Below are 110562 nucleotides of genomic sequence, written 5' to 3' on the forward strand. Positions count from 1 at the left end.
TGTCGAGGTCGGCACGCTCACCCCGCTGCCGCAGGAAGGCAATCCGCGCCCACGGCTGTTCCGGCTGGTCGAGGATGGTGCGGTGATCAACCGCATGGGCTTTAACAATGGCGGACAGGCTGCGGCGGCCGACCGGATCGCGCGGCTGCGCGGCTGCGGGCTCGCGGTGCCGCTTGGCATCAATATCGGCGCGAACAAGGACAGCGCCGACCGCATCGCCGACTATGCCAAGGGTACGGCGGCGATGGCGCCGCTCGCCGATTATCTGACCGTCAATATCAGCTCGCCCAACACCCCGGGGCTCCGCGCCTTGCAGGACAAGGGCGCGCTGGAGGCGCTGCTCGACGGTGTGGCGGCGGCGCAGCCCGCAGGCGCGGCCAAGCCCGTGTTCCTGAAGGTCGCACCCGATCTCGAGCCCGCCGATATCGACGATATTGTCGCGGTGGCGATCGACAAGGGACTGGCTGCGGTTATCGTATCGAACACCACGATCACGCGCCCCGCGCTGGCCTCGCGCCATGCCGATGAGGCCGGCGGGCTGTCGGGCGCCCCGCTCGCCGACCTCGCGTTGCAGCGGGTGAGGGACTTTCACGTCGCCAGTGGTGGCCAGGTGCCGCTGGTGGCCGCAGGCGGGATCGCCTCGGCCGAACAGGCGTGGGACCGTATTCTTGCTGGCGCCAGTCTGGTGCAAATCTATTCGGCGATGGTCTTTGCGGGGCCGGGGCTTGCTGCGCGGATCGCGCGCGGGCTGGAAAAGCTTGCGGTGCGCGATGGCTTCGCGCGGGTGGCCGACGCCGTGGGGACGCGATAAGCCATTTTTGCTCTGGGGAACAAGGCTTGCGTTGACCTGAGGCGCGCGCCAAAGTCACCGCATGTTGAAAAGATTCCTCCCTCTCGCAACCCTCCTTACCCTGACCCTCCCGTCGCTTGCCGCGGCGCAGGGCGTGACCTCGTCTGCCGATCCGCGCGCGACCGAGGCGGGGCGTCAGATTTTGCACGCGGGTGGCACGGCCGCCGACGCTGCGATCGCGATGGTTGCCATGCTGACGCTCGTCGAACCGCAATCGAGCGGGGTCGGAGGCGGCGGTTTCCTAGTTTATCACAACGCAGGCGACGATAGCATCGGGACGATCGACGGGCGCGAAATGGCGCCCGCTGCGGCGAAGCCCGGCCGCTTTCTCGCTCCCGATGGCAAGCCGCGTCCCTATTCGGACGTGATACCGGGCGGGCTGTCGGTCGGCGTGCCGGGCAATGTGCGGTTGATGGAAATGGCGCACAAGCGCTGGGGCAAGCTCGAATGGAAGGCGCTGTTTCAACCCGCGATCAAGCTGGCGGAAGAGGGGTATCAAGTGACCCCGGCGCTCTACAATTGGCTCGATCGCTTCCAGACCCAGTGGAAAGATTTCCCGGAAGCGCGCGCAATTTATTATGTCGACGGCAAGCCCGCACCGGTCGGCACGCGGATCAAGAATCCGGCCTATGCCGCTCTGCTGCGCGACATTGCGGCGCGTGGACCCGACGCTTTTTATGCCGGCGCCAATGCGCGCGCGATCAGCGATGCCGTGGCCAATGCGCAGCGTAACCCCGCGATACTGACCGCCAGGGACCTTGCCTCGTACAAGGCGAAGGATCGTCCGGCGGTCTGTGCAACCTATCGCGTTTACAAGGTGTGCGGCATGGGGCCGCCCTCGTCGGGCGCGACGACCGTTTTCGGTATTCTCGGCATGATCGAGGGCTGGGATATGAAGACGATGGGCAAGGCCAATCCGATGAGCTGGCACCTGCTGTCGGAGGCGATGCAGCTTGCTTATGCCGACCGCGAAAAATATCTCGGCGACGGCGATTTCGTCGATGTGCCCGTTACGGGGCTGCTCGACAAAAACTATCTGGCCGAGCGGCGGCAGCTGATCTCGCCCTATGGCCGTGCGACAAGCTATCCCGCGGGCGATCCGCCGGGAGCGAAGCCGCGCACGGTATCGGGCCCGGTCGCCGAGCAGGGCACGACCCATTTCGTCGTCGTCGACCGCGCGGGCAGCGTCGCGTCGATGACCTCGACGGTCGAAAGCATCTTTGGCAGCAACCTGATCGCCAACGGCTATTTCCTCAACAACGAGATGACCGATTTCGACCTGAGCCCCGAAAAGGGCGGCGCGCCCGCTGCGAACCGCGTCGAAGCGGGCAAACGGCCGCTGTCGTCGATGTCGCCGACGGTCGTCTATGGCCCCGACGGCAAGGTCGTGCTCGCGGTGGGTTCGGCGGGCGGCAAGCGGATCATCATGCATGTGACCAAGACGCTGGTCGGCGTGCTCGATTGGGGGCTGAGTGCCGAGGAGGCGATCGCGCTCCCCAACCTGTTCTACGGCCAGGCGGGCGTGCTGATCGAGGGCAACGACATGGGCAAGGCGATCGCCGAACAGATGAAGCCCTTTGGCTATGAGTTTAACCCCACCGATCTCGGGTCGAAGCTCAATGCCGCGCAACGCGTTGGCGATGTGTGGCACGGCGCCGCCGATCCGCGTGGTCCCGGCACTTCGTCGGTGGATGACGCGCCGCCGCAGGGCTAGAATACGACCAGGAAAAACATAACAGACCAACCTCTCCGGGGAGAGAAGAAAAATGAAATTGAAAAACCCGCATCTCGACCATTTCCCCAGCCTGGTCGCGATGTTCTTCGACCGCGCCGAACGGGGCGGCGACGATCCGTTTCTGTGGCGCAAGGCCGATCGCGCGTGGCAGCCGCTGAGCTGGCGACAGGTCGCGCATCAGGTCGCGGCGCTCGCGCATCATTTGCGCGCACTTGGGCTGAAGAATGGCGACCGGGTGGTGCTGGTCAGCGAAAACCGTCCCGAATGGTGCATCGCCGACCTTGGCATCATGGCCGCGGGCTGCATCACCGTCCCGACCTATACGACCAACACCGAACGCGACCACCAGCATATCCTCGACAATAGCGGCGCCCGCGCGGTGGTCGTTTCGACCGCGAAGCTGGCCCGGACGCTGATGCCCGCGGTGATGCGCTCGAACGCGCATATCGTCATCAGCATGGAAAATCTGCGTATCGGTCAGCAGGGCGACGTGGCGATCCACGACTGGGATTCGCTCGTTACGGGCGGTGAGGCGCATCTGGATGAAGCTCACACACGCGCTGCCGCAATGACCCGCGACGACACCGCCTGCCTTATCTATACCAGCGGCACCGGGGGCGCGCCACGCGGGGTGATGCAGCATCATGGCGCGATCCTGCACAATGCGGCAGGCGCTGCGGAAGTTCTCGTCAACGACTTCGGTATCGGCGACGAAGAGGTTTTCCTGTCCTTCCTCCCGCTCAGTCACGCCTATGAACATTCGGGCGGCCAGTTCCTGCCGATCATGGTCGGCGCGCAGATTTATTACAGCGAAGGCCTCGAAAAGCTCGTCGCGAATATCGAGGAGACGCGCCCGACGATCATGGTCGTCGTGCCGCGCCTGTTCGAGGTGATCCGTGCGCGGATGATCAAATCGGTCGAAAAACAGGGCAAGCTCGCCAACTGGATGCTGGGTCAGGCGCTGCGCGTCGGCGAAAAGGATTATGAGCGCCGCATGGGGGTGCTCGACCGGCCGGTCGACATCATCCTCGACAAATTGTTCCGGCCCAAGATCCAGAAACGCTTCGGCGGCCGGATGAAGGCGCTGGTGTCGGGCGGCGCACCGCTCAATCCCGAAATCGGCGTCTTCTTCCACTCGATCGGCCTGACCTTGCTTCAGGGCTATGGCCAGACCGAGGCGGGGCCGGTGATCAGCTGCAACCGCCCTGCCGCCGGGATCAAGATGGACACTGTTGGCCCGCCGCTGATGAACACCGAAGTGCGCATCGCCGACGATGGCGAAATATTGGTGCGCGGCGAGCTGGTGATGAAGGGCTATTGGCGTAACGAGGCGGAGACCGAGCGTGTGCTCGTTCCCGATCCGGCCGAGCCCGACAAGGGCCCCTGGCTTCACACCGGCGACATCGGCCATATCGACCCGCAGGGCCGCATCGTCATAACCGACCGCAAGAAGGATCTGATCGTCAACGACAAGGGCGACAATGTCTCACCCCAGCGCGTCGAGGGGATGCTGACGCTCCAGCCCGAAATCCTTCAGGCGATGGTCTATGGCGACAAGCGCCCACATCTGGTCGGCATGTTGGTTCCCGACCCCGAATGGATGGCCGAATGGGCCGAGGCCGAGGGGCTGCCCAAGGATTTGGAACGGCTGCGCGAACATGAGAAATTCCGCGCCGCGCTGCGCACCGCAGTCGACCGCGTCAACGATCAGCTGTCGGTGGTCGAGAAGGTCCGCAAATTCGACCTCGCCGATGCGCCCTTCACGATCGAGAATGAGCAGATGACGCCCTCGATGAAGATCCGGCGGCATGTCCTGAGGGAAGTTTATGCGGACAAGATTGCCGCGCTGTACAAGGCATAGCCCGTCGCCCCTGCCTTTGCGGGGGCGACGCTAACTATAGATAACAGGCGGGGCTGCGACCCGAGGAGCTCGGCGCAAACCGGACCCCGCCTGTGGCTGAACCCTTGGATTCAGCCTGCATCCCCTTCCGGTTTGCGATAGGGGACGAATTCGCCAAGTACGCATGTCGGACCGCGGATGCCGCTCGACCGATCGACCAGATGAAAGAAATCGCCGGCGCAGGTCGACGATCCGAACTGGCGCACGACCATGATGTCGCTGTCGCGCGCCAGGCCCGGACAGCTGCCCTTCAGGTCGTTGCGATAGACCAGCTTGCCGCTGGCCCGATAAAGCAGGATATCGTCCGATATGCGGATCGTGTCGGTGGTGCGGAAATTGGGCAGGCATTTTTCCGGCGGGCCCGGAACCTTGCCCGCGAGTTGCTTGTTGAGCCGCTCGGCCTGCTTCGGGGTGAGCGCTTCGGCGCCGGGAGCGGCGCTGCCGGCCGGGGCACAGCTTGCGATCAGTGGCGCCGCCATCAGCGCTGCGGCATAAATCAGCTTCGGCTTGGCCATCTTGTGTCTCCTCGACGGTTTCTTCAGGAATGGAGGTTTCTAAAAGCTATGCCGCATCCTTCAGCGCGCGGATGCGCCCGAGTTCTGCGGCGTTTGGCGCGCGCAGGAAGGGGTTGGTCGCGCGTTCAAGGCCGATGCTCGTCGGCACTGTCGCTTCACCCGCCGCACGCGCCGATTCGACCGCGGCCAGTCGCGCGGCAAGCGCCTCATTGCCGGGGTCGACGGTCACCGCGAAGCGCGCGTTCGACAGCGTATATTCGTGCGCGCAGTAAACGCGCGTCGCATCATCGAGCGTGCCCAGCTTTTGCATATTGGCGAACATCTGCTCGGCGGTGCCTTCGAACAGGCGGCCGCAGCCCATCGCGAACATCGTGTCGCCGACGAAAATCGCGGCGTCGCTGGCGAAATGATAGGCGATATGACCGGCGGTGTGTGCGGGGACGTCCCAGACCTCGGCTTCGACGCTGCCCAGGCGAACGCGATCGCCGCCCTTCACCTGGACGTCGAGCGTCGGGATGCGTTCAAATTCGGCGGCGGGGCCGGTGATCGTGCAGCCGGTTGCGGCCTTGATCGCGGCATTGCCGCCAGTGTGGTCGGGGTGCCAGTGGGTGTTCCAGATATCGGTGATCGTCCAACCGCGCTCTGTCGCTGCGGCGAGGACCGGTTCGGCAACCGCGGGATCGACGGCCATCGTCTTGCCGCTCTGGGGTTCGTGGACCAGCCAGACATAATTGTCGCTGAGGACGGGGATACGGACGATGTCGAGTGCAGTCACGAACGTTTCCTTTCTCGCCAGCCTCTCAACCATTTAGACGGAGCCGGTGGCGATCCGCCTTGATCGTACATCCTCAATGCACGATTGCATCCTGTCCTTCCGCAATAAATTCGACATGGCCGAAAGTATCGGCGAGCAGGGCGAGTTTGCCATAGCGAAAGCTATCTGTCTCCCCCTCTTGCATCGCCCATTGCGGTGATGCCGGGCACGTCGAAATCGATCGGCGCGCCCGGCATCATTGTTACCAGCTTCCCGTGTTGGGCATCGATGCCCAGGGTTCCTGCGGCGGCAAATGGCCTTCCTGCAGCAGTTCGACCGAAATGCCGTCGGGCGAGCGGACGAACGCCATATGGCCGTCGCGCGGCGGGCGGTTGATCGTCACCCCGGCGTCCATCAGCCGCTGGCACGTCGCGTAAATATCGTCAACGCGATAGGCAAGGTGGCCGAAGTTCCGGCCGCCGTCATAGGCTTCGGGTGCGCTGCCATCCTCGGCGGGCCAATTATAGGTCAGCTCGACCTCGGCGATGCCGTCCTGCCCCGGACAGGCGAGGAAGATCAGCGTGAAACGTCCCTGTTCGCTGTCAAAGCGGCGGGTTTCCTCCAGACCGATATGGTTGAAGAAGGCGATCGTTGCATCGGGGTCGGTGACCCGGATCATCGTGTGAAGATATTTTGTCATGGCCCTGTTTAGGCGCGCAGCGACATTTCTTCAAAGGCTTCGAACAAGGATATGAATTCATCCGGAACAGGCGTGGGTGCGCCCTGCGCTTCGGCGACATGGACGCTGACTTCCATCCCCGCCGCACGCAGGTCGTCTTTCCCCGCGCCATGCAGTTCGAACAAAAAGGTCATCGAGCTGCGGCCGACGCGCGAACAGCGCACGCAAATGTCGATTTCCTCGTCGAGCAGGATCGGCACCTTATAATCGACCTCGGCGCGCGCGACGTGAAATTCGGGGCTCTCGCGCTCGGGCCAGCGATCATAGACCCCGGCGGCGCGCCAATATTCGGTGATGCCAATGTCGAAATATTCGAGATAGCGGCTGTTGAATACAACGGCCTGCGCGTCGATTTCGGCATAGCGGACGCGCTTGCGGACGGAGAAGCGAAACTCACTGCGGGCCATGGGAATCCTTTAGTTTCGGGTGTCTGTTGCGAGCCGCGCGACGGTGTCGATCAGCAGCGCGATGTCGCTATCGCGCGACAGGCGGTGGTCGCCGCCCTTGATGAGCGTGGTTTGTACATCTTCGCTGGCGAGCGCCGCCGACAGGCGCAGGCTGATGTCGGGCGGGACGTCGCCATCTTCCTGCCCGTGGAGCAGACGGACCGGGCAGGCGAGCGGAATGACGGCGCCCAGCAGCCGGTTCGCTTCGCCCGACTGAAAAAAGCCGCGCGTCGTCACATAGGGCTGGTCGCTGTACGGTGTTTCCTCGCGCAACTCGCCCTCGGCGAGGATGATCGCCTTTTCGGTGTCGCTGAAACCCCAGTCGGTGAAATCGGGCGCGGCCGCAATGCCGACCAGCCCCGCAACGCGGCTCGGCCCGTCGCGTCGGACAAGCGCGAGCGCGGCGAGCAGCATCAGCCAGCCGCCCATCGACGACCCGACAATCAGCACGGGACCTTCGACGCGTGCGTCGATCAGGTCGATGATATCGCCGCGCCAGTCGAGCAGGGTCTGTTCGGCGAACAAACCGTCCGACTGGCCGCAACCGGCATAATCGAGCAACAGGCAGGCGCGTCCTTCGGCCGCGGCCCAGGCATGAAGCGCGGTCGCCTTGCCGCCCTCCATGTCGGACATGTAACCGGGCAGGAAGATGATCGTCGGTCCCGTTCCCACGACGTGGCGATAGGCAAGGCGGGGGCGGCCGGACCGCTCCAGATATTCGGGTGCGGGCGTTTCGGTCACGCCGCTCCGTCCTCTGTTTCCGTTCGTGTCGAGCGAAGTCGAGACACCCCTCGTCGTGGCGCAGGGCCGAGGGGCATCTCGACTTCGCTCGATGCGAACGGGTCTTTTGACGAATGCGTTTCGGTCACGCCGGTCAGATGACCCAGTCGACCGTGCTCATCTGGGCAACGGCCTGTCCCTTGGCGCTTCGCTGTTCGACCATGATCTTGTTGAGGCGGCGGATCGTGTCGCTACCGGTGGTGATGCACCAGCCGGGAACGACCGCATGGACCAGTGCGCCCAGCCCGCCCCAGATCATCGTGACCCCGAATTTCGACGCGACGCCGAAATGCTCGATATAATCTTCATCGACGCTCCTGGGATGGTCGACGAACAGATGTTTGAACAGCTTGAGCATTGGGGGGACGGCTCCTTTTCCGGCTGCTGCCGCCCTAGCGGGATCGTATATCGCTCGCAAGGGCGGCGGCTTTCGAAGGCTCAATCTCTCAGGAAAATGGCCTCGATCGGCAGGCCGAACAGGTCGGCGATACGAAAGGCGAGGGGGAGCGACGGGTCATATTTCCCTGTTTCGATCGCATTGACCGACTGGCGCGACACTTGCAGCCGCTCGGCGAGGTCGCCCTGGCTCCAGTCGCGTTCGGCGCGCAGGACTTTCAGCCGGTTCTTCACGCGCCGCGCACCTTGTTGACAAGCTGGCCGACGGCCAGTCCTATCGCCCACATCGGCACCACCGCCCATGTCGGGACATGGGGTGCGACGCCGAAAGTTGTCAGAAAACCCCAAAAGGTTCCGATCGCGAGCAGCAATCCCGTCGCCATGAGCGCAGCATTGACCGTCCGGGCACGCAGATATTCGTCACTCTCTTCGATGACATAGCGCGTCATCGCCCAGATCATGCCGAAAGTACCGAGTGTGGGCAGCAGCGACAGTGTCGCGGCGACCGACTTCGAAACCGCCCGATCGTCGAACAGCGCCACCGCGATCAAAAATCCGATCACATAGGCGAAAGAGGCGGCGAGCATCCGCCGACTATAGCGCATCGCAGCGGGCGAAGCGGAACCGGTCGCTCGCTGCATCCGCTCGGGCGCGCGCACCATCGGGATCAACAGCAGCATCGGGAGCAGCATCACCGCCATGCCCCACGGCGGCTGGATGAAGTCGCCCGATATGATCAGGAGACCGGCGGCGATCATGCCGACCATGAAGGCGGTTACCCAGAAGAGGGTGGCGCGTTTTGCGGAGGCAGCGGTATTGGTCGTCATGTCAAGCTTCCTTGCGAATAAGTAAAGGAAGGTTGATATTTTGAAACGGGTGAGTCAAGTTTCATTGACAAGGTGCAAAGCTATCAAGACTATATCGTCACCCCGGACTTGATCCGGGGTCACGCTTTGCCCGCGAGGAAAGGATGGATGCCGGATCAAGTCCGGCATGACGCATGTTAGGGGGATGGCAAAGCCGGGGCTTCGCCGATCAGCCGGCTCGGCCAGCCAATCCGTACCAGCGTTTCGTCGGGGTCTGACAACGCGAACTCATACATGCCCCATGGCTTGTGCGTCGGCGCCTTTTCGCGCTCGAGGATATGGTCGCGCATCCGTTCCGCGATGTCCTCGACGCGCGCAGTGTAGAAATAGAGGCCGAAGGGATTTTGTCCCGGCACCAGCCAACCGTCGGGCGACTCGCTGGTCAGGTGAAGCTGCCAGCCCGCGCCATCGCTCAGGATGCGATAGCTGCCATAATCACCTTCGACCGCCAGCCCGAGCCGTTCGTAAAAGGCGGTGCTGACATCGAGGTCGGTGCACGGCAGGATGGCGACGATGCTATGCTGGGGCTGGTCGGTCATAGGCGCAGGCTATCGTGCGCCGCCCGAACGGCCAAGCGATGACGCCACCGCCAGTTGAGAAGATGCGCGGAAGCAAGGCTGATTGCCCCCGCCGACGTCAGCAGCCGGTCGGCCAGCTCGCGATCCGCCGTCGCGATCCAGCCTTCATGCGCCGCAAGCCCAAGCGCCAACAAGCCGAGCCCCAGTGCGGCAAGGAACGCGGGGGCAAACCGCCGGTGCCGCCGCCACCCGTCTGACATTGCGATCAGCGCGGCGGGCAGCGCGAGCAGCAGGATCGCGGCATGCACACCCTCAGGCAGGGTCAACCAGTGGCCGAGCGCCGGAGCGAGCAGGATGGCGAGCGGCAAGGCGAGGCAATGGATCAGGCAGGTCAGCGACAGGCCGACCCCCGCCAGATCGGCGGCGCGCGGGCGGAGTGTGGGGAGGCACATGCAATGTCTTTCGCGGGAGGGGTGGCGCTGCCCAGATAAGGATACAATGTATCATTGCAAGGTCTATTGTGAATCGGGCACTTGCCGCCCCTGTTGCGCGCTGGCAAAGGGGCGGGTGTTTATCCCGCCAGAAAGGCCCCTTTTTCGATGTCCCAGATGATCCGTGTCACCCTTCCCGATGGCTCTGCCCGAGAAGTCGCGCGCGGAACTACTCCGGCGCAGATTGCCGCCGACATCGGACCCGGCCTTGCCAAGGCCGCGCTCGCAGCGAAAATCGACGGCGAACTGCGCGATATCATGCGCCCGCTGGAGGAGGATACCAACCTCGCGCTGGTGACCAGCCGCGATGAGGCCGATGCGCTTGAACTCTTCCGCCACGACTTTGCGCATGTGCTGGCCGAAGCGGTGCAGAACCTGTTTCCGGGCACCCAGATCACCTTCGGTCCGTCGACCGGCGACGGCTTTTATTATGACTTCGCGCCCGCCGCCGATCGCGGCCCGTTCCGCGACGACGAACTGCCGCTGATCGAAGAGGAGATGCGCCGCATCATCGCCGCCGACCTGCCGCTGACCCGCGAAGTGTGGGAGCGCGACAAGCTGATCGCCAAATGGGCCGCCGATGGCGAGAGCTTCAAGGCCGAATGGGCCGCCGAATTGCCCGAGGGCGAGGAACTGACCGTCTACCGCAGCGGTGACGGCTGGATGGACATGTGCCGCGGCCCGCACTTGGCCTCGACGGGCAAGCTCGACCCCGCCGCGTTCAAGCTGACGCGCGTGTCGGGCGCCTATTGGCGCGGCGACCAGAAAAACGCCCAGCTCAGTCGCATCTATGGCACCGGCTGGCTCAACAAGAAGCAGCTCAACGAGCATCTTGTCCGGCTCGAAGAGGCCGCGAAGCGCGACCACCGCAAGATCGGCCGCGAGATGGACCTGTTCCACCTGCAGGAAGAAGCCCACGGCAGCGTCTTCTGGCACCCCAAGGGCTATCGCATTTACCGCGAGCTTGAGGCCTATATGCGCCGCGCGATCGACGGTTCGGGCTATGCTGAGGTCAAGACCCCGCAGGTGATGGACGCCAAACAGTGGGAGCAGTCGGGCCACTGGGGCAAATATCGCGAGAATATGTTCGTCATCCCCGACGAAGTCCCGAACATCGAGGATGAAGGCCCGATCGTCTCCGACGACGCCGAGTGGATGGCGCTCAAGCCGATGAACTGCCCCGCGCACGTCCTGATCTTCCGTCAGGGAACCAAATCCTACCGCGACCTGCCGCTGCGCATGGCCGAAATGGGCTGCTGCCACCGCAACGAGCCGCATGGTGCGCTCCACGGCATCATGCGCGTGCGCCAGTTCACGCAGGACGATGGCCATATCTTCTGCCGCGAAGACCAGATCGTCGAGGAAGTCCGCGATTTCTGCGCGCTGCTCGACCGCGTCTACAAGCAGCTTGGGTTCGAGAAATATGCGGTGAAGCTCGCGCTGCGCCCCGACATGCGCTTCGGCACTGAAGAAATGTGGGACAAGGCCGAGGCCGAGCTTCGCGAAGCGGTTGAACGCGCGGGCATGGCGACCGAAGAATATGGCTGGGAAGAATTGCCGGGCGAGGGCGCTTTCTACGCCCCCAAGCTCGAATTCCACCTGACCGACGCGATCGGCCGCACCTGGCAGTGCGGGACGATCCAGTCCGACCGCGTGATGCCCGAACGTCTCGATGCGAGCTATATCGGCGAGGACGGCGCGCGCCACCGCCCGGTGATGCTCCACCGCGCGATCCTCGGCACCTATGAACGCTTCATCGGCATATTGATCGAGCACTTCGCCGGTCGCTTCCCGACCTGGCTCGCACCGGTGCAGGCGGTCGTCGCGACGATCGTCTCCGACGCAGACGACTATGCCAGCGACGCGCTCGCCCAGCTCACCGCGGCGGGCATCCGCGCCGAAAGCGACCTTCGCAACGAGAAGATCAATTACAAGGTCCGCGAACATAGCCTGCAAAAAGTTCCCTATCTGCTCGTCGTCGGCAAGCGCGAGGCCGAAGAAGGCACCGTCGCGATCCGCACCCTCGGTCAGGACGGCCAGCGCATCATGCCGCTCGCCGAAGCGATCGCGATGCTGAAGGGCGAAGCGACCCCGCCCGATCTGCGCGATTGAGCGTGAAGCCGCGGCGACGCTGGTGGCGCTGGCTGTTGCTGCTGGCGCTTGTCGGCGTCGCGCTTCTGGCCAAAGGTTATTGGAACGCGACGCGCGATCCGGTGATCCGGTCTGCGACGGTGGAGGTCGCCGACTGGCCCGCGGGCCAGCCGCCGTTGAAACTGCTTCTACTGTCTGACATTCATGTCGCGGGCCCCGACATGCCGCCCGCGCGGCTGACGCGCATTGTTGCGGAGCTCAATGCGCTGCGGCCCGACGTCGTGCTGATCGCAGGCGATCTCGTCAGCGAAAAGCGGGCCGCCACGCACATTTATACGGCTGCGCAGGTCGTTGCGCCGCTAGGCGGCTTTCGCGCGCCGCTGGGCGTTGTCGTCGTACCGGGCAATCACGACCATTGGTTTGACCCGGCGGCGCTACGCGGCGAGTTGGAAACGCAGAAAGTCCGGGTTCTGCAAAATGAGGCGGTGAAGCTTGGCCCGCTGGTCATTGGCGGCATCGACGATGATTATTCAGGCCACGCCGATGTTGCCGCAACGCTGGCGGCAATGGACCGTCTCGGTCCCGGCGTCCCGCTGATCCTCACGCACAGCCCCGACAGCATACCCGCGGTCAAGCGGCCGGTCGCGGCTATCCTCGCCGGCCATACCCATTGCGGCCAGATCCGTTTTCCCTTCATCGGCGCGATTTCCTATGTCTCGCGCTACGGCGACCGCTTCGCCTGCGGCGACATGATCGACCGGAGCCAGCGTATCTTCGTCGGCGCCGGGCTCGGGACGAGCCTCTTGCCGCTGCGATTCAACACACCGCCCGATGCGTGGCTGGTCACTCTCAAAGCAAAGGCCGCCCGCCCATGACCGACCTGTCGCAGCTTGTCGGCATCGCCCCGCTGACCCTCGCCGGCGCGGCGGCGATGACCTTTGGCGCCGCTTATGTGCGCGGGCTGACCGGCTTCGGGATGGCGATCATTCTCGTGCCCCTGCTCGGCCTGATCATGGCGCCGGGCGAGGCGGTGGTGCTCGGCATCTTGCTGCAACTGCTGATCGGCCCCGTGGGGATCAAGGTCATCATGGCCGACGCCGACCGGACGACCGCGGTGCCGATCGCGCTGCTCGCGATGGCGTCGACGCCGATCGGCATGTTCGCGCTCAATGCCACGACACCCGATCTCGCGCGGATATTGATTACGACGGTCGCGGTCGGGGCGTTCGTCGCGGTGCTGCTGCCGAAGCAGGCGGAAGGTCATCAGCCCGGCCGCCTCGCGGTGGGAGGAACAGGCATAGCGGCGGGTATCTTGACCGGATTTGCCGCGATGCCGGGGCCGCCCGTTGTGCCCTTCTATTTCCGCCGCCACCTCGAACCGCGGGTGACGCGGGCGTCTATGCTGCTGATCTTCTTTGCGACCGCGATCGCGGGTTCGCTCGCGGCGCTGTGGGTCGGGATTGCAACCTGGCGCCTGTTCCTGCTCGCGGTGCTGCTGTTCCCGCCGATGTGGCTCGGCAACCGCGTCGGCGCGCGCCATTTCGGCCATGTCCCGCCGCGCGTGTGGCAGACGATGGTCGCGGTTGTCCTCGGCGTTGCCGCGGTGTCGGCGGTGGTGCGGGCGCTGAACTGACTCGTTTTCCGTTCGCTCGACACGAACGGGCAATTTATAGACTCCGCAAAGCCTGCGCCGGTCGCGCCGAGAGCAAGGGCCAGCTTCCCGCAATCCCGATCAGGAACGACAGCCCCGCGCCGCCGAGCAGGGTCGCGCCGACGATGAACGGATCGGGGGCAAAGGTGAATTCGAACAGCTGGGTGACCACATACCACGCCCCGGCAAGCCCGAGCCCGAGCGCCAACACCGCAAGGATCGCCGCCAGCACCGCATATTCCAGTCCCTGCGCGCCCAAAATCTGGCCTCTCGTGGCGCCGAGCAGCTTCAGGATCACGCTGTCGTAAACGCGCCGTTCGCGGCTCGCGGCGATCGCGCCGATCAGCACCGCAATGCCCGCGAGGATCGCGATGCTCGCCGCCGCCGCAATCGCCTGGCTCATCTGGGTGAGCAAAGTCGTGACCTGCGACACGACATCGCGCACCGCGATCAGCGATGCCGAGGGGAAGGCGCGCGGGATGCTGCGTGCGAGAGCGGTCTCGGCCTGCGGCGATACCGCCACCGTCGCGACCATATTGTGCGGCGCGGCGTCGAAGGTGCCGGGCGAAAATACGAGCACATAGTTGAGCCCGAAATTGTCCCATTCGACGGTGCGGAGCGATGCGACCTTGGCCTGCACCTCGACCCCCAGCACATTGACCGACAGCGTATCGCCGATCTTCAGCCCCAGCGAGGTCGCGACTTCCTGCTCGACGCTGACCAGCGGCGGTCCCTTGTAATCGGCCGCCCACCATGCGCCGCCGACCAGCGTGCTGCCGTTGGGAAGGACGGGGCTATAGGTCAGCCCGCGGTCGCCGCGCAGCACCCATGCGCCTTCGGGTAATTCGGCGAGCTCATCGACGCGCTGCCCGGCGAATTCGGTGACGCTGCCGCGCAGCGCGGGGATCAGATTGACGTCGGCTTGCGGGTCGGCCCCGCGCACCAGCGCGCGGAACGGCGCGATCCCGTCGCGCGGCACGTCGAGGACGAAAAAGCTGGGCGCACGCTGCGGCACGGTGCGGCTGATCTCGGCGGTGATGCTCGTCTGGATCGCGGCGAGGGTGACGAACAAAGTCAGCCCGAGCCCCAGCGCCACCACCAGCGCGCCCGTCGCGGCGCCGGGGCGGTGCAGATTGGCGAGAGCGAGGCGGAACAGCGGGCGGCGCGGGCGGGGCAGGCGGCTCGCGGTGCGGCGCACCAGCCAGCCGAGTCCAACGAGGATGAGGAGCAAGCCAACCGCTGCGCCGATGAAGCTCAGCGCGAACAAAGGCTCGCGCGCGGTGCCGACCGCGAGCGCGATGATCGCGGCGAGCGCCGCGCCCACCGCGAGGATCGTCGGCCGGTCGACGCGCGCCGCGCTGTCGACCGTCGCGCGATAGAGCCCCGCCGCCGGGACATGCTTTGTCGCCGCGAGCGGGGGCAGGGCAAAGGCGATCGCGATCAACAGGCCATAAGCCGCGCTGACCGCAAGCGGCAGCGGATAGATGGCGAAGCCCGGACGCACCGGCAGCACGTCCCCCGCGACCGCACCGATCGCAATGGGCGCGAGCGCGCCAACGATCAGCCCGGCGACGATCGACACCGCCGCGACTGCCAAAATTTGCAGGCCATAAATGCGCAGCACCGCGCCGCTGTCGGCGCCGAGCACCTTCAGTGTTGCAAGGCCGGGGCGTTTGCCCGCGAGATAGCTCGCGACACCATTGCCGACGCCGATCCCGGCGATCACCAGCGCGGCGAGCCCGACGAGCGACAGGAACTGTCCCATCCGCTCGATGAAGCGCCGCGTGCCCGGAGCGCCATTGCTGCGGTCGGCAATGTCCCAGCCGGCCTCGGGGAATTGGGCGGTCAGCGCCTTGCCGACCGCTTCGGGGTTGGCGCTATCGGGCAGACGCAGGCGATATTTGCTCTCGTAAAGGCTGCCCGGCTGGATCAACTGTGTTGCAGGCAGGTCGGACAGCCCGATGATCGCGACCGGGCCGAGGGTGAAGCCTTCGCCCAGCCGGTCGGGCTCTTCGGCGATGATGCCGTCGATTTTAAATGTCTTGTCGCCAAATTTCACGCTGCCGCCGACATTGAGGTCAAGCCGTGACGCGAGATCCTTGCCGATCCAGATGCCGCCCGGCGGCGGCGGGCCGCGGCGTTCGCCGTTTTCCAACCGCATGCTGCCATAGAGCGGATAGGCGCCGTCGATCGCCTTGAGTTCGGAAAGCAATGCGTCGCCGCCCGGCGCATTGGCCATCGCGCGCATTCGTACCGTGGCCGAAGGCGCGCCGGCGCGGCGGAAACCCGCCATCTCCTCTGCGGTCGCTTCGCGCTGCGGCAGGCTGAATTCGACGTCGCCGCCAAGGATCGTCTGGCCACGCACCTCGAGTTCGGACGTAATACCGCGCGTGAGGCTGCCGATCGCCGCGAGCGTCGCGACGCCGAGGAACAGGCAGACCGCAAGCAGCCGGAGGCCACGGATACGCGTCGCAAGATCGCGCCGGGCGATCCGCCAGAGGGTGGCGAGCGGGAGCATCAGATCCTCCCCCAACGGGGGAGGGGGGCCACCCGCAGGGTGGTGGAGGGGCACGGGAGGCCATGCGCAGCGCTTGACTGAACGTGCCCCTCCACCATACTTTGCATGGTCCCCCTCCCCGTTTCGGGGAGGATGGCTTCGCCCTTCACGCCCGTTCCTCAATTCGCCCATCGTGCATCACCACAACACGGTCGCAATGTTCGGCAAGCTCAGGATCATGGGTGATGATCAGCAATGTCGCCCCTAGCGCGGCGCGGCGCGCGAAGATCAGCTCGATGATCGCATGCCCGGTCGCGGTGTCGAGATTGCCCGTCGGCTCGTCGGCAAAGATGATAGCGGGTGAACTCGCCATCGCGCGCGCGATCGCGACGCGCTGCTGCTCGCCGCCCGACAGTTGCGCGGGATAATGGGTGAGCCGGTGGCCTAGCCCGACCGCCTCCAACTCGGCGGCGGCACGTCCGAATGGATCGGATATTCCCGCCAGTTCCAGCGGCACCGCGACATTCTCGAGCGCCGTCATCGTGGGGAGAAGATGAAACGCCTGCAACACGATGCCGACGCGCCCGCGCCTGGCCCGTGCCAGATCATCCTCGTCCATCGTCGCAAAATCGAGTCCCGCGACGTGGATACTGCCGCCGTTGGCGCGTTCGAGCCCCGCCAGCACCGCCATCAGCGAGCTTTTGCCCGATCCCGACGGGCCGAGCAGCGCGACCGATGTTCCGGCCGGAACCTCCAGGTCGACCCCGCGCAATATTTCGACAGGGGCCTTGTCGCTCCCCAAAGTCAGCGTCACATTATGGGCGGCGATCGCCAGTTCTGGCGAAGGTCGATGCGCGTCGGTCAAGGAAGGACCCTTTGGAAATGAGAACGGCCGGATGGCGCTCTTGCGCTTTATATGGTTGCGCCATCGCGCTTTGCCAACCGCTTGCTGCGTGCGGATCGGCGGAGACGCCATCGGCTTCGACCAATGACAAGGCCGCAGCGAAGGCTGGGCCCGCGATCCCCGCCGACGCGCCGCTCGTCATTGCCTTTGGTGACAGTCTCTATGCCGGCTATCAGCTTGCTCCAAAGGAAGGCCTCGCCCCGCAATTGCAGGCGGCACTGACCCAGGATGGCGTCGTCGCGCGGGTGCAGAATGCCGGTGTGTCGGGCGACACCACCGCGGCCGGGCGCCAGCGCCTGACCTATGTGCTCGACAATGCAAAGACGAAGCCGGCGCTCGTCGTGCTGGGACTCGGCGGCAACGACATGCTGCGCGGAATCGGCCCCGACCAGACACGCGCCAATCTCGACGCGATGCTGGCCGAACTCAAGAAGCGCGAGATTCCTGTGCTGCTGACCGGCATGGTCGCGGCGCCGAACCTCGGCAACGACTATGCCAAGGCGTTCAACCCGATTTATTCCGACCTTGCCGGGAAATATGGCGTGAGCTTCTACCCCTTCATCCTCGACAATGTCGTCACCGATAAAAAACTGATGCTCGCCGACAATATGCACCCCAATGCCAAAGGGGTGACGGTGATCGCGGAGGGACTGGCGCCGCTGGTCGAACAGGCGCTGCCGAATACGCAATGATAAATCCTCCCTGTGCCGCAGGCATGGGGAGGGGGACCGCCGCGAAGCGGTGGGGGAGGGGCTGCGACGCCAGCGCCAAAGCTCCTCCGTCAGCGGTCTTGCCGCTGCCACCTCCCCATCGCTACGCGACAGGGAGGATTGAAGGTATCAGCCCCCGCGCGGCCCGAACAATATGATCGCCGCGCCGCCCAGACAGACAGCTGCACCGATCACATCCCAGCGATCGGGCTTGGCCCCCTCGACCGCCCACAGCCAGATCAGCGCCGACACGATATAGACCCCGCCATAGGCGGCGTAAGTGCGTCCGGCATGTTCGGCATCGACCAGCGTCAGCAGATAAGCGAACAGCGCCAGCGACGCCATTCCCGGCGCGATCCACCACACCGACTTGTCCATCCGCAGCCACGCCCAAAAGGCGAAGCAACCGGCAATTTCGGCGAGCGCGGCGCCGATATAGGCAAATGCTGTCATCCGCTGCTGTTGGCGTCACCGCGCGGTAAGCGCAAACAAAAAGGGGCGGCCCGATGGACCGCCCCTTCCTGTTTCAGTTTCTGTCCGAAGGATCAGAAAGCCATGCCGAGGCCGACAGCAAAGGTGTCGAAGTCGCTGAAGTTTTCGATGAACTGGTGGCGATATTCAACCTTGCCGTACAGGTTCTGGCCCAGCTTGTGCTGGTAGCCTGCACCGACATAGGGATCGTCGATCTGGCCGAAGGTGTAACCGGCGTTGACATAGGCCTTGCCGTTGGCGCCAACCTTGGCACCAGCGCGGCCGCCAGCCGAGAACTGAACCTTGTAACCGTCGGCGAGAACCTTGTCGCCAGCGATTTCGGCGCCCGCGAATGCGGTCGAGCCGAGGTCGAAATCATAACCTGCAGCGACGCCAGCAGTGGCATCGTCGAGGCCGCCGCCGGTGATGTAGCCGCCGCGCACTTCGACGCGAGCTTCGCCACCATCAGCAGCCAGGGCCGGGGTTGCAACAATGGCCGACAGGAGAGCGGCTGCAACTGCGAATTTTTTCATTTTTATTCCTTCACTCTGACTTGGCCACGCCCTTTGGGTCGCGGTCCGGCCCCTAAATGGCGTTTTCGGCTGTCGCTTCAATGAATGGATCGTTCAGATTGTGACAATTTTCTTACCTGTGTTAATTTTACAACACAGCATAGGTATGCGCTGGCGCAATGGGCCGAATAACAGGCGCATGGGACCTCGGTCCCGGCGAAAGAGAAGCTCGCCGGGGCAATTTTACGCGGTGATGGAGGCCCGTTATTCGCCGGGATGGCGACTCGAAGGCTTAGCCGAGCGCCGCCTGCTTTTCCTCGGCGATGCGGTCGAGTTCGGCGCGGGTCGGCTTGGTCGCCGCGCTCTTCAGCTGACCGCAGGCGGCCATGATGTCGCGCCCGCGCGGGGTGCGAACCGGCGCCGAAATCCCCGCCTTGAAAATCAGATTGCTGAACGCACGCACCCGCTCGGGTGACGAACATTCATACATCGCGCCGGGCCAGGGGTTGAAGGGGATCAAGTTTACCTTCGCGTGCAGGCCATATTGCTTGATCAGCCGGACGAGCTCGCGTGCATCGTCGTCGCTGTCATTCTTGTCCTTCAGCATCACATATTCAAAGGTGATGCGCCGCGAATTGCCGGCGCCAGGATAATCGGCGCACGCCTGCAACAATTCCTCGATGCCATATTTGCGGTTCAGCGGCACGATCTCGTCGCGGATTTCCTTCGACACCGCGTGGAGCGAGACCGCGAGATTGACGCCAATTTCTTCGCCCGCGCGCGCCATCATCGGCACGACGCCGCTGGTCGACAGGGTGATCCGGCGCCGCGACAGCGCCAGGCCGTCGCCGTCCATGACGATCTTGAGCGCGCCTTTGACTTCGTCGAAATTATACAGCGGCTCGCCCATGCCCATCATCACGATGTTGGTCAGGATGCGGCCGTCGGCGGTGTAATGACCGCCCTCTTCGTCGCCGTCGTCCTCTTCGGGATCGGGTCCAAAGCCCGCCATCGTGCCCTTGGGCCATTCGCCCAGTTCGTCGCGCGCCAGCATCACCTGTCCGACGATCTCGCCCGCGGCGAGGTTGCGGACGAGGCGCATCGTTCCGGTGTGGCAGAAACGGCAATTGAGCGTGCAGCCGACCTGGCTCGACACGCAGAGCGTTCCCCGATCGGCGTCGGGGATGAAGACCATTTCATATTCCTGGCCGTCGGCGGCGGCGAGCAGCCATTTGCGCGTGCCGTCGTTCGACACCTGCGCCTCGCGCACCGTCGGGCGGCCGATGATGAAACGGTCGGTCAGCCACGGGCGCATCGTCTTGGCGATGTCGGTCATCGCCTCGAAATCGGTGACCCCGCGGTGGTAGATCCAGTGCCAGATCTGCTTGGCGCGCAGCTTCGCGGCCTTGGCGTCAAGCCCGGCCTCGACCAGCACGCCGCCGATGGCGTCGCGGGTCAATCCGACAAGGTCGATGCGGTTGCCCCCGCGCAGGGGAACGGTGCCCGTCGTGACGGGGTCGATATGGCCGGGGATCTGCATGATGTCGGCCCTATAGTCGCGAAGCGGCGTCAGCGCAATTGCGCGCTGCGCCTCCGCCCGTTCGTCCGCGCGTCAGGCCCCGTGATAGGTCTCCAACGCGTCTTCCAGTTCCTCGACCGTTCCGACCTGGGTGCGGTCCTCATCGGCCACATGCGGGAAAATCGCATCGAGCCGGCGTCGCAGCGTCGCGTCAAAGGTCGGCTGATTCGAAATGCGTGCATTGCCGACGGTCAGTTCCATGCGGATCGCATCCTTGATCCGCTGCAGCGCCGCGCCGTCCAAAATTCCGGCAGTCAGCAATTCTTCGCACAACTGGATCAACCCGACGGTCGTTGCGTGCGAACGCAGGCCGATGAACTCCAGCGTCCGGTGCTTCTCGCGCGGGCATAGTTCATTCTGGCTGACAATATTCATCTGACAGGCTTCCTTCTCCATCCGTACCCGCCGAAGTGACGCGCCCATTTCGGGTCTGTCATCTGCCACATCGGCTTGCGGTGGATCATGAGCCTATATCCAGCATTTCGGCAAGTGCCGACACGCGTCACCGTCAATTTAGTTGTCGAAGGATCGCCAGAATAGCCCGCGCCGCCAGGATATCGCACATCCGGCGACCGATCGCTGCCGCGCCTCGGCCACCAGGCGAGCATATCGACTATTTCTGGATCGAGCTGACGCGAATGGGTTGACCGTGCGATGCATTGGCAATCACCATTTCGGCCTGTGCCGAGGCAAGGGTCCGCGTCTCGTTGCGGCAATGCCGGACATCATTCTGGCCTGCGAGATCGAAATCCGACGCCGATCCGCACACCGCAACGGCGGCGCGCCATATCCGGCGGTCGAGCGTCCGGGCACCTGCCTCGGTTCGCAGGTCGAGGTCTTTATGCTGCACGATCATGCTCGGGTTCGCGGGCGCAGGCTGGGCGAGCACTGGCTGGCCAAAGGAAGCGGCAGTCAGGGCGGCGAGGATCAAAAGCTTTTTCATCTTGTGTCTCCATCGGCCGGCTAAGCAGGAGGGGAGGAAGCCGGTGACACACCAGATAATCGATCGCGCGGAGCGAAAGGAGCAACGATGTTGCGCGACCATTCTGCAAAATTGCAGAATGAGCCAAAGACGATTATGACGCACAAGACGCCATGTACGACTGGAACGACCTTAAAGCCTTTCTCGCGGTGGCGGAGACAGGCAGCACGCTATCCGCGGCGCAGACCCTGCGCGTCAGCCAGACGACGGTGGCGCGCCGCGTGGCCGCTCTGGAGCAGGCGACCGGCCTCAACCTCTTCGAGCGGCGACAGGCGGGCTATGCGCTGACCCCGGTGGGCGAGGCGATGATGGCGAGCGCCGTCGCGGTTCGCGATGCGGCCGACCGTTTCGGCGAAGCGGCAGGCGCCCGGTCGCGCGACGCGGGCGGTACGGTCAGCCTGACGGCGATGGAAATTTTCGCGGTGACGATCCTGCCGCCGATCCTGCGCGATCTTCGCGCCGCGCACCCCGGCATCCATATCCACCTCGACACCGCCGACGAACCGCGCGATCTGGCCGCCGGCGCGGCCGACATTGCGATCCGCAGCAGCAAACAGCCCGCCGGTGCGGGCCTCGTCGGGCGGCGCATCGCCGACAATCCCTGGACCCTCTATTGCAGCCGCGATTATGCCGACCGGCACGGCATCCCGCACAGCCGCGCGGAACTTGCCGCCCACCCCTTCATCGGCGGCGGCGGCGGAGTCTGGGAACCCTATCAGGCCTGGCTGCGGCAATATGGGCTCGAGACATCGGTGGTGATGCAATATGATAGCGGAACCGGCCTGCTCGCGGGTGTCCGCTCGGGCATGGGCCTCACCATCTTGCCCGCCTTCATCGCCGACCGCGAACCCGATCTCATCCGCTGCATTCCGCCCAAAAGCGAAGACACCACAGGCCTGTGGCTGCTCACCCACGAACGGCTGCGCCATGTGCCGCGCGTCCGCCTGGTCCTCGACTTCATCGCGGCTGAACTGACGAAGCTGGCGCGGGAGAAGTAGCAAGGACGGCGACTGGCCCCACCACTCAGAAATCGCTGTCCTACAATATTCGGCCGATCTAGCCTTGTCGGCCATGGCCCGCCACACCCCTTTCCCATTCTTCCTCGCGCCGGACAGGGCGGGTGCCGGTGCGGGCAGAATATGCGATTCCGGAGTGAAGTTACGCAGTTTTCCATCGCCCAGCGCCAACCAGCCCTCTCTTCACCCCGGGCTTGACCCGGGGCCTGCCTTGTTTTGGCGGCATACACCAAAGGCAGGCGGGTCCCGGGTCAAGCCCGGGATGGCGATCCGGGAAATACAGCGCGTGGAGTCGCGATTCCTGAATGAAGTTGCGCAGAATTCCGCCCTTTCGACGGAAATCCGCAACCCCCTCCTTCGTCACCCCGGACTTGATCCGGGGTCCCGCTTTCGGGCGTCGCGGAGCGGGACCCCGGATCAAGTCCGGGGTGACGATTAGGATTGGCTTTCAGAATGAAGTTGCGCAGTTTTCCGGGCGATTCCCTTGGCCACTTCATCCTGTTCCCCGGCGAAAGCCGGGGCCCATACCCTTGGCGCCTACCCGCCGTTTCCGGACTCCGGCGTTCGCCGGGGGAGCGGGCTGGAAGCTGCCCGCGGAACGGGAATCGCGAATGAAGTTACGCAGAATTCTGCCACTTCTCGAAACCGCCTCAGCGGATCGAGGCGCACCCCAATGCCGCGGCGTCGATCGCCGTCGCCGCGCCGCGCAGCCGATAGGTGTCGGTGATCGCCCCACCGCCCGCCGTGCCACTCTGAACGCGCATGCTCGGCGCCGATCGCATCGCGGCGACGATCGCGGCGTCCATCCGCGCATCGCTTGCCCAGCCGTGCGCGCCATTGCCGGTCAGGATGAAGCGGCGGTCGCCGATCGTCAGGCGCAATTCGCGATTCGGTGCGCGCGCTTTCGACAGGCGGACATAAAATTGGCCGCGGATGCGTGCTTTTGGCCAGGTGCCGACGCTGGCATAGGCCTTGATCTGCGGCGTCCCGATCGTCGCGGATGGCGCGGCGATGGCATAGCAGCGCGGGGTCGCCGGATCGCGAAACGCGCCCCAGTCGCCGAAAATGCCGAGCGCGGTTGGCGACGCGGCGAGCGTTACGGCTGGAACCGCTGCCAAAAGGGCGAAAAAGGGCAGGGCGCGCCGCATCGCGCCTCGTTCGCGCGAATGGGCATGCATTGCAAGCATGGCTTGCACGGCGCGACGCGTACGTTAAGGAAGGTGGACATTTTCAGGGGCAGGGAATCGGGGCGCCGAATCGCTTGGGTATCCGCCCCTCCAGGGACTTCTCCCGCACGAAACACAGGATGGCGGATTAGAATGAAAGCGACGATCGAACGCGCAGTGTTGTTGAAAAGCCTCGGCCACGTCCAGTCGGTGGTCGAACGGCGCAATACGATTCCCATCCTCTCGAACGTCCTGATCGAAGCCGACGCGTCGGGCCAGCTGAAATTGATGGCGACCGACCTCGATTTGCAGGTCGTCGAAACCATCGCGGCCAAGGTCGAAACCCCGGGCACCACCACCGTATCGGCGCACACGCTTTTCGAAATCGCCCGCAAGCTGCCCGAGGGCGCCGAGGTCAGCCTCGCCGCTGCCGACGGCAAGATGCAGGTCAAGGCCGGCCGTTCGAACTTCAACCTGCCGACGCTGCCGCGCGACGATTTCCCGGTGATCGCCGAAGGCGACCTGCCGACCAATTTCGAACTGCCGGTCGCCGAACTGATCCAGATCATCGACAAGACGCGCTTCGCCATCTCGACCGAAGAAACGCGCTATTACCTAAACGGCATTTTCCTGCACGTCGCCGAGGACGCATCGGGTCCGGTGCTGAAGGCCGCGGCGACCGACGGCCACCGCCTCGCGCGCTACACCGTTACCCGCCCCGAAGGCGCGTCGGCGATGCCCGACGTCATCGTCCCGCGCAAATGCGTCGCCGAAATCCGCAAGCTGCTCGATGAGGCCGAAGGCAATGTCGAAATCAGCCTGTCGGCGACGAAGATCCGTTTCCAGCTCGGGCATGCAATCCTGACCTCGAAGCTGATCGACGGCACTTTCCCCGATTACAGCCGCGTCATTCCGACCGCGAACGACAAGCTGCTCAAGGTCGATCCGAAGAGCCTGTTTCAGGGCGTCGACCGCGTCTCGACGATCGCCAGCGAAAAGACCCGCGCGGTCAAGGTCGGCCTCGACAAGGACCGCATCACCCTGTCGGTGACCAGTCCCGAAAACGGCACTGCGGCCGAAGAGGTCGCGGCGGTCTATGACAGCGAGGCGATGGAGATCGGCTTCAACGCCCGCTATCTGTCCGACATTCTGGGGCAGGTCGACGGCGACACGGTCGAACTGCACTTGGCCGATGCCAACGCCCCGACGCTGATCCGCGAAAGCGAAAAGAGCCCGGCGCTCTACGTGCTGATGCCGATGCGGGTCTAGAAACCCGATACAAGGCGAAACAAAAAAGGCCCCGCAGTTGCGGGGCCTTTTCTTATCCGGTCTTCGTAACCCGCCAGATCACCCCGCCGGTATCATCCGCAACCAGCGCACTGCCATCCTTCGCGACCTTCACATCGGCCGGACGGCCGCGGGTCGTCTTGCCGTCCTTGGCGAGGAACTGGTCGAGCAGCGTGACCGGCAGCGCATCGACGGGCCTGCCGTTGGCGCCGAACTTGACGAATATGACGCTGTAACCCGCGACGGGCTCGCGGTTCCATGATCCGTGCAGCGCAACCAGCGCGCCATTCGCCCAGCGGTCGCCAAGGTCGAGGCCCTGCGTAAAGGTCATCCCCAGCGGCGCGGTGTGCGCGCCCAGCCCATATTTGGGGCGCTTGACATATTGGCGGCGATCCTCGCCCTCGGGCTCGACCCGCGGATCGATGACGCCGCCCCAATAATACCAGGGCCAGCCATAGAAATCGCCCTCGGTGACGTCGGTCAGATAGTCCGGAACCAGATCGCTTCCCAGCATGTCGCGCTCGTTGACGACGGTCCACAGCCGCCCGCCGTCCGGGTAGAAGCCGAGCCCGACGGGGTTGCGAATGCCAGCGGCGAAGGTGCGCATATATTTTTGTTCGGGCCGCACTTCGAGGATGCTGGCGCGGCGAACCTCATTGCCCATGCCTTTTTCGCCGATGTTCGAATCGGCGCCGACCCCGATGTAGAGCCAGCCATTGGGCGCGGCAGCGAGGCTTTTGGTCCAGTGACGGTTGGTGCCCTTCGCGGGCAGGTCAACGATCTTTTCCGACTTGCCGCTCATCTGCGTCTCGCCGGCGACATAGGGGAAGGCAAGCAGCGCGTCGGTGTTGGCGACGTATAGCGTGTTGCCGACCAGTGCCATGCCATAGGGTGAGTTGAGGCCGGTGAGATAGGCGGTCTTGACCTCCGCCTTGCCATCGCCGTCGGCGTCGCGGAGCAGGGTGATGCGGTTCGCCGACGGGCGGCGACCCGTGCCGCCCTTGCTCATCAGATTGCCCATGATCTTGCCCTCGACCCCCGATGTATCGCGCGGCGGGCTCTGCGCCTCGGCAACCAGCACGTCGCCATTGGGCAGGACGAGCATATTGCGCGGATGGTCGAGCCCTTCTGCAAAGCGGGCGACCGCCAGGCCTTCGGCGGCGCGCGGCGCCTGCCCCGCGGGCCAGCTTGTTGCCTCGGGGACGTTGATCGTCGGGAATGTCTCGGTGCGCTGCGACGCCATTACCGGCACGCGGCCGCTAAGTTCGGCGGTCGAGAAGCGCGCGACGTCGGGCCGCGACATGACGTAAAGCGTGACGCCTCCCGCAACTGCGATCGGCAACAGGGCGAGGGCGGTATATTTCAGGATCTTGCGCATGATCCCTGTCTACACGGCGATGGCGCGGCGGCAAAGGGGCGAAACATGCCCCGTCGCTATCGGAAGACGGTTAACGTCAATCCTCTCCCAATTAACCTTACCCATTTGTTCATTACGGTTGGGAACGGGGCGGTGAGGGCACGGGTCTAAGGGTGAGGTTCGACGCAACGGACCGGGATTCATGCAGCTGCCAGCGCCCTTTCTTGCCGACCGCACGGCGGTCGAAGACGCCCATATGCTGATCGACCAGCATGGCGAGGAAGCGGGCTTCGCCGCCGCCGCCCGCGCCGAGCAATATCGCGTGCTCGGCAACCATGTGCATTTCGCGCGCTGGCGCCAGATCGAGCGGCTGATCACCTATTTGTCGGTCGAAACCATACTCGACACGGTGCACTGAATCAGAGCTGCAGCCCGGCCGTCTCGGGCAATCCCGCCATGATGTTGAGATTCTGGACGCAGGCGCCGCTCGCGCCCTTACCCAGATTGTCGAGCCGCGCGACGAGGCGTGCCTGACTGCCGTCAGCGTCGCCGAACAGGAACAGCTCCAGCAGGTCGCTGCCCTTGCTGGATGCGCGCAGCAACATTTCACCGTCAGCGGGCGGTTCGCCCATGACCACGACGGGGCTGCCAGCGTAGAATTTGGCAAGCGCGTCGCGCAGTGCATCCGGTGATCCGGCACCCGACATGGCGGCCAAATGCAGCGGCACTTCGACCACCATACCGCGATGTGCCGCAACGACTGCGGGCGAGAAAAGCGGCGCGATGGTCAGGCCGCAGCGTGCCTGCATCTCGGGCACATGCTTGTGGCCAAGCTGCAGGGCATAGCCGCGCCACGCAATGTCACTGTCACTCTCGAAGCGTTCGATCAGCGCCTTGCCCCCGCCCGAATAGCCGCTGACGGCGTGGCAAATATAGGGCCAGTCGGCGGGGAGGAGACCTGCCCGGACGAGCGGCGCGATCAGAGCGATGAAACCGGTCGAATAGCAGCCCGGGTTGGAAACGCGCATCGCTTCGGCGACGGCATCATGCCCGCTAACTTCCGGGAAACCATAGATCCAGCCCGGAGCGACGCGGTGCGCGGTCGAGGCGTCGATTACCCGCGTGCGGTCATTGTCGATCATCGCCACGGCTTCGCGCGCGGCATCGTCGGGCAAGCACAGGATGACGAAATCGGCGCTGTTCAGCGCCTCGCGCCGTGCGGTGGCATCCTTGCGGCGCGCTTCGTCGAGGGTGATGAGGGCAAATTCGCTCCGGCCGGACAGCCGCTCGGCGATTTCCAGGCCCGTCGTTCCCGCCGCGCCGTCGATGAATACATTATAAGTCATGGATTATTTCAGTCGTTTATAGCCGGAAACCGGCGGATCATGGTCCTTGGCCGCCGATCGTGCGATCACGTCGGCGAGCGGTTCGCTTTTGACCGCCATCCATCGTCGGCTTGCATGAATGATATGCCGGTCGTCGGCCATGATGCCGACGTGGCCGGGGAAGAAAACCAGATCGCCACGCGCCAGATCAGCGGGCGCGACATCCTTGTCGGCGGCGAGCGAGGCGAGTTGCAAATCGCTGTCGCGCGGCAACTGGACGCCCGCGGCGCCCCACGCGAGCTGGACGAGTCCCGAACAATCGACGCCCTTCGGGGTGCGGCCACCCCACGCATAGGGCGTGCCGATCATTTCTTCGGCGATGGCGGCGGGATCGGCGTGCTGCACCCCAACCTCAACCATCGCGGCCAGCGGGAGGAAGCCGTGCGCGGTCGCGAGCCATTCGCCCTGTTCCTCGCCCATCACCAGTGCGCCGCGCGGCAGCACGCCGGGGCCGCCGCTCGCGGCATCGGGCGCGCCATGCAGCATCGCTTCGCTCATTCCGACGCGGTGGGTCGGCGCGATCGGCGTTCCCAGCGCTTCGGCGGCGAGATAGCCGACATAATGGTCGGGGAGGGAATAGCCCCACGCCCAGCCGCCGGTCAGGTCGAGCAGGGCAAAGCCTTCGCCGAACAACAGCTCGCTCGTCTGCTCGGCCTCGAGCGATGGCGAGGCGCGCAAAGATGCGGCGGGCAGGACGCCGCTGCGCATCATCGGCGCGGCATAATGCGGTGCGAAATGCTGACCGGCGACGGCAATATCGGCAAGGTCGGGGCGGATCGCGACGATGCGCGGATCATAGATTTGCGACGTGCCCGTCAGGCCAAAGCGGCCGCGGCCAGCACCCGCTGCAGCGGGGCGCCCCATGCGCACGCGGTTCGCCGCTGAATGTTCGCCTGTCTCCGCTGTCACTTGCCGTCCTGTATATGCCGGTGGTCCGCCGCTGACGGATAATCGCGCGCCATTAGACCAGCAGGCGGCGCTTTATCAAGAAGCTTCACTGCGGCCGCGGCGGTCATAGCGTGCCTGCAACATCGCCCAGGCGGCGCGCAGCCCCAAGGCCGCGCCGCCCTTGGGCCGCCCGGGTTTTGCCGACGGACGCCAGGCGAAGGTGTCAAAATGCGCCCAGAGCGTATCGCCGGGAACAAAGCGCTTGAGGAACAGTGCCGCAGTTATCGACCCGGCAAAGGGCGAACTCCCCGCATTGCCCAGGTCTGCGATGTCAGTTTCGAGCAAATCGGCATAGCCATCCCACAGCGGCATCCGCCACAGCGGATCGTCGCGCTCGGTCCCGCCCGCCAGCACATCGGCGGCGAGGGCATCGTCATTGGCAAAAAGCGCGGGCAGGTCGGGGCCGAGCGCGGTGCGCGCGGCGCCGGTCAGCGTCGCGAAATCGAGAATCAGCTCGGGCTTGTCCTCGCCCGCCTTCGCCAGCGCATCGGCCAGCACCAATCGGCCCTCGGCGTCAGTGTTGCCAATCTCGACCGTGAGCCCGAGCCGACTTTTGATTACGTCGCCGGGGCGGAAGGCGTCCGACGAAATCGCATTTTCCGCTGCTGCGATCAGACAGTGGAGGCGGACCGGCAGGCCCGACGCCATCACAAGTTCGGCGAGCGCAAGGGCATGTGCGGCGCCGCCCATGTCCTTCTTCATCAGCCGCATGCCCGATGCAGGCTTGATGTCGAGCCCGCCGCTGTCGAAGCTGATCCCCTTGCCGACCAGCGCGACGCGGGGGTGATCTTCCTTGCCCCAGACAATTTCGATCAGCCGTGGTGCGTGATGCTTCGCCGCGGCGCGCCCGACCGCGTGGATCATCGGATAGCCTTGTTCCAGCGCCTCGCCCTTGGTGACGGTCAGCTTGCCGCCTTGCGCCTTGGCGATGCGTTCGGCTTCCTTTTCGATCGCCGCCGGTCCCATGTCGGCGGCGGGGGTGTTGACGAGGTCGCGGACGAGCGCGGCCGCGCGTACTTCTGCCACCGTCGGCGCGATTGCGCCGACGTCGCTGGTCAGCAGGACGCGTGGCCCTTTTATGTCGGCCTTGGATCGATAGGCGTCGAAGCGATATTGCGCGCTCATCCATCCGAACAAGGCCTTGCCTGGTTGTCGGCCTTCAAGGCGATAGCGACCTTCGGGAAGAATTTGCCCTAGCTTGGCGAGGCACCAAGCGGACAATGTGTCGACGTTGGCGACCGTGGTGACAACCGCCCATTTTTCGGGGTCGTCGCCGGGCAAGATCGCGTGGACGAAAGCGTCGGGCCTGAAACCGACTGCGGCGAGGTGGGCGCGCTCGCGGGCGTTACGTCCCGTCAGCCATTCGTGATAGCCTTGCTTGTCGACGAGATGGATAGTGCGGGCGTCCTGCCCCTTGTCGGGCTGAATCATGTCGGAATAGTCGATCATGATTTTCTGCTAGGCCTGCCGGGAAACTTTGTCGATTCCCGGAGTTATGGCAGCATGACAGTAGCAAACCTCCCCCTCAGCCGCGCTTTGGTCCTGCCGGGCATCCTTCTTCTCGCCGCCTGCTCGGGCGAAAGCGACGCTCCGGCCAGTCAGGTCGACAAGGCAGCGGCTGCCGCGGTCCCCGGGGCTCCTCCTGGCGGGGCGGGCGATCTTGCCGCGAAAAATGCCCCCGCATCCGACGTGAAGGAAAACAGCGATCTGCTCGAATTCGCCTATGGCTATCCCGCTGAGGCGGCGCAGATCCCGAAACTCGCGGCATGGCTCGACAATGACCGCGCGACGAAACGTTCCGCGCTCGTCGCGGCGGCCGAGCGCGATCAGGCGGGGGCCAAAAAGGAGGGCTTTCCCTATCGCGCCCACACCCATTTACAGAAATGGGAAAAGGTCACCGACACCCCGCGCTTTCTCAGTCTGTCGAGCGAGATTCAGACCTATACCGGCGGCGCGCATGGGATGACCGGTTTCGACAGCTTGATCTGGGACCGTAATCGCGGCATCCAGCTTAAGCCGCTCGACCTTTTTACCAGCGGCGCGGCGTTCGATGCCGCAATCCGCGACGATTTCTGCGCAGCGATCGCGCGCGAGAAGGCGGCGAGGGGGATCGCACTTCCCGAGGAACCCGACAGCCCGTTCGCCAAATGCCCACCCGCATCGGCGCAGACGATCTGGCTGGGCTCGTCCGACGGGCGCTATCTCGACCGGCTGACCGTTGCGATCGCACCCTATGAAGTCGGCCCCTATGCCGAGGGCAGCTACAAGATCAACGTGCCGATGAGCCGGGCGGTCGTGGGCGTCGTGAAGAAGGAATTCGCGCGCGACTTTCTTCCCACCAAATGATCGGGGGCGGGCAGGCAGAGGTTACATTGTTCACAGATAGGGGGGGCAGACAGGAGATTTGTCATGCCAGCCAAATCGAAAGCACAGCAGAAAGCCGCCGGCGCTGCATTGAGCGCCAAGCGCGGTGACACGCCCAAATCGAAGCTCAAGGGCGCGTCGAAAGAAATGCTCGAAAGCATGAGCGAAAAACAGCTCGAGGATTTTGCCAAAGGCTCGACCAAGGGCAAGCCCGAACATGTTGATTGACGGACCGGCTACTCGGCGGCTTGCAGTTCCGCCGATGCCGCCACCGCAGCCCGCGCACCGCCGAAGGTCAGCACGCCGTCGTCGATCGCGCCGGTCCGCATGTCGATGCGATCCTGCACATAATTCTGGCTGAGCCGCCATGGCAGCGCGACTGTACTTTTGGGCATGATGTGCAGCGAGCGCTGGATATAACCCGAAGAGAAATCGAAGACATTTTCTTCTTCGAGGCTTGACGGGTCCGCCAGCGCCGGCGTCGCGACGGTGGTCGCGGTGTCGCGCATATGATTGAGCACGCGGCAGACATATTCCGAAACGATGTCGGCACGGAGCGTCCAGCTCGCATTGAGATAGCCGAATACGGCCGAAAAGTTCGGTACGTTCGAGAACATGCACGCCTTATAATAGAAATGCTCATGCCATTCGACGGCATGGCCGTCGACGCGCACAGGAATCTTGCCCGCGACCGCAAGGTTCAGGCCCGTCGCGGTCACGATGATGTCGGCATCGAGATGCTTGCCAGACTTCAGCTGAATACCCGTAGCGTCGAAACGTTCGATGTGATCGGTCACGACCGAGGCCTTGTCAGCCTTGATCGCTTCGAACAGGTCGGCGTCGGGAACGAGGCACAGGCGCTGGTCCCAGGGATTATAAGGCGGGGTAAAGGCTTCGGCGTCATAGCGGTCGCCGAGTGCGGCCTTGACCTTCTTGGTCAGGAAGTCCTTGACCTTCTGCGGCTTGTCGCGGGCCTTTTTGAAGACGATATCCTGTAACTTCACATTCTTGAAACGCGTGATTTTGTAAGCCAGTTTTTCGGGCAGAATCTTGCGCAGGAAATTGGCGAAGCCATCCTTGGCCGGACGGATCGCGTACCAGGTCGGGGTACGTTGCAGCATCGTTACATGCGCCGCATCCTTTGCCATCGAGGGAACGATTGTCACCGCCGTGGCACCCGAGCCGATCACGACGATTTTCTTGCCCTTATAATCGAGATTTTTCGGCCAGAATTGCGGGTGGATGGTCTGGCCCCTGAAATCCTCGCGTCCCGCCAACTGCGCGTCGAACGGCTCGTCATAATCATAATAGCCCGCACCAAGGTACAGCCAGCGCGCGGTCGTCGTCGATGTCGCGCCCTTGTCATCCTCCATCGTCACGGTCCAGCGCGCGGTGCCGCTGTCCCAATCGGCGCCCACCACCTTTTGGCTCAGACGGATATGTTCGCGAATATGACGCTCATCGACGATGCGATTGAGATATTCGAGAATCGAGGGGCCGTCGGCGATCGCCTTTTCATGCTTCCACGGTTCGAAGACGAAGCCCAATGTATGCATATCACTGTCCGAGCGAATGCCGGGGTAGCGAAACAGGTCCCATGTCCCGCCAAGATTGGCGCGGCGATCGACCAGCGTAAAACTGCGATCGGGGCTATATTGCTGCAAATGCGCCGCCATCCCGATACCCGAAATGCCGGCGCCGACGATCAGTACATCCTGATCGACCGGAGCGGCCGTTCCGTTTGCGGGGCGTTCCATCGTCGCCGTGCCTGCCATATTCCTGTCTCCCGGCTATGTTTTGCGGACAGCTTACGCACCGCGTTTCATTTTGCAATCGAATTGACAGGGGTGAAAGTAGGGGGCGGAATAGGGGGGAGGCGGTGAAGCATCCTTGTCGCTGTCACAATATTGTCATAGGGGCGTAGCGTTTTTATCAGCTGCCGGGCGTCCCGCCCCGCTGAATTCCATGGAAAGGATAAAGCCCGTTGCGCCAGATCGCTGTCCTTCCCTATCGTTTCGGGGGCCCCGCGCAGGATGGGCCGACCGAGATTTTGCTGATCACGTCGCGTGAAACGAAGCGCTGGGTGATTCCCAAGGGCAATCCGCTGACCGGGATGGAGCGCCACGCCGCGGCTGCGATCGAGGCCGAGGAAGAGGCCGGTGTACTGGGCGCCGTCTGCCCGACCGCGATCGGCAGCTATGAATATCGCAAGCGCCGCGCCAATGGCGCGCAGATCATGTATAATGTCGAGGTCTTCCCGCTCGCCGTGACGTGCGAACTTTCCGAATGGAAGGAAATGGACGAGCGCGACCGGCAGTGGTTTTCTTTTGACGCCGCCGCGGCGGCGGTCGAGGAGCCCGATCTTCAGGCGCTGATTCGCTCGTTCGGTGACACCGGCTTTCGTGCTGTTGCCGCGCCGCGCGGCGTCGTCCAAAATGTAGCAGAGAAGACAGGGGTTAGCTGGATGTTCGCATGGTTTCAGCGTTTGCTGCCGCGACAGGGGAATTTTTTCGAGCTGTTCGAAAGCCACGCCGCGACCCTCGTCGCCGGCGCCAACGCCCTGTCGCGCATGCTGCAGGGCGGCGAGGGCATGGCCGACCATATCCAGGAAGTCATCGAGCGCGAGCATGACGCCGACGCGATTACCCGCGAAGTGCTGCAGACCGTCCGCCGCACCTTTCTGACGCCGTTCGACCGCAGCGCGATCACCAGCCTGATCGCCTCGATGGACGATGCGATCGACGAGATGCAGAAGACCGCGGGCGCGGTCGATCTGTACGACGTCAAGGAATTCGACCCCGAAATGCGCGACATTGCCGGCATCATCGTCGATGCCGCGCGGCTGACCGCCGAGGCGCTGCCGCTGCTCCGCAACATCGGCGCCAATGGCGCACGCCTTCACGAACTGACCGAGCGGTTGGTGCGGATGGAGGGGCATGCCGACGAAATCCACGCCGCGGGCCTGCGCCGTCTGTTCAAGGAACATGGGGAGTCGAACACCGTTCACTTCCTGATCGCCCGTGAAATTTACCGCCATCTCGAGCGCGTCACCGACAGTTTCGAGGATGTCGCGAACGAGATCGACGGTCTGGTCATCGACCACGCATAAGCGGGGGCGCTCACCATGCACGAACTCGCTCTTCCGCTTCTCGTCGGCCTTGTCATTCTGGCGCTGGCGTTCGACTTCCTCAACGGGCTGCACGACGCCGCCAACAGCATTGCGACCGTCGTTGCGACGCGGTTGCTGCGTCCGGTGCAGGCGGTGCTGTTCGCCGCCTTCTTCAACTTCGCCGCCTATTTCCTGTCGGTGATCTTCCCCGAACTCCACAAGGTCGCCGAAACGATCGGCAAGGGGATTATCGACAAGGATCTGGTCACCCCGGCGGTCGTGTTCGGCGCACTCGTCGGCGCGATGTTCTGGAACATTGTCACCTGGCTGAAGGGGATTCCGTCGTCGTCGAGCCACGCGCTGGTCGGCGGCATCGTCGGTGCGGGCGTCGCGCATGCGGGGTTTGAGGGGATCGAGTGGACCGGGCTCAACAAGACCGTCATCGCGATCTTCCTGTCGCCGCTGCTCGGCATGATGCTCGCGATGGTGGTGATGCTGCTCAGCAGCTGGGCGCTGCGCCGTGCGACCGCCAATTTCGCTGAAAAGACCTTCCGCCGCCTGCACCTTCTGTCGTCCGCCGCCTATTCGATCAGCCACGGGCTCAACGATGCGCAAAAGACGATGGGGATCATCACCGTCCTTCTCTATTCGACCGGCTATCTCGGCGGTGAGTTCCATATCCCCCACTGGGTCGCGTTCAGCTGCTATGTTGCCATCGCGCTCGGCACGCTGTCGGGCGGGTGGAAGATCATCGAGACGATGGGCGGTCGCATCACCAAGCTGTCGCATCATCAGGGCTTTGCGGCTTCGACCGGCGGATCGATCATGGTCTTCACCGCCAGCCTGCTCGGTATTCCGGTATCGACGACGCACACGATCACTGGCAGCATCATCGGCGCCGGCGTCGCCCGCCGGGCCAGCGCGGTGCGATGGGGCGTGGCGAGCAATGTCGTCGCGGCATGGTTCATCACCATCCCGGCGAGCGCGGTCGTCGCGGCGGCATTTTACGGACTGACGCGGCTCTTCTGATCACTTCACCGGCCGATAATCGACGCTCGCCCCGCCGACCATCTGCACGGGCAGGTAGAGGCCGTTACCATAGGCCTTGATCTCGCCGATTGCGAAGCTGTCGACGCGGGTGCGGATGACGAAGGGGCCTTCGCGCCTTTGATCCACCGCGCGCTTGATCTTGCCTTGTAACTTATCGAGATCGTTTGCGAAATTCTGGGTCAGCGCGTCGGCGATCAGCGGCGCGAAGCCTTCGCTTCGGCCGAGCAGGATGAGCAGATCGCCGCCGACCCCGTCGGTGTCGCCGTTGATCGAGAGGTTGCTGAAATGGACCTCGGCCGAGCCCGGTCTGTTGACGGGAATCGCGGTCATCCAGATGCGGCCGCGTGTGGGATCTCCCGTGCGGGTCTCCAGCTTCGCAGCGACATCGACCCCGACCGCGATGCGACCACCGGGCGCGCCATAGATGGTCGACTTGCCGAATTTGACCATCATCGAGCCGAGCTTAGGCAGGACGAAGGGGCGCTGCGACCGTTTCGCGAGTGCGCGGTCGACGACCGGCTGAAGTATGGCATAATCGGCGATCACCGGCACGCGCACGTCGAGGTGCGGGCGCGGCATTTCGTGCACCAGCCGGGGCAACGGGGTGGGCGTGGGGTCGGTCGGACGACCCGAGACGAAGGTTTCGGTGATCGCCTCCAGCCCGAGGTTGAGGTTCATCCGCTGGCCCTCGATCCGATAGCCGCCGTAGAGGATGCGCTGCGGCGTTACGCGCATCCACACCGGCGGATTTTCGCGGTTGAGTTCGAGCGCGGTGAAGCTCTGCCGCCAGATATCGGAGGCTTGTTTGCGGATATCGATCTTCGCGATCTCGCGGCTCACTTCGCGTTCGATGTCGCGCACGACGGGAGCGAGCTTGGCATCGGCCTCATCGGTGAAGGTGATACGCTTGCCGAGGAAATCGATCCCGGGCGGTTGGGTCCAGCCATAGCTGATCCGCGCCTTGCCCTGGGTGCGCCAGTCGGGGGTGAGTTCGACGCGGATGCGCGCATGCGCCATCGCGGCGCCGGTCGCGGTCTCGCCCTTCAGCACCCCGCCGACGTCGCGGGCGCGGATCGTCGCGTGGATCGGCACGTCGACGACGATCTCCCTGCCTTCGCCGCGCAGGCGTAGCGGGCCGCGCGTCACCTGCCCGACGATGGTGCAGGCGATCGGCGGGGTCACCTTGACCTTCTTGCCGAACAGTTTGACCCGTTGCGGCGGGACGCAGGCGGGCTCGCGCTTGTCGATCGTCCATAGCGTCGTCGGCACCGCGCGTTCGAGCGCCTGTTTGAGCGAGGCGGTGCTGGCGTTGATCGGGACCGCGATCAGCGAGGTTTGCGTGGGGGAGGGGGCGGTATCGGTCGCGCGTGGTGGCGGGGCGACGTCGGTCTTGCTGTCGCAGGCGGTGAGGGCGGCGGTCAAGATGAGTGTCGCGGTCGCCAGTTGGACTAAACGCATGCTGTGCCCCTGCTGCGGTTTCTACTTACTATAACATCGAATGCGTAAAGCCGTTCCTTGGCGAGGAGGGTTGGTCGGAAAGTGACGGAAATCTCACTAACTTCACACTGAAATCGCATTTTGCACTCGTTCCGCACGACCAAGCCTCGTCAACCCGGACTTGATCCGGGGTCCCGCTTTTCGACGCCGCAGAGCGGGGCCCCGGATCGAGTCCGGGGTGACGAAAGGGGGGAGGGGGGCTGGCTTCCGAAAGGGCGGAAAACTGCGCAACTTCACGCTGAAATTGTTTGTTCTGGTGGTTTTGTCCCGTTCCCCGGCGAAAGCCGGGGCCCAGCGAACCAAGCCTCGCGCTACCACTCTGGGCCCCGGCTTTCGTCGGGGAACGGAAAGCGTCGAAGAAACGGCAGAAATCTGCGCAACTTCACGCTGAATTCGCTGTTTATCTTCGCGGGCCAAGATCATCCCGCAAGGCTATGTCGCCGGGATAATGTAGGACAGCGATTTTTCGGGGTTGGCGTTTAGGCCACCACCCCGAACAAATCATGCTCGTCGGCATCCTCGATTTCGACATCGACAATATCGCCGGCCTTGAGCGTTGCGGCGACGTCGCGCAGATAGACGTGACCGTCGATTTCGGGTGCATCCGCCTGTGAGCGGCCGGTGGCGCCGATGCTGCCGTCTTCGTCCGCATCACCGACTTCGTCGATGATCACGGGCATTGTGCGGCCGATCTTGGCTTCGAGCTTGGCGGCGCTGATCGCGGCGGTCTTTTCCATGATGCGCTGATAGCGCTCTTCCTTGACCTCTTCGGGCACCTGATCGTCGAGCGCATTCGCCTGCGCCCCCGCGACGGGTTCGAAGCGGAAGGCGCCGACGCGGTCGAGCTGGGCTTCGTCGAGCCAGTCGAGGAGATATTGGAAATCGGCCTCGGTCTCGCCGGGGAAGCCGACGACGAAGCTCGAACGCACCGCGATATCGGGCGCAATCGCGCGCCAGTTCTTCAGACGGTCGAGTACCTTCGCCTCGTTCGCCGGGCGCTTCATGCGCTTGAGGACGCTCGGGCTCGCATGCTGGAAGGGGATGTCCAGATAAGGAGTCAGCAATCCCTCGGCCATCAGCGGGATCACCGCGTCGACGTGGGGGTAGGGGTAAACATAGTGGAGGCGCACCCATGGGGCGCGGCCTTCGCTGGTCTGGAGCTGGCCGAGTTCGCGCGCGAGGTCGGTCATGTGGGCGCGGACTTCGCGGCCCTTCCACTGGCGCGGATCGTGGCGCGTGTCGACGCCATAGGCCGAGGTGTCCTGGCTGATCACCAGCAGTTCCTTGGTGCCCGCAGCGACGAGCTTTTCGGCCTCGCGCAGCACCGCGTCGATGCGGCGGCTGACGAGTTTTCCGCGCAGATCAGGGATGATGCAGAAAGAGCAGCTGTGGTTGCAGCCTTCGCTGATCTTCAGATAGCTGTAATGGCGCGGAGTGAGCTTTAGCCCGCCCTCGGGCACCAGATCGATGAACGGACCTTGGGTGGGCGGGGCGGCTTCGTGGACCGCGTCGACGACCTGTTCATATTGATGCGCGCCGGTGACCGCGAGGACGTTGGGAAAGCGTGCGCGGATGACGTCGGCTTCATTGCCCATGCAGCCGGTGACGATGACGCGGCCATTTTCGGCCATCGCTTCGCCGATCGCCTCGAGGCTTTCTTCTTTCGCCGAATCGAGGAAGCCGCAGGTGTTGACGAGCACGACGTCGGCGCCCGCATAGTCGGGCGACAGGCCATAGCCGTCGGCACGCAACTTGGTGAGAATCCGTTCGCTGTCGACCAAAGCCTTGGGACAGCCGAGCGAAACCATGCCGACTTTCGGCTGGGCGGGAAGGGTTTTGGTTGCCATGATTGGGCGCGCCTTTACGCGATTTCGCGGCCCTTGTCACGCGCAGCGCGCGGGGCCATGCAGCAGGGCGACAAAGCGAGGCCTGACGGTAAGGGCGCGCAGATGAAGGATGATCGCATATGATAGGCGTGTTTGCGGCGATTTCGGCGGCCATTGCGGTCGCGGCGGGGGCGTTTGGCGCGCATGGCGCGGCGGGGCAGCAGGAGGCCGAATGGCTGCGCACCGGCGGGCTGTATCAGCTGATCCATGCGGTTGCGGCGCTGGCGATCATGGGCGTTGCGCGCGGACCGGCCGCGATGCTGCTCGGTGGGTCGATTCTGTTTGCCGCGACGCTTTATGCGATGGCGCTGGGTGCGCCGCGCTGGCTGGGGGCGGTGACGCCGATTGGCGGCACGTTTCTGATCATCGGATGGCTGTGGGCCGCGTGGATTTACTGGCGGGGTTAGGCATCGGGGCCGGTCAGCCGCCGGGGACGCTCGCCTCGCACTCTTCGCAGCGGACAACCTCGACCACCTGGTCGCCATGTTCGAGACGCTGCGCTTCGGCTTCCCAAAAGCCATAGGGCTTGCCGCCGCGATAGATGCGCAGCCCGCGTCCGCCGCTGGCGAGCTCGTCGAGGCTGCGGCCGATCTCTTCGGCGCTCACCGGCCGTTCGCGCAACTGGACACGGCCGCCGATGCTGGCAAGGTCGGCCATATAGTCGGCGACATGCGCGCCCTGCGCCGATCCCGCGAGCAGCAGGCCAGTGAAGCTGACCGGATTGATGACATTGTTCGCGCCCGCCTGCCGTGCGAGCAGTTCATTGTCCTGGGTGCGGATGACGACGCTGATCGGGACATGCGGCGCGAGGTGGCGCACGGTGAGGACCATCAGGATCGAGGTGTCGTCGCGGCCCGCCGATACAAGCACCGACTGCGCCTCGCTGATCCGCACGTCGATCAGCGTTTCGTCACTCGACGCATCGCCTTCGAGCACGTTGCATCCCATGGCTTCGGCGGCGTTGACGCGGTTGCGGCTGCTGTCGATGACGACGATACAGGCAGGGTCGGTGCCGCGCGCGATGAGTTCGCGGACCGCTTCGCTGCCACTGACGCCGAAACCCAGTACGACGATATGGTTGGTGAGCTTTGCCTGGATACGGGCCATGCGCCATTTTTCCCATGTGCGTTTGAGGACGAAATTATAGGCGGTGCCGACGAAAATGAAGAGCACTGCGATGCGGATCGGGGTGACGATCACCGCCTCGATCAATCGCGAGCGGTCCGACACCGGGGCGATGTCGCCGAACCCCGTCGTGGTGACCGAGATCATCGTGAAATAGACGACGTCGAGGAAGCTGATCTGGCCGTCGTGGCTGTCCTTCAGCCCCGCGCGGTCGATCCAGTGAACGAGGACGACGATGCCGATCAGCAAAAAGGCGACGCTGAGGCGCGTGACGACATCGGCCCAAATCGGCCATTTGCTCGCCCGGCGCAGCGGGTTGAAGCGGTGTTGCAGCTTCAGCTTGTCGGACGGCTTGCGGCTCATTGCCGCTCTTGTGCCAAAGCGATGGCGCTTAGGCTAGCCGCTAAGCGCTATAGGCCCCGCGCAACGCGGCGAGCGAGGCGTCGTGGGTCAGGTCGAGCTGGAGCGGGGTGACCGAGATAAAGCCATCGTCAATCGCTTCGAGGTCGCTGTCGTGCCCCGGCGAATGTTCGATGCCGTGGAGGCCGAACCAATAATAGGGATAGCCGCGCGGGTCGGTGCCCTCGACGATCAGGCTGCGGCCATAATCGTGGAAGCCCTGGCGTGCGACGCGGATACCGCGGACGTCGGCGGCGGGGATCGCGGGGAAGTTGATGTTGATCAGCGTGCGCGGCGGCATCATTGTGGTGAGCAGCGGGCGAATGGCTTTTGCGCCCCACGCCTCGGCGGCTTCGAACGGCACGGTGTCGGCCATGCCTTCCTGCGCATAAACCTGGCTCAGCGCGATCGCCGGGATGCCCGCGAGCGCGGCTTCGATCGCGGCCGATACGGTGCCCGAATAGGTGACATCGTCGCCGAGGTTCGCGCCGCGGTTGACGCCGGAGAGGACCAGATCGGGCTTTTCGGGCATCAGCTTGCCGATCGCCATCATCACCGCGTCGGTCGGGGTGCCGCTGCACGACCAGCGGCGTTCGGCGTGCTGGCGGATGCGGACGGGGCGCGACAGGGTGAGCGAATGGCCGGCGCCCGATTGCTCCTCGGCGGGGGCGCAGACCCAGATATCGTCGGAAAGCTCGCGCGCGATGGCTTCGAGGACGGCCATGCCGGGGGCGTGATAGCCGTCGTCGTTGGTGAGGAGGATGCGCACTTTTCTGGTCTTTCTCTTTTCGTCACCCCGGACCCTTCGACCTGGCTCAGGACAGGCTTGATCCGGGGTCCACTCCGGCGCCGAGGGCATGGACCCCGGATCAAGTCCGGGGTGACGATGGTTTAGTTGGTTGTCGGGGTGAGGCGAGTGATCCCGCCCATGTAAGGAAGCAGCACGTCGGGAATGATGACGCTGCCGTCGGCCTGCTGGTAATTTTCCAGCACCGCGACGAGCGTCCGCCCGACCGCGAGGCCCGACCCGTTGAGCGTGTGGACAAATTCATTGGCGCCCTTCTTTGTCATGTGCCCATGACCGTGATGCCCGGAGCCGTGATGGCTCCCGGCGGGCACACCCTCGCGGCGGAAGCGCGTGTTCATGCGGCGCGCCTGGAAATCGCCGCAGTTCGAGCAGCTCGAAATCTCGCGATAGCTGTTCTGGCCGGGCAGCCAGACTTCGAGGTCATAGGTTTTGCGCGCGGCAAAGCCCATGTCGCCGGCGCACAGCAGCATGCGGCGATAGGGGAGTTCGAGCGCTTCGAGGATCGATTCGGCGGCGCGGGTCTTGCGTTCGAGTTCGGCGTCGGCGTCCTCGGGACGGACGACCGAGACCAGCTCGACCTTCCAGAATTGATGCTGGCGGATATAGCCGCGCGTGTCGCGCCCCGCCGAACCCGCTTCGGAGCGGAAGCAGGGGGTGAGCGCGGTCATGCGGAGGGGCAGGTCGGCGTCGGGCAGGATTTCCTCGCGCACCGCGTTGGTCAGGCTCATTTCTGAGGTCGAGATCAGCCAGCGGCCGTCGGTGGTCTGGAACAGATCCTCGCGGAATTTGGGAAGCTGGGCGGTGCCGAACGCCGCTTCGTCGCGGACCAGCAGCGGGGCAGCACATTCGGTGTAACCGGCCTCATTGGTCTGACGGTCGATCATAAACTGACCGAGCGCGCGTTCGAGGCGCGCCATCGGGCCTTTGAGGAACGCGAAGCGTGCGCCCGCCATCTTCGCTGCGGTCTCGAAATCAAGGCCGAGCGCGGGGGCGAAATCGGCATGTTCCTGCGGCGCGAAGTCGAAGCTGCGTGGGGTCCCCCAGCGCGCAATTTCGACATTGCCATCCTCGTCGACGCCCTCGGGGACGTCGGCGGCGGGCAGGTTGGGGAGCGCGGCGAGTGTGTCGTGCAGCGCGGCAAGCTGTTCGCGCTCGGCAGCCTCCTGCTCGGGCAGCGACGTTTTGAGCGCCGCGACTTCGGCCTTCAGCGCCTCGGCGGTGTCCTTGTCGCCCTTTGCCATCGCCTGACCGATCGCCTTCGACGCCTCGTTGCGGTGCGCGAGCGAAGCCTGCATTTCGGTTTGCAGCGCGCGCAGCGATGCGTCGGCGGCAAGGATGGAGGCGGACAGGGGTTCGAGACCGCGGCGCGCGAGGCCGGCGTCGAATGCTTCGGGATTGTCCCGGATCAGGCGGATATCATGCATGGACGCGCTATGGCGTTGCCGCCCAGCGCGCGCAAGCCCGACGTCGCTTGGTCCTCCCTGTCGCGAAGCGATGGGGAGGGGGACCGCCGCCGCAGGCGGTGGTGGAGGGGCAGCGACGCCAGCGCCCATAGCCCCTCCGTCAGCCCTTCGGGCTGCCACCTCCCCATGCCTGCGGCACAGGGAGGATTGTTATTCCAGCAAGGCGGCGAGTTGACCGATCGCAGTGCCCCAGCCTTCCTGGAAGCCCATTTGGTCATGCTTGTCACTGTCCTCGGGGCTCTTGTGCAACACGCGGGCCGAATAGAGCGTGCCGCCATCCTGCGCCTCGAAGGTCAGGATCGCGGTGAGCGCAAGCCAGGGTTCGGCGGGCTGCCAGCCCTCGGTCAGCACCGTCGTGAAGACCAGCCGCCGTTCGGGGATGGCTTCGAGGAAACAGCCGTCGACATGCGGCTGGAAATCGCCGCTGCCCTCGCGCATCCGCGTGACGAAGCCGCCGCCGGGGCGCAGGTCGAGCGTGACGACCTGGCACTCGATCGGGGCGGGAATCCACCATTTTTCGAGATTGGCGGGGATGCTCCAGGCGTTCCACACCGCGGCGGGCGGCGCGGCGATGAAGCGTGAAATCGTCAATTCGGTGGGGTTGGTCATTCTTCGCTCCCGGGATGTTGCGATTCGACGAAGGCGGCGAGGCGGTCGGTGCGCCCCTGCCAGACGGCGCGCTGCTCGCCGAGCCAGTCTTCGGCGGTGGCGAGGCGGTCAGCGTTGAGGTGGCAGGTGCGGACGCGGCCGCGCTTTTCGGAGCGGATCAGCCCGGATGCCTCCAGCACCGACAGATGCTTCATGAAAGCAGGTAGCCCCATGGCGAAAGGCTCCGCCAGCCGTGTAACCGGCGCGCCGCCGCTGAGCAGTCGGCCGACCACCGCGCGTCGGGTCGGATCGGCGAGGGCGTGAAAGAGTGAATCGAGCGCGGGCTGTTGCTTCACCATATGGGAAACCATAATCAATGCTTTCCCATATGGCAAAGTAATTGACCTGGCCAAGAAAAAGGGGCCGTCCGATGAAGAACGACCCCAGGGTGGTGGTCCGGGTTGCCCCCCTGACCCCCAGTGGATGGCTTAGGCCGCGTCGGTGTCGGCGCTGTTCCGGCTGGCGGCGCGGCGGCGGACGACGAGGGCGGCGGCGGCGGCGCCGAACAACAGGATCATCGGCGGCGCCGGCACGGGGGTCGGGTCGCCCGACGAGCTGCTGGTGCTGCCGTTCGAGGATGACGAACTCGACGATGAACTGCTGCTCGACGATGAGGATGAAGTGGAACTGCTGCCGAAGCTGCTGCTGCCGCCGGTCGCGCCCGATGAGGTCGCGCCGCTCGACGTGCTGCTTGATGAAGAGGATGAAGAAGAACTGCTGCTCGATCCGCCCGACGAACTGCCGCCGTGCGAGCTGCTGCCATGCGACGATCCGCCCCAGCCCGAGCTGCCATGACCGTGCGAGCTGCCGCCGCTCGACGACGATGAGCTCGACGAGGAAGAGCTGGACGACGAACTCGACGACGAGCTGCTGCTCGACGATGTGGATGTGCTGACATTGCCCGACGAGGTTGATACGCCGCCGGTCGAGGTGCTGACGCCGCCCGTCGAGGTCGAAACGCCGCCGGTAGAGGTCGACACACCGCCCGTCGAAGTCGAAACCCCGCCAGTGGAGGTCGAGACCCCCGACGAGGTGCTGGTGGTCGAGCTGAGGCCACCGGTCGTCGTCGAGGTGACCACGATGCTGCCGCTGCTGCCGCCGCTGCCGCCGCCGCCAAAGCCACCGCCGAAGAAGCCGCCGCCGAAACCGCCGCCAAAGCCGCCGCCGATTACCGTGACGCCGCCGCCGCTGCCGCCGCCTTCAAAGCGCTGCTGCGGGAAGGGGGCATAGGGGATGGGGGGCAGCGGGATCGTCTGCGTTACCACCTGTGTCTGCGGCGTTTCGGTGCGGATGATGCGCTTGGTCGTCACGACGCGGCGCACGCGCTTGACCGGCTTGCGCGCCGCATGGCGCTTGCGCACGACCGGCTTGGTGCAGGGGGTGCAGGACGGCGCCTTGCGGACCTGCGCCGCTGCGGGCACTTCGGCGATCTTCATCGCGCCGCTGCCAATGATGGCGCCGCCGCAGGTGCAGGCGCATAGTTTGGCGAGGGCCATTCGGACAGACATCAGATTTCTCTCTTCTTTCCCATTGCGGGCGATCGGCGCCGCCGGCCCGGCACCCGTTCACACGATCAGCTACGGCCAAAAGGCCAAGGCTTTGTGAACACGGCAATCGTGTTAACCGCGTTCACCTGTCCGACAGCGGGAATTGCACCCCGGAATCAACCCTGAACACTGCTTTTGTCCCAAAACAGCACGAAAATGGCAACAATTCTATGTCGTTGACGAGGCTTTGTCTCAATATCGGTCGTTTTCGCGGGGGTGGGGCGCCGCGAGAATCATCCGGCGTCGGGCAATAGTTCACCGCTGATTCACTTGTTCCGCATTAGTTGGTCGCTTCGGCGCTTGTGTAGAAACCAGTGGCTGGTTATAGGCCCGGCGCATTCCCCGGTCTGCCACCGCGGCGGCCGCGGCGAGAGGAAAGGACGCAAGCCTTCGTCATGCCGACCCAGATTGCCGACATTGGCGCCGACGCGCTTCGACAAGCCAAATCAAACCTCGATTCGGATTATGTTCCCAGCGACAACGAAGAGTTTATGAATGAGCGGCAGCAGGAATATTTCCGCGGCCTGCTCCTCGCCTGGAAAAAGTCGATCCTGACCGAATCGGAATCGACGCTCGCGCATCTGCAGGACGGGCCGCTCCGCGAACCCGATCTCGCCGACCGCGCCTCCAGCGAAACCGACTGGGCGATCGAGCTTCGCACCCGCGATCGCCAGCGCAAGCTGATCTCCAAGATCGACTCGGCGATTCGCCGGATCGACGAGGGCGAATATGGCTATTGCGCGGTGACGGGCGAACCGATTTCGCTCGCCCGGTTGCAGGCGCGTCCGATCGCGACGATGACGCTGGAGGCCCAGGAGCGCCACGAGCGCAACGAACGCATCTCGCGCGAAGATTGACCTTCTTCTAACGGTTTACGTTTCGGCAACGGCTCTATCCTAAATTCGCCGCCTCGGTATTTTTACGGGGAACGGGTCGCAATGGATGGTCAAATACCGGTTACGCTGGATGAAGAGGGAGCGGCGCTGTCGCGCGGCGCCGATCGGGACAGCCTGTTCCTGCAGGCAAGCCTGCTGCTTCCTGGTCGTCCCGACCCCGTCATCGTGCGCGTACGCAACCTGTCAGCAGGCGGGATGCTCGCCGAAAGCCCGGTCTCGGTGACCGAGGGTGCGGCGATCGCGGTCGAGTTGGGCAATGTCGGCCGGGTTTCGGGACGGGTCGTGTGGGCGGGTGAGGGCAAGTTCGGCATTGCCTTTGACCAACAGGTCAATCCGCAGGCGGTGCGCCGTCAGGTGGTTCAAAAATCGGATTTACCGCCGCATCTGCGGCGTAGCGGACTGGAGCGCGTGCCAATCTACCGCCGGCGCTGATGTTTCCGGGGGGAAGCATCAGCCGGCGGTAGCGGCTGGATGGTCTATCAGGCGATCGTGACCATCTCTTCCTTGATCCTGAGCTTTTGTTTCTTCATTTGCGCCAGCAGGCCCACGTCGGGGGCGGGGCGGCGCTCTTCATTCGCAATTTTCACATCGAGGTCCGCGTGGCGGGACTTCAGGGCGGAAAGGTGCGACATGCTCATTGGCCATTCTCCTTTTCGACTCGATTGGCAGGGCCGAGTAAATCACGAATCGCCCCCCATGTCGTGGCGATTCGGCCAGCCGGTCCCCGTTGCGGACCAACCGTGATCGTGGCAGGAAGACCTTTGTGAACCCCGATGAAATTTCCCAGCGCCTGGAGCTACTTCGCGTGGAGCACCGCGATCTCGATGCCGCGATCATTGCGCTCGCCGACGGGGCGGTGCCCGACCAGTTGCAACTCGCCCGCCTGAAAAAGCGCAAGCTGCGGCTGCGCGACGAGATTCAATGGTGCGAGGATCAACTGCTCCCCGACATCATCGCCTGAGGCGCAGGCTGATTCAAAACGGGACGGCGGCGTTTTTCATGGTTACCGCCATTGCGGACCCGGGCGCGGCCATGCCATTCTGAGCCCATGTTCAGGGGCCAAACGCATATCAGGACCGCCGACCTTCCGGTGCAGCGCGCCCAGGTCGAGAATCTCTATGTCGAGGCGATGCTGCTCGCCGATGAGGCGCATGCGGCTTTTGCGACGCAGCGCGATCTGGGCCGAATAGAGGGAGGGCAGCGGACCCGTGACGCGCTGTTCCTGATCGACCTTGCGTGCGAATCGCTCAAGACCACGACGCGACTGATGCACATCATCGCCTGGCTTCTCCACCGCCGGGCGATGATCGCGGGTGATCCCGGCGCGGCGGCGAACGACAGCGCAGCGGGCATCGGCGACCCCGTCGCGGCAGATTGGGATATTTGCGCTAGCTTCGACGAATCGACCCGCCGCATCATCGCGGCGAGCGAACGGCTGTTCGAACGCGTTGCGATGCTGGAGACGGGGTGGGATGCGCCTGCGGTGGCCCCGGTGCAGCAGTTACTCGCACAGCTGGAAGCGCGGCTCTAAACTTTGTTGTCATCCCAGCCACTCGACCCACGCGCCATGCGCGTGCGAGCGGCCAAGCATTTTCGGTGTGCCGTCGCCCGGCCAGTGGCGCACAACCAGTTCGTGGTGATGGATGGTGCGGTTCGCCTCTAGCGCGATCCACGCGAGCGGGCGCTCTGCGGTCGCGCGAGCGCCTGCGGCTTCCATCGCTGCGGTGACGCGCGCCTGCTGGGCGGCGGGGACATATTGCCAGACGATCGAGTGCATCAGGACGCGTGTCGTGCCCTCGGCCTGTGGCTTGGCGAGTTCGGCCTCGACGAAATCGGCGGCGTTGCTTTTCACGAAATTCGGCTTCTTTTCCGTGGCCGCCGCGATCGCGGCCTCGATGCGCGCGAAGCGGATATGATGTTCGGGCCAGACATAGGCTTTGAGCCGCAGCGCCTGCGCGGGATCGGTCAGGTCGACCGGCGCCACGTCGCAGCCCTTCAAGCCCGCGAAGGCGATCTTGTGCTGCGGCGGATGGTTGCCGCGCCATTCGGGGGTGAAGGCCATCACACCGGGCTGGGGCCCGACCTGCACCGCGGCCAGATCGTAATGATAGCGGTCGATCATCAGATTGATCCCCGCGCTTGACCCGATTTCGAGGCAGTCGAACAGCGGAGGCAGGCCCTGTTCGGTCAGCCACAGCATCGCGGCGATGAAGTTCGACGAGCGCCCTGCTTCGTTGGTCTGCGGCGGGCCGTCGAGCCAGGGGAGCAAGGCGGCCTCGTGGCGCGCGGCGACCCCGGCGACGATCGCGGCGTCGTTAATATCCTCGGAATCGGCATAGATGGGCGCGAGTTCATGCGCGGCGCCCGCCAAGTGCAGGGCGTGCATTCCGCCCGCGGCGCGCAGTGGCAGCGCATCGGCCAGCGGTGCGCCTTTCCAGTCGGCGATGCGTCGCGCAAATATGGTGGCGGGCTTGTCGAGGAGTGTTGCCAGCGCGGCGACGATCCGGGCGGTAATCGGTGCGTCATTGGCGCGGCAATAGGCGACCTGATTGGCAAAAGCGGTGCGGACGGCCCGCGGACCGGTTTCGGCCATATCGACTGGCTGATAGCGCTCGCTCATTGCCCTTTTTTCCTCCGCCGCCTATGTGCGCGACGCTTATGCCCGAACCGATCATCTTTGCCATCCCCAAGGGACGGATCCTCGACGAGGCGCTGCCGCTGCTCGCGCGCGTCGGAATTGAACCTGCGCCGGACTTCTTTGATTCGAAGAGCCGTTCGCTGATCTTCGGGACCAATCAGCCGCATATCTCGCTGATCCGCGTCCGCGCGTTCGACGTCGCGACCTTCGTCGCACATGGCGCGGCGCAGCTTGGCATCGTCGGGTCCGACGTCGTCGACGAATATGATTACAGCGAACTTTATGCGCCGGTCGACCTGGGTATCGGTCATTGCCGCCTGTCGCTCGCCGGCCCCGCCGACAGCGCCCCGCCGGGAATCGGTGCGAGCCATATTCGCGTCGCGACCAAATATCCCGCGACGACGCGCCGGTGGTTCGAAGGGCAGGGCATCCAGGCCGAGTGCATCAAGCTCAATGGCGCGATGGAAATTGCGCCGAAGCTTGGGCTCGCCTCGCACATCGTCGATCTGGTCTCGACCGGAAAGACGCTCGTCGAAAATGCGCTCGCCGAACAGGTGGCGATTTCGCAGGTATCGGCGCGGCTCGTCGTCAACCGTGCCGCGTTCAAGCTGCGTTCGGCCGAGGTGCCGGCGCTGGTCGAGAAATTCCGGCAGGCGGTGGGCGATGCGGCGGCTTGACGCCTCCGCGCCCGGCTTTGCGGCCGCGTTCGACGCGCTGGTCGATGACCGGCGCGAAAGCGCGTCCGACGTCTCGGCCGATGTTGCGGCGATTGTCGCGCGGGTAAAGGTCGAGGGCGACGCTGCGCTCGCAGATTATACCGCGAAGTTCGACCGCTTCGATTTGGACGCGAGCGGCTGGAGCATTTCGAAAGAAGAGTGCGCCGCCGCCTATGACGCGCTGTCGCCCGAACTGCGTGATGCGCTGAACCTCGCGGCCGACCGCATCCGCGCCTATCACGCCGCGCAGTTGCCCGAGGATCGCGATTATCGCGACGATATGGGCGCGCGGCTTGGCGCGCGCTGGAACGCCGTCGATGCCGCGGGGGTCTATGTCCCCGGCGGGCGCGCCGCTTACCCTTCCTCGGTGCTGATGAACATCCTGCCCGCGAAGGTCGCGGGCGTCGAACGTATCGTAATGATGACCCCGACCCCGGGCGGTGAGGTCAATCCCGTGGTGATGGCCGCCGCGCATATCGGCGGGGTCGATGAAATCTGGCGCGTCGGCGGAGCGCAGGCGGTTGCGGCGCTCGCTTATGGCACCGACAGGATCGCGCCGGTCGACGTCGTTACCGGCCCCGGCAACGCTTGGGTCGCCGAGGCGAAGCGCCAGCTTTACGGCGTCGTCGGCATCGATATGGTTGCGGGGCCGAGCGAGATCGTCGTCGTCGCCGATGCGAAAAACGAACCGCACATCATCGCCGCCGACCTACTCAGCCAGGCCGAGCATGACCCGACGAGCCAGTCGATCCTGTTCACCAACGATGCCGCCTTCGCCGATGCGGTCGCCGCCGCGGTCGATGCGATCATTCCGACGCTGAGCACTGCCGCAACGATGCGCGAAAGCTGGGACGTCAATGGCGCGATCATCGTCGTGCCGACGCTCGCCGATGCGATCCCGCTGTGTGACCGGCTCGCCGCCGAACATCTCGAACTTGCGGTCGATGCCGATGAGGCCGACGCGCTGTTTGCGAAGGTGCGCCACGCCGGATCGGTCTTCCTTGGCCGCCACACCCCCGAAGCGATCGGCGATTATGTCGCCGGTCCCAACCATGTGTTGCCCACCGGTCGCCGCGCGCGTTTTTCGAGCGGGCTGTCGGTCACCGACTTTATGAAACGCACCAGCTTCCTCGCGCTCGATCCGGCCTCCCTCGCCGCGATCGGTCCTGCCGCGGTTGCGCTTGCCGGCGCCGAGGGGCTTCCCGCCCACGCGCTGTCGGTCAGCCAACGCCTCAAGTGAAACGAAAAAAGCCATGAACAAACGCTCCCAGTCCCGCTCCGCCGCCCGTCTCGCCGCCGTCCAGGCGCTCTATCAGCATGAGATGGAGGGGACTCCGGTCGCCAAGCTGATCCACGAATTCCATATGCATCGCATCGGTGCGACGATCGAAGATGCCGAATATGCCGACGCCGACGTCGAATTTTTCGACGATATCGTGAAGGGCACGCTGGCGCGCTCCGCAGAGATTGACGCAGCAATCGTCGCGCGGCTCGCGAGTGGCTGGTCGATGGAGCGGCTCGACCGCACGATGAAGGCGATCCTGCGCGCCGGTTCCTATGAGCTGATGGCGCGGTCCGATGTTCCCATCGGCGCGGTGGTCAGCGAATATGTCGATGTCGCCAAGGCCTTCTTTGACGCGCGCGAAGCGGGCTTCGCCAACGGCCTGCTCGACGCGATCGGCAAGAATGTGCGGAAGAGCGCCTGAGGCGAACAAAGGCGTGGCCGAGGTCCATAAGATCCGCTTTGACGGACAAGTCGCGCTGATCACCGGCGCCGCGCGCGGTATCGGCCATGCCTATGCCCGGCTGCTCGCCGAACGCGGCGCGACGGTCGTCATCCACGATATTGGCGCCGATTCGGACGGGCAGGGCTGCGACCCCACCGTCGCCGAAGGCGCGGCGGACGCACTGCGGGGTGCGGGTTGGCAGGCATCGGCGGCGCATGATGCGATCGATACGCGCGATGGTTGTCACGGGCTGGTCCAATCGGTGCTAGCCGCGCACGGCCGGATCGACATGCTGATCCACAACGCCGGTTGGGTCGGCTATCAGAGCATCGAGACGCTCGAGCCCGCTTTCCTGCAACGCGCGCTCGCGCTTCAGGTCGAGGCGCCCCTGTGGCTGGCGCAGGCGGCATGGCCCGCGATGGTCGCGCAGACGCATGGCCGCATCCTGTTCACCACATCCGACCGCGCTCTCTATCCTCAATATGCGTTGAAGGGGCTCACCGCCTATGCGGCATCGAAGATCGCACAGGTCGGCATCATGAATGTGCTCGCGCTCGAAGGCGCCGACCATAATATCTGCGTGAACGCGATCTCGCCGGTCGCCAAGACGCGCATGTGGGGCGTCGAGGATGAGCCCGACGAACTCCACCCCGAAGCCATCGCGCCTGGCGCCATCTGGCTGGTCTCTCGCGATTGCCGCGAATCGGGCTGGGTGTTGCGCGCCAGCAACGGGCAGTTTCATGCCGTGCGTCCGGCCGAAGCGAGCGGGGTCGATTATCCGCGCGATTTGCGCGCGGTTGTCGCAGACACGCCCGAGGCGGTGGCTGCAGCATGGTCGCGCATCGCGGTTTCGGAACCCGAGCGGCGGTAGCCGTCGCTCCGGCGGAGTGTGCGGGGAACCAGCATCGCCGGTATCCGTTCGCATCGAGCGAAGTCGAGATGCCCCTCGACTTGGCACTGTTCCGAAGGGTGTCTCGACTTCGCTCGACACGAGCGGATAAGGACTGCCCGGAATGTGACGAGAGGGTCATATGAGCGAAGCCGATTTCATCACCCGCATGCGCGCCATCGCGACCGATCCTGCCGCGCGCGGGCTCGCCGACGATGCCGCTGTGTGGGAGGGGCTGGTCCTCACCCATGATATGATCGTCGAGGGCGTCCACTTCCTGCCCGACGACACGCCGCAGGATGTGGCGTGGAAACTCGTTGCGGTGAACCTGTCCGACCTTGCCGCGAAGGGCGCTGTGCCGATCGGCGTGCTCGTCGGTTACAGCCTCGGCGACGATGCGTGGGACGCGGCTTTTGTCGATGGGCTGGAGAATGTGCTGCGCCGCTTCGGCGTCATCCTGATCGGTGGCGATACGGTGCGCGTTCCGGCGGGAGCGCCGCGCAGTTTCGGCCTGACCGCGATCGGCCGCGCGCCCGAGGGCGGGGCGCCCTCGCGCAGCGGCGTCCGTCCGGGCGACCAGCTGTGGGTGACGGGGGCGATCGGCAATGCCGGGCTCGGCCTCGCGATGCGGCTGGGGCAGGAGGAGGCGAACGAGACCTGCCTGGCCGCCTATAGCCGCCCGCAGCCGCAGGTGACCTTTGGTCAGGCGGTCGCGCGCCATGTCCATGCGATGATGGACGTGTCCGACGGGCTGCTGATCGATGCGCAGCGCATGGCCGACGCCAGCGGGTGTCAGCTGGGGATCATGGTCGAAACCATCCCGCTGTCGGCGGCGCTGCTCGCGGTGCGCCCCGATGTCCTCGACACGCGGCTTGCGGCGGCGACCGCGGGCGACGATTATCAGCTGCTTTTCGCCGCCGATCCGGCTGTGGCGGAGCGTATTCGCGAGATTTCGGCGGGGCTCGACATCGCCGTGACACCGATCGGTCATGCGGGCGTCGGCGAGGGACTGATGCTCACCCACCATGCTCAGCGCATCACGCTTCCCGCGCGTTTGGGCTTCATGCACTAGTTGATGTTCCGCAAGTCGCGGCCCGGCAAGGGACGGTGCAATGGGAGAGTTTGCTTTGAAATCGGTTCGGATGTTGGCGATCTGCTTCGCATGGCTTGGGTGCCTGGCGTATTCCGCGCAGGCGGCCGCGGAGCCAGTGGTCGCTGTCACACAAGCGCAAACCGTCGATCCCGACGAATTGCCGACTGACGAGACACCCGATCGCATCGCAGCCCTGACAGCCGAGTGCGATGCCGACGACGCCAAGGCCTGCACACGGCTCGCCTATTTCTACCACGAAGGCGACGACGTCCCACAGGATGACGTCCGCGCGACCGCGCTTTTCGCGCGCGCCTGCCATTTGGGCGACATGACGGGCTGTTCGATGGCGGGCTATGCCTATGGCGCGGGGCAGGGCGTCGAACGCTCGCACGAGCGGGCCGCGGCCTATTATGCTTTCGCCTGCCATGGCGGCGATGCGACCGCCTGCTCGAACCTTGGCCTATCCTATATCGGCGGCGACGGGGTGCCAGTGGATGCGAAGCGCGCCGTGCAATTGTTCCGGCAAGCCTGCGACATGGATGACATGGATGGATGCGCGAACCTGGGGGCATCCTATTCACTGGGCAAGGGCGTGACGCCGAACCAGCGTCAGGCCGCGCGGCTTTTCGAGCGCGCCTGCAACGCCGACGACCAGCATGCCTGCTATAATCTGGGCGTTCTCCACCGCGACGGCCTCGGCATGCCGCGCGACTATAAAAAGGCTTTTGCGCTGTTCCAGCAAAGCTGCGGGGTCGACGAGGCGGCTGCCTGCGGAAATCTGGCGATGCTGGTGAACGACGGGCGCGGCGTGCGCCGGGACCGCGAGCGGGCCCTCGAATTGTTCGACCGGGCCTGTCAGTTTGGCGAGCCCGAAAGCTGCTTCACGCTGGGGCGGGCCTATCAGACCGGAAAGGGCATCGAGCCCGACGCCGCGCGCGCCATCGAATTGCTCGAGCGGGCGCTGGAACTTGACCCGAATACCGAATCCGCTGCGGAAGCGCGAAAGGCGCTGAACCTCGCGCGCGGTACGGACGTCGGGGCTAGTCAAAACAAGCCACGGAAAACTGCGGAATAACCGGCCTTGCCCTTGGCTGGCTTTCTTCCCATAACTTGGCGTCCAAAATTTGGGGCGGTCGCACGGGGGAGAGGGCGAACCGGCAATCAATAAGTCGGACGTGCTCGACTGCTATCTCTGCGTCGCCCTTCTCAATGGGAAGGAACAGTCACGCATGAATCCGATTTTGATCGCGATAGCGTGCGGCATCGTCGCCGTGCTCTATGGATTCATTACCTCCCGACAGGTGCTCAGCGCCTCGGCCGGTAATGAAAAAATGCAGGAAATTGCCGCCGCCATTCAGGAGGGCGCCAAGGCCTATCTTGGCCGCCAATATCGCACCATTGCCATCGTCGGCGTCGTCGTCGCCGTGCTCGTCGGCTATTTTCTCGGCGCCATTTCGGCGACGGGCTTTCTGATCGGCGCCATTTTGTCGGGCGTCGCGGGCTTCGTTGGCATGAACATCTCGGTCAAGGCCAACGTCCGCACCGCGGCGGCGGCGCAGACCAGCCTTCAGGCCGGCCTGACCATGGCGTTCCGTGCGGGGGCGATCACCGGCCTGCTGGTGGCGGGGCTCGCGCTGCTCGCGATCTCGGTCTTCTTCTGGTATCTGACCGGCCCGGGTGGCTTCACCGTCGGCGGTGACGACCGTACTGTGGTCGACGCGCTTGTTGCGCTCGCTTTCGGTGCCTCGCTGATCTCGATCTTCGCGCGTCTCGGCGGCGGTATCTTCACCAAGGCCGCCGATGTCGGCGCCGATCTCGTCGGCAAGGTCGAGGCCGGAATTCCCGAGGATGACCCGCGCAACCCCGCGGTGATCGCCGATAACGTCGGCGACAATGTCGGCGATTGCGCCGGCATGGCTGCCGATCTGTTCGAAACCTATGTCGTCACCGTCGGTGCGACGATGGTGTTGATGGCGCTGCTGCTGAAAGATGCGGGCGACATGCTGATGCCGTTGATGAGCCTGCCGCTGTTGATGGGCGGCGTCTGCATCATCACCTCGATCATCGGGACATATTTTGTCCGCCTCGGTGGCGGCAAGAATGTCATGGGCGCGATGTACAAGGGTTTCCTCGTCACCGCAGTTCTTTCGGTTCCGGCGATCTGGTTCGCGACCAGCTATGTCCTGAAGGGTGACATGACGACCGACGTCACGGGGACGACGTTTAACGGCAGCGATCTCTTCTATTGCTCGCTGCTCGGCCTCGTCATCACCGGGCTGATCATCTGGATCACCGAATATTATACCGGCACCAATTATCGTCCGGTGCGCTCGATCGCCAAGGCTTCGGAAACGGGGCATGGTACCAACGTCATCCAGGGGCTGGCGATCAGCCTTGAATCGACCGCACTGCCGACGCTGGTGATCTGCGCCGGCATCATCGCGGCGCATCAGGTTGCGGGTATCGTCGGCATCGCCTTTGCCGCCACCGCGATGCTCGCGCTGGCCGGCATGGTCGTTGCGCTCGACGCTTATGGCCCGGTCACCGACAATGCCGGCGGCATTGCCGAAATGGCGGGCCTCGATGACTCGGTTCGTGAAAAGACCGACTTGCTCGATGCGGTGGGCAATACGACGAAAGCCGTCACCAAGGGCTATGCCATTGGTTCGGCGGGTCTCGCGGCTCTGGTGCTGTTCGGTACTTATACGGCCGACATCACCGAATATTCGGCCAAGCTTGGTTTGACCGAGCCGCTGACCTTCTCGCTGTCGTCGCCCTATGTCATCGTCGGGCTGCTGCTCGGCGCATTGCTCCCGTACCTGTTCGGTGCGTTCGGCATGACGGCAGTCGGCCGCGCGGCGGGTGAGGTGGTCAAGGATGTTCGCGAGCAGTTCAAGAACAATCCGGGCATCATGACCTATGAAACCAAGCCCGACTATGCGCGCACGGTCGATCTGGTGACCAAAGCGGCGATCAAGGAAATGATCATCCCGTCGCTGTTGCCGGTGCTGGCCCCGATCGTCGTCTTCTTCGTCATCCGCGCGGTTGCGGGTCCGGCGGCGGCGCTGGAAGCGCTCGGTGCGCTTCTGCTCGGCGTGATCGTCGGCGGGCTGTTCGTCGCCATCTCGATGACCTCGGGCGGCGGCGCATGGGATAATGCCAAAAAATATATCGAAGACGGCAATCATGGCGGCAAGGGCAGCGAGGCCCATAAGGCCGCGGTGACCGGCGACACCGTCGGCGATCCGTACAAGGATACCGCGGGTCCGGCGGTCAACCCGATGATCAAGATCACCAATATCGTGGCGATCCTGCTCCTCGCGGCACTGGCACACGGCGCGGTTTAAGCCGCACCGCCTGCGGGCAAAAGAAAGGCCCCGTCGGAGAGATCCGGCGGGGCTTTTTTTTGTCTGCGCTGTCGTCACCCCGGACATGATCCGGGGTCCAGAAGGCGAGGGGGCCCATGGATCCCGGATCAAGTCCGGGATGACGAAGAGGGGGGGCGCTAGGGGGTGGTTAGCTGACAATGATTTCGTCATGCTGAACTTGTTTCAGCATCCATGGCCTGCCCCCTAATCCGGTGCGGCGCTGACGGAGAGGACTGACCATGGACCCTGAAACAAGTTCAGGGTGACGATAAATGAAACGGCGGTTTTTGGTCGCAATTCGCCGCTCCTGTTCCCCGGCGAAAGCCGGGTTCCAGTGCGTCTTAACGCAGGCCTCGCTTGGTGGCGCTCTGGGCCCCGGCTTTCGCCGGGGAACGGCTCCTGTCCGTCGCGACCCGCCACTCAGGACGCGGACGTCGCCTTACATCTGCTGCGCATTGCCCGCCTGCACCATCCCCCAACCGCTCCGATCGGCGCAAATCATGACTTGCTGATCGCCAACCGCACGACCCGGGCCTGCGAACAGCTGTCGTCATTGCCCGCTTTGCAGGATTTTTCGTATAGCTGGAGCGCGCGCGTCAGATCTTGCGGCAAGCCTTCACCGCTTTCATAGGCCGCTGCGGCGAAGTGACAGGCATAGCTTCCGAACTCGTCGTCGCTCTTGCTGATGTCGCAGGCGGTCCGGTACATCGCAATGGCGCTGGCGGCATCCTGTGCCACGCCATTGCCGTCGCGATACATATGGCCGAGCGTCAGGCAGTCGATCGCCACGCCATCGTCGCAGCCCTGCTGCATGTCTTCGAGGGTGATGGGAGCCGGGTCGGATGGATCGGCTTCGGCCTCGTCGGCTTCCTGGATATCGGCACTCGCCGCATATGCCCAGCCGGGCTGACCCGGGCCAACGCAGGCCAGCACCCACACCGCTGTTATCGTCAGTCGTCTATATGCCATTTTATCCCCCCCTTGTTTCCCGTCACAGATTCCATCCGCCTATCGCGTCGCCTTCATCTGCTGCGCATAGCCAGCTTGTACCATCGCGCTCATCTGGTCGAACAGCGCATCGGGATTGCTGCGGCGCAGCTGGGCGATCGCCGTCTCGATGCCGCCAGCGACCACCAGTTCGCGCGTCCCCGCATCGACCGCAGCGAGCATTTGGGCTGCTGCATCATCGGGCGACAGGCCGTTTTCGATCGCGGCGTCGCTTTCCCCGCGCACGCTGCCATCGGCGTTGAGCGCATTGCGGCTGATGTTGGTCGCGATCGATCCCGGTGCGACGACGAGGACCTTCAGTCCCAGATGCTCATTCTCGGAACGCACGCTGTCATGATAGCCGATCAGCCCGTGCTTCGCCGCCGAATAGGCGCTGCGCAGCGGCACCCCGGCAATCCCCGCGACGCTGGAAATGGCGACAATCTGGCCGCCGCCCGCCGCGACCATGCGCGGCAGCAGCGCCTGCGTCAGCGCGATCGGGGCGAGCAGGTCGACCGCGATAATCTGTTGATAGACCGAAAAATCGGTTTCGATCGCGAGGCTGCGCTGCGAGATGCCGGCGTTGTTGACGAGGCCGTCTATGCGGCCGCACCAGTCCCATGCCTGCTCGGCAATGGCAGGAATCGCTTCATAATCGGTGGCTTCAAAGGGCAGGATCATCGTTCCGGCGCCGCAATCGGCCGCCACCGCCTCGAGCGCCGCGACATTGCGTCCCGACAGGATCAGCTTTGCCCCGCGTGCCGCCAGTGCCCGCGCCAGCGCCGCGCCGATCCCCGACGAAGCCCCTGTAATCCACCAGATTTGATCTTGCATGCCGGCCTCTCCATTTGCTGATTTGTGTCAGCGTGAAACGGTCGGAGAGGGGCGTCAAGCCGCGGATGCGCGGATTTCCGTGCGGGGGTGGCAATTTTGTTGCGAATCTGATATAATAAATATCAACACGCCGACATTCTGCCTCTTCCCGTCTCCGGGCTGGGGCATATTCGGCGTTTCCGATGGAGCCATATCCCTTGCCACGCTGACTGGCTAGCGCCGCACAACGGTTCATCGCCCTCGGCAAGAGGGTGGGAGGCCATGTTGTTGTCGCACTTTCCAACCGAGGTCAAGGCACAGAAAGGAAGCTGAATGTCCGCTAGCACGCTTTTGTTCGAAGTCGGTGATTATGTCGTTTATCCCAAGCATGGCGTGGGGCGCGTCATCGAGCTGCAGAAGTCCGAAATCGCCGGTATGCAGCTGGAACTTTATGTCCTGCGCTTCGAAAAGGAAAAAATGACGCTTCGCGTGCCGACGAACAAGGCCGAAGGCGTCGGGATGCGCAAACTGTCGTCGGACAAGACGCTGAAGGAAGCGCTTCAGGTCCTGACCACCAAGCCGAAGGTCAAGCGCACCATGTGGTCGCGCCGCGCGCAGGAATATGAAGCGAAGATCAACTCGGGCGACCTCGTGTCGATCGCCGAAGTGACCCGCGACCTGTTCCGCGCCGACGACCAGCCCGAGCAGAGCTATTCGGAGCGCCAGATCTTCGAAGCCGCCTCGAGCCGCCTCGCGCGCGAACTGGGTGCGATGGAAGAAAGCGACGAAAAGACCGCGCAGGCGAAGATCCTTCAGATCCTCAACGAGCATGCGCCGTTGTATTATGCCGAAAAAGCTCTCTGAGCTGAGGCGATAGCGATAGTCAAAAGGGCGGTCCGAAAGGGCCGCCCTTTTTCGTTGTCCGCCATTTTCTTTCGTCATGCCGGACTTGATCCGGCATCCATCGCGGCGTTGAAGTCGTGGATCCCCCTGAGTTCACAAACGAAGTGCAACACCTCACACAGGTGTTGCCATGTCGAGATACCGTCAGTTATCGATTGAGGAGCGCTGTTCGATTGCCCGTCTTTATGAAGACGGGCAATCGATCCGGCAGATCGCTACAGCTCTGGATCGCCAGCCGTCGACCATCGCGCGCGAGTTGAAGCGCAACTGTGGAGCCAAGGTCGGTTACCAGCCTGCCTATGCGCAGGCGCAGGCCGATGCTCGGCGCTGGACCGGGACGCGGCTCGAGCGTGACGATGCCTTGCGTGAACAAGTGCTCGACCGGCTCGCGCAGGGCTGGTCGCCTGAGCAGGTGGCGGGGCGTCTGGCCCATGAACAAGGCCATCAGGTCATCAGCCATGAGACCATCTACCGCTTCGTCTATGCCCAGCTCAAACGCACCAACGACCGGCGCTGGCGCTTCTACCTCCCGCGCGCCAAGTACAAGCGCGGCTGGCGCACCAAGGGCGGCTGGCCGCGCTATACCGACCGTCTCTCGGTCCACGACCGCCCCGACAGCATCGCCACCCGCAAGCAGGCAGGCCATTGGGAGGCCGATGCCATGCTCTTCTCCACTTCGGGACAGGCGATCCTGATCGCCCATGAACGCCACTCGCGGATCGCCATCGCCCTGCGTCAGGCCAGCCTCAAGGCCGATCCCGTCGCCGACGCGCTCGTCGGGATGCTGAGACCCCTGCCAGCCGCGCTGCGACGCTCGATCACCTTCGACAATGGCACCGAATTTACCCGCCATCACCGCATCGAACAGCAGCTCGGCCTCAACGCCTACTTCTGCGATCCGCACGCTCCATGGCAGAAAGGCGGTGTCGAAAACGCCATCGGCAGGCTGCGCCGCAACCTGCCCCGAAAAACCAACCTCGACGACTTGTCAGCCAAAGCCATCGACGCCATCATCGCAAACTACAACAACACACCCAGAAAATGCCTCGGCTTCAAAACCCCAGCCGAAACCTTCCGCACGTTGCACTTCAAATGTGAATCCACACCCGGATCAAGTCCGGGGTGACGAAGGGTGGTGATTGCTAGGGATATTTCGCTGCCACAAAATACAGTCCGTCGGGCGGCGCGTTCAGCCCCAGCGCGTTGCGATCCGCCGCCTCCAGCGCCGCCTTCAGATCGCGCGCCGACCATTTGCCGTAACCGACCATCGCGAGGCATCCGACCATCGAGCGCACCTGATGGTGCAGGAAGCTGCGCGCCGCGGCCTCGATGATGATTTCCTCGCCGTGGCGGCTGACGGTGAGCTTATCTAGGGTCTTCACCGGGCTTTGCGACTGGCAATGCGCCGAGCGGAAGGTGGTGAAATCATGGAGGCCAATCAGCTGCTGCGCTGCAGCGTGCATCGCGTCGGCGTCGAGTGGCCGCGCGACTTGCCACGACAGCCCCTTGTCCCATGTCAGCGGCGCGCGGCGGTTGACGATGCGATATTCGTAGCTGCGACCGATGCAGGCGAAGCGTGCGTGCCAGTCGTCAGGGACGATCTCGGCCGCGACGATGGCGATCGGTGCGGGGCGAAGCTGGGCATTCAGCGCCTCGGTCAGCTTGAACGGCGTCAGCGACTTTTCGATATCGACATGCGCGCGCATCGCGATGGCATGGACCCCGGCGTCGGTGCGCCCGGCGCCGAGCACCGGCACCGTCTCGGCGGTGAAGCGGTGGATGGCTTCCTCGATCGCCTGCTGGACGCTGGGGCCGTGCGCCTGCCGCTGCCAGCCCATATAGGGGCGGCCGTCAAATTCTATGGTGAGGGCGAAACGGGTCATGTCGGGCCTGTAGCAGAAACCCTCTCCTTTGGGAGAGGGGGATTCAGGCCAGCCGCGTGCCCTTGGCGATTGCGCGTCCGCGCAGCAATTCGCCGGCATCCATCGCGGGCTTGCCCGCGCGTTGCACCCGCGTCGCGCGGATCGCGCCGGGGTTGCAGGCGATGGTCAGCGTATCGTCGAGCGTCACGCCGGGCGTAGCGCCAGTGACGGTTTCGGACGGATGGACGACTTCGGCCGCCAGTATCTTGTAGCGCTCGCCTTCGAGTTCGAAAAAGGCGCCCGGCATCGGGTTGAAGGCGCGAATTTGCCGCTCAACCTGCACCGCGCCGGTCAGGAAATCGAGCCGCGCCTCGCTCTTGTCGATCTTGGCGGCATAGGTCACGCCGTCGTCCGGCTGGGCGTCGGGCGCAAAGGCATGGAGGTCGCTCAGCACCTTCACCATCAACCCGGCGCCCATCGCCGCGAGTTCGTCGGTCAGTTCGCCCGCGGTCTTGCCATCGACCGGCGTCCGCCCGATCAGCCGCATCGCACCGGTATCGAGCCCGACATCCATCTGCATGATCGTCACCCCGGTCTCGGCATCGCCCGCGAGGATCGCGCGCTGCACCGGCGCCGCGCCGCGCCAGCGTGGCAGGATCGAGCCATGGACGTTGAGGCACCCCTCGCGCGGGGCGTCGAGGATCGCGGGCGGCAGGATCAGGCCATAGGCCGCCACCACCGCGATATCGAGGTCCAGTGCCGCGAATTCGGCCTGTTCGTCGGCGCCCTTCAGGCTCTTCGGCGTGCGGACCGGAAGGCCATGTTCCTCTGCCCAGACATGCACTGCGGATTGCTGCAATTTCTTGCCGCGCTGCGCGGGGCGGGGGGGCTGGGTATAGACAGCCACAATTTCGTGCCCCGCCGCGTGGAGCGCGGCGAGCGTCGGCACCGCAAAGGGCGGCGTTCCCATGAAGGCGATACGCATGATGCGCGCATTGGCGGAGGATGCGGGGTTGTGCAAGGTTGATGGTTGGAGATTGCCGCGTCGCTACGCTCCTCGCAACGACAAGCTCAAACCGTCATTGCGAGCGAAGCGAAGCAATCTCCAGCCATCGGCCTATCCGCCGGTCAGTTCAGGATACAGGTCACGCCATTCGGGATTTTCCACCTCGATCAACGCCACCTTCTTCGCCCGCGATCCGGCCTTGATCTGTTTTTCGCGCGTGATCGCCGAATGCATGTCACCGTGCAGTTCGAACCACACCAGTTTGTCGCACCGATAGCGCGCTGAAAATCCATGCTGTTTCTGCCTGTGCTGCCACGCCCGTGCGATCAGGTCCGACGTCACGCCGACGTACAGCACGCCATCCTTGCGATTGGACATCATATAAACCGCTGGCTGCCGCTCTTCCCGCATCGCTGGAGATTGCTTCGTCGCTGCGCTCCTCGCAATGACGAATTTGGGAACGTCATTACGACCCCGGTGAAGGCCGGGGGAAGCGATCTCCAGCCAACGGCCTTGCGCGACGCCAGCGGGCAAGCCAAACACCACCTCATGGCCTCCACCGAAATCGAAGCGCTCGTCCAGCAACTCGCCCGGCTTCCCGGGCTCGGCCCGCGTTCGGCGCGGCGGGCGGTGCTGCATCTGATGAAGAAGCGCGAAAGCGCCTTTGCGCCGCTGCTCGCGGCATTGCAGATGGTGTCCGAACGGCTCGTCACCTGCACCATTTGCGGCAATGTCGACACGCATGATCCGTGCGCGATCTGCGCCGACCCGCGCCGCGATGCGCGGTCGCTGTGCGTCGTCGAGGAAGTCTCCGACCTGTGGGCGCTCGACAAGTCGCGGCTCTTTCCCGGCAAATATCATGTCCTCGGCGGACGGCTCTCGGCGCTCGAGGGCATCCGTCCGCAGGACCTTGCCATCGACGCGCTGGTCGCGCGCGTCGCGGAAGGCGGGATCGACGAGGTCGTGCTGGCGATGAACGCGACGCTTGAGGGACAGACGACCGCTCATTATCTTGCCGAGCGGCTCGAGGGGTATCCGATACGGCTGACCCAGCTGGCGCATGGTTTGCCGGTGGGCGGTGAGCTGGATTATCTCGATGAGGGGACGCTGGCGCAGGCATTGCGGGCGCGGCGTCCGGTGGGTTGACGCGGAGCCTTTGAGTTCATACCTGCGCACCATGGCCTTACTCCCAATCATAGAGACCCCGGATCCCCGGCTCCGCGTCATTTCCAAGCCCGTCGAGACCTTCGACGCCGAGCTGAAGGCGTTGATCGCCGACATGTTCGAGACGATGTACGACGCCCCCGGTATCGGGCTGGCCGCGATTCAGGTCGGGGTGCCGAAGCGCATCCTGGTGATCGATCTGCAAGAAGCCGATCCCGAGGATGAAGAGGGCAAGAAGGTGATCCGCGAGCCGCGCGTCTTCATCAACCCCGTCTTTTCCGACGAGAGCGAAGAGCACAGCGTCTATCAGGAAGGCTGCCTGTCGGTCCCCGAGCAGTACGCCGATGTGACGCGTCCCGCCGAGGTGACGGTCGATTGGCAGGACGCCGACGGCAAGCATCATCAGGAACGCATGACCGGCCTGATGGCGACGTGCATCCAGCACGAGCATGACCATCTGGAAGGCATTCTCTTCATCGACCATCTGTCGCGGTTGAAGCGCGACATGGTGCTGAAGAAACTCATGAAGATGCGCAAGGCGGCTTGAGCGTCATAATTCTAGGCTGATTATCTTCGTCATTGCGAGCGAAGCGAAGCAATCTCCAGCCATCAGTCTTGCGTAAGGCCGACGACTGGAGATTGCCGCGTCGCTTCGCTCCTCGCAATGACGATTCTCAGGCTCTAATCTGACGTTCGTTTTTGCACGCTGGACCCCGGCTTTCGCCGGGGAACAGTTTGTGCGGCCGGGGGCTGATTACCCCGCCTTGGCGACCGCGACCATCGCGGGGCGCAGCAGGCGGTCTTTCATCATATAGCCGGCCTGCATTTCCTGCACGATCGTGCCGGCGTCCTTGTCGCTGGGGATTTCGAGCATCGCCTGATGCTGGTTCGGGTCGAGCGGCAGGCCGATTGCGGCGATGCGGGTGATGCCGTGGCGTTCGAACACGCTCATCAACTCGCGCTCGGTGGCTTCGAGGCCGGTGACGAGCGGCTTGATCGCCTCGTCGGCGCGCTGTTCGTCGCTCAGCGACGCGAGCGCGCGGCCGAGATTGTCGGCGACCGACAGGATGTCGCGCGCGAATTTGGTCGCGGCATAGGCGTGCGCGTCGGCGACTTCCTTCTCGGCGCGGCGACGCACGTTCTGCGTCTCGGCGCGCGCATAGAGGATGTCCTGCTGCGCGGTCGCGAGCTGTTCGGTCAGCTTGGCCACCTCGTTATTCGCGCCTTCGGCGGGCGCTGCGGTTTCAACTTCGGGGTTCGCGCCGTCTTCGACCGGCGTGTCATTCTCTGTATTTGTCATAAACCTATCGTATCAGTCTGGAGAGCGATTGTGCGGTGAAATCTACCATGGGTACGATCCGCGCATAGTTCAAGCGCGTCGGGCCGATCACCCCGACGACGCCGACCACGCGACCGTCGCTGCCATGATAGGGTGCGGCGATAACCGACGATCCCGACAGCGAGAAGAGCTTATTCTCCGACCCGATGAAAATGCGGGTCGCGCTGCCTTCGCGGGCGCTGTCGAGCAGATGGGCGATATCCTGTTTGGTTTCGAGCTCGTCGAGCAATTGCCGCACGCGGTCGAGGTCGCCGACCGCACTGTCGTCGAGCAGATTCGCCTGGCCGCGCACGATCAGCACCGGGCGGTCGGCGCCGTCGGACGACCAGATGGCGAGCCCGCGCGATACCAGATCCTGCGCCGCGCGGTCGATCGCGATCCGTTCGGCCTCAATCTCGCGCCGTACCCGCGCCATCGCCTCGGTCAGCGTCAGGCCTGCGAGCATCGCGGTGATATAATTGCCCGCCTCGACGAGCGCCGAGGGGTTGAGTCCCGCCGGAAGGTCGATGACGCGATTTTCGACCGCGCCATCGCCCGCGACGAGGACGACGAGCGACTGGCTCGCCGACAAGGGCACGAAGGCGATTTGTTTCAGTATCCGCTCATGCTTGGGGACGAGGACGAGTCCCGCACACGCCGAGAGGCCCGACAGCGCCGAAGTCGCCTGCGCGAGCGCGCTTTCGATCGGGCCGGCGTCGGACAGGCTCGCCTCGATCTGCGCGCGGTCTTCGGCCGATGGCTCGGCGACCTGCATCATCCCGTCGACGAAGAGGCGCAACCCCTGTTCGGTCGGCAGCCGCCCCGCGCTGGTGTGCGGGCTGGCGAGCAGGCCGAACTCCTCGAGATCCTGCATCACGTTGCGGATCGACGCGGGGGAGAGGTTGAGCGCGGTGAGTTTCGACAGCGTGCGCGATCCGACCGGCTGGCCGGTTTCCAGATAGGCGTCGACGACCATCCGGAACACGTCGCGGGCGCGCGTGGTGAGTTCGGTGATCGGCAGCGTGGTCATAAAGGGGATTTAGGGATGGCGAGGGGCGGGGGCAAGCATAGTCGCCCCTCTCCCGCCGGGAGAGGGCAGCGAGACTTGCGAACTTGTTCGCTAGTCGCAGCGGGTGAGGGTCTGTGCGTTATCGGAACGGAACCGCCCCTCACCCAGCTTCGCCTAGGCGGCAAGCCGCCAAGGCTGCGCAACCCTCTCCCGACGGGAGAGGGGATTCGGACTCGCTAGCTTGCAAAACCAACGCTAACCTTCCGTCCCGGGGGGGAAATATATGACCACACGACCGTTAACCCAGGACGACCCGCTCGACGATTTCGAGCATCGCGATATCATCCTGCTCGGCCGCAAGCAGCGCGTTTACACGATGGGCAGCGGTCCCGCCGTCATCGTGATGACCGAAATGCCGGGGATCAGCCCGCATGTCGCGCGCTTCGCCCGCTGGGTGCGTGACGCGGGTTTCACCGTCTATATGCCGCATATTTTCGGCAAGGATGGCGCGGTGCCGCGGATGCCCGGTGCGGTCTTCACGATGATAGGCGGTTGCATCAGCCGCCAGTTTCGCGCCTTCCAATCGAACGAAAGCTCGCCCGCGACGCGGTGGCTCCGCGCCCTCGCGGCGCAGGCGCATAAGGAATGCGGCGGCAGGGGCGTCGGCGCGATCGGCATGTGCTTCACCGGCAATTTTGCGCTGTCGATGATGCTCGAACCCTCGGTGCTCGCGCCCGTGCTCGCGCAGCCGTCGTTGCCGCTGAATAACCCGGCGGGCATGCACATCGCCCCCGACGAACTGGCGGCGGTCAAGGCGCGGATGGAGGCCGAGGATCTGACCGTCCTCGCATACCGGTTCGAGGGCGACACATATTGCAAGGCGGCGCGCTTTGCCGCCTATGAGGATGCGCTCGGCGACCGCTTCATCGGCCGCGTGCTGCCCGACGCTGCGGCGAACCCCGACAGCCCGATGAAAAACCCGCACAGCGTCGTCACCATCCATCTGATCGACGAAGTGGGCCAGCCGACGGTCGAGGCGCGCGACGAAATCCTCGAATTTTTCCATATGCGGTTGAGCGATTGACGCCGAGCGCCTAAGCGCGGCGCCAATCATCCATTGAAAGGAATTTCCATGCGTCCCTCCGGCCGTGCGCCCGACCAGATGCGCTCCATCGCGATCGAACCCGCCTTCACCATCCATGCCGAGGGCAGCGTGCTCGTCAGCTTTGGCAATACGAAGGTGCTGGTGACCGCCAGCGTCGACGAGAAGGTTCCGCCCTTCCTGCGCGGCAAGGGTGCGGGCTGGGTAACGGCCGAATATGGCATGCTTCCCCGCGCGACGCATACGCGCGGCAGCCGCGAAGCAGCGAAGGGCAAGCAGTCGGGACGCACGCAGGAAATTCAGCGGCTTATCGGGCGGTCTTTGCGCGCCGTCGTCGATATGAAAAAGCTCGGCGAGCGTCAGATCATCATCGATTGCGACGTCATTCAGGCCGATGGTGGCACGCGCACCGCGTCGATTTCGGGCGCGTGGGTCGCGCTGCGCCTTGCGGTCGACAAACTGCTTGCAGCCAAGACGATCAGCGAAGATCCGATCGTCGACAAGGTCGGCGCGATTTCGTGCGGCATCTACAAGGGCACGCCGGTTCTCGACCTCGACTATGACGAGGATTCGGTCGCCGAAGCCGACGGCAATTTCGTGCTGACCGGCAAGGGCCAGATCGTCGAAGTCCAGGCGAGCGCCGAGGGCGCGACCTATGACGAAGAAGGTCTGCTCCGCCTGCTCCGCCTCGCGCGCATCGGCTGCACCGAGATTTTCGCGGCGCAGGACAAGGCGACGGGGCGCTGATAAACCTCCTCTCCCGGCGGGAGAGGAAGCGAGACTTGCCAGCTTGCTGGCTAGTCGCAGCAGGTGAGGGGATGTGACGGAGAAGGTGCACAAACCGTCTACGTCTATGGCCCGCAAGCTGCGGCGCAATGACACCGAGGCCGAGAAGCGACTGTGGAGCGCGCTGCGCTCCCGTCAATTTCTTGGCCTCAAATTCCGGCGGCAATCACCGGTCGGAGAGTTCATCGCCGATTTCCTGTGCGAAGGCATGCGGATCATTGTCCAGGCCGATGGCGGGCAGCATGCGGACAACCCCGCCGACACCGATCGTACGGTACGCTTGCAAGCCGCAGGCTATCACGTCATCCGTTACTGGAACAATGCATCATGGACAATCTGGAGGGCGTGTTGGAGGATCTGCGCGGACGTATGGCTGCTATCGCTGACGGCAGAACCCCTCACCCAACCCTCTCCCAAGGGGAGAGGGCTTTATGACCCACCGCGAACTCTCCCCCGGTAAACTCGTCATCGCCAGCCACAACGCTGGCAAGGTGCGCGAGATTCGCGCGCTGCTTGCGCCCTATGGGATCGAGCCGGTGTCGGCGGGCGACCTCGGGCTTCCCGAGCCCGAGGAGACGGGGACGACCTTCCGCGACAATGCGTTGCTCAAGGCGCATGCCAGCGCCTCGGCTTCGGGCTTGCCCGCGCTCGCCGATGACAGCGGGCTCGAGGTTGCAGCGCTCGGCGGACGCCCGGGGGTTTACACCGCCGACTGGGCCGAGCGTCAGCCGTATGAGGGCGAACCCGGTCGCGACTGGTATATGGCGATGGGGAAGGTCGAAGGCCTGCTCGCCGAACAGGGACCGGACGCCGATCGCAGCGCCTGTTTCGTCTGCACCCTCGCGCTCGCCTGGCCCGACGGCCATGCCGAGGTTTTCGAGGGCCGGGCAGAGGGCAGTCTGACCTGGCCGCCGCGCGGGATATTGGGCTTCGGTTATGATCCGGTATTCGTTCCGATCGGTAACTCGCTGACTTATGCTGAAATCTCGCCCGAAGAGAAGCATGCAACCAGCCACCGGGCCGATGCGTTTGCGAAGCTGGTGGCGGGGGTGTTCTAGCCCAATCCCAAATGGACAACGGAGCTGTTGATGCATTGATAGAATTGGGCGGTGCGGTGCCAATCCATTCCCCGTTTTCCTAATTCTACATAGGCACAATAGCGTCGATCTTCTGACCGGAATTCATAAGCGGCGACGGCCATTGCGGTTGAATCGTGGGTTCCGACCAGCTTGAATTTTAGCGCTCTCAAGTCGTCCACTTTCGTGTCATCCTCGATCAAACAGCGCTCGTCCGGGCCGTCGAGGCAGTGATGCAGGATTTCCCAGGCCATAGCGGAATCAGGTCGGTTTGGACGCATAAACCAGTATGCGGCCGCAGTTGCCGTGATCAAGGCCACGGCTATCATGATCCATCTCTTTGAGGGCATGGCATGGCATGGGTCAGATAGATTGTCGGTGCAAGCTGACATTTCCCGTCAAATGACTATATCGCCCCCAATGGCCGAACCCCTTGCCCTGTATGTCCATTGGCCGTTTTGCGTGTCGAAATGCCCTTATTGCGACTTTAACAGCCATGTCCGCGAGAGCGTCGATCAGGCGGTGTGGCGCGATGCACTGCTGACCGACTTGCGTCACGAGGCGGCTCTGCTGCCGGGGCGCCGCGTCGGGTCAATCTTTTTCGGCGGTGGCACCCCCAGCCTGATGCCGCCCGCGACCGTCGCGGCGGTGATCGCGGCGGCGGAGGCCGCATGGGGGCTGACCGATGATGTCGAGATCACGCTGGAGGCGAACCCCAATTCGGTCGAGGTTGCCAATTTCGCCGACCTTGCCGCCGCTGGGGTCAACCGCGTGTCGATCGGGGTTCAGAGCTTCGACGCGCAAGTGCTTGAATTTCTGGGACGCGCCCACAGCGAGGATGAGGCGCGCCGTGCGATCGCGACCGCGCAGGATCATTTCGCGCGGGTCAGCTTCGACCTCATCTATGCGCGACCGGGCCAGTCGCTGACGGCGTGGGAGAGCGAACTGACGAGCGCGCTCGCCTTCGGGACCGACCATCTTTCGCTCTATCAGCTCACCATCGAACCCGGAACGCGCTTTGCGACGCTCGCGGCGAAGGGCGATCTTACCATCCCCGACGGCGACACCGCCGCCGACCTGTTCGAGGCGACCGACGCGATGACGCGCGCCGCGGGTCTACCGCGCTATGAGGTCTCGAACCACGCGCGTGTCGGTCAGGAAAGCCGCCACAATCTCGCTTACTGGCGCTACGCCGATTATGCAGGGGTCGGGCCGGGCGCGCATGGGCGGCGGCTTGGACAGGCGACCGAGCGGCACAAGAAGCCCGAGAATTTCATCACAGCCGTCGAGCGAAACGGCCACGGCCTGAAGGTCGAAGCCGACCTGCCCGCGAATGAGCGCGCGACCGAGGCGATGCTGATGGGGCTGCGGCTGACCGAGGGCGTCGACCTGGCTCGGATCGAGATGCGGAGCGGGTTGGCGCGCTATGCGTTCGTCGATGGCGATGCGGTGGCGCGGTTGGTAGGGCAGGGGCTGATGCGGCAGGCTGGCGATCGGCTGATGGTCACTGACGACGGCATCCTCCTGCTCGACTCGATCCTTTCCGAGGTGGTGCGAACAAGCTAGCATCCTGTTCCAAAGCCCGTTCGCCCCGAGCTTGTCGAAGGGCTGTTCTTTCTTTCGCCGGGCTGGAGGAAAGAGCGGGGCTTCGACAAGCTCAGCCCGAACGGATTAAAGGTTGGCGCAAGACATCATCCGCGACTGGGACGCTCATCTGGCGCATGAAAAGCGCCGGTCCGAACACACGCGCCGCGCCTATATCGCGACCGCCGAGCGGTTCAGCACCTTCCTGTCCGAACATCGCGGCGGCGAAGCCGATAGTGCGATGCTCACCAAACTCACCCCGAACGATCTGCGCGCCTATCTCGCCACCCGCCGCGCCGAGGGGCTGGGCAACGCTTCGGCGGCGCGGGAACTCAGCGCGCTGCGTGGTTTCTTGCGCTTCGTCGGCGGGTCGGGGGCGAGCGTGCCGCAACTGCGCGGTCCGCGCGTCAAAAAGGGACTACCGCGCCCCGTCTCGCCCGCCGAGGCGCTCGCGCTGGCGCAGGACGTCGAGGACAATGCCCGGCAGGGGTGGACCGGTGCGCGCGATTTCGCGCTGTTGCTGCTGCTCTATGGCGCCGGGTTGCGCATCGGCGAGGCGCTGTCGCTGACCGGCGCCGCGCTGCCGCTCGGCGAGACGCTGCGCGTCACCGGCAAGCGGGACAAGACGCGGATCGTCCCGATCCTGCCCGCTGTGGCGGACGCTGTATCACGCTATGTCGCGTCCTGCCCGTGGCCGATCGGCAAGGAGGATATGCTGTTCCTCGGCGCGCGCGGCGGGCCGCTTGCGCCCGGGGTTGTGCGCGCCAATGTGCGCTCGGCGCGCCGCGCGCTGGGGCTTGCCGAACGCACGACGCCGCACGCGCTGCGCCATAGTTTCGCAACGCATCTGCTGGCGGGCGGGGCCGATCTGCGGTCCTTGCAGGAACTGCTCGGCCACGCGAGCCTTGCTTCGACGCAGGTTTATACCGCGGTCGATGCCGCGCATCTGCTCGACATTTATCGGAATGCCCACCCGCGCGCTTAGTCGCTGCAATTCACCCCGTTGGCCCTGAGCTTGTCGAAGGGCTGTTCTTTTTCATGCGGCGCCGAAGGGAAGGGCGGTGCTTCGACAAGCTCAGCACGAACGGGGAAAGGGCGTTCTATTTTTCGCTGGTAGCCTTCGGCTTCCACGTCACGACGCGGTACACATACAGCAGCACGATCGACCCGATCGCGACCACCGCCAGCGGGCCGATGAAGCGGTCGACTTCGGCGAACTGCTTGCCGAACCAGTTGCCCGCGCCCGCGATCGCGCTGATCCAGATCGTCGACCCCGCAGCGGTCCAGATCAGGAATTTGACCTGCGACATGCCCACCATCCCCGCGGGCAGCGACACCATCGTCCGCGCGATGGGAACGAAGCGGAAGACGAAGACGATCCCCGACCCGAACCGGAGGAACCAGTCGTGCAATTTCTCGACCTCGTCCCAGTCGAGCGTCAGCCAGCGGCCATAGCGGTCGATCAGCGGTTTGAGCCGCGCATAGCCGAACCAGCGGCCGACCCAATACCACACCCAGTTTCCGAGCGTGGTTCCCGCGACCGCGACCGCGACCAGCGTCCAGTAATCAAAGCGCCCCTGCGCGACCATCACGCCGCCGAGGCTCATGATGACCTCCGACGGAATCGGCGGGAACACATTTTCGAGGAACATCAGAATCGCGATGCCGAGGTAGCCCCAGCTATGGATCAGATTGAGAATGAATTCGGTCATGTAGGGGGAATCATCCTGTTCAGGCGAGGCGCCGCGCGATGGCGTCCCAGATCATGCCCGCGGTGTCGCTGTTGTTGAAGCGGTCGATCGCGACGATCCCGGTGGGCGAGGTGACGTTGATTTCGGTCAGCCATTCGCCGCCGATCACGTCGATGCCGACGAAGATCAGCCCGCGCTCCCGAAGCTGCGGCCCCAGAACATCGCAGATTTCCTGCTCGCGCGGGGTCAGTTCGGCGGCCTCGGCATAGCCGCCGACCGCGAGGTTCGATCGGAATTCGCCTTCGCCGGGCTTGCGGTTGATCGCGCCTGCGACTTCGCCGTCGACGAGCACGATGCGCTTGTCGCCCTGGGCAACGCTCGGCAGGAATTGCTGGACCATGAAGGGTTCGGGCCAGACCTGCCCGAACATTTCGACCAGTGCGCCGAGGTTGGCGCCGTCGGCGTCGATGCGGAACACCGCCTTGCCGCCATTGCCGTGGAGCGGCTTGATCACCACCGCGCCATAGCGCGCCTGAAAATCCTTCACCGCGTCGAGGTCGCGCGTGACCATCGTCGGCGGCATAAATTCGGGGAAGTCGAGGACGAAGACTTTTTCGGGGGCGTTGCGGACCGAGACGGGGTCGTTAACGACCAGCGTCTCGCCTGCGAGCCGCTCGAGCAGCCAGGTGCCGGTGAGATAGCCCAGATCGAAGGGCGGGTCCTGCCGCATCAGTACGACATCGATGTCGCGGCCGAGGTCGATCGTGACCGCTTCGCCGAACCTGTAATGGTTTCCCGCCTCGCGCTTCACGTAGAGAACGCGGTGCGCCTTCGTCGTCAGCCGTCCGGCCTCCCACGTCAGCCCGCGCACATCATAATGATAGACCTCGTAACCGCGCTCCTGCGCGCTGAGCATCAGGGCAAAGCTGCTGTCGCCCGCAATGTTGATGCCATCCATCGGGTCCATTTGCACGGCGGCGCGCAGGGTCATGCTCTTCTCCTTGGGGCAGTCAGGGCTGCCAGACGTGGACCAGATGGCGTGGCAGGCGCCCCGGCGCAAGCAGCATCACGTCGATCCGTATATCGTCGCGCGGCCGAGCGAAGCGATGTCTGAGCATTTCGGCCGCCGCCGCGACGCGGCGCAGGCGATATTGGTCGACGGCGAGGTCGAGATCTTCGGGCCGCTCGCGCCATTTGACCTCGATAAAGGCGACGATGCGGCCGCGCCGCGCCACCAGATCGACTTCGCCCGCAGCCACCCGCAGCCGCTCGCCCAAAATCCGCCAGCCGTGGAGCCGCAACCACCACGCCGCGCGGCGTTCGGCGCGGCGCCCGCGGGCTTCGGCCTCGGCGCGCTTCAAACCTTGTCCTTGAGGGTTAGGGCGCGGGCGTAAATCTCGTGCCGGTCGAGCCCGAAGCGTTTGGCGACGGCCTTTGCCGCCTGCGCCACCGGCTTGTCGGCCATTGCATCGCGCAGCGCGGCGTCGAGCGTCGCATCATCGGCTTCCTCGGCCACAGCTTCGACCGGCGGGCCGACGACGACTACGATCTCGCCCTTCGGCGGCGCATCGGCATAGCGCGCCGAAAGCTCGCTCAACGTACCGGTGACGCATTGCTCGAACATCTTGCTGATTTCGCGCGCCACCGCCGCTTCGCGGTCGCCGAGCCCTTCGGCCATCGCCGCGAGTGATCCTGACAGCCGCGGTCCGCTTTCGTAAAAGACCAGAGTCGCGCGCAGCCCGGCAAATTCGGCGAGCGTATCGGCGCGCGCCTTCGCCTTCGACGGCAGGAAGCCCGCGAACAGAAAACGGTCGCTCGGCAGGCCCGACAGCGTGATCGCGGCGACCGCCGCGCATGGCCCGGGCAGGGTGGTCACATGGCGTCCCGCCGCGCGTGCGTCGCGCACCAGCTTGTATCCGGGGTCCGAAATCAGCGGGGTTCCGGCGTCGGACACCAACACGACAATTTCGTCGGCCATCCGCGCAACCAGCGCGGCGCGCGTGCGTTCGTCGCTATGATCATGATAGGGGGTCATCGGCACACGCAAACCCAGATGCGACAACAGCTTGGCTGTAACGCGCGTATCCTCGGCCGCGATCACGTTGGCCTGGGCCAATGTCGCGGCGGCACGCGCGCTGATGTCGCCGAGGTTGCCGATAGGCGTCGCCACGATATAGAGTCCGGGCAAGGGAGAATTTGAGATGGTCGAATCTGGCATAACGCCGAAAATGGCAGAAACTGCCGCCAAGCGCCAAGACTATGCGTCGCCGCGCCGGCAAATGCTGCGCGGACTCGGCGTCGTGGCGATGGCGGGGCTGCTCGCGGCGTGTCAGGTTGTGCCGAAAAGCGGTGGCCCCGCCACGGTCGCGCCGCCCGAACGCCCGGATGAAAGCGTCGGACCGGGCCTTCCCACCGACACCGATCGTCACCGCGTCGCGCTGCTCGTCCCGCAAACGGGCGCCAATGCCGACGTCGGCACCGCGATTGCCAATGCGACGACGCTGGCCCTGCTCGATTCGCGCACCGAGCGCGTCCGCATCACCACCTATGACACGGCGCTCGGCGCTGCCGCTGCGGCGCGTCAGGCGGTTGCCGATGGCAACAAGCTGATCCTCGGCCCGTTGCTCAGCGAAGATGTTGCTGCGGTCGCTCCGGTCGCACGCGCCGCGAAAGTGCCCGTGATCAGTTTCTCCAACGACAGCAGCGTTGCGGGCAATGGCGTCTTCATCATGGGCTTTGTCCCCGGCCAGTCGGTCGAGCGCGTCGTCGCCTTCTCGCGCGGCAAGGGGCATGTGCGCTTCGGCGCGCTCGTCCCCAAAAATGTCTATGGCGACCGTTCGGCAGCGGCGTTCCGCACCGCGGTCGCCAATGCCGGCGGCACATTGGTTGCGGTCGAAAGCTATGATCGCAGCGCCACCGCGCTGACCGGCGCCGCGCGGCGGCTCGCCAATGCGGGCGCGATGGACGCTGTGCTGGTCGCCGATTCGGGCGGCAATACGATCCGCGCGGTGCCGGTGATCAAGAGCGCGGGGCCGCGGCAAATCCTGGGAACCGAGCTGTGGAACACCGATTCCACGCTCGGCACCAACCCGGTGATGCGCGGTTCGTGGTTCGCGAGCGTGTCCGACGGGCTCTATGGCCAGCTTGCGGGCAAATATCGCACACGTTTCGGCAAGGCGCCTTATCGCCTTGCGAGTCTGGGCTATGATTCGGTGCTGCTGACCGTCCGCATCGCGCGCGACTGGAAGCCGGGCACCAATTTCCCCGCGAACCGGCTGCTCGCCGCCGACGGTTTTGGCGGGATCGACGGCATTTTCCGTTTCAACGATCGCGGCATCGCGGTCCGCGCGCTGGAGGTCAGCGAGATCGGCGCCGGGGGCTTCCGCGTCGTCGATCCGGCCCCGACCAAATGGTAGTCGGGGCTCCGGGCGTGGCATAGTCGCCACAGTCGGGCGAAAAGCGGTACCAATAAACGACAGCTGGCCTTTACGGCGCGCCAGCGTTCACTATATGGGCATTGCGTGCGCGACTGCGCGAATCCCGCGCGCCTATCGTCAACATTCAGGAGATACAGCTATACGCCCGCCCATGACCCGTCGCCCACTTGGACAAACACCGCCCAAGAATGGCCCGCGATACAATGAATTTATCGCCTCCCCGAAGGTCCGCGTGATCGACGAGGAAGGTGAAAATCTGGGCGTAATGCTGACTGCCGAAGCGATCGAACAGGCCGCGTCTGTCGGACTGGACCTGGTTGAAGTCTCTCCGAACGCTGATCCGCCGGTGTGCAAATTCCTCGACGTGGGCAAGTTTAAATACGAAGCCCAAAAAAAGGCGAATCTGGCGCGCAAGAGCCAGAAGACCCAGGAAATCAAAGAGATCAAGATGCGTCCGAATATCGACGATCATGATTTCGATACCAAGATGAAGAAGGTCTTCGATTTTCTTGGCGACGGCGACAAGGTCAAGATGACCATGCGTTTCCGCGGCCGCGAAATGAGCCACACCCAGCTCGGCCTCAACGTGCTCCAGCGCGTTGCCGAACTGACGTCGGAAATTGCGAAGGTCGAGGCGCACCCGCGCACCGAAGGCCGTCAGATGCTGATGGTTATCGCACCGAAATAGGCGCGTTAAGATCCTCCCTGTGCCGCAGGCATGGGGAGGTGGCAGCGCGAAGCGCTGACGGAGGGGCTTTTACGCTGGCCCCTCTACCACTCGCTTCGCGAGCGGTCCACCTCCCCATCACTACGCGACAGAGAGGATTATCAGCCGATCGAAAATTTCAGGGCGGTCGTTCCAGCGGGACGGCCGCCCGCTTCGTATCGGCGTTCGACCATTTGTGCGCCGCCGTCGGCGGCGATCGCGAGCAGTGTCGTACAGCGCGTGCCATAGACATCGCCGCGCAGGAACAGGGCGGGATCATCCTCAGCGGTCAGCAGGTCGAGCATCGCGCCGGGGTCTGCCCGATTTGCTATCGCCGCTTCCAGCGCCACGCGCAGTCGCTCGGCGCGCGGGCAGGGGGTGTCGGTTGGCTCATTCGCCAGCGCATGAACGCCGGGCGCCAGCGGTGCGATCTGCGGGGTCGGCCGGTTGGTCAGCAGCCGCGCTTCGTCGCCGCCCACCGCGAACAGGTTGAACGCATTGAAACGGTCGAGATCGGCTTCGGCCGGATCGGCGAAGCGCCCGTCACCGCGCAGCATGTCGACCACCAGCGCACCGCGCGATTCCTTCGCGGGATCGGGCAGGGCGCCGCGCACGTTGGTTACGACGACGACGCGCCCGGTCGGTGCATGTGCGCCCAGCCAGGTTCCACCCGCCTGCAAATCTCGTCCGGCAATGATCCCGCTATCGTCGTTCCACGACGCGAGCGGCGCGCTAGCGCGGCCATGAAATTCATCGCGATTGCCGATCAGGATCAGCGGCCAGTCTGGATGGCTATGCCAGGCAAGGGCGACGACGCACATCGCGCGCCTATCGCGCTTTGCGGATGATTTGCCAAGCCGGGCATGATAATGTCGCGTCATCTTTCTGGAGGGGGAGAATATGATGACGCAAGCTGTTAAAACGCCCGTGCATCTGTGGATCGTCGGGGTCGTGTCGCTGTTGTGGAACAGCATCGGCATTTCGGACTATATCGGCTTCAAGCTTAAAAACGCATGGTATATCGCGCAGACGGGCTTCAATGCGGAGCAGGTCGCGTGGTTCGACGCGCTGCCGCTGTGGGCGAATATCGGATGGGCGCTCGGCGTTTGGGGCGCCTTCTTCGGCTCGGTGCTGCTGTTGATGCGCAGCCGCCACGCCGTCACCGTCTTTCTGATCTCGCTGATCGGGCTTGTCCTGCACACCGCGCATCAACTGCTTGTGGCGAAGGCCGAGTTCATCGCCCTGTTCGGCAGTGGTCCCTTGTCCTTCATGGCGGTCATCTGGATCATCGCCATCGCGCTTTATCTTTACGCGCGGCGTCAGGCCGCAGCGGGCGTGCTGCGCTGAATCCCCCTCCCGCAAGCGGGAGGGGGATTCAATGTTGATCCAAGACTAATTGCGCTCGTCATTGCGAGCGAAGCGAAGCAATCCAGGGCGGCCTTGCACCACTCTGGATTGCCGCGTCGCTTCGCTCCTCGCAATGACGATTCAAAGCAATGTCAGGCAGCAGGGAGGTTGCAGTTTCGGCTCACCGCGCGCGGATGAAGGCGCGAATGTCCGCCGACAATTTGTGGCGATCTTCGTCACGAATATACATCATATGACCCGCGTCATAATAGGTATAGCGGATGCGGTCCTGCGGTATGCCGGTGCGCGACAGCGCATATTCGGCCGCGAAAAAAGGCGTCGCGAAATCATAATAGCCCTGCGCAACCAGCACTTTCAGTCCTGAATTCTCGCGCAGCGCCTGCCCGATATAGGGGGCGACGTTGAGATAGGCGTTGGTGTCGCGCCCGCCGAGCCGCCAGTCCCATTGGCCGCCGATGCTGCCGATTGATTGATATTCGCGGTCGGTCTTGAACCCCAGCGTGTCGCGCGACCAGCTGTTAATCGCGGCGGTGTAGCCCGCGTCGATGCCATAGAAGCTGGGGTCGTTGTCGGGCTCTTCGCCCGCGCTGTCATAATCCTTGCCCGTATAGCGGCTGTCGAGTCGTCCAACGGTCAGCCCGCGGTCGCGCAGAAGCTCCTTGTAGAAACGGCTGGGCGTGACGCGCAGGTCGGCGCTCTCCAGATAGGTTTCGGACAGGCCGGTAAAGCGCGCGAGGTCGCGGCGGATCGCGGCGCGCTCCTCGCCCTGCAATTTCTGCCCCTTGAGCAGCGCGGTGGCATAGGGACCGATCGCCCATTGCCGCGCTTCCTCGGCAAAGGCTTCGGGCGAGGCGCCGGTCGCCTTGCCATGATAGAGCGCCGTCACCGCCATCGAGGGCAGGTTGGTGATCGGCGACAGCTCGTTGCCCGGCGTGTCGGCGCCCGCCGCGAAATCGAGCACGGTCGAGATCAAGATGATGCCGTTGAGCGCGACGTCATTATACGTCTCATTCATCAATTGGTTGGCGACCGCAGCCGAACGCGTCGTGCCATAGCTTTCGCCGCCCAGATATTTGGGGCTGTTCCAGCGGCCATTGTTGTTCAGCCATAGCCGGATGACCTGGGCGACAGCCTTCGCATCCTGCGTCACCCCATAATAATCCTCAGGGTTTGCCTTGCCGATCAGGTGCGAAAAGCCGGTGCCCGGCGGGTCGATGAAAACGACGTCGGTCACATCGAGCAGCGCGTCGGGATTGTCGACGATCGGATAGGGCGGGGCGCCATCATCGCGTGCATCGCCGGGGATCGCAACGCGCTTCGGCCCGAACGCCCCCATCATCAGCCACACGGTGCCCGATCCGGGACCGCCGTTGAACAGGAAAGTCACCGGGCGAGCGGGGTCGCGGGGTTCCTTGACATAGGATGTGGTGACGATCGCCGCCTCGGGCGTACCGTCCTTGCTCTTCAGTATCGTCTCACCGATCGTCGCGGCATAGTTGATCCGCTGCCCGCCGAACGTGCCGCTGAGTTTGGTGGTGCGAATCTGCGGTTCATAGTCGGCGGGCTTTTCGGCCTTCGCCTTGTCGGCGGCGGGCGCGTTCTGCGCATGGAGGATGGACGGCGCGGCGGCGGCAAGCGCCAGAGCAATAAGCGACAGACCCGTTTTCATTAATGGTAACTCCCCGGTTTTCGGGGGCGACCCTATGCAGCGCACGGAAGGGCGGCAAGGCTACTTGTCGGTTACAAATGGGCTTTTGTCGAAGCGGTAGCGCTCAGGCGGCTTTGGGTTGCACCGACAATTGCAGGCCGAGCGCGTCGAGGACTGCGGTCAGTGTCTCCAGCGTCGGATTGCCATTCTCCGACAGCGCATTGTAGAGCGCCTGCCGTCCAAGACCTGACTTGCGCGCGATTTCGCTCATGCCTTTCGAACGCGCAACGTCGCCGATGGCCCGCGCGATTTCCTGCGGCGAGCCATCTTCCATCCAGATTTTGAGATAATCGACAATATCGGCTTCGGAGGACAGATAGTCCGCAGGGTCAAAGGGGATCGTTTTCGTTCCCAAAACCAAACTCCTTGGCAAACGCCTTGGCACGGACAATGTCGCCCGCCTGACTGTCCTTGTCCCCACCCGCCAGCAGCACGATGACCGTGTCGCCCTGCTGGATGAAATAGACGCGATAGCCGGGACCGAAGAACATGCGCAGTTCGTGCACGCCATCGCCCACCGACTGACAATCGCCGAATTGTCCGTCGGAGAGTCGCCGCAGCCGTTTAATGATGCGCAGTCGCCCATGGCGGTCGCGCAACTTTTTCAGCCAGCGGGCGAAATCGTCGGACTGCTCCAGCGAGAAGCCTTGTCCTTTATAGAGGACATTTTCGACCATGTCAATCCAATCCAATTCCATCGCCATCGTTTGACGATTCCTAGCATTGGATTGATTCTCTACATCCAGCCGTCAGCGGCTGCTATTTGGCAAATTGCATGGTTCGCTTTGGTGCGTCCTACCGCCCCCACTTCGTCTTGCTCTGCTTCCCGAAGCGCCCCTTGCGCGTCCCCGGTTTGCCCTCATTGCTGCGGCCAACCCTCGGCGCGACCTGTTCGTCCACCGGCAGTCCCAACTCATCCGCCTCCAGCTTGCGGATTTCGTCGCGGAGGCGGCCGGCTTCCTCGAACTCTAGGTCCGCCGCCGCATCACGCATGCGCTTTTCCAAGTCCTGGATATAGGCGCGAAGGTTATGCCCGACCATGTGGGCAGGCTTGTCGTCGCCGATGTCGATGGTGACGCTGTCTTTCGACGCGACATGCGCGATGATGTCGCCGATGTTGCGCTTGATCGTCGTCGGGGTGATGCCATGCTCGACATTATAGGCGTGCTGCTTTTCGCGGCGGCGGTCGGTTTCGCGCATCGCGCGTTCCATGCTGCCGGTGATGCGGTCGGCATAGAGGATGACGCGGCCGTCGACATTGCGTGCGGCGCGGCCGATCGTTTGCACCAGCGAGGTTTCGCTGCGCAGGAAACCTTCCTTGTCGGCGTCGAGGATCGCGACCAGCCCACATTCGGGAATGTCGAGCCCTTCGCGCAGCAGGTTGATCCCGATGAGCACGTCGAACACCCCGAGCCGCAGGTCGCGGATAATCTCGATCCGCTCCAGCGTCTCGACGTCGCTGTGCATATAGCGGACCTTCAGCCCCGCTTCGTGCAGGAACTCGGTCAGATCCTCGGCCATGCGCTTGGTCAGCGTGGTGACGAGGGTGCGATATCCCGCTGCAGCGGTCTTCTTTGCCTCGACGATCAGGTCGTCGACCTGTTCCTCGACGGGCTTGATCTCGACCGGCGGGTCGATCAGCCCGGTGGGACGGATGATCTGCTCGGCGAAGACGCCCTGCGTGCGTTCCATCTCCCACGTTCCGGGGGTTGCCGACACGCTGACCGTCTGCGGCCGCATCATATCCCACTCGGCGAAGCGTAGCGGCCGGTTGTCGATGCACGAGGGCAGGCGGAAGCCATATTCGGCAAGCGTGATCTTGCGGCGGTGATCCCCCTTCGACATCGCGCCGATCTGCGGGATCGTCTGGTGGCTTTCGTCGACGAAGAGTAGGGCATTGTCGGGCAGATATTCGAACAGGGTCGGCGGCGGCTCGCCGGGCAGGCGGCCGGTGAGGAAGCGGCTGTAATTTTCGATCCCCGCGCAACTGCCCGTCGCGGCGATCATTTCGAGGTCGAAATGGGTGCGCTGTTCGAGGCGCTGTGCTTCGAGCAACCGGCCTTCGGTTTCGAGCTCCTTCAGCCGTTCGGTCAGCTCATGCTTGATCGCCTCGCTCGCCTGTTTCAGCGTCGGCCCCGGGGTCACATAGTGCGAATTGGCAAAGACGCGGACATAGTTGAGGCTAGCGATCTTCTTCCCCGTCAGCGGGTCGAATTCGACAATATCCTCAATCTCGTCGCCGAAGAAGCTGACGCGCCATGCCATATCGTCATAGTGCGACGGGAAAATTTCCAGACTATCCCCGCGGACACGGAAATTGCCGCGCGCAAAAGCGGCGTCGTTGCGCTTGTACTGAAGCGCGACAAGCTGGCGGATGATCTCGCGATTGTCGGCGACCTGACCCTTTTTCAGATCGAAGATCATCGCCGAATAGGTCTCGACCGAGCCGATGCCGTAAATGCACGACACCGATGCGACGATGATGACATCGTCGCGTTCGAGCAGCGCACGCGTCGCCGAGTGGCGCATGCGGTCGATCGCTTCGTTTACCGAGCTTTCCTTCTCGATATAGGTGTCCGACCGCGGCACATAGGCCTCGGGCTGGTAATAGTCGTAATAGCTGACGAAATATTCGACCGCATTGTTCGGGAAAAAGCTTTTGAACTCGCCATAAAGCTGCGCCGCGAGGATCTTGTTCGGGGCGAGGATCAACGCAGGGCGCTGCAACTCGTCGATGACCTTCGCCATGGTGAAGGTCTTGCCCGACCCGGTGACCCCCAGCAGCACCTGATCGCGTTCGCCGTCGAGCGCGGTCGAAACGAGTTCGCGAATCGCCGTGGGCTGGTCGCCCGCTGGTTCATATTCGCTAACCAGTTCGAATCGCTTGCCGCCTTCGACCTTTTCGGGGCGCGCGGGACGGTGCGGGACATAGTCGCCGCTGGTGTCGATTTCCTCGAGCGAGGTACGAATCTGAATTGCCATTGCTGCCAATATGGTATCGAGGGCGCCCAACGACAATCATAATGGTTCGCAACCAAATAGGCCCATCCGGGTTTCCGATCTTATCCAACAGGAGGATGCAATTTATGAAGAAATTTATGACGATCGCCGCGCTCGGCGTGGTGCTGGCCGTGGCTGGCTGTGGCAAGGCTGACGGCCCGGTCAAGCGCGAAGCCGGCAATTGGAAAAACGACGTCAAGCTGGTGAAGTTTGAAGTTCCCGGCATGCCCGACGAGATGAAGGCGGGCATGAAGCAGATGATGGAAGGCGCCAGCGGCCTTGATCAGTGCCTCAGCCAGGAACAGGTCGACAAGGAAGATCTGGCGGCCGAACTGTCCAAGGCGCAGGCCGGCGGCGGCGAATGCAAATGGTCGAAAAAGGACGTTGCGGGCGGCAAGATCGATATCGCCGGCACCTGCACCGCGCAGGGGCAGACCATCGACATGAAGATGGTCGGCACGATGGAAGCCAAGAAGAGCGACGTCACCACCACGATCAAGGGCAAGGCGCCGACCGGCGGGGATATGGAGATGGTCATTCAGAACGTCGCCACCCACACCGGCCCGTGCAAGGCGGGCGCCGCGCCGGTCGCGGGCTAAGCGTCATTCGCCACGAGAAAAACCGGGGGGGCGTCGGCTATGCCGGCGCCCTTTCGCGTTGGGCAATGGTGTGTCGCTGAAAGGGGTGGTGGCGGACTTGCCGGACGGGTCAGCAGGTGGGGCTGCCTCACCGTCCGGCGAAGTCACTGTTCATGAAGCCGGGGGAGATTCGAAAAGCGCCAGGGACCAGCTCGCGCTCTTCGGCCCACCGGCTTCAATTCGTCCAACCGAGACATGTCCCAGGGTGGACCGCGGCACTGTGGGGGGACACCGCGACGATGAGATAATCGCAGAATGTGCGAGGGGCGGGCAGTTACATGGGGTCACGTTGCCGCATGTCGCCAGTTGATAACTCTTTGTTAACCTTGTTCGACGTTTTTTGGGGCCGATTGGCGCGGCCTGTATTTTCTGATAAGGGGTTTGGCCAATCTGTTACCGTTACAAGCTAGTAACAACGGCTGGCCGTGCTTCTTGATTGGCGTATCTACCGCGCAGCTCGTTCGGGGGCATTTGAGGGGTCGCATGGACGACGCGAAAGCGAATGAAACGCAGCACGGCGGCGACGCCGACCGGATCATTGCCGAGGAGCTTCAGCAGCTGCTGGACTCGCCGGTTTTCGTTCGCTCGCCCGTCCTGTCGCGCCTGCTTCAGTTTTTGGTCGAGCATCGTCTGCGCGGTGGCCGCGCGTCGCCCAAAGCTTATGCGATCGCGACCGAAGCGCTCGGCCGCAGCGCCGATTTCGATCCCGCCGTCGACAGCTATCCGCGGGTGATGGTCGGGCGACTGCGCAGCTTGCTCGATCGCTATTATTCGGACACCCCATGGGTCCACCGCCTGCGCGTGCCGCAGGGAAGTTATGAAGTCGTGGTGCAATATCGCTCTGGGCCGCCTGCGCGGTCGGCGGAGGCCAGTGCCGCGGGTGTGGGCGCGGTCGCCAAGGAGGCGACGACGCCCTCCGTTTCGGCTGCCATATCGCCACCGCTCCGCATTTCCGCTGCGCCGGGATCGCGGCTGGGTCTTTGGGCCGTGGGGGTCATCATCGCCGGGCTCGCGCTGTTTACCGGCTGGTGGGTGTTCGATGGCCCGAACCGCCTGTTCGCCGGTAAACCGGTGGCCAGGCCGATTCTCGAGGTCAGTGCGCCGTCTGCGGGCGAAACGCCGTTGTCGCGGGCGCTTGCCCGTGCGCTCGATGGCAAGCTGCGCGACGGATTGCGGCGCTTCGATCTCGTCGATCTGCTCAGCGCCAAGGCGCCGGGCGGCACCACCCCCGTGCCGCGCGCCGACTATCGACTCGATGCTTCGCTGGTTCGGACGCTCGAAGGGCCTGTCGATATCACGCTGGTGCTCAATCGCGTGGCGGATCAGCGAACCATTTGGTCGCAGCAGCTGCGCCTGACTGCCGATCAGGTGCCCGAATATACCGGGCTCGAACCCGCGATAGCCCAGATTGCCGGCGATTATGGCGTGATCGTGCGCGACCAGATTCAGCGTCAGCCCGATAATTTCGCTGCCGGTTTTCCGTGCGTCGCGCAATTCAACCGGATGCGCCAGATGCGCAGTCCGACGACCGCCAGGCAGGTCGATCGCTGTTTGCGCGCTACACTCGATGCCAGTCCGCTCGACACGTTCGCGCTCAATGCGCTGTCGTTGCTGCGCTATGGCGACTGGCAACCCCTGCGCGGTACGCCCAAGGGGAGTGAGGCGTTGGCGGAGGCGCGCTCGCTCGCCGAGCGTGCTTATGAAAGCGGCCCCAATACATCGGCGGGGCTTTTTGCGATGGCACGCGCTCATTTTTACGCCGGCAATTGCCCGAGCGGGAATGCGATGGGTGGCGCCGCCGTAGCGCTCAACCCCTATGATGCCGATATGGCGGGCTTTCTGGGGCTGTTCAAACTTGCCTGCGGCCAGATGGCCGACGGCGAAATCCTGTTGCAGCGTTCGCTTGACCTCGACGCTTCCTATCCGGGCGTCCCCGCCGTCGCGCTGGCCTTTGTCCTGTCGCAACGCGGCGAGCAGGAGCGCGCGACACATGTCCTCGACCAGATTCCGTCGCCGAGCAAAATGGAGCCGCAATATCTGATGACGCGCGCGATCGTTGTGGCGCGTGGCGGCGACGTTGCTGCGGCACGGCGGATATGGCGGCGACTGACCGATTATACGAAACAGCCGGCGAACGCGCCGCCCGAAAAAATATTGCGCCAGTTCATGATTACCCCGGTTATCATCGAGCGCGCCGCCGCGGCGCTACGCGATTCGGGCGTCGTCCCGGCGGCGGCGGTTCCCGCACGCGCGGCGCTGCGCGTGCGGCCTGGGGAATAAACGCACATATTCTTTATGCGTTTGCGACCTGTCGCCAGCCCTCTTGCCAGCTTCGCTGCTGCGCTCTAGGGCATTTTTCAACATTCACGACATAGTCAGCAAAAGGAACTGTGCATGAGCGATTCGGCCGAAAAGGTAAAAAAGATCGTCGTCGAACATCTCGGCGTCGAAGCAGACAAGGTCACCGAGGAAGCGAGCTTCATCGATGATCTGGGTGCCGACAGCCTCGATATCGTCGAACTGGTGATGGCGTTCGAAGAAGAATTCGGCGTCGAAATCCCTGATGATGCGGCGGAAAAGATCGCGACCGTCAAGGACGCGATCGACTATATCGAAGCGAACAAGGGCTAAAGCGGCCCGGTCCGGCCCAGCCGGACGCGGCGGCGACGCCGCCCACGCGTTTCCGGCTTCCCGGTCCAGAGCCTATGCGCTGTGACCGGGAAGCCTTTTTCTTGGGTACGCGCTGAACTATATTTGGGCCATGCCGCTGCGGCGGGTGGCCGACGAAAGGACTGATTATGCGCCGGGTTGTGGTGACGGGATTGGGTTTGGTGACGCCGCTGGGCGCCGATGTGGAAACCGTTTGGGCCAACCTGCTCGCCAGCAAATCGGGCGCGGGTCCGATCACGCATTTCGATGCGTCGGACCAGAAATGCACGATCGCGTGCGAGGTGAAGGGCCCCGACCATGAATATGGTTTCGACCCCGCCAAGCGAGTCGATCACAAGGTGCAGCGTCAGGTCGATCCCTTCATCATCTTCGGTATCGATGCCGCCGGTCAGGCGATCGAAGACGCGGGTCTTGAGGACATGTCCGATGAAATGAAGCTGCGCGCAGGCTGCTCGATCGGTTCGGGCATCGGCGGTCTGCCGGGCATCGAAAGCGAAAGCCTGCTGCTCGCCGAAAAGGGCCCGGGCCGCGTTTCGCCGCATTTCGTCCACGGCCGCCTGATCAATCTGATCTCGGGCCAGGTCAGCATCAAATATGGCCTGCAAGGGCCCAACCATGCGGTTGTCACCGCCTGCTCGACCGGGGCACATTCGATCGGCGACGCCGCGCGGATGATCCGCGACGACGATGCCGACATCATGCTCGCGGGCGGCGCAGAGGCGACGATCTGCCCGATCGGTATCGCGGGCTTCGCGCAGGCACGCGCACTGAACATGAGCTATAACGACCGCCCCGAACAGGCGAGCCGTCCCTATGACAAAGACCGCGACGGTTTCGTGATGGGCGAGGGCGCTGGCGTCGTCGTGCTCGAGGAATATGAGCATGCCAAGGCCCGTGGCGCCAAGATCTACGCCGAAGTCGTCGGCTACGGCCTGTCGGGCGATGCCTATCACGTCACCGCGCCGCATCCCGAAGGTTCGGGCGCGTTCCGCTCGATGGAAATGGCGTTGAAAAAGGCGGGCATGACCCCCGCCGACATCGACTATATCAACGCGCACGGCACCTCGACCATGGCCGACACGATCGAACTCGGCGCGGTCAAGCGCCTGTTCGGCGACGCAATCGGCGACGTATCGATGAGCTCGACCAAATCGGCGATCGGCCATTTGCTCGGCGGTGCCGGCGCGGTCGAGACGATCTTCTGCATCCTCGCGATCCGCGACCAGATCGTCCCCCCGACGCTCAACCTCGACAATCCCGATGAGGGCACCGAAGGTGTCGACCTCGTCCCGCATGTCGCCAAGAAGCGCAAGGTCAAGGCCGCTCTCAACAACAGCTTCGGCTTTGGCGGAACCAACGCCAGCGTCATCGTCAAGGCTATCGACTAAGCGCCTTATCCTCCCTGTCGCGAAGCGATGGGGAGGTGGCAGTCCCGCAGGGGCTGATGGAGGGGCCGCAACCTCAGCGCCCCTCCACCGTCGCTTCGCGGCGATCCCCCTCCCCATCGCTTCGCGACAGGGAGGATTGAAAACCCTCTTTCCACCATTGCGCTGCCATGCTCTATCACCCCGTCGCCCAGCTTCGTCAGGCGGCGGTTTTTGGCGCGTTCGTCCGTAACTTTTGTCACTTTTGCGTTGTTTGGGAGAATGTCTTGCATCCGTTCCGCTGGCTAATGATCACGATGTTGGCCTTTCTGCTCGCCGCCTGCTCGGGCGGTGCGCCAGAGGATACGGTCGTCGTCATCCCGCAGGGTGCGAGCATCGCCAGGGCGGGGCAGATCCTCGAAGAAGCCGGTGCGGTTTCGGCCTCCAGCTTCCGCAACGAAGCGCGTTTTTTCGGCGGCGACGATCCGATCAAGCCCGGCGAATATGAGATCAAGGCCGGGATGGACGCGGGCGACATTCTCGAACTGCTGCAATCGGGCAAGACCGTCCAGCGGCTCGTCATGATCCCTGAGGGCATGCCATCGATCATGGTCTGGGACCGGCTGATGGCCGAAAAGCGGCTGACCGGTAAGGTCGAGGTGCCCGCCGAGGGCAGCATACTTCCCGATACCTATGCCTTCACCACTGGCGAAAGCCGCGCCGCCGTGGTCAAGCGCATGCAGGCAGCAATGGACAAGGCGTTCGCCGAACTTTGGGCCAAGCGCAGCCCGCGCACCGCGGTCAAGGACCGCAACGAAGCGATTACCTTGGCCTCGATCGTCGAAAAGGAAACCGGCGTCGCCGCCGAGCGCCGCACCGTCGCGGGGGTTTACACCAACCGCCTTGCGGTCGGCATGCGGCTTCAGGCCGACCCGACGATCATCTATCCGATCACCAAGGGCAAGCCGCTCGGCCGCCGTATCTTGCGCAGTGAAATTCAGGCGGTGAACGGTTACAACACCTACAGCATGATCGGGCTGCCCAAGGGACCGATCGCCAACCCCGGAAAGTCCTCGATCGCCGCGGTGCTCGATCCCGAACCGAATGACTATCTGTTTTTTGTCGCAAAGGGCGACGGCGGCCATATTTTCGCACGGACGCTGGCCGAGCATAATGCCAATGTGCAGAAATGGTATCAGCTGCGCCGCGAGCGGGGCGAGATGGAATAAGGTTAGGACGTCGCCCCTGCGAAGGCGGCGGCTAGGGGAGGGAAGATATGACCACCGCGAAGCTGTTTCTCCACGGCGTTCCCGACAGTCCCGCAATCTGGCGCCCGCTGCTTGCGGCGCTCAATCTCGGCGATACGCCGGTCGCGTTGCCGGCGCTCCCCGGTTTCACCGGGCCGCTCCCCGCGGGCTTTCCCGCGACCAAGGAAGCTTATGCCGATTGGGCGGTGGGGCAGGCCGAAGACTTGTTCTCGGCGCACGGTCCGATCGATATCGTGGGGCACGACTGGGGCGCGCTGATCACGCAGCGCGCCGCGATGCTACGCCCCGACCTCTTCCGCAGTTGGGCAGTGTCCAATGCGGTGATCGACCCGGATTATCGCGGTCACCGCATCGCGCGCATCTGGAACACGCCGATCCTCGGCGAAGTCTTCATGGCGATCAGTCGGCCTGCGGCGCTCGCCAAGGGGCTGGCGGGGCAAGGGATGCCCGCCGACATCGCCGCCGAAGAGGCGGCGCAGTGGGTGAATAAGGACAAGCGCCGCGCGATCCTCAGCCTCTATCGCTCGGCCAAGGGGCTGAGCTTCGAACATGACTGGGCGCGCGATATTCCCAAACTGCCCGCAAACGGTCAGCTGGTGTGGGGCGCGAACGACCCCTATGTCGAGCTGTCGGTCGCGCAGCGCTTCGCCGCCAACACCGGCACGCCATTGGCGGTAGTCGAAGGGGCAGGGCATTGGGCGATCGCCGAGCGGCCCACCGAGGTCGCGGCGGCGCTACACGCCTTCTGGGGCGGTCTGTGATCGACATATCCCATCAGTGTGACCGGCGCACTCCATTGGACCCGTGCGCCGGGCAACCCTATCTGGGCGGCTTGAGATAGCTGGCCCGGGCCTCCCCCCTCCCGTCCAGGCCGCTGGCGCCGCACCCATCATCGTGACCGCGACGATGGGTGCGGCGGACCAGCGCTACTTCGACGCGCTGCGTGCCGCGCATTTCCCGCCCGAACGCAATCAGCTTCGCGCCCACATCACATTGTTTCATCAGCTGCCACCGTCGTGCCTGGGCGAGCTCGACCGGTTGATTCGCCGTATCGCCGCCGACACGCCGCCGCCTGCGGCTGCGCTCCGCGACGTCTATTCGCTGGGCACCGGCGTCGCCTTTCGCATAGACAGTCCCGATCTGCTCGCGGTCCGCGAACATATCGCCGACCATTTCACCGGCGCGCTCACGGCGCAGGATCAGGGCGTTCCGCGACTCCACATCACGGTCCAGAACAAGGTCGCGCCCGCCGAAGCGCGCGCATTGCTGGCCGAACTCGCACGCGATTTTCATTCGCGACCGCTCATGATTTCCGGCCTGGCAATCCATCATTACCGCGGCGGCCCGTGGGAAATGGCATCGACACGTAATTTTCGCGGGACGCGCAGATGATGTTGACCGCGCGCGACACCCTGCTTATAGGCGCGGCTCGCCCATCGCGGCGGCCTTTCGGGGCGGAGTAGCTCAGCTGGTTAGAGCACCGGAATCATAATCCGGGTGTCGGGGGTTCAAGTCCCTCCTCCGCTACCAATCCTTGATCCGGAAGCTTCCACTAGCTTCCGCATTTTTCCATAAATCGAAAGAAAAGCAGAGGGTTGCGGGTGATTCGCGTCCGCATGCGCCCATTGTCTTCCACATGCAGCCAGATTTGGTGTGGGGGTATTTTGGGGGTATTTTCGCGGAGTATCGGAAAGGAGCGATACCCCCAATGCCTCTCACGGAGATTCATGCCCGAAGTTCCAAGCCACGCGAGCGCGCCTACAAGCTGGCCGACGGGGAGGGCTTATTCCTGTTCGTCCAGCCGAACGGGTCAAAGTTGTGGCGGATGAAGTACCGCTTCGCGGGCAAGGAGAAGTTGCTCTCGTTCGGCGCTTACCCAGACCTCGGGATAGCTGCAGCGCGCGACAAGCGCACAGCCGCAAAGGCGTTGTTAGCCGAGGGCAAGGATCCAATGAAATCCAAGGGGGAAGTGATCTCGCAGGAGGGAGCCACCTTCTTCGAGGTCGCAAAGCGCTGGCATGAAAATCGAAAGAGCGCGTTGAATGCCGCGCATGCCGAACGCGTCTGGTCGCGCATGGAAAGGGACGTTCTTCCAGCCATCGGCGAGAAACTCGTGCATGAAATCACGGCGCCCGACGTGCTGGCAATGATCCGCAAGATCGAAGCAAGAGGCGCGCTCGATATCAGCCGCCGTGCAAAGCAAGGGGTGGGGCAAGTCTTCCAGTTTGCGATCGCGTGTGGCTTGGCAACGAACGATCCGACGACACATTTGCGTGGGGCGCTAAAGCCGCGACCAAGAGTGAAGCATATGAGCCGGCTGCCGCTCAGCGAATTGCCCGCATTCATCGACAAGCTGCATGCCTACCAGGAAGAGGGCGAACGACGGTCCGCGATCACCCGTGACGCAGTTCTCTTTGCGCTCCTGACTTGGGTTCGAACCAAGGAGCTCCGCTTCGCCGCCAAATCCGAGTTTGAAGACCTGGGCGGCAAATCACCTGTCTGGCGCATACCAGTAGAGCGAATGAAGATGGGACGAGAGCATTTGGTGCCCCTCTCGCAGCAGGCAACGCACATCGCGAAATCTATGATAGCAGCAGCGCCTGGCGAGTTTCTCTTCCCCGGCAACGGCCCGAACAAGCCGCTGTCAGAGAACACAATGATCTACGCGCTCTATCGTCTTGGATACCACAGCCGCCAAACCGTGCACGGCTTCCGGGGCTTGGCGAGCACCTGGGCCAATGAGCAGTTGGTCGAGTTTGGCAAGCCGCCCATGTGGATCAGGAAATACCATGAGGATTGGGTCGAACTACAGCTCGCGCATTCGGAGAAAAACGACGTGCGTGGAGCTTACAATGCCGCTGAATATCTGGCTCCCCGGCGCCGGATGATGCAGGATTGGGCTGATTATCTGAGCGGTGGCAAGGTGATCGACATCAAGAAGGCAGGCAAACGGGCAGCCTGATAACGATGGCGTCAATCAGAGAGGTCCAATCCAGTCGGCGCGCAAACGATCTCGGCCTGCGACAACGCCTTCGACAGTCACCTCTAACCCAACGAACTCACATTCGGGTTCGTCACTTTCGATGATCCATACGACTTCGTCTGTTGTGGTCAGGAACATTCCGCGTCTACCGCGGCTTAACGTCCCCGACACGCGTATTCGGCCCGCACTCACAACGCCCCCGTTCAAAAACGCCAATGGCGCAGCACTTCGCGCACATAGGCCGGTGTCTCACCATTGCGTGGAATACCGCCTGCGCGCTCGACGGCACCTGGACCCGCGTTGTAGGCGGCAAGGGCCAGATGAACTACCCCGAACTTGTCCAGCATCTGGCGTAGGTACCTGGCCGCACCGAAGATGTTCGCCATTGGATCGAAGCGATTTGAAACGCCAAGGTCCCGCGCTGTCCCTGGCATCAATTGCCCCAAACCTGCGGCCCCGGCCTTGCTGATGGCCATCGGATTATATCGTGATTCCGTCCATACAAGAGCGTCGAGAAGGCCACCTGGTAGCGAGTATTGCGCCTCAGCAGCGTAAACATGAGGAAGGTAGCTTGCCCGACGGAATCCCGATGGCGCGCTGCCTTGGGGCTTTGGATATCGATAGGGCAGATAGGTTCGACCCGCATCGGTAGCCGGCGGCTCGGACGAGGCCGTTGGAGGCTTTCTCCAAATGCCATGTTCGACGAGAAGGAAGCCATCAGTCCCTTCTGCAACGCGTGACCGGCCCCCACCGAGTGGTCCGGGTGGATTGTTAGTGCATTGACGCCTCCCTCGCCAGTGTTGGCCGTAGGTGGAGCGAAGCGGAACCGGAGGGCAACACTGGCGAGGGAACGGCCTCCGGCGCCGGTGGCCGATATCCCAGCGAGCTGTGCGGCCGGACGGTGTTGTAATGTCGCCGCCAGGCCTCGATCAGGATCCGGGCCTCGGCGAGCGAGTAGAAGATTTCGCCGTTGAGCAGTTCATCGCGCAGCGATCCGTTGAAGCTTTCGCAATAGCCATTCTCCCAGGGCGATCCGGGCGTGATGTAGAGCGTCTTCACACCGACCTTCGCCAGCCATTCCTGCACTGCCGTGGCAATAAACTCCGGCCCATTGTCAGACCTGATATGCGCTGGTGGCCCGCGCGTGACGAACAGTTCGGCCAGCGCCGCCAGCACGTCGTCGCTCTTGAGTTTACGCGCCACGGGCAACGCCATGCACTCCCGGCTCGCCTCGTCGATGATCGACAGGATACGATATTTGCGACCATCGTGGGTGCGGCCCTCGACGAAGTCGTAGGACCAGACATGGCCGGGATACTCTGGCCGAAGCCGGATGCACGATCCGTCATTCAGCCAGAGCCGCCCGCGTTTCGGTTGTCTTTGCGGCACCTTCAGCCCCTCGCGTCGCCAGATGCGCTCGACTCGCTTGCGGTTCACATGCCACCCCGCATCGCGCAGCAACGCCGTCACCCGGCGATAGCCATAACGACCATATTGCCGCGCCAGCGCAATGATATCCTCGGTAAGAGCCGCTTCGTCATCTGCCCCGCGGGGCGCCTTGCGCTGTGTCGATCGGTGCTGCCCGAGTACGCGGCAGAGCCGCCGCTCGGACACCGGAATCATCGTTCTGATGTGGTCGATACAGCGCCTTCGGCGCGCGGGGCTCAGAAGTTTCCCCGGGCAGCTTCCTGCAATATCAGCTTGTCCAAAGTGAGGTCGGATATCGCACGCCGAAGCCGAAGATTCTCCTTCTCCAGGTCCTTCATCCGACGCGCCTGGTCGGTTTTCAGGCCGCCATATTCCTTGCGCCACCGATAATAGGTCTGCTCGCTGACCGCGATCCGGCGACACGCTTCAGCCGTCGTGGCGCCCTGCGCCAGCACAACCTCCGCTTCACGCAGCTTGCCAATAATCTCTTCCGGGCGATGCTTCTTGCTCGGCATTCATAATCTCCTTCGTAATCCAAAATATCATCAATTTTGGACCACTCAGAAGGGGGCAGATCAGTAGCACCGCCGCCGAAGCCAATGTCCACGACCCGTTCGCCGGGCTGGTAGGCAGCATGGGCCATCAGCGCCTCGCCGGCCGGAGCAATCGTGTTCTCGAAGCCAGTGAGGTTGGCGAGCCAGCGCGCGCCCATCTCGCCCGCCCAGTCTTCGTATATCAAGGCATCGGCATGGTGGGCAGGGGCGTTAGCCATTTCGGGTCTCCTCTGAGCTTGCTGCACCATAGGCAAGGCAGCGAAAAAGAAAAGTGACCAAACGCTTTCATTATGGCAGGATATGCCTATGAGCCGTCCCTACCTTTCTGCCGAAATGCGCCGGGCCGAGACCGTGGCGGCCGTCATTGACCTCGCCGCCAGCCAAGATCCGGCCACAATGACCACCGGGCAGATCGCCGCAGCCATGGGCGTGTCTCAGGGCGCGCTCTTCCGGCATTTTCCGGACAAGATGGCGATCTGGACCGCTGTGCTCGAATGGACCTGTGGCGAACTCAACCACCGCTTCGACGTCCTTCCGGACAGCCCGCCGCTCACCCGGCTCGAGGCGATGCTGGCCGCCCATGTCGATTTCGTCATCGAGCAGCCGGGCGTGCCGCGCGTACTATTCGGCGAACTGCAGCGCGCCGGCGACACCCCGACCAAGATCATCGCCCGCCAGCTGATGGCAGGATACCGGGCAAGGGTAGCCCGCGAACTTCAATCTGCCCGCGAGGCAGGTGCTATCGCGGACACCACTGATGTTGAAGCCGCGACTGTGCTGTTCCTCGCCATGGTGCAAGGCATGGTCATGCAGGGTCTCGCGGTCGATGATTTTACGGCCATGCCGGTCCTTGCCCGGCGATTGTTCGGCTTGTTCCAACAGAGCCTGGGAGCCTCGCAATGCGCATAGCCTTGCCGCAAAGCCGCCGCGCCCTTCTGCTGATGGCCGTGCTGGCCGCCCTGGTGCTCCTGCTTGGCTTCGTCGCCCTCCGCTCCGGTCCGCTAGCCCCGGTCAAGGTAACGGTCGTCAGAGCTGAAGAGCGCGCGATCACGCCGGCCCTGTTCGGGATCGGCACGGTGGAAGCGCGCTATACCCACCGGATCGGTCCGACTGCGCCGGGGCGCGTCGCCAGCCTGGCGGTTGACGTGGGCGAGCGGGTCGAAGCCGGGCAGGTGCTGGCCATGATCGACCCGATCGATCTCGACCAGCGCATCGCCGCAGCATCGGGCAGCGCGGGTCGCTCTGCCGCACTGGAGGCGGCAGCTGCCTCGCAGGTGGCCGATGCCAGCGCGCGTCTCGCCCTGGCGCGCAGCGAAGCAGCGCGCGGCGAAGAGCTGTTCCGAGGCGGCTGGCTGACCCGCGCGGCGCTTGACCAGCACCGCCAGGCACTGGCAGCAGCCCAAGCCGGGCTGGCAGCGGCCCAGGCCAATCGGGCGGCTGCGTCCCAGGACCGTGGTCGGACTGGGGCGGAGCGCGCAGCCCTGCAGGAGCAGAAATCCAATTTGCGCCTGGTGGCGCCGAAAGCCGGACTGGTCGTCCGCCGCGTGGCGGAACCGGGGACGACCGTGGTAGCCGGACAGGCCGTGATCGAAATGGTCGATCCGGCGGAGCTCTGGGTCAATGCGCGCTTCGACCAGACTCGCGCAGGCGGCATCACGGCAGACCTTCCGGCACGCATCGTCTTGCGTTCGCGGATCGACACCCCTTTGCGTGGCTCCATCCTGCGGGTCGAGCCGGTGGCCGATGCCGTAACCGAAGAAGTGCTTGCCAAGGTCAGCTTCGATGCAGGCTCGGCGCTTCCACCCATCGGGGAACTCGCCGAAGTGACTGTGGGCCTACCCGCACGAAGTCGCACGCTCGCCGTGCCCAATGCCGCCGTGCACCGCATCGGCAGCGATGTGGGCGTGTGGACCTTGCGTGAAGGCGATCCGGAATTCGTGCCCCTGAAGCTCGGCGCAGAAGATGCCGACGGCTGGGTTCAGGTGCTGGATGGCCTCACCAGGGGCGAGCAGGTGATCCTGCACAGCGCCCGGCCGCTCACGGCATCCAGCCGCATCACGGTGGTCGACAAGCTGCCATGAGGGGGCTGCCATGATCAGTCTTGCCGGCCGCGACATCCTGCATGGCTGGGGCAAATTCGTGCTGACCGGCGTGGGGCTTGGGCTGCTGATCGGTGTCACCCTGTCGATGGCCGGCGTCTATCGCGGCATGATCGATGACGCCCAGGCCCTGCTGGACAACAGCGGCGCCGATCTGTGGGTGGTGCAGAAGGATACGCTTGGCCCCTATGCCGAACCATCCAGCCTGAACCAGGATACAGAACGCCCGATCCGCGCCATGGCCGGGGTCGATCGCGCGGCCGGCGTTACCTATCTGACCATGCAGATTGCGCACGAGGGCAAGGATGTGCGGGTCATGGTGGTTGGTGCGGAAGTCGCCGAGCCGGGCGAGCCGGGCCAGCCGCCACACCTGATCGCCGGGCGCCGGATCGTGCAGGGACATTACGAGGCCGTGGGGGACGTCAAGACCGGTTTTGCCATCGACGATGAGGTGACGGTGCGCCGCAACACCTATCGCATTGTCGGGCTGACCAGTCGCATGGTCTCGTCCGGAGGCGATCCGATGTTGTTTCTCTCGCTCAAGGACGCGCAGGAAGCCCAGTTCGAAAAGGATGCCGATGCCATCGTCCGCCAGCGGGCGCGCAACGCATCCAGCCCGCTCCTGAACCCGCCGGGCAATCCGGCGGTAGCCGAAGCGGTCAACGCCGCGCAGGCCAGCAGCACCAATGTCAACGCCGTTCTGGTGACTGTCGTGCCCGGAGCTGATGCCGAGGAGGTCGCTGCCACGATCCGCCGCTGGCAGCGCGTGACCGTCTACACCCGGGCGCAAATGGAGGAGATTCTCATTGAAAAGATGATCGCCAATTCGGCGCGGCAGATCGGCATGTTCCTGGTTATCCTCGCCATCGTCAGCGCGGCGATTGTCGCCTTCATCATTTACACCATGACCATCGGCAAGATCCGCGAGATCGCCGTGCTGAAACTGATCGGCACGTGCAACCGCACGATTGCCGGCATGATCCTGCAACAGGCGCTGGGTCTGGGCCTGATCGGCTTTGCCGTCGGCAAGATCGCAGCGACCTTCTGGGCGCCGTTCTTCCCCAAATACGTGCTGCTGCTGCCGGCCGATTCCCTGCGCGGGTTCTTTGCCGTCATGGCGATCTGCGCGCTGGCGAGCCTGCTGGCGATTCATGCCGCGCTGAAAGTCGATCCGGCGGAGGCCATCGGTGGCTGAAGGCATCCGCATCGACAACCTGGTCAAGACCTATGGCCAAGGCGACACCGCCGTCCACGCCCTGCGCGGCGTCAACATGTCGGTCGCCAAGGGTGAGGTCGTGGGCCTGATCGGCCCGTCCGGTTCGGGCAAGAGCACGCTGCTCAAGTGTCTGGGCGCGGTGATCGAGCCGACTTCCGGCCGCATGACCATCGGCGACAGGGTGATCTACGACGATGGCTGGAAAGTGGGCGATCTGCGCGCGCTGCGCCGCGACCTGATCGGGTTCATCTTTCAGGCGCCCTATCTGATCCCGTTCCTCGACGTGACGGACAATGTCGCCCTGCTGCCGATGCTGGCTGGCAAGCCTAACGCGGTTGCCCGCAAAGAGGCGCGCGACCTGCTGGAGGCGCTCGACGTGGCGCACCGCGCGGCGGCCATGCCGTCGCAGTTGTCAGGGGGTGAGCAACAGCGGGTTGCCATTGCCCGCGCGCTGGTCAACCGGCCGCCAGTGATCCTCGCCGATGAGCCGACGGCACCGCTCGATGGAGTCCGGGCGCTCGCGGTGGTGGATATGCTCAACACCATGGCCCGGCAGTTCGACACGGCGATCATCATCGTCACGCATGACGAGAAGATCATTCCGACCTTCCGCAGGCTCTACAATATCCGGGATGGCGTGACGATCGAGGAGCTGCAGCTCGAGGCTTCCCCCGCGCGCCGGACCTGATATCACAGGGACATGGTCGATCGTCGGCGAAGCAGCTTGCGCCCTTCACTGAACCACAGGACCGCACTACCCATGGCCAGGCAGATCAGCCAGTCATCCAACGCCAGCGGAACCGTGCCGAAAGCCGCATTCAGTGGCGAAAGATGGATTACCGCTACCTGCAGCAAGGCTGACAGGAGAACCGCAGCCCATAGCCAGCGGTTTGCGAACCAATGGGTAAATGCGCTGACAACGTCGGATCGTGCGCAGAACGCATTGAAGAGCTGCGCAAACACCAAAGTAGTGAAGCCGGCGGTGCGGGCGTGGTCTATATCATGGCTACCCTCGACCAGACCGCCTGGCAGATAGATGTCGATTGTCGCAAGGGCGGCTAGCGCCATCACCAGCCCAAGACTCAACACATCGCGCCACATCCGCGCATCAATGGTAGGCGAGCTGCGCCGGCGGGGCGGGCGCTCCATCACGTCGCCGATCTCCGGGTCGACCCCCATGGCAAGGGCAGGCCCGGAATCGGTAATAAGGTTTATCCACAGGATCTGCGTTGCCAGCAATGGCAAGACCAGACCAGTTCCATTGCTCGCATCGTCGAGGCCGATGACCCCCGCGCCGACAACGCCCAGGAATACCGTCAGCACTTCGCCCATGTTGGAGGAAAGAAGGTAGCGCAGGAACTTGCGTATATTGTCGAAGATGGCCCGGCCTTCGCGCACGGCCGCAACGATCGTGGCGAAATTGTCGTCGGCCAGGATCATCTTCGCGGCCTCTTTCGTCACTTCGGTGCCGGTCTGGCCCATCGCGATCCCGATGTCCGCAGACTTGAGTGCCGGGGCATCGTTCACCCCATCGCCGGTCATTGCGACGATCTCGCCATCTGTCTGCAAGGCATCGACGATCCGCAGCTTGTGAACCGGCGCAACCCGCGCATAGACTTGCGTCTCGCGAACCGCGCGGGCCAACTGCATGTCATCCAGCGCATCGAGGTCGGTCCCGGTCAGTACCCTTGCATCATTCGATGTTATTCCAAGTTGTGCCGCGATCCGAGCAGCAGTGCGGGGATGATCGCCGGTGATCATAACGACACGAATGCCCGCGCGCTGCGCCTCGGCGATCGCGTTGGCGGCCTCTTCGCGCGGAGGATCGATGATGCCCACCGTGCCGACGAAGATCAGGTCGCGTTCAAGCGATCCATCCAGCTTTGCCTCTTCGCCGGGAACAAGCGGACGATAGGCAACCGCGAGCGTTCGAAGCGCGTCATTCGAAAGCCGCTCGACATCGGCGCGAGCTTTTGCCCGGACAATGTCGTCGAAGGGCCGGATGTCCATGCCGACGCGGATGCCCGTGCATCGATCCATCAGCACATCGGGGGCACCCTTTGCGATCAGCACGAGTTCGCCGCCGTGCTCCCGGTCGCGCTCGATCGTCGACATCATCTTGCGTTCAGACGTGAAGGGCAATTCGGCAGTGCGTTCGAACCGTGCCTGTCGTCGGGTGTCGGCGCCCAACTTCTTTTCGGCAACCAGGAAGGCCGCCTCGGTCGGATCGCCATCGATGGCCCAGGTCCCGTCGGCTAGCATGCGAAGACCGGCGTTGCCGGCAAGGCTGCCGCCGCTCAGCACGACGATATGCTCCGCCCTCAGCGCGTCATCGAGCGATGCACTGCCTTGCGCCTCGAAAGTGCCGTGCGGCGAGTAGCCCGTGCCCGTCACCCGGCTTTCGCCCGAAGCCGTGATGACGCGCTGGATGGTCATCTGCGAGCGGGTAAGCGTACCTGTCTTGTCGGAGCAGATGACCGTCGCCGAACCCAGGGTTTCGACCGAGGAAAGCTTCTTCACCACGGCGTTGTGCGCCGCCATTCGCTGAACCCCGAGAGCTAGGACGAGCGACAAGATCGCCGGCAGTCCCTCCGGCACGGCGGCGACCGCAAGCGAGACGCCCAGGAGCAGGACAGTTGCGATGTCGTTCGGCGTCTCGACCGGTTGGACGATAATCAGCGTCGCCATGACAACTGCCGCGATGATCACCACGCTTGTGCCGAGGATCCGCCCCAGCCGAGCCACTTCGCGCTGTAGCGGCGTAGCCTCTTCGCGTGTCTCGTCGAGCATGGTGGCGATGCGGCCCATCTCGGTTCGCATACCGATGGCGGTGACGATTGCGCGGCCGGTGCCCTGTGCGACCGCGGTGCCTTTGAAGACCATCGAAGTCCGGTCGGCGAGGGCCGCCGGAGCGGGCAGGGTGGCCGCATCCTTTGCGACCGCTTCGCTTTCGCCGGTGAGCGATGCCTCCTGAACGCGCAGCGAGGCCGCCAGGATCAACCTCGCATCCGCACCGACTGCGTCGCCCTCCTCGAGCAGCAGCACGTCGCCAGGCACCAGTTCTCTAGCGGGTATCCGCTGCCTGCGACCGTCACGCATTACCGACGAGGTCACCGCTGTCATCTTCGCAAGTGCCGCTACCGCGCTTGCTGCCTTGCTCTCTTCGACGAAGCCCAAAACCGCGTTAAGCAGGATGACAATCGCGATGACCAAGGCGTCGACAGGCCACTCCCGCTCCCCCTCGATGAGCCAGATCGCAAGCGCCACCGCAATCGCTGCGAGGAGGAGGTAGACCAGCGGATCCCGGAACTGCGCAAGAATACGGCGCCACAGCGGCGGCCCCTTTACCGTCCGTAGTTCGTTGGAGCCAAAGCGGGCCAGGCGCTCGCTCGCATCATGCGCGGACAATCCCTTTGCAGGATCGACGCCCAGCGCGGAAGCGGCTTCCTCCGGCGATCCGGTGGATGGATCGTCGAGGTCGATCAACTCGGTCGGATCGGCCATGCGCTCTCTCGTCTCTGGTTACGCAAGCGCGCTAAGCCAGAATCGTGCTCGTCGCGATGAAGCGCTGGTGCCAAGACAGTGCCTCCTTGAGCAGCCTGGGCGATTGCTGGCCATAGGAATCCTTGCGTGCTCGCGCGAGATAGTCGGCCAACGCCGGCCGGTAGTCCGGATGGGCGCAGTTCGCGATGATGACCGGTGCGCGCTGCCTGGGACTCAAGCCGCGAAGGTCGGCAAGGTTTAGTCGGTTGTAGCAGGGCAGGTTGGTTGACCGAGACCACATTGGCAGCATTCAAGAATGCTTGCCACCGCCGCTGCCTCTCATCCATGCCTTCGGCATCCTCCGAGCATACGGGTACGCAAAGCAGGCCCGGCGAACTGGATGAAGATGCCAATTACCGCGTCGAATGTCTCCTCCGGCCAGTCCCAGCCGGTCAGATCGACCAGCCGATATTCGACGGCGACGCCGCGCCTTTTCGCCAAGCTGCGTGCCTTGTTGATCGCCAGCTCTGATATGTCCGTTGCGACAACATCATGGCCGTGCTGCGCTAGGAACACGCTGTTGCGTCCTTCGCCATCGGCTATCGCCAAAATCTTCGATCCAGGCGTGAGGCGGTGCGCTTCTCTGGCCAGGAATGCATTGGGCTGAGTGCCGAACAAGTACTTTTCCGATGCGTAGCGCTCGTTCCAGAATGTGGCCTGATCGGGCTCAGTCATGGACAGACTTCCAGGCCCCCATCGAACCCAGATATACATCCAGTTTATCGAACCCCCGGCTGGCGAGCCATCCCGCGGCAACCGTTGCGCGCATCCCACTCGCGCACATGAGCGTGTAGCGTCTGCTCGGATCGAGTTCGGAATATCGCTCGTTGAGTTCGCCAACATAGATATGCTGCGAACCATCGATAGCAGACTCGGCCCGCTCGTCGGCATCGCGCACATCGAGCAGGGTCCAGCCCTCCGGGTTGGAGTCGAGGCGGTTTTCGACTTCCTCGGTGTCGATCATCGGTATCGCGTTCATCGTACGGCCCTGTGCTGCAGCGGGCACGATACCGACATAGCCGCCCCTCACATTGTCGAGCGCAATACGCATGAGGTGGGTCATCGCCCCTTCGAGTTGATCTTCGTCGGAGGCGATAAAGGCCAGACTTTCACCCTCGCGGATGAACCAGCCTGCGAAAGCGGAAATCATGCCGACCGGCAGGTTCATCGATCCGAGAAGATGGCCGGAAGCGAAGGCGAGTGGCTCGCGCACGTCTACGAGGTGGTCGACGTCGAGGCCCTCCAGTTCGGCGAGCGACAGGCGTTTCGGACGTGTGACACGCGGTGCAGGCTCCCCACCTTCAAGGTTCAGCCGCTCCATCAGCCGGAAGTAGGGTGGCCGGTAATGATTTTCCTCCACCTTGAAGTCGATAAACGCATCGCGGCTGTCGAACTGGAGGCGCGGATTGTTGACGCGTTCATGACCCAGGGTGGAGAATTCGCGCTCCGCCATTCCCGATCCGCACACCGAGCCGGCGCCATGCGCCGGGTAGAGGATGACCTGGTCCCCAAGGGCGAGGATTTTCTGGAGAGAATCGTAAAGCAGTCCAGCCACTTCGCGTTTCCGTTCGGGATAGAAATCGGTCCGACCGACATCGCCGATAAACAGCGCGTCTCCGGTGAAAACCCCCACTGGTCCATGCGGGTAGGCCGTATCGCGGAGTACGAAAGCGAGATGATCGTCCGTATGACCCGGGGTTTCCAATACCTCCAGTTTAAGTTGGCCGATCTCGAACTCGTCGCCCTCGCGTGCGATCTCGGCGTACTCTACATTGCCTGCAGCGTTGGGGCCGTGGAGAACCCGTGCGCCGGTGATCCCTTTCAGAATCGGCGCGCCGGAAACCAGATCTTCATTGCGGTGAGTTTCGAATATGTGCGTGATTTCCAGCCCCTCCGCGCGCGCCAGTTCAAGGTAGCATTCGCAGTCGCGACGTGGATCGATCACCGCGGCCTTGCCGCCAGAGCCGATGAGGTAGGACAAGTGGGACAGACCGGGCGTCTTGATTTTTTCGAGCAGCATATTGTCTCCCTAGATAGCAAAAAGCGGGACCGGCGCGAACCGATCCCGCTGTTAAAAAATTCAAATGAGGTTCGCGCTCAATCGATTTTGACCGTGCGCAGGTAGGGGCGCAGTGTGGTGAAGCCCTGCGGAAAGCGGGATTTCGCGTCTTCATCGGAGACCGAGGGCGGAATGATGGCTTCCTTGCCTTCGCGCCAATCAGCGGGCGTGGCCACGCCATGCTTATCGCTGAACTGAAGAGCATCGATCGCACGCAGTATCTCGTCGAAGTTGCGGCCCACGCTCATGGGGTAGGTCATTGTAAGCCGGATCTTTTTATCGGGGTCGATGATGAAGACGGATCGGACAGCTGCCGTTTCGCTCTGATCCGGGTGGATCATGTCGTAGAGCTTTGCGATCTTGAGGTCTGCGTCCGCCACGATGGGGAACACGAGGTTCGTGTTCTGGGTTTCATTGACGTCCTCAATCCATTTGGCGTGCTCTTCCGCCGTGTCGGTCGAGAGGCCGAGCGGCTTCACGTTGCGTTTGTCGAACTCGCTGGCAAGTTGGGCAGTGCGGCCCATTTCCGTAGTGCAAACGGGCGTGAAGTCGGCCGGGTGGCTGAAGAAGAAAACCCAACTGTCGCCGGCCCATTCATGGAGGCTGATCTCACCGTTCTGGGTGCCGACGGTGAAGTCGGGGGCGATATCACCGATATGAAGGCTCATAGGAATTTCCTCGTTTGGGATTGATGCAGTCTTTCTACTCTTCCCCGACCAAGACGACTAATTCAAATTATCGAATGCATTAATCGATAAATCATTATTATGGTGTTTCGAGGCAAACCGTTGGCATCAAGTCGATAATTTGGGTCATGGTTTAATGCATGAATGTAATTGATGGCCCCGAACAGTTGGTCAGGGCACTAAGGAGATGACGTCTCGTGCTGTAGGTCAGCCTTTCAGCCACAGCCTGATGACGTAAGCGACGATTCCAAGAACCGTGACGCTCGCAAGCCATATACCAGCCATCCACCCCAAACGTTGGCATAGCGGGCGCTCTTTCGTCTCGCTCATCAGTGGTAGCCCTCGTTCGTAACTTTGCCGCGGAACACCCAATAGGCCCATGCGGTGTAGGCGATGATGAGCGGCATCGTAATTGCGACGCCGACCAGCATGAAGATCTGGCTTCGCTCCGGCGCGGCAGCCTCCCAGATTGTCAGGCCGGGCGGCACCACATAGGGCCACATAGTGACGCCCAGTCCTGCCATGCCGAAGAAGAACAGCGCGATAGAAAGCCAGAAGGGCTTGCTGTGCCTCTCCACCGAGAGTGCGCGCAGTAGCGCCAGCGCGACCAGCCCTGTCAGAATAGGCACAGGTGCGGCGAAATAGATTTCCGGAGCCGTGAGCCAGCGTTCTGCATATTCGGCATTGAGAAAGACATTGTAGAGGCTGACCCCGACCATCAGGACTAGGGTGGCCCACGCGGCTTTTTTCCCAAGAGAACGCGCATGATCCTGACCTTCACCTTCCAGCTTCCAGACCAGCCACGTCGCGCCGAGCAGGGCGTAGCCCGCCACGGTGCCAAGGCCGGTCAGCAGGGTGTAGGGCGTCAGCCAGTTGAACCAGCTACCAGCATAAGACCGGTCGACGACTTCGATGCCTTGCAAGAGCGCCCCGAGCGTCATGCCCTGCGCCATGGCAGCAACCAGCGAACCGCCGGTGAATGCGACATCCCAGTATCTCCGGTGACCGGGGTCCCGCCAACGGTATTCGAAGGCCACGCCGCGAAAAACGAGACCCAGCAGCATGGCGATGATAAGCGGATAGGTCGCTGGCAGTATGATGGCATAGGCCAATGGGAATGCAGCAAACAGCCCTCCGCCGCCTAGCACCAGCCAGGTCTCGTTGCCATCCCAGACCGGCGCGATCGAATTCATAGCGCGGTCGCGTTCCAGTCCGACCTCGAAGGTCGGGAACAGGATGCCAATACCGAGATCGAAGCCGTCCATAATGACATAGGCGAACACGGCGAAGGCAATGATGAACGCCCAGATGGTCGTCAGGTCCACGTTAACGGCCATTGGTCGCCTCCTCATGATCGCGTGGCAATGTATCGGGATCGCCCGGATTCTGGGACGGGCCTGGCGTGATGCCAGCTGTACGGATCGGCCCCTTGTCGCCACGCTTGACCCCGACTTCGCCCGTATGGGGCGGTTTGTGCATCAGGTGCAGGATGTACCAGACACCCGCGCCGAAAACCGCGAAGTAGACGACCACGAAAGCAAGGAGAGAGGCAGCAACAGCGGGCGCATCGAGCGGGCTTGCCGCATCCGCCGTTCGTAGCAGGTTGTAGATTACATAAGGTTGGCGACCGACTTCGGTGGTGATCCATCCGGCGATGACCGCGACGAACCCGCTGGGCGCCATGACCAGAGCCGCGCGGTGCAGCATGGGCCTGTCGTAGAGTTTTTTGCGGAAGCGTGCCACCAGGCTCCACAGCCCTAGACCGAGCATCGCGAAGCCAATGCCCACCATTATGCGGAAGGACCAGAAAACGATGCCGACCGGCGGTTCCTCGTCGTCCGGGATCGTATCCAGTCCCGCCAGCGGAGCGTTAAGGTCGTGCTTCAGGATAAGTGAGGATGCCTTCGGAACTTCGATTGCGTAGTCCACTCGTTTTTCCTCGCTGTTCGGAATTCCGAACAGGATAAGCGGCGCGCCATCAGGGTGGCTCTCGAAATGCCCCTCCATCGCCATGACCTTCTGCGGCTGATGCTCCAACGTGTTGAGCCCGTGCATGTCGCCCGCAAAGATCTGGATAGGTGCGACGATGGTCGCCATCCACATGGCCATTGAGAACATTTTGCGTGCGTGGGCGTTCGTCCGGTCCTTCAGCAGATGCCATGCCCCGACCCCGCCGACCACGAAGGCGGTCGTGAGATAGGCCGCGATAACCGTGTGAACGAGGCGGTAGGGGAAGCTCGGATTGAACACGATATCCCACCAGCTTTCGCCCGGCAGGTATTGGCCGCTCGCGCCGATTTCGTAGCCTACGGGTGTCTGCATCCAGCTGTTGACCGACAGAATCCAGAAGGCGCTGATGAATGTGCCCAGCGCGACCATCAGCGTGGCTGCGAAGTGCAACTTCTTGCCGACCTTGTTCATGCCGAACAGCATGACCCCCAGGAAGCCTGCTTCGAGGAAGAAGGCTGTCAGGACCTCATAGGCCATCAGTGGCCCGATCACAGGTCCGGCGATATCGGAAAAGACCGACCAGTTTGTCCCGAACTGGTAGGACATGACGATACCCGACACGACACCCATAGCGAAGGCGATCGCAAAGATTTTCAGCCAATATTTGAACAGGTCGAGATAGATCGTCTTGCCGGTCTTGAGCCACAGCCCTTCCAGAACGGCAAGATAGCTGGCTAGTCCGATCGAAAAAGCCGGAAAGATGAAGTGGAAGCTTACCGTAAAGGCGAACTGGATGCGGGCCAACAACAAGGCGTCGAATTGCTCAAACATGATCTATCCGTTTTGCTTGTCGGCGCTTGCCCTGCGCCAGCGGTAGAACGTCTTTTCTGAAATCTCGATTTCCCGGCAGCTCTCGCAGACCCATTTCCCGGACGCGATCAGAGCCTCGATCTCGCGGCAGCGCGCATCCTTGTTGGATAGGGCGGGCATCAGATCATTCCCCTCGCGGCGTCTGCGATAGGCTCCGCGGGTATGCCGCCATTGACCGCAAGTTCGCGGAAAGCGCGGTTTTGCGACAGGAAGACTTGGCCATTCAATTCCTCGACGAAATGCGTCCGCTTCAGCCGGTCCATGACCGGTCCCTTCACTTCTGAAAGGTGCAGGCCGATCCCGGCGTCGGTGAGGCGGTGGTTGATGGCTTCCAGGCTCTCGAGGCCTGAAGCATCGATTTCGTTCACCGCGCTACACATCAGGATCACGTGGCGCACATCAGGGCGATCAGCGATCTCCTCCAACACATATTCTTCCAGCCAGCGTGCGTTGAGATAGGTCAGGCTTTCGTCGATCCGGATCGAAAGGACATGCGGCACCGTGAAGACCTTGTGCCGATCGACATTGCGGAAGTGTTCGGTTTCAGGAACGCGGCCGACGATGGCGGCATGCGGCCGGCTCGCTCTCCAGAGATAGAGCAGCAGGCCCACTCCGACTCCCGCGATCACGCCCATCTCGACACCCGCGAGCAGCGTGATGACAATCGTCACCATATGCGCGGCGAAATCGGCCTTCGAATAGTTCCATAATTGCCTTGGTGTCTTGAGGTCGACAAGGCTGAGGACTGCGACAATGATTGTGGCAGCCAGGGTTGCGATGGGCAGGTTGAATAGGAGCGGCGTGAGGAATAGGCCGGCCAGCGCTATGCCTACGGCGGTGTAGGCCCCAGCCGCCGGGGTCTCCGCACCGGCGTCGAAATTGACGACTGAGCGGGCGAAACCGCCGGTGACGGGATATCCGCCGGAAAAAGCGCTGGCGATGTTGGAGGCACCAAGCCCGATCAGTTCCTGGTTCGGCGCTATCCGCTGGCGCCGCTTTGCCGCGAGGGTCTGCGCTACGGACACGCTTTCGACGAAGCCGATGATCGAGATCAGCAGTGCTGGCACCCAAAGCTGGCCGATGAGGCCGGGATCGGTGGAAGGCAGGGCAAAGGGCGGGAGGCCTTGCGGGATCGCGCCCACCAGATTGACGCCGCGCTCTCCGAGATCGAATGCAATGACGGCCAGGATCGTGAGAACGACGGCTACGACCGGCCCTGCCTTGGCCGATATGTCCGCCGCGCGAGGACTGAGGCCCAGTTTGACCAGCGCGGGCTTCAGGCCCTTGCGGACCCAGAACAGGAACAGGGTTGCGGGAATGCCGATGGTCAGTGTCGGAAGGCTGATCGCGTCGATAGAGGAGGTCAGCCCCCGCAGCATTTGCGGCCAAGTGTCGCCACCGGCCGATACGCCGAGGATGTGCTTAAGCTGGCTGGTCGCGATCAGGATACCGCTGGCGGTGATGAAGCCGCTGATGACCGGGTGGGACAGCAGGTTGGCGAGGAAACCCATGCGAAGGAAACCGAGCACCGCAAGCATCACACCCGATAGCGCCGCCAGGGTGATTGCCGCTTCGAGATAGAGCGCGGTGCCTTGCGCAGCCACTGCCCCCGCCGCGCTGGCCGTCATCAGCGAAACGACGGCAACAGGCCCGACCGCGAGCGTGCGGCTTGTGCCGAAGATGGCATAGGCCACCAGTGGCAGGATCGAGGCATAGAGGCCGACCACCGGCGGCAGTCCCGCGAGTAGCGCATAGGCGAGGCTCTGCGGGATCAGCATGATCGTGACGATGACCGCTGCGACCAGATCGTTGGTCAGAACCGATCCATTATAGGTGCGGCCCCATTCAAGGACGGGTAGGTATTGCGACAACAGCCCGGGCTTGCGCTGGCGCGTCAAGCCGGACGGCTTGGAAACCGTATCGGAGGTGCTGTCGTCCACGGTTACGCCGCCTTCTTGATCTGCGGTTTGACCAACCACTCATGCCCTTTGAGCATGCCGTTCCAGTATATCCATGGCAGTGCCTTTGATTTCAGAAGCCAGCTCAGCGTGCGGGGTCGTGTGCCGTCGATCAACCAGTTCGGGAAGCTGGGCAGGAGTTTTCCATCATAGCCGAATTCGGCGAGTACGACTTTTCCGCGTTCAACAGTCAGCGGGCATGAGCCATATCCATCGTAGTCCGCGACGGGCTCCTTTGCGTCCAGCGCGGCGAGCGCATTGACCGCAACGATCGGCGCCTGCTTTCGCGCAGCAGCTGCGGTCTTTGCGTTGGGCGTGGACCCGGCATCGCCTGCGCCGAAAACATTGGAGTAGCGGACGTGCTGGAGCGTGAACTTGTCGATATCGACGAAGCCGCTGTCTGCGTTGGCAAGCGGGCTGTCGGCGACAAACTGCGGGGCAACCTGCGGAGGCACCGCGTGAAGCATGTCGAATTCGACAGTTTCCTCACCAGCTTCGGTTTTGAAAACAGCCTTCTGACCGGGCCCGTCCACAGAGATCAGCGTCTGATTGAGTTTCAGGTCGATGCCGTATTTCTCGACATACTCCATCAGCGCTGGGACGTATTCCTTGACGCCGAACAACACGCCACCGGCGTTGCGAAATTCGACATCGATGTTGTTCAGGACGCCGCGATCCATCCATGCGTCGCAGGCCAGATACATCGCCTTTTGCGGTGCGCCGGCGCATTTGATCGGCATGGACGGTTGATGGAAGATCGCCCTACCAGACTTGAGATTGCGGACCAGTTCCCAGGTGTAAGGCGCTAGATCATAACGATAATTGGACGTGACCCCATTCTTGCCGAGCGCGCTCTCCAATCCTTCGATCTTTTCCCACGCTAGGCGAATGCCGGGTGTTACAATGAGTATTTTGTAGGCAATGGTGCTGCCATCAGCGAGCGTGACTTGATTGTTTTCCGGCTGAAAGGAGGCCGCAGCCTGCCGCAGCCATGTCGCACGGTCAGGCATGACGCTGGACATATCGCGCCGCGTGACCGGGGCGTCAAAGACGCCGCCGCCCACCATGGTCCAGCCCGGTTGGTAATAGTGATCCTCGCTGGGCTCGATGATCGCGAGGTCGAGCGAAGGACGTCGTTTCAGCATCGACGAAGCGGTCGCGATCCCTGCCGAACCTCCGCCTATTATGACGACTTCGTGTTGCAGCTTCTGTGCCATGACAAACTCTCCAGTAATTTTCTGATTATTGGTCGAGCCGTTCGCGCAGGGCGGACAGATCGTAGCCCGCGCGCTGTGCACGTTCGATGCGCTCATCGGCGCTTGCATTTTCGACGTTCGCGAGCGCATCGAGCGTGATTGAGCGTGTGCCGGTGCGGCAATAGGCCAGCACCTTGCCATCCGCCTTTTCGCGAACCTTGGCGAAGGCTCTGACCGCGACTTCGGGAAACTCGCCGCCTGTAACCGGAATGTGATGAAAGGCTAGGCCTGCGACCTCTGCGGCATCTCGCATCGTCGCGACAGTAGGTTGGCCGGGTTCTTCGCGGTCGAGCCTGTTGCAGATGACTGTGTCGTAACCGGCCTCGGTCAGTTTCTGCAAGTCGTCGGGCCGGAGTTGGGGCGAGACCGCGAATGTCTCGGTCACATTTGCGAGCTTCATGATGAGGCACCTTCCGCAATCCGCACGGCTGCCATGCCGGCAAGCATTGCAATGACAAAGATCGCGGCAGCCGCAGGTTCGATGACGAGCGCAGCAATGCCCGGCCCCGGGCACAGCCCAGCGATCCCCCAGCCGACTCCGAAGAGAACGGCACCGCCTATCAGGCGCGGGGTCAGATCCGATTTCGTTGGCAGGTGAAACTGCTCGGCGATGATGGGTTCCGCCATGCGCGGCACGATACGCCAGGCGATGGCCATCACGATCACCGCACCGCCCATGACGAAGGCGAGCGTTGGATCCCAATCACCAAAGATGTCAAGAAACCCGCGCACACGTGCCGGATCGGTCATCCCGCCTAGTGCGAGACCCGCGCCGAACAAGGTGCCGGAAGCGAGGGACGCAATACCAGTGCGCATCATAGCACCTCCACACCCAGAATGTTCATGATGGCGACGGTTGCGATTCCGGCTGCCATGAAGGTGATGGTCGCGACTATTGAACGGGAGGATAGTCGGCTGACACCGCAGACACCGTGGCCGCTGGTGCAGCCACTACCCAGGCGCGTCCCTATTCCTACAAGCAGTCCGGCGATTGCCAGTGTGACCGGGTTGGCAAAGCTGGCCTGAAGGCCGCCCGATGCCAGCACCACGATTAATGCACCGAGCGGAAGCCCGATAACGAACATCCACGCGCCGCTGCGCGCGATGCCGCTACCGCCAAGTCCGACCGCCTTGGCGGCGAGCCCGGAGACGCCAGCGATCCGACCCAACGCCAGCAGCATCAGCGCGGCGGCAAGGCCAATGAGCACACCGCCCGCCAATCCGGCGAGCGGCGCGGCTTCGGGAAAACCGGGAAGCGTCATACGGCGTTGACCGGAATCTTAATGTAGCTCACGCCGTTGTCTTCGGGATCGGGCAAACGTCCCCCGCGGATATTGACCTGCACCGAAGGCATGATCAGGTTCGGCATGGCGAGCGTCTTGTCGCGGGTCGTCCGCATCTTTACGAAGTCCTCTTCGCTCACCCCGTCCTTGATGTGCACGTTCTCTTCGCGCTGCTGTCGGACGGTTGTCTCCCATGCGTATTCGTCGCGGCCCGGCGCCTTGTAATCGTGGCACAGGAAGAGCCGGGTTTCGTCCGGAAGCGAGAGCAGGCGGCGGATCGAGCGATAGAGCTGATGTGCATCGCCCCCCGGGAAGTCAGCACGCGCGGTCCCGAAATCCGGCATGAAGATCGTATCACCCACGAAAGCGGCATCGCCGATGATGAAGGCCATGTCGGCAGGTGTATGGCCGGGGACATGTAGGGCGATACCTTCCAATTCGCCGACCTTGAAGGTTTCGCCATCGTCGAACAGCTTGTCGAACTGCGACCCGTCGCGTTCAAAATCGGTTCCCGCATTGAACAGTTTGCCAAAAACTTCCTGCACGCGGATGATATCGCGACCGATAGTAAGTTTCCCGCCGAGCCGTTCCTGCAGGTAGGGGGCGGCCGAAATATGATCTGCATGGGCGTGGGTCTCGATAAGCCAGATCACTTTCAGATTATTGGAAGTGATGTATTCGATTATCCGATCCGCAGAGCCATTCGAGGTGCGCCCGGAGGCCGCCTCGAAATCCAGTACCGAGTCGATAATCGCTGCTTCATGGGTTCTGGGATCATGCACCACATAAGATATGGTGTTCGTGGCTTCGTCAAAGAACCCCGCAATCGACGGGCGCAGGCATTTCTCGGCCTGCGCCCGTCCGATCTGTGCGGCGGCAAGCTCAAGTTTCGGATCGTCAGACATGACTGCATCTCCAAATAATTACATAAATTAGTTATATGTGTTGCTATTCTCTTGTCAAGTGGTATGAAGGCGTGATGAGTGAGATGATCGAACCTGCCGCCGAGCGAGAGGTACCCTGCGCCGGTCTGCGTATCGGAGATGTGGCTCCGGACTTTTCGGCGCGAAGCACGACCGGAGATGTTCGCCTCTCCGACTACCGAGGGCGGTGGTTGATTCTGTTCTCGCATCCCGCCGATTTTACGCCCGTCTGCACCACCGAATTCGTCGCTCTGGCTGGTTCAGCGGACGAGTTCGAAAGGCGCGACTGCGCGCTGTTGGCTCTCTCGGTGGACAGCCTGTTCTCGCATTTTGCCTGGCTGAGACTTATCCGTGATCGCTACGACATCGAAGTGCGCTTTCCGATCGTTGAGGATCCGACACTCGTAATCGGCCGGGCTTACGGGATGGTGGCGCCGCATGATAACGACAGCGCGACTGTGCGTACGACATTCTTTATCGATCCAGCCGGGGTCATTCGCGCGATGACCTGCTATCCAGCCAACG

General features: G+C 63.6%; 119 protein-coding genes, 1 tRNA gene and 1 pseudogene (2 of these 121 running past the window's edge). 53 read left to right on the forward strand and 68 right to left on the reverse strand.

What is annotated here, in order from left to right; genetic code table 11:
• From CDQ91_RS12160 to CDQ91_RS12170, 3 genes are all read left to right on the forward strand, one after another.
• Nucleotides 1-811, forward strand: partial view of a quinone-dependent dihydroorotate dehydrogenase gene (locus tag CDQ91_RS12160; protein ID WP_088473168.1) — the 3' portion only. The gene continues 257 nt to the left of window position 1, outside the view; the window shows 811 of its 1068 coding nt (coding positions 258-1068); its start codon lies off the left edge, out of view; the stop codon is at nucleotides 809-811.
• Between the two features lie 61 nt (nucleotides 812-872).
• Nucleotides 873-2564 carry a gamma-glutamyltransferase gene (ggt, locus tag CDQ91_RS12165; RefSeq protein WP_088473007.1) on the forward strand — a complete coding sequence of 564 codons (1692 nt, stop codon included), beginning with the start codon at nucleotides 873-875 and terminating at the stop codon, nucleotides 2562-2564.
• Nucleotides 2565-2616: 52 nt separating this feature from the next.
• The gene (locus tag CDQ91_RS12170; RefSeq protein ID WP_088473008.1) at nucleotides 2617-4446 is read left to right on the forward strand and encodes an AMP-dependent synthetase/ligase; all 1830 of its coding nucleotides are present in this window, start codon (nucleotides 2617-2619) and stop codon (nucleotides 4444-4446) included.
• Between the two features lie 110 nt (nucleotides 4447-4556).
• Here CDQ91_RS12170 and CDQ91_RS12175 read toward each other — a convergent pair whose 3' ends face one another.
• The 10 genes from CDQ91_RS12175 to CDQ91_RS12220 form a co-directional block, all read right to left on the reverse strand.
• The gene (locus CDQ91_RS12175; protein WP_088473009.1) at nucleotides 4557-5000 is read right to left on the reverse strand and encodes a hypothetical protein; all 444 of its coding nucleotides are present in this window, start codon (nucleotides 4998-5000) and stop codon (nucleotides 4557-4559) included.
• A gap of 46 nt (nucleotides 5001-5046) precedes the next feature.
• Nucleotides 5047-5775, reverse strand: a complete 729-nt coding sequence (gene gloB, locus CDQ91_RS12180; RefSeq protein WP_419722563.1) for a hydroxyacylglutathione hydrolase — start codon at nucleotides 5773-5775, stop codon at nucleotides 5047-5049.
• Between the two features lie 241 nt (nucleotides 5776-6016).
• The gene (locus tag CDQ91_RS12185) at nucleotides 6017-6454 is read right to left on the reverse strand and encodes a VOC family protein (protein WP_088473011.1); all 438 of its coding nucleotides are present in this window, start codon (nucleotides 6452-6454) and stop codon (nucleotides 6017-6019) included.
• Nucleotides 6455-6462: 8 nt separating this feature from the next.
• Nucleotides 6463-6900 carry an acyl-CoA thioesterase gene (locus CDQ91_RS12190; protein WP_088473012.1) on the reverse strand — a complete coding sequence of 146 codons (438 nt, stop codon included), beginning with the start codon at nucleotides 6898-6900 and terminating at the stop codon, nucleotides 6463-6465.
• 9 nt (nucleotides 6901-6909) lie between these two features.
• Nucleotides 6910-7680 (reverse strand): alpha/beta fold hydrolase, encoded by a 771-nt coding sequence (locus tag CDQ91_RS12195; RefSeq protein ID WP_088473013.1) that lies wholly within the window; start codon nucleotides 7678-7680, stop codon nucleotides 6910-6912.
• 133 nt (nucleotides 7681-7813) lie between these two features.
• Nucleotides 7814-8077: a DUF6356 family protein gene (locus CDQ91_RS12200; RefSeq protein ID WP_419722564.1), complete on the reverse strand. Its 264-nt coding sequence runs from the start codon at nucleotides 8075-8077 to the stop codon at nucleotides 7814-7816.
• Between the two features lie 80 nt (nucleotides 8078-8157).
• Nucleotides 8158-8349: a helix-turn-helix transcriptional regulator gene (locus tag CDQ91_RS12205; RefSeq protein ID WP_088473014.1), complete on the reverse strand. Its 192-nt coding sequence runs from the start codon at nucleotides 8347-8349 to the stop codon at nucleotides 8158-8160.
• Nucleotides 8346-8942, reverse strand: coding sequence for a hypothetical protein (locus CDQ91_RS12210; RefSeq protein ID WP_088473015.1), 597 nt, complete (start codon nucleotides 8940-8942; stop codon nucleotides 8346-8348). The genes CDQ91_RS12205 and CDQ91_RS12210 overlap by 4 nt, the downstream gene beginning before the upstream one ends.
• Before the next feature lie 176 nt (nucleotides 8943-9118).
• Nucleotides 9119-9520, reverse strand: a complete 402-nt coding sequence (locus CDQ91_RS12215) for a VOC family protein (RefSeq protein WP_088473016.1) — start codon at nucleotides 9518-9520, stop codon at nucleotides 9119-9121.
• Nucleotides 9517-9951 carry a MerC family mercury resistance protein gene (locus tag CDQ91_RS12220; protein WP_088473017.1) on the reverse strand — a complete coding sequence of 145 codons (435 nt, stop codon included), beginning with the start codon at nucleotides 9949-9951 and terminating at the stop codon, nucleotides 9517-9519. The genes CDQ91_RS12215 and CDQ91_RS12220 overlap by 4 nt, the downstream gene beginning before the upstream one ends.
• A 147-nt stretch (nucleotides 9952-10098) precedes the next feature.
• Here CDQ91_RS12220 and thrS point away from each other — a divergent pair, with 147 nt between their 5' ends.
• From thrS to CDQ91_RS12235, 3 genes are read left to right on the forward strand one after another with little or no spacing between them, the layout of a single operon-like run.
• Nucleotides 10099-12102, forward strand: coding sequence for a threonine--tRNA ligase (gene thrS / locus CDQ91_RS12225; RefSeq protein WP_088473018.1), 2004 nt, complete (start codon nucleotides 10099-10101; stop codon nucleotides 12100-12102).
• Between the two features lie 2 nt (nucleotides 12103-12104).
• Nucleotides 12105-12956: a metallophosphoesterase gene (locus CDQ91_RS12230; protein WP_088473019.1), complete on the forward strand. Its 852-nt coding sequence runs from the start codon at nucleotides 12105-12107 to the stop codon at nucleotides 12954-12956.
• Nucleotides 12953-13714, forward strand: a complete 762-nt coding sequence (locus tag CDQ91_RS12235) for a sulfite exporter TauE/SafE family protein (RefSeq protein ID WP_088473020.1) — start codon at nucleotides 12953-12955, stop codon at nucleotides 13712-13714. The genes CDQ91_RS12230 and CDQ91_RS12235 overlap by 4 nt, the downstream gene beginning before the upstream one ends.
• A 34-nt stretch (nucleotides 13715-13748) precedes the next feature.
• On the opposite strand, the gene CDQ91_RS12240 is transcribed toward CDQ91_RS12235, so the two are convergent.
• Together CDQ91_RS12240 and CDQ91_RS12245 are read right to left on the reverse strand one after the other, a co-directional pair.
• Nucleotides 13749-16250, reverse strand: coding sequence for an ABC transporter permease (locus CDQ91_RS12240; RefSeq protein WP_088473021.1), 2502 nt, complete (start codon nucleotides 16248-16250; stop codon nucleotides 13749-13751).
• A gap of 145 nt (nucleotides 16251-16395) precedes the next feature.
• Nucleotides 16396-17094 (reverse strand): ABC transporter ATP-binding protein, encoded by a 699-nt coding sequence (locus CDQ91_RS12245; RefSeq protein WP_088473022.1) that lies wholly within the window; start codon nucleotides 17092-17094, stop codon nucleotides 16396-16398.
• Nucleotides 17095-17111: 17 nt separating this feature from the next.
• Here CDQ91_RS12245 and CDQ91_RS12250 point away from each other — a divergent pair, with 17 nt between their 5' ends.
• On the forward strand, nucleotides 17112-17825 hold the full coding sequence (locus CDQ91_RS12250; protein ID WP_088473170.1) for an arylesterase: 714 nt from the start codon (nucleotides 17112-17114) through the stop codon (nucleotides 17823-17825).
• Between the two features lie 147 nt (nucleotides 17826-17972).
• Here the strand turns inward: CDQ91_RS12250 and CDQ91_RS12255 are convergent, their stop codons facing one another.
• From CDQ91_RS12255 to CDQ91_RS12275, 5 genes are all read right to left on the reverse strand, one after another.
• Complete coding sequence (locus tag CDQ91_RS12255) at nucleotides 17973-18296, reverse strand: YnfA family protein (RefSeq protein WP_088473023.1); 324 nt, start codon at nucleotides 18294-18296, stop codon at nucleotides 17973-17975.
• 92 nt (nucleotides 18297-18388) lie between these two features.
• The gene (locus CDQ91_RS12260) at nucleotides 18389-18847 is read right to left on the reverse strand and encodes an outer membrane protein (RefSeq protein WP_088473024.1); all 459 of its coding nucleotides are present in this window, start codon (nucleotides 18845-18847) and stop codon (nucleotides 18389-18391) included.
• Nucleotides 18848-19118: 271 nt separating this feature from the next.
• The gene (rlmN, locus tag CDQ91_RS12265; protein ID WP_088473025.1) at nucleotides 19119-20366 is read right to left on the reverse strand and encodes a 23S rRNA (adenine(2503)-C(2))-methyltransferase RlmN; all 1248 of its coding nucleotides are present in this window, start codon (nucleotides 20364-20366) and stop codon (nucleotides 19119-19121) included.
• A 72-nt stretch (nucleotides 20367-20438) separates the two neighbouring features.
• Nucleotides 20439-20780: a hypothetical protein gene (locus CDQ91_RS12270; RefSeq protein ID WP_144036766.1), complete on the reverse strand. Its 342-nt coding sequence runs from the start codon at nucleotides 20778-20780 to the stop codon at nucleotides 20439-20441.
• Nucleotides 20781-21018: 238 nt separating this feature from the next.
• Nucleotides 21019-21348, reverse strand: coding sequence for a UrcA family protein (locus tag CDQ91_RS12275; protein ID WP_088473027.1), 330 nt, complete (start codon nucleotides 21346-21348; stop codon nucleotides 21019-21021).
• 152 nt (nucleotides 21349-21500) lie between these two features.
• Between CDQ91_RS12275 and CDQ91_RS12280 the strand changes: the two genes are divergently transcribed.
• Nucleotides 21501-22385: a LysR family transcriptional regulator gene (locus CDQ91_RS12280; RefSeq protein WP_088473028.1), complete on the forward strand. Its 885-nt coding sequence runs from the start codon at nucleotides 21501-21503 to the stop codon at nucleotides 22383-22385.
• A 668-nt stretch (nucleotides 22386-23053) separates the two neighbouring features.
• On the opposite strand, the gene CDQ91_RS12285 is transcribed toward CDQ91_RS12280, so the two are convergent.
• A complete protein-coding gene (locus CDQ91_RS12285) occupies nucleotides 23054-23551 on the reverse strand; it encodes a hypothetical protein (RefSeq protein WP_088473171.1) in 498 nt (165 codons plus the stop codon).
• A 171-nt stretch (nucleotides 23552-23722) separates the two neighbouring features.
• Here CDQ91_RS12285 and dnaN point away from each other — a divergent pair, with 171 nt between their 5' ends.
• Nucleotides 23723-24838, forward strand: a complete 1116-nt coding sequence (gene dnaN, locus CDQ91_RS12290) for a DNA polymerase III subunit beta (protein WP_088473029.1) — start codon at nucleotides 23723-23725, stop codon at nucleotides 24836-24838.
• Between the two features lie 52 nt (nucleotides 24839-24890).
• Here the strand turns inward: dnaN and CDQ91_RS12295 are convergent, their stop codons facing one another.
• Complete coding sequence (locus CDQ91_RS12295) at nucleotides 24891-26234, reverse strand: PQQ-dependent sugar dehydrogenase (RefSeq protein ID WP_088473030.1); 1344 nt, start codon at nucleotides 26232-26234, stop codon at nucleotides 24891-24893.
• Between the two features lie 181 nt (nucleotides 26235-26415).
• On the opposite strand from CDQ91_RS12295, the gene CDQ91_RS12300 reads away from it, so the two are divergent.
• Entirely contained in the window at nucleotides 26416-26631 is a 216-nt protein-coding gene (locus tag CDQ91_RS12300; protein ID WP_088473031.1) for a hypothetical protein, read from the forward strand.
• A gap of 1 nt (nucleotide 26632) precedes the next feature.
• Here CDQ91_RS12300 and argC read toward each other — a convergent pair whose 3' ends face one another.
• The 3 genes from argC to CDQ91_RS12315 form a co-directional block, all read right to left on the reverse strand.
• Entirely contained in the window at nucleotides 26633-27559 is a 927-nt protein-coding gene (gene argC, locus CDQ91_RS12305; protein WP_088473032.1) for an N-acetyl-gamma-glutamyl-phosphate reductase, read from the reverse strand.
• Nucleotides 27560-27562: 3 nt separating this feature from the next.
• Complete coding sequence (locus tag CDQ91_RS12310) at nucleotides 27563-28507, reverse strand: C40 family peptidase (RefSeq protein WP_237245959.1); 945 nt, start codon at nucleotides 28505-28507, stop codon at nucleotides 27563-27565.
• A gap of 75 nt (nucleotides 28508-28582) precedes the next feature.
• Complete coding sequence (locus CDQ91_RS12315; RefSeq protein WP_088473034.1) at nucleotides 28583-29995, reverse strand: leucyl aminopeptidase family protein; 1413 nt, start codon at nucleotides 29993-29995, stop codon at nucleotides 28583-28585.
• A gap of 54 nt (nucleotides 29996-30049) precedes the next feature.
• On the opposite strand from CDQ91_RS12315, the gene CDQ91_RS12320 reads away from it, so the two are divergent.
• Together CDQ91_RS12320 and CDQ91_RS12325 are read left to right on the forward strand one after the other, a co-directional pair.
• A complete protein-coding gene (locus tag CDQ91_RS12320; protein WP_088473035.1) occupies nucleotides 30050-30892 on the forward strand; it encodes a DUF3298 and DUF4163 domain-containing protein in 843 nt (280 codons plus the stop codon).
• A 63-nt stretch (nucleotides 30893-30955) separates the two neighbouring features.
• A complete protein-coding gene (locus tag CDQ91_RS12325; RefSeq protein WP_088473036.1) occupies nucleotides 30956-31138 on the forward strand; it encodes a DUF3008 family protein in 183 nt (60 codons plus the stop codon).
• 8 nt (nucleotides 31139-31146) lie between these two features.
• On the opposite strand, the gene CDQ91_RS12330 is transcribed toward CDQ91_RS12325, so the two are convergent.
• Nucleotides 31147-32685 carry a flavin-containing monooxygenase gene (locus CDQ91_RS12330; RefSeq protein ID WP_237245960.1) on the reverse strand — a complete coding sequence of 513 codons (1539 nt, stop codon included), beginning with the start codon at nucleotides 32683-32685 and terminating at the stop codon, nucleotides 31147-31149.
• Between the two features lie 209 nt (nucleotides 32686-32894).
• On the opposite strand from CDQ91_RS12330, the gene CDQ91_RS12335 reads away from it, so the two are divergent.
• Both CDQ91_RS12335 and CDQ91_RS12340 read left to right on the forward strand, forming a co-directional pair.
• Nucleotides 32895-34019 carry a DUF47 family protein gene (locus CDQ91_RS12335; protein ID WP_174688504.1) on the forward strand — a complete coding sequence of 375 codons (1125 nt, stop codon included), beginning with the start codon at nucleotides 32895-32897 and terminating at the stop codon, nucleotides 34017-34019.
• Nucleotides 34020-34034: 15 nt separating this feature from the next.
• On the forward strand, nucleotides 34035-35048 hold the full coding sequence (locus CDQ91_RS12340) for an inorganic phosphate transporter (RefSeq protein ID WP_088473037.1): 1014 nt from the start codon (nucleotides 34035-34037) through the stop codon (nucleotides 35046-35048).
• Here CDQ91_RS12340 and CDQ91_RS12345 read toward each other — a convergent pair whose 3' ends face one another.
• Together CDQ91_RS12345 and rimO are read right to left on the reverse strand one after the other, a co-directional pair.
• Nucleotides 35049-36527 (reverse strand): DUF4403 family protein, encoded by a 1479-nt coding sequence (locus CDQ91_RS12345; protein WP_088473038.1) that lies wholly within the window; start codon nucleotides 36525-36527, stop codon nucleotides 35049-35051.
• A 518-nt stretch (nucleotides 36528-37045) separates the two neighbouring features.
• Entirely contained in the window at nucleotides 37046-38413 is a 1368-nt protein-coding gene (gene rimO / locus CDQ91_RS12350) for a 30S ribosomal protein S12 methylthiotransferase RimO (protein WP_088473039.1), read from the reverse strand.
• Nucleotides 38414-38532: 119 nt separating this feature from the next.
• Between rimO and CDQ91_RS12355 the strand changes: the two genes are divergently transcribed.
• Nucleotides 38533-38859, forward strand: a complete 327-nt coding sequence (locus CDQ91_RS12355) for a DUF423 domain-containing protein (RefSeq protein ID WP_088473040.1) — start codon at nucleotides 38533-38535, stop codon at nucleotides 38857-38859.
• Between the two features lie 13 nt (nucleotides 38860-38872).
• On the opposite strand, the gene CDQ91_RS12360 is transcribed toward CDQ91_RS12355, so the two are convergent.
• The 6 genes from CDQ91_RS12360 to CDQ91_RS21300 all read right to left on the reverse strand — a co-directional run bounded on the left by CDQ91_RS12360 (nucleotide 38873) and on the right by CDQ91_RS21300 (nucleotide 44403).
• A complete protein-coding gene (locus CDQ91_RS12360) occupies nucleotides 38873-39940 on the reverse strand; it encodes a potassium channel family protein (protein ID WP_088473041.1) in 1068 nt (355 codons plus the stop codon).
• A gap of 40 nt (nucleotides 39941-39980) precedes the next feature.
• Complete coding sequence (gene surE, locus CDQ91_RS12365) at nucleotides 39981-40745, reverse strand: 5'/3'-nucleotidase SurE (protein WP_088473042.1); 765 nt, start codon at nucleotides 40743-40745, stop codon at nucleotides 39981-39983.
• 122 nt (nucleotides 40746-40867) lie between these two features.
• The gene (gene serS, locus CDQ91_RS12370; protein WP_088473043.1) at nucleotides 40868-42208 is read right to left on the reverse strand and encodes a serine--tRNA ligase; all 1341 of its coding nucleotides are present in this window, start codon (nucleotides 42206-42208) and stop codon (nucleotides 40868-40870) included.
• A 189-nt stretch (nucleotides 42209-42397) separates the two neighbouring features.
• On the reverse strand, nucleotides 42398-42856 hold the full coding sequence (locus tag CDQ91_RS12375) for an SRPBCC family protein (RefSeq protein WP_088473044.1): 459 nt from the start codon (nucleotides 42854-42856) through the stop codon (nucleotides 42398-42400).
• Nucleotides 42853-43194: an ArsR/SmtB family transcription factor gene (locus tag CDQ91_RS12380; RefSeq protein WP_088473045.1), complete on the reverse strand. Its 342-nt coding sequence runs from the start codon at nucleotides 43192-43194 to the stop codon at nucleotides 42853-42855. Before CDQ91_RS12380 ends, CDQ91_RS12375 begins: the two co-directional genes overlap by 4 nt.
• Before the next feature lie 129 nt (nucleotides 43195-43323).
• On the reverse strand, nucleotides 43324-44403 hold the full coding sequence (locus tag CDQ91_RS21300; protein ID WP_158213670.1) for a PEP-CTERM sorting domain-containing protein: 1080 nt from the start codon (nucleotides 44401-44403) through the stop codon (nucleotides 43324-43326).
• A gap of 434 nt (nucleotides 44404-44837) precedes the next feature.
• On the opposite strand from CDQ91_RS21300, the gene dksA reads away from it, so the two are divergent.
• Both dksA and CDQ91_RS12400 read left to right on the forward strand, forming a co-directional pair.
• A complete protein-coding gene (gene dksA, locus CDQ91_RS12395; RefSeq protein WP_088473047.1) occupies nucleotides 44838-45299 on the forward strand; it encodes an RNA polymerase-binding protein DksA in 462 nt (153 codons plus the stop codon).
• Between the two features lie 81 nt (nucleotides 45300-45380).
• A complete protein-coding gene (locus tag CDQ91_RS12400; RefSeq protein WP_088473048.1) occupies nucleotides 45381-45770 on the forward strand; it encodes a PilZ domain-containing protein in 390 nt (129 codons plus the stop codon).
• A gap of 47 nt (nucleotides 45771-45817) precedes the next feature.
• Here the strand turns inward: CDQ91_RS12400 and CDQ91_RS12405 are convergent, their stop codons facing one another.
• Nucleotides 45818-45976 (reverse strand): YdcH family protein, encoded by a 159-nt coding sequence (locus CDQ91_RS12405; protein WP_088473049.1) that lies wholly within the window; start codon nucleotides 45974-45976, stop codon nucleotides 45818-45820.
• Nucleotides 45977-46101: 125 nt separating this feature from the next.
• On the opposite strand from CDQ91_RS12405, the gene CDQ91_RS12410 reads away from it, so the two are divergent.
• On the forward strand, nucleotides 46102-46299 hold the full coding sequence (locus CDQ91_RS12410; protein WP_088473174.1) for a YdcH family protein: 198 nt from the start codon (nucleotides 46102-46104) through the stop codon (nucleotides 46297-46299).
• Between the two features lie 87 nt (nucleotides 46300-46386).
• Nucleotides 46387-46869 (forward strand): DUF1465 family protein, encoded by a 483-nt coding sequence (locus tag CDQ91_RS12415; RefSeq protein WP_237245961.1) that lies wholly within the window; start codon nucleotides 46387-46389, stop codon nucleotides 46867-46869.
• Between the two features lie 9 nt (nucleotides 46870-46878).
• On the opposite strand, the gene CDQ91_RS12420 is transcribed toward CDQ91_RS12415, so the two are convergent.
• Nucleotides 46879-47958, reverse strand: a complete 1080-nt coding sequence (locus tag CDQ91_RS12420) for a DUF2332 domain-containing protein (RefSeq protein WP_088473050.1) — start codon at nucleotides 47956-47958, stop codon at nucleotides 46879-46881.
• A gap of 38 nt (nucleotides 47959-47996) precedes the next feature.
• Here CDQ91_RS12420 and hisG point away from each other — a divergent pair, with 38 nt between their 5' ends.
• From hisG to CDQ91_RS12455, 7 genes are all read left to right on the forward strand, one after another.
• A complete protein-coding gene (gene hisG / locus CDQ91_RS12425) occupies nucleotides 47997-48653 on the forward strand; it encodes an ATP phosphoribosyltransferase (RefSeq protein ID WP_088473051.1) in 657 nt (218 codons plus the stop codon).
• Nucleotides 48640-49932, forward strand: a complete 1293-nt coding sequence (gene hisD / locus CDQ91_RS12430; RefSeq protein ID WP_088473052.1) for a histidinol dehydrogenase — start codon at nucleotides 48640-48642, stop codon at nucleotides 49930-49932. The genes hisG and hisD overlap by 14 nt, the downstream gene beginning before the upstream one ends.
• A gap of 13 nt (nucleotides 49933-49945) precedes the next feature.
• Nucleotides 49946-50398, forward strand: coding sequence for a transcription antitermination factor NusB (gene nusB / locus CDQ91_RS12435; RefSeq protein WP_088473053.1), 453 nt, complete (start codon nucleotides 49946-49948; stop codon nucleotides 50396-50398).
• A gap of 13 nt (nucleotides 50399-50411) precedes the next feature.
• Nucleotides 50412-51290 carry an SDR family NAD(P)-dependent oxidoreductase gene (locus CDQ91_RS12440; RefSeq protein ID WP_201791896.1) on the forward strand — a complete coding sequence of 293 codons (879 nt, stop codon included), beginning with the start codon at nucleotides 50412-50414 and terminating at the stop codon, nucleotides 51288-51290.
• Between the two features lie 160 nt (nucleotides 51291-51450).
• Nucleotides 51451-52380, forward strand: coding sequence for a thiamine-phosphate kinase (gene thiL, locus CDQ91_RS12445; RefSeq protein WP_088473055.1), 930 nt, complete (start codon nucleotides 51451-51453; stop codon nucleotides 52378-52380).
• A gap of 136 nt (nucleotides 52381-52516) precedes the next feature.
• A complete protein-coding gene (locus tag CDQ91_RS12450) occupies nucleotides 52517-53476 on the forward strand; it encodes a tetratricopeptide repeat protein (protein WP_158213671.1) in 960 nt (319 codons plus the stop codon).
• A 154-nt stretch (nucleotides 53477-53630) separates the two neighbouring features.
• Nucleotides 53631-55748: a sodium-translocating pyrophosphatase gene (locus CDQ91_RS12455; protein ID WP_088473176.1), complete on the forward strand. Its 2118-nt coding sequence runs from the start codon at nucleotides 53631-53633 to the stop codon at nucleotides 55746-55748.
• Nucleotides 55749-56267: 519 nt separating this feature from the next.
• Here CDQ91_RS12455 and CDQ91_RS12460 read toward each other — a convergent pair.
• Nucleotides 56268-56738: a tetratricopeptide repeat protein gene (locus tag CDQ91_RS12460; RefSeq protein ID WP_088473057.1), complete on the reverse strand. Its 471-nt coding sequence runs from the start codon at nucleotides 56736-56738 to the stop codon at nucleotides 56268-56270.
• A gap of 39 nt (nucleotides 56739-56777) precedes the next feature.
• A complete protein-coding gene (locus CDQ91_RS12465) occupies nucleotides 56778-57590 on the reverse strand; it encodes an SDR family NAD(P)-dependent oxidoreductase (protein ID WP_088473058.1) in 813 nt (270 codons plus the stop codon).
• Between the two features lie 312 nt (nucleotides 57591-57902).
• On the opposite strand from CDQ91_RS12465, the gene CDQ91_RS12470 reads away from it, so the two are divergent.
• On the forward strand, nucleotides 57903-58433 hold the full coding sequence (locus tag CDQ91_RS12470; protein WP_088473059.1) for a CarD family transcriptional regulator: 531 nt from the start codon (nucleotides 57903-57905) through the stop codon (nucleotides 58431-58433).
• 169 nt (nucleotides 58434-58602) lie between these two features.
• Nucleotides 58603-59598 carry an IS30 family transposase gene (locus CDQ91_RS12475; RefSeq protein WP_088472435.1) on the forward strand — a complete coding sequence of 332 codons (996 nt, stop codon included), beginning with the start codon at nucleotides 58603-58605 and terminating at the stop codon, nucleotides 59596-59598.
• 16 nt (nucleotides 59599-59614) lie between these two features.
• On the opposite strand, the gene truA is transcribed toward CDQ91_RS12475, so the two are convergent.
• From truA to CDQ91_RS21950, 3 genes are all read right to left on the reverse strand, one after another.
• Nucleotides 59615-60355, reverse strand: coding sequence for a tRNA pseudouridine(38-40) synthase TruA (gene truA, locus CDQ91_RS12480; RefSeq protein WP_088473060.1), 741 nt, complete (start codon nucleotides 60353-60355; stop codon nucleotides 59615-59617).
• Between the two features lie 43 nt (nucleotides 60356-60398).
• A complete protein-coding gene (fmt, locus tag CDQ91_RS12485; protein WP_088473177.1) occupies nucleotides 60399-61319 on the reverse strand; it encodes a methionyl-tRNA formyltransferase in 921 nt (306 codons plus the stop codon).
• Nucleotides 61320-61451: 132 nt separating this feature from the next.
• Entirely contained in the window at nucleotides 61452-61925 is a 474-nt protein-coding gene (locus CDQ91_RS21950; RefSeq protein ID WP_336579903.1) for a GIY-YIG nuclease family protein, read from the reverse strand.
• Here CDQ91_RS21950 and recR point away from each other — a divergent pair.
• Nucleotides 61890-62486 (forward strand): recombination mediator RecR, encoded by a 597-nt coding sequence (gene recR / locus CDQ91_RS12495; RefSeq protein ID WP_088473062.1) that lies wholly within the window; start codon nucleotides 61890-61892, stop codon nucleotides 62484-62486. The genes CDQ91_RS21950 and recR overlap by 36 nt on opposite strands.
• A 31-nt stretch (nucleotides 62487-62517) precedes the next feature.
• Nucleotides 62518-63051, forward strand: a complete 534-nt coding sequence (gene def, locus CDQ91_RS12500) for a peptide deformylase (protein WP_088473063.1) — start codon at nucleotides 62518-62520, stop codon at nucleotides 63049-63051.
• 207 nt (nucleotides 63052-63258) lie between these two features.
• On the opposite strand, the gene grpE is transcribed toward def, so the two are convergent.
• Nucleotides 63259-63804, reverse strand: coding sequence for a nucleotide exchange factor GrpE (gene grpE / locus CDQ91_RS12505; protein ID WP_088473064.1), 546 nt, complete (start codon nucleotides 63802-63804; stop codon nucleotides 63259-63261).
• A gap of 4 nt (nucleotides 63805-63808) precedes the next feature.
• Nucleotides 63809-64852, reverse strand: a complete 1044-nt coding sequence (gene hrcA / locus CDQ91_RS12510) for a heat-inducible transcriptional repressor HrcA (protein WP_088473065.1) — start codon at nucleotides 64850-64852, stop codon at nucleotides 63809-63811.
• A gap of 262 nt (nucleotides 64853-65114) precedes the next feature.
• On the opposite strand from hrcA, the gene CDQ91_RS12515 reads away from it, so the two are divergent.
• The 4 genes from CDQ91_RS12515 to rdgB all read left to right on the forward strand — a co-directional run bounded on the left by CDQ91_RS12515 (nucleotide 65115) and on the right by rdgB (nucleotide 67777).
• Nucleotides 65115-65915 (forward strand): dienelactone hydrolase family protein, encoded by an 801-nt coding sequence (locus CDQ91_RS12515; RefSeq protein ID WP_088473066.1) that lies wholly within the window; start codon nucleotides 65115-65117, stop codon nucleotides 65913-65915.
• Nucleotides 65916-65963: 48 nt separating this feature from the next.
• On the forward strand, nucleotides 65964-66680 hold the full coding sequence (rph, locus tag CDQ91_RS12520; RefSeq protein ID WP_088473067.1) for a ribonuclease PH: 717 nt from the start codon (nucleotides 65964-65966) through the stop codon (nucleotides 66678-66680).
• Between the two features lie 106 nt (nucleotides 66681-66786).
• Nucleotides 66787-67179, forward strand: a complete 393-nt coding sequence (locus CDQ91_RS12525; protein ID WP_237245962.1) for an endonuclease domain-containing protein — start codon at nucleotides 66787-66789, stop codon at nucleotides 67177-67179.
• Nucleotides 67151-67777 carry an RdgB/HAM1 family non-canonical purine NTP pyrophosphatase gene (rdgB, locus tag CDQ91_RS12530; protein ID WP_088473068.1) on the forward strand — a complete coding sequence of 209 codons (627 nt, stop codon included), beginning with the start codon at nucleotides 67151-67153 and terminating at the stop codon, nucleotides 67775-67777. The genes CDQ91_RS12525 and rdgB overlap by 29 nt, the downstream gene beginning before the upstream one ends.
• On the opposite strand, the gene CDQ91_RS12535 is transcribed toward rdgB, so the two are convergent.
• Nucleotides 67774-68124, reverse strand: a complete 351-nt coding sequence (locus CDQ91_RS12535; RefSeq protein WP_144036767.1) for a hypothetical protein — start codon at nucleotides 68122-68124, stop codon at nucleotides 67774-67776. The two genes, rdgB and CDQ91_RS12535, sit on opposite strands and share 4 nt — an antisense overlap.
• Before the next feature lie 91 nt (nucleotides 68125-68215).
• Here CDQ91_RS12535 and hemW point away from each other — a divergent pair, with 91 nt between their 5' ends.
• Together hemW and CDQ91_RS12545 are read left to right on the forward strand one after the other, a co-directional pair.
• Complete coding sequence (hemW, locus tag CDQ91_RS12540) at nucleotides 68216-69361, forward strand: radical SAM family heme chaperone HemW (RefSeq protein ID WP_088473070.1); 1146 nt, start codon at nucleotides 68216-68218, stop codon at nucleotides 69359-69361.
• Nucleotides 69362-69473: 112 nt separating this feature from the next.
• Nucleotides 69474-70364 carry a tyrosine recombinase XerC gene (locus tag CDQ91_RS12545; RefSeq protein WP_088473071.1) on the forward strand — a complete coding sequence of 297 codons (891 nt, stop codon included), beginning with the start codon at nucleotides 69474-69476 and terminating at the stop codon, nucleotides 70362-70364.
• Nucleotides 70365-70479: 115 nt separating this feature from the next.
• Here the strand turns inward: CDQ91_RS12545 and CDQ91_RS12550 are convergent, their stop codons facing one another.
• From CDQ91_RS12550 to rsmI, 4 genes are read right to left on the reverse strand one after another with little or no spacing between them, the layout of a single operon-like run.
• Complete coding sequence (locus CDQ91_RS12550; RefSeq protein ID WP_088473072.1) at nucleotides 70480-71091, reverse strand: DedA family protein; 612 nt, start codon at nucleotides 71089-71091, stop codon at nucleotides 70480-70482.
• 19 nt (nucleotides 71092-71110) lie between these two features.
• Nucleotides 71111-72061, reverse strand: coding sequence for a glutathione synthase (gshB, locus tag CDQ91_RS12555; protein WP_088473073.1), 951 nt, complete (start codon nucleotides 72059-72061; stop codon nucleotides 71111-71113).
• 19 nt (nucleotides 72062-72080) lie between these two features.
• Nucleotides 72081-72431 carry a YraN family protein gene (locus CDQ91_RS12560; protein ID WP_088473074.1) on the reverse strand — a complete coding sequence of 117 codons (351 nt, stop codon included), beginning with the start codon at nucleotides 72429-72431 and terminating at the stop codon, nucleotides 72081-72083.
• Nucleotides 72428-73288, reverse strand: coding sequence for a 16S rRNA (cytidine(1402)-2'-O)-methyltransferase (gene rsmI / locus CDQ91_RS12565; RefSeq protein WP_088473075.1), 861 nt, complete (start codon nucleotides 73286-73288; stop codon nucleotides 72428-72430). The genes CDQ91_RS12560 and rsmI overlap by 4 nt, the downstream gene beginning before the upstream one ends.
• Nucleotides 73289-73349: 61 nt before the next feature.
• Between rsmI and CDQ91_RS12570 the strand changes: the two genes are divergently transcribed.
• Nucleotides 73350-74486: a penicillin-binding protein activator gene (locus CDQ91_RS12570; RefSeq protein WP_088473178.1), complete on the forward strand. Its 1137-nt coding sequence runs from the start codon at nucleotides 73350-73352 to the stop codon at nucleotides 74484-74486.
• Nucleotides 74487-74658: 172 nt separating this feature from the next.
• The gene (gene infC / locus CDQ91_RS12575) at nucleotides 74659-75195 is read left to right on the forward strand and encodes a translation initiation factor IF-3 (RefSeq protein WP_088473076.1); all 537 of its coding nucleotides are present in this window, start codon (nucleotides 74659-74661) and stop codon (nucleotides 75193-75195) included.
• 140 nt (nucleotides 75196-75335) lie between these two features.
• On the opposite strand, the gene CDQ91_RS12580 is transcribed toward infC, so the two are convergent.
• A complete protein-coding gene (locus CDQ91_RS12580) occupies nucleotides 75336-76034 on the reverse strand; it encodes an NRDE family protein (RefSeq protein WP_088473077.1) in 699 nt (232 codons plus the stop codon).
• 79 nt (nucleotides 76035-76113) lie between these two features.
• On the opposite strand from CDQ91_RS12580, the gene CDQ91_RS12585 reads away from it, so the two are divergent.
• Entirely contained in the window at nucleotides 76114-76560 is a 447-nt protein-coding gene (locus CDQ91_RS12585; RefSeq protein WP_237245963.1) for a hypothetical protein, read from the forward strand.
• A 181-nt stretch (nucleotides 76561-76741) separates the two neighbouring features.
• Here the strand turns inward: CDQ91_RS12585 and CDQ91_RS12590 are convergent, their stop codons facing one another.
• The 4 genes from CDQ91_RS12590 to uvrB all read right to left on the reverse strand — a co-directional run bounded on the left by CDQ91_RS12590 (nucleotide 76742) and on the right by uvrB (nucleotide 81271).
• The gene (locus CDQ91_RS12590; protein WP_088473078.1) at nucleotides 76742-78250 is read right to left on the reverse strand and encodes a S10 family peptidase; all 1509 of its coding nucleotides are present in this window, start codon (nucleotides 78248-78250) and stop codon (nucleotides 76742-76744) included.
• A 103-nt stretch (nucleotides 78251-78353) separates the two neighbouring features.
• Nucleotides 78354-78644 (reverse strand): addiction module antidote protein, encoded by a 291-nt coding sequence (locus CDQ91_RS12595; RefSeq protein WP_088473079.1) that lies wholly within the window; start codon nucleotides 78642-78644, stop codon nucleotides 78354-78356.
• Complete coding sequence (locus CDQ91_RS12600; RefSeq protein WP_237245964.1) at nucleotides 78619-78993, reverse strand: type II toxin-antitoxin system RelE/ParE family toxin; 375 nt, start codon at nucleotides 78991-78993, stop codon at nucleotides 78619-78621. The genes CDQ91_RS12595 and CDQ91_RS12600 overlap by 26 nt, the downstream gene beginning before the upstream one ends.
• Before the next feature lie 91 nt (nucleotides 78994-79084).
• Nucleotides 79085-81271 (reverse strand): excinuclease ABC subunit UvrB, encoded by a 2187-nt coding sequence (gene uvrB, locus CDQ91_RS12605; protein ID WP_088473080.1) that lies wholly within the window; start codon nucleotides 81269-81271, stop codon nucleotides 79085-79087.
• Nucleotides 81272-81375: 104 nt separating this feature from the next.
• Here uvrB and CDQ91_RS12610 point away from each other — a divergent pair, with 104 nt between their 5' ends.
• From CDQ91_RS12610 to CDQ91_RS12650, 9 genes are all read left to right on the forward strand, one after another.
• On the forward strand, nucleotides 81376-81888 hold the full coding sequence (locus tag CDQ91_RS12610) for a DUF3617 domain-containing protein (protein ID WP_158213672.1): 513 nt from the start codon (nucleotides 81376-81378) through the stop codon (nucleotides 81886-81888).
• 522 nt (nucleotides 81889-82410) lie between these two features.
• Nucleotides 82411-84207: a tetratricopeptide repeat protein gene (locus tag CDQ91_RS12615; protein WP_088473082.1), complete on the forward strand. Its 1797-nt coding sequence runs from the start codon at nucleotides 82411-82413 to the stop codon at nucleotides 84205-84207.
• Nucleotides 84208-84321: 114 nt separating this feature from the next.
• Nucleotides 84322-84558, forward strand: a complete 237-nt coding sequence (locus CDQ91_RS12620; RefSeq protein WP_003039428.1) for an acyl carrier protein — start codon at nucleotides 84322-84324, stop codon at nucleotides 84556-84558.
• Nucleotides 84559-84725: 167 nt separating this feature from the next.
• On the forward strand, nucleotides 84726-85985 hold the full coding sequence (gene fabF, locus CDQ91_RS12625) for a beta-ketoacyl-ACP synthase II (RefSeq protein ID WP_088473083.1): 1260 nt from the start codon (nucleotides 84726-84728) through the stop codon (nucleotides 85983-85985).
• A gap of 293 nt (nucleotides 85986-86278) precedes the next feature.
• Entirely contained in the window at nucleotides 86279-87190 is a 912-nt protein-coding gene (mltG, locus tag CDQ91_RS12630) for an endolytic transglycosylase MltG (protein ID WP_237245965.1), read from the forward strand.
• Between the two features lie 47 nt (nucleotides 87191-87237).
• Nucleotides 87238-87990 (forward strand): alpha/beta fold hydrolase, encoded by a 753-nt coding sequence (locus CDQ91_RS12635; RefSeq protein ID WP_088473085.1) that lies wholly within the window; start codon nucleotides 87238-87240, stop codon nucleotides 87988-87990.
• 145 nt (nucleotides 87991-88135) lie between these two features.
• On the forward strand, nucleotides 88136-88621 hold the full coding sequence (locus CDQ91_RS12640) for a 2'-5' RNA ligase family protein (protein ID WP_088473181.1): 486 nt from the start codon (nucleotides 88136-88138) through the stop codon (nucleotides 88619-88621).
• Nucleotides 88622-88682: 61 nt separating this feature from the next.
• A tRNA-Met gene (locus tag CDQ91_RS12645) sits at nucleotides 88683-88759 on the forward strand.
• Nucleotides 88760-88937: 178 nt separating this feature from the next.
• Nucleotides 88938-90191 (forward strand): tyrosine-type recombinase/integrase, encoded by a 1254-nt coding sequence (locus tag CDQ91_RS12650; RefSeq protein ID WP_088473086.1) that lies wholly within the window; start codon nucleotides 88938-88940, stop codon nucleotides 90189-90191.
• 15 nt (nucleotides 90192-90206) lie between these two features.
• Here CDQ91_RS12650 and CDQ91_RS21710 read toward each other — a convergent pair whose 3' ends face one another.
• The 3 genes from CDQ91_RS21710 to CDQ91_RS12660 all read right to left on the reverse strand — a co-directional run bounded on the left by CDQ91_RS21710 (nucleotide 90207) and on the right by CDQ91_RS12660 (nucleotide 92155).
• Nucleotides 90207-90404, reverse strand: coding sequence for a DUF5818 domain-containing protein (locus CDQ91_RS21710; RefSeq protein WP_336579930.1), 198 nt, complete (start codon nucleotides 90402-90404; stop codon nucleotides 90207-90209).
• Between the two features lie 11 nt (nucleotides 90405-90415).
• Entirely contained in the window at nucleotides 90416-90904 is a 489-nt protein-coding gene (locus tag CDQ91_RS12655; RefSeq protein WP_237245978.1) for a lytic transglycosylase domain-containing protein, read from the reverse strand.
• A gap of 79 nt (nucleotides 90905-90983) precedes the next feature.
• Nucleotides 90984-92155 (reverse strand): IS3 family transposase gene (locus CDQ91_RS12660; protein WP_088470872.1). Its coding sequence is split into 2 segments (ribosomal slippage): nucleotides 90984-91891 and nucleotides 91891-92155, totalling 1173 coding nucleotides; the frame shifts between segments, so codons are not numbered across the junction.
• Between the two features lie 345 nt (nucleotides 92156-92500).
• Here CDQ91_RS12660 and CDQ91_RS12665 point away from each other — a divergent pair.
• From CDQ91_RS12665 to CDQ91_RS12680, 4 genes are read left to right on the forward strand one after another with little or no spacing between them, the layout of a single operon-like run.
• Entirely contained in the window at nucleotides 92501-93103 is a 603-nt protein-coding gene (locus CDQ91_RS12665; protein WP_088473087.1) for a TetR/AcrR family transcriptional regulator, read from the forward strand.
• Nucleotides 93094-94275 carry an efflux RND transporter periplasmic adaptor subunit gene (locus CDQ91_RS12670; RefSeq protein ID WP_088473088.1) on the forward strand — a complete coding sequence of 394 codons (1182 nt, stop codon included), beginning with the start codon at nucleotides 93094-93096 and terminating at the stop codon, nucleotides 94273-94275. The genes CDQ91_RS12665 and CDQ91_RS12670 overlap by 10 nt, the downstream gene beginning before the upstream one ends.
• Nucleotides 94276-94285: 10 nt before the next feature.
• On the forward strand, nucleotides 94286-95488 hold the full coding sequence (locus CDQ91_RS12675) for an ABC transporter permease (protein ID WP_088473089.1): 1203 nt from the start codon (nucleotides 94286-94288) through the stop codon (nucleotides 95486-95488).
• Nucleotides 95481-96197, forward strand: a complete 717-nt coding sequence (locus tag CDQ91_RS12680; RefSeq protein ID WP_088473090.1) for an ABC transporter ATP-binding protein — start codon at nucleotides 95481-95483, stop codon at nucleotides 96195-96197. The genes CDQ91_RS12675 and CDQ91_RS12680 overlap by 8 nt, the downstream gene beginning before the upstream one ends.
• Nucleotides 96198-96199: 2 nt before the next feature.
• Here CDQ91_RS12680 and CDQ91_RS12685 read toward each other — a convergent pair whose 3' ends face one another.
• From CDQ91_RS12685 to CDQ91_RS12750, 15 genes and pseudogenes are all read right to left on the reverse strand, one after another.
• Nucleotides 96200-99013 carry a cation-translocating P-type ATPase gene (locus tag CDQ91_RS12685; RefSeq protein ID WP_088473091.1) on the reverse strand — a complete coding sequence of 938 codons (2814 nt, stop codon included), beginning with the start codon at nucleotides 99011-99013 and terminating at the stop codon, nucleotides 96200-96202.
• 31 nt (nucleotides 99014-99044) lie between these two features.
• Nucleotides 99045-99248: pseudogene (locus tag CDQ91_RS12690) on the reverse strand (acetyl-CoA hydrolase/transferase C-terminal domain-containing protein); the annotation flags it as partial.
• 83 nt (nucleotides 99249-99331) lie between these two features.
• The gene (locus CDQ91_RS12695; RefSeq protein ID WP_088473092.1) at nucleotides 99332-99727 is read right to left on the reverse strand and encodes a class I SAM-dependent methyltransferase; all 396 of its coding nucleotides are present in this window, start codon (nucleotides 99725-99727) and stop codon (nucleotides 99332-99334) included.
• Nucleotides 99720-101072, reverse strand: a complete 1353-nt coding sequence (locus CDQ91_RS12700; protein WP_088473093.1) for an MBL fold metallo-hydrolase — start codon at nucleotides 101070-101072, stop codon at nucleotides 99720-99722. Before CDQ91_RS12700 ends, CDQ91_RS12695 begins: the two co-directional genes overlap by 8 nt.
• Nucleotides 101073-101149: 77 nt before the next feature.
• Entirely contained in the window at nucleotides 101150-101779 is a 630-nt protein-coding gene (locus tag CDQ91_RS12705) for a peroxiredoxin (RefSeq protein ID WP_088473094.1), read from the reverse strand.
• A 225-nt stretch (nucleotides 101780-102004) separates the two neighbouring features.
• Nucleotides 102005-102178, reverse strand: coding sequence for a DUF2474 domain-containing protein (locus CDQ91_RS12710; RefSeq protein WP_336579918.1), 174 nt, complete (start codon nucleotides 102176-102178; stop codon nucleotides 102005-102007).
• On the reverse strand, nucleotides 102127-103134 hold the full coding sequence (gene cydB, locus CDQ91_RS12715) for a cytochrome d ubiquinol oxidase subunit II (RefSeq protein ID WP_088473096.1): 1008 nt from the start codon (nucleotides 103132-103134) through the stop codon (nucleotides 102127-102129). The genes CDQ91_RS12710 and cydB overlap by 52 nt, the downstream gene beginning before the upstream one ends.
• The gene (locus CDQ91_RS12720) at nucleotides 103124-104578 is read right to left on the reverse strand and encodes a cytochrome ubiquinol oxidase subunit I (protein WP_088473097.1); all 1455 of its coding nucleotides are present in this window, start codon (nucleotides 104576-104578) and stop codon (nucleotides 103124-103126) included. The genes cydB and CDQ91_RS12720 overlap by 11 nt, the downstream gene beginning before the upstream one ends.
• A 3-nt stretch (nucleotides 104579-104581) precedes the next feature.
• A complete protein-coding gene (locus tag CDQ91_RS21305) occupies nucleotides 104582-104737 on the reverse strand; it encodes a hypothetical protein (RefSeq protein ID WP_158213673.1) in 156 nt (51 codons plus the stop codon).
• Nucleotides 104737-106557: a SulP family inorganic anion transporter gene (locus tag CDQ91_RS12725; RefSeq protein ID WP_237245967.1), complete on the reverse strand. Its 1821-nt coding sequence runs from the start codon at nucleotides 106555-106557 to the stop codon at nucleotides 104737-104739. The genes CDQ91_RS21305 and CDQ91_RS12725 overlap by 1 nt, the downstream gene beginning before the upstream one ends.
• 2 nt (nucleotides 106558-106559) lie before the next feature.
• The gene (locus tag CDQ91_RS12730; RefSeq protein WP_088473098.1) at nucleotides 106560-107792 is read right to left on the reverse strand and encodes an NAD(P)/FAD-dependent oxidoreductase; all 1233 of its coding nucleotides are present in this window, start codon (nucleotides 107790-107792) and stop codon (nucleotides 106560-106562) included.
• A 25-nt stretch (nucleotides 107793-107817) separates the two neighbouring features.
• Entirely contained in the window at nucleotides 107818-108231 is a 414-nt protein-coding gene (locus tag CDQ91_RS12735) for a protein tyrosine phosphatase family protein (protein WP_088473099.1), read from the reverse strand.
• Nucleotides 108228-108650 (reverse strand): DUF6691 family protein, encoded by a 423-nt coding sequence (locus tag CDQ91_RS12740; protein ID WP_174688505.1) that lies wholly within the window; start codon nucleotides 108648-108650, stop codon nucleotides 108228-108230. Before CDQ91_RS12740 ends, CDQ91_RS12735 begins: the two co-directional genes overlap by 4 nt.
• The gene (locus CDQ91_RS12745) at nucleotides 108647-109093 is read right to left on the reverse strand and encodes a YeeE/YedE family protein (protein ID WP_088473100.1); all 447 of its coding nucleotides are present in this window, start codon (nucleotides 109091-109093) and stop codon (nucleotides 108647-108649) included. Before CDQ91_RS12745 ends, CDQ91_RS12740 begins: the two co-directional genes overlap by 4 nt.
• Nucleotides 109090-110019 carry an MBL fold metallo-hydrolase gene (locus CDQ91_RS12750; RefSeq protein WP_088473101.1) on the reverse strand — a complete coding sequence of 310 codons (930 nt, stop codon included), beginning with the start codon at nucleotides 110017-110019 and terminating at the stop codon, nucleotides 109090-109092. Before CDQ91_RS12750 ends, CDQ91_RS12745 begins: the two co-directional genes overlap by 4 nt.
• A gap of 74 nt (nucleotides 110020-110093) precedes the next feature.
• On the opposite strand from CDQ91_RS12750, the gene CDQ91_RS12755 reads away from it, so the two are divergent.
• A protein-coding gene (locus tag CDQ91_RS12755) for a peroxiredoxin (protein ID WP_237245968.1) crosses the window boundary here: on the forward strand, nucleotides 110094-110562 show its 5' portion. Its footprint extends 200 nt past the window's final position; only the first 469 of its 669 coding nucleotides appear in the window; the start codon lies at nucleotides 110094-110096; the stop codon falls past the right edge of the window.

It is taken from the genome of Sphingopyxis witflariensis, assembly GCF_002205635.1.
In the GTDB taxonomy this organism is placed as follows: domain Bacteria; phylum Pseudomonadota; class Alphaproteobacteria; order Sphingomonadales; family Sphingomonadaceae; genus Sphingopyxis; species Sphingopyxis witflariensis.

Bases quoted from the DNA above. Each gene is read 5' to 3' on its own strand.
- ggt (WP_088473007.1), top strand. From the start codon at position 873: ATGTTGAAAAGATTCCTCCCTCTCGCAACCCTCCTTACCCTGACCCTC.
- CDQ91_RS12170 (WP_088473008.1), top strand. From the start codon at position 2,617: ATGAAATTGAAAAACCCGCATCTCGACCATTTCCCCAGCCTGGTCGCG.
- CDQ91_RS12175 (WP_088473009.1), bottom strand. From the start codon at position 5,000: ATGGCCAAGCCGAAGCTGATTTATGCCGCAGCGCTGATGGCGGCGCCA.
- CDQ91_RS12185 (WP_088473011.1), bottom strand. From the start codon at position 6,454: ATGACAAAATATCTTCACACGATGATCCGGGTCACCGACCCCGATGCA.
- CDQ91_RS12190 (WP_088473012.1), bottom strand. From the start codon at position 6,900: ATGGCCCGCAGTGAGTTTCGCTTCTCCGTCCGCAAGCGCGTCCGCTAT.
- CDQ91_RS12200 (WP_419722564.1), bottom strand. From the start codon at position 8,077: ATGCTCAAGCTGTTCAAACATCTGTTCGTCGACCATCCCAGGAGCGTC.
- CDQ91_RS12210 (WP_088473015.1), bottom strand. From the start codon at position 8,942: ATGACGACCAATACCGCTGCCTCCGCAAAACGCGCCACCCTCTTCTGG.
- CDQ91_RS12215 (WP_088473016.1), bottom strand. From the start codon at position 9,520: ATGACCGACCAGCCCCAGCATAGCATCGTCGCCATCCTGCCGTGCACC.
- CDQ91_RS12220 (WP_088473017.1), bottom strand. From the start codon at position 9,951: ATGTGCCTCCCCACACTCCGCCCGCGCGCCGCCGATCTGGCGGGGGTC.
- thrS (WP_088473018.1), top strand. From the start codon at position 10,099: ATGTCCCAGATGATCCGTGTCACCCTTCCCGATGGCTCTGCCCGAGAA.
- CDQ91_RS12235 (WP_088473020.1), top strand. From the start codon at position 12,953: ATGACCGACCTGTCGCAGCTTGTCGGCATCGCCCCGCTGACCCTCGCC.
- CDQ91_RS12240 (WP_088473021.1), bottom strand. From the start codon at position 16,250: ATGCTCCCGCTCGCCACCCTCTGGCGGATCGCCCGGCGCGATCTTGCG.
- CDQ91_RS12250 (WP_088473170.1), top strand. From the start codon at position 17,112: ATGAGAACGGCCGGATGGCGCTCTTGCGCTTTATATGGTTGCGCCATC.
- CDQ91_RS12255 (WP_088473023.1), bottom strand. From the start codon at position 18,296: ATGACAGCATTTGCCTATATCGGCGCCGCGCTCGCCGAAATTGCCGGT.
- CDQ91_RS12260 (WP_088473024.1), bottom strand. From the start codon at position 18,847: ATGAAAAAATTCGCAGTTGCAGCCGCTCTCCTGTCGGCCATTGTTGCA.
- rlmN (WP_088473025.1), bottom strand. From the start codon at position 20,366: ATGCAGATCCCCGGCCATATCGACCCCGTCACGACGGGCACCGTTCCC.
- CDQ91_RS12270 (WP_144036766.1), bottom strand. From the start codon at position 20,780: ATGAATATTGTCAGCCAGAATGAACTATGCCCGCGCGAGAAGCACCGG.
- CDQ91_RS12275 (WP_088473027.1), bottom strand. From the start codon at position 21,348: ATGAAAAAGCTTTTGATCCTCGCCGCCCTGACTGCCGCTTCCTTTGGC.
- CDQ91_RS12280 (WP_088473028.1), top strand. From the start codon at position 21,501: ATGTACGACTGGAACGACCTTAAAGCCTTTCTCGCGGTGGCGGAGACA.
- CDQ91_RS12285 (WP_088473171.1), bottom strand. From the start codon at position 23,551: ATGCGGCGCGCCCTGCCCTTTTTCGCCCTTTTGGCAGCGGTTCCAGCC.
- dnaN (WP_088473029.1), top strand. From the start codon at position 23,723: ATGAAAGCGACGATCGAACGCGCAGTGTTGTTGAAAAGCCTCGGCCAC.
- CDQ91_RS12295 (WP_088473030.1), bottom strand. From the start codon at position 26,234: ATGCGCAAGATCCTGAAATATACCGCCCTCGCCCTGTTGCCGATCGCA.
- CDQ91_RS12300 (WP_088473031.1), top strand. From the start codon at position 26,416: ATGCAGCTGCCAGCGCCCTTTCTTGCCGACCGCACGGCGGTCGAAGAC.
- argC (WP_088473032.1), bottom strand. From the start codon at position 27,559: ATGACTTATAATGTATTCATCGACGGCGCGGCGGGAACGACGGGCCTG.
- CDQ91_RS12315 (WP_088473034.1), bottom strand. From the start codon at position 29,995: ATGATCGACTATTCCGACATGATTCAGCCCGACAAGGGGCAGGACGCC.
- CDQ91_RS12320 (WP_088473035.1), top strand. From the start codon at position 30,050: ATGACAGTAGCAAACCTCCCCCTCAGCCGCGCTTTGGTCCTGCCGGGC.
- CDQ91_RS12325 (WP_088473036.1), top strand. From the start codon at position 30,956: ATGCCAGCCAAATCGAAAGCACAGCAGAAAGCCGCCGGCGCTGCATTG.
- CDQ91_RS12330 (WP_237245960.1), bottom strand. From the start codon at position 32,685: ATGGCAGGCACGGCGACGATGGAACGCCCCGCAAACGGAACGGCCGCT.
- CDQ91_RS12340 (WP_088473037.1), top strand. From the start codon at position 34,035: ATGCACGAACTCGCTCTTCCGCTTCTCGTCGGCCTTGTCATTCTGGCG.
- CDQ91_RS12345 (WP_088473038.1), bottom strand. From the start codon at position 36,527: ATGCGTTTAGTCCAACTGGCGACCGCGACACTCATCTTGACCGCCGCC.
- rimO (WP_088473039.1), bottom strand. From the start codon at position 38,413: ATGGCAACCAAAACCCTTCCCGCCCAGCCGAAAGTCGGCATGGTTTCG.
- CDQ91_RS12355 (WP_088473040.1), top strand. From the start codon at position 38,533: ATGATAGGCGTGTTTGCGGCGATTTCGGCGGCCATTGCGGTCGCGGCG.
- CDQ91_RS12360 (WP_088473041.1), bottom strand. From the start codon at position 39,940: ATGAGCCGCAAGCCGTCCGACAAGCTGAAGCTGCAACACCGCTTCAAC.
- serS (WP_088473043.1), bottom strand. From the start codon at position 42,208: ATGCATGATATCCGCCTGATCCGGGACAATCCCGAAGCATTCGACGCC.
- CDQ91_RS12375 (WP_088473044.1), bottom strand. From the start codon at position 42,856: ATGACCAACCCCACCGAATTGACGATTTCACGCTTCATCGCCGCGCCG.
- CDQ91_RS12380 (WP_088473045.1), bottom strand. From the start codon at position 43,194: ATGGTGAAGCAACAGCCCGCGCTCGATTCACTCTTTCACGCCCTCGCC.
- CDQ91_RS21300 (WP_158213670.1), bottom strand. From the start codon at position 44,403: ATGTCTGTCCGAATGGCCCTCGCCAAACTATGCGCCTGCACCTGCGGC.
- dksA (WP_088473047.1), top strand. From the start codon at position 44,838: ATGCCGACCCAGATTGCCGACATTGGCGCCGACGCGCTTCGACAAGCC.
- CDQ91_RS12400 (WP_088473048.1), top strand. From the start codon at position 45,381: ATGGATGGTCAAATACCGGTTACGCTGGATGAAGAGGGAGCGGCGCTG.
- CDQ91_RS12405 (WP_088473049.1), bottom strand. From the start codon at position 45,976: ATGAGCATGTCGCACCTTTCCGCCCTGAAGTCCCGCCACGCGGACCTC.
- CDQ91_RS12415 (WP_237245961.1), top strand. From the start codon at position 46,387: ATGTTCAGGGGCCAAACGCATATCAGGACCGCCGACCTTCCGGTGCAG.
- CDQ91_RS12420 (WP_088473050.1), bottom strand. From the start codon at position 47,958: ATGAGCGAGCGCTATCAGCCAGTCGATATGGCCGAAACCGGTCCGCGG.
- hisG (WP_088473051.1), top strand. From the start codon at position 47,997: ATGCCCGAACCGATCATCTTTGCCATCCCCAAGGGACGGATCCTCGAC.
- hisD (WP_088473052.1), top strand. From the start codon at position 48,640: ATGCGGCGGCTTGACGCCTCCGCGCCCGGCTTTGCGGCCGCGTTCGAC.
- nusB (WP_088473053.1), top strand. From the start codon at position 49,946: ATGAACAAACGCTCCCAGTCCCGCTCCGCCGCCCGTCTCGCCGCCGTC.
- thiL (WP_088473055.1), top strand. From the start codon at position 51,451: ATGAGCGAAGCCGATTTCATCACCCGCATGCGCGCCATCGCGACCGAT.
- CDQ91_RS12455 (WP_088473176.1), top strand. From the start codon at position 53,631: ATGAATCCGATTTTGATCGCGATAGCGTGCGGCATCGTCGCCGTGCTC.
- CDQ91_RS12460 (WP_088473057.1), bottom strand. From the start codon at position 56,738: ATGGCATATAGACGACTGACGATAACAGCGGTGTGGGTGCTGGCCTGC.
- CDQ91_RS12465 (WP_088473058.1), bottom strand. From the start codon at position 57,590: ATGCAAGATCAAATCTGGTGGATTACAGGGGCTTCGTCGGGGATCGGC.
- CDQ91_RS12470 (WP_088473059.1), top strand. From the start codon at position 57,903: ATGTCCGCTAGCACGCTTTTGTTCGAAGTCGGTGATTATGTCGTTTAT.
- CDQ91_RS12475 (WP_088472435.1), top strand. From the start codon at position 58,603: ATGTCGAGATACCGTCAGTTATCGATTGAGGAGCGCTGTTCGATTGCC.
- truA (WP_088473060.1), bottom strand. From the start codon at position 60,355: ATGACCCGTTTCGCCCTCACCATAGAATTTGACGGCCGCCCCTATATG.
- fmt (WP_088473177.1), bottom strand. From the start codon at position 61,319: ATGCGTATCGCCTTCATGGGAACGCCGCCCTTTGCGGTGCCGACGCTC.
- recR (WP_088473062.1), top strand. From the start codon at position 61,890: ATGGCCTCCACCGAAATCGAAGCGCTCGTCCAGCAACTCGCCCGGCTT.
- def (WP_088473063.1), top strand. From the start codon at position 62,518: ATGGCCTTACTCCCAATCATAGAGACCCCGGATCCCCGGCTCCGCGTC.
- grpE (WP_088473064.1), bottom strand. From the start codon at position 63,804: ATGACAAATACAGAGAATGACACGCCGGTCGAAGACGGCGCGAACCCC.
- hrcA (WP_088473065.1), bottom strand. From the start codon at position 64,852: ATGACCACGCTGCCGATCACCGAACTCACCACGCGCGCCCGCGACGTG.
- CDQ91_RS12515 (WP_088473066.1), top strand. From the start codon at position 65,115: ATGACCACACGACCGTTAACCCAGGACGACCCGCTCGACGATTTCGAG.
- rph (WP_088473067.1), top strand. From the start codon at position 65,964: ATGCGTCCCTCCGGCCGTGCGCCCGACCAGATGCGCTCCATCGCGATC.
- CDQ91_RS12525 (WP_237245962.1), top strand. From the start codon at position 66,787: ATGGCCCGCAAGCTGCGGCGCAATGACACCGAGGCCGAGAAGCGACTG.
- rdgB (WP_088473068.1), top strand. From the start codon at position 67,151: ATGACCCACCGCGAACTCTCCCCCGGTAAACTCGTCATCGCCAGCCAC.
- CDQ91_RS12535 (WP_144036767.1), bottom strand. From the start codon at position 68,124: ATGATAGCCGTGGCCTTGATCACGGCAACTGCGGCCGCATACTGGTTT.
- hemW (WP_088473070.1), top strand. From the start codon at position 68,216: ATGGCCGAACCCCTTGCCCTGTATGTCCATTGGCCGTTTTGCGTGTCG.
- CDQ91_RS12550 (WP_088473072.1), bottom strand. From the start codon at position 71,091: ATGACCGAATTCATTCTCAATCTGATCCATAGCTGGGGCTACCTCGGC.
- gshB (WP_088473073.1), bottom strand. From the start codon at position 72,061: ATGACCCTGCGCGCCGCCGTGCAAATGGACCCGATGGATGGCATCAAC.
- rsmI (WP_088473075.1), bottom strand. From the start codon at position 73,288: ATGCCAGATTCGACCATCTCAAATTCTCCCTTGCCCGGACTCTATATC.
- CDQ91_RS12570 (WP_088473178.1), top strand. From the start codon at position 73,350: ATGCTGCGCGGACTCGGCGTCGTGGCGATGGCGGGGCTGCTCGCGGCG.
- infC (WP_088473076.1), top strand. From the start codon at position 74,659: ATGACCCGTCGCCCACTTGGACAAACACCGCCCAAGAATGGCCCGCGA.
- CDQ91_RS12580 (WP_088473077.1), bottom strand. From the start codon at position 76,034: ATGTGCGTCGTCGCCCTTGCCTGGCATAGCCATCCAGACTGGCCGCTG.
- CDQ91_RS12585 (WP_237245963.1), top strand. From the start codon at position 76,114: ATGATGACGCAAGCTGTTAAAACGCCCGTGCATCTGTGGATCGTCGGG.
- CDQ91_RS12590 (WP_088473078.1), bottom strand. From the start codon at position 78,250: ATGAAAACGGGTCTGTCGCTTATTGCTCTGGCGCTTGCCGCCGCCGCG.
- CDQ91_RS12600 (WP_237245964.1), bottom strand. From the start codon at position 78,993: ATGGCGATGGAATTGGATTGGATTGACATGGTCGAAAATGTCCTCTAT.
- uvrB (WP_088473080.1), bottom strand. From the start codon at position 81,271: ATGGCAATTCAGATTCGTACCTCGCTCGAGGAAATCGACACCAGCGGC.
- CDQ91_RS12610 (WP_158213672.1), top strand. From the start codon at position 81,376: ATGAAGAAATTTATGACGATCGCCGCGCTCGGCGTGGTGCTGGCCGTG.
- CDQ91_RS12615 (WP_088473082.1), top strand. From the start codon at position 82,411: ATGGACGACGCGAAAGCGAATGAAACGCAGCACGGCGGCGACGCCGAC.
- CDQ91_RS12620 (WP_003039428.1), top strand. From the start codon at position 84,322: ATGAGCGATTCGGCCGAAAAGGTAAAAAAGATCGTCGTCGAACATCTC.
- fabF (WP_088473083.1), top strand. From the start codon at position 84,726: ATGCGCCGGGTTGTGGTGACGGGATTGGGTTTGGTGACGCCGCTGGGC.
- mltG (WP_237245965.1), top strand. From the start codon at position 86,279: ATGTTGGCCTTTCTGCTCGCCGCCTGCTCGGGCGGTGCGCCAGAGGAT.
- CDQ91_RS12635 (WP_088473085.1), top strand. From the start codon at position 87,238: ATGACCACCGCGAAGCTGTTTCTCCACGGCGTTCCCGACAGTCCCGCA.
- CDQ91_RS12640 (WP_088473181.1), top strand. From the start codon at position 88,136: ATGGGTGCGGCGGACCAGCGCTACTTCGACGCGCTGCGTGCCGCGCAT.
- CDQ91_RS12650 (WP_088473086.1), top strand. From the start codon at position 88,938: ATGCCTCTCACGGAGATTCATGCCCGAAGTTCCAAGCCACGCGAGCGC.
- CDQ91_RS12665 (WP_088473087.1), top strand. From the start codon at position 92,501: ATGAGCCGTCCCTACCTTTCTGCCGAAATGCGCCGGGCCGAGACCGTG.
- CDQ91_RS12670 (WP_088473088.1), top strand. From the start codon at position 93,094: ATGCGCATAGCCTTGCCGCAAAGCCGCCGCGCCCTTCTGCTGATGGCC.
- CDQ91_RS12675 (WP_088473089.1), top strand. From the start codon at position 94,286: ATGATCAGTCTTGCCGGCCGCGACATCCTGCATGGCTGGGGCAAATTC.
- CDQ91_RS12685 (WP_088473091.1), bottom strand. From the start codon at position 99,013: ATGGCCGATCCGACCGAGTTGATCGACCTCGACGATCCATCCACCGGA.
- CDQ91_RS12695 (WP_088473092.1), bottom strand. From the start codon at position 99,727: ATGACTGAGCCCGATCAGGCCACATTCTGGAACGAGCGCTACGCATCG.
- CDQ91_RS12700 (WP_088473093.1), bottom strand. From the start codon at position 101,072: ATGCTGCTCGAAAAAATCAAGACGCCCGGTCTGTCCCACTTGTCCTAC.
- CDQ91_RS12705 (WP_088473094.1), bottom strand. From the start codon at position 101,779: ATGAGCCTTCATATCGGTGATATCGCCCCCGACTTCACCGTCGGCACC.
- CDQ91_RS12710 (WP_336579918.1), bottom strand. From the start codon at position 102,178: ATGGGCCTATTGGGTGTTCCGCGGCAAAGTTACGAACGAGGGCTACCA.
- cydB (WP_088473096.1), bottom strand. From the start codon at position 103,134: ATGGCCGTTAACGTGGACCTGACGACCATCTGGGCGTTCATCATTGCC.
- CDQ91_RS12720 (WP_088473097.1), bottom strand. From the start codon at position 104,578: ATGTTTGAGCAATTCGACGCCTTGTTGTTGGCCCGCATCCAGTTCGCC.
- CDQ91_RS21305 (WP_158213673.1), bottom strand. From the start codon at position 104,737: ATGCCCGCCCTATCCAACAAGGATGCGCGCTGCCGCGAGATCGAGGCT.
- CDQ91_RS12730 (WP_088473098.1), bottom strand. From the start codon at position 107,792: ATGGCACAGAAGCTGCAACACGAAGTCGTCATAATAGGCGGAGGTTCG.
- CDQ91_RS12735 (WP_088473099.1), bottom strand. From the start codon at position 108,231: ATGAAGCTCGCAAATGTGACCGAGACATTCGCGGTCTCGCCCCAACTC.
- CDQ91_RS12740 (WP_174688505.1), bottom strand. From the start codon at position 108,650: ATGATGCGCACTGGTATTGCGTCCCTCGCTTCCGGCACCTTGTTCGGC.
- CDQ91_RS12745 (WP_088473100.1), bottom strand. From the start codon at position 109,093: ATGACGCTTCCCGGTTTTCCCGAAGCCGCGCCGCTCGCCGGATTGGCG.
- CDQ91_RS12750 (WP_088473101.1), bottom strand. From the start codon at position 110,019: ATGTCTGACGATCCGAAACTTGAGCTTGCCGCCGCACAGATCGGACGG.